General features: G+C 71.8%; 105 protein-coding genes, 4 tRNA genes, 3 pseudogenes and 1 riboswitch (1 of these 113 cut by a window edge). Of the genes and pseudogenes, 80 read left to right on the top strand and 32 right to left on the bottom strand.

The window, feature by feature from the left end; all coding sequences use genetic code 11:
• The 3 genes from HJC40_RS14205 to HJC40_RS14195 all read right to left on the bottom strand — a co-directional run.
• Positions 1-331 carry the 5' portion of a Gfo/Idh/MocA family protein gene (locus tag HJC40_RS14205; RefSeq protein WP_250001516.1) on the bottom strand. 806 nt of this gene lie to the left of the window's left edge, so the window shows 331 of its 1,137 coding nt (coding positions 1-331); its start codon is at positions 329-331; its stop codon lies beyond the left edge, outside the window.
• A 1-nt stretch (position 332) separates the two neighbouring features.
• Positions 333-944: a copper resistance CopC family protein gene (locus tag HJC40_RS14200; protein WP_250001515.1), complete on the bottom strand. Its 612-nt coding sequence runs from the start codon at positions 942-944 to the stop codon at positions 333-335.
• Positions 945-1,234: 290 nt separating this feature from the next.
• Positions 1,235-1,645: a hypothetical protein gene (locus HJC40_RS14195; protein ID WP_250001514.1), complete on the bottom strand. Its 411-nt coding sequence runs from the start codon at positions 1,643-1,645 to the stop codon at positions 1,235-1,237.
• Between the two features lie 275 nt (positions 1,646-1,920).
• Here HJC40_RS14195 and HJC40_RS14190 point away from each other — a divergent pair, with 275 nt between their 5' ends.
• The 11 genes from HJC40_RS14190 to HJC40_RS14140 all read left to right on the top strand — a co-directional run bounded on the left by HJC40_RS14190 (position 1,921) and on the right by HJC40_RS14140 (position 14,378).
• On the top strand, positions 1,921-3,330 hold the full coding sequence (locus HJC40_RS14190; RefSeq protein WP_250001513.1) for a DedA family protein: 1,410 nt from the start codon (positions 1,921-1,923) through the stop codon (positions 3,328-3,330).
• 46 nt (positions 3,331-3,376) lie between these two features.
• Complete coding sequence (locus HJC40_RS14185) at positions 3,377-4,603, top strand: sensor histidine kinase (RefSeq protein WP_250001512.1); 1,227 nt, start codon at positions 3,377-3,379, stop codon at positions 4,601-4,603.
• Positions 4,591-5,235, top strand: coding sequence for a response regulator transcription factor (locus HJC40_RS14180; RefSeq protein WP_250001511.1), 645 nt, complete (start codon positions 4,591-4,593; stop codon positions 5,233-5,235). Before HJC40_RS14185 ends, HJC40_RS14180 begins: the two co-directional genes overlap by 13 nt.
• A 120-nt stretch (positions 5,236-5,355) precedes the next feature.
• A complete protein-coding gene (locus tag HJC40_RS14175) occupies positions 5,356-6,081 on the top strand; it encodes an ABC transporter ATP-binding protein (protein ID WP_250001579.1) in 726 nt (241 codons plus the stop codon).
• Between the two features lie 4 nt (positions 6,082-6,085).
• Positions 6,086-8,254 carry an FtsX-like permease family protein gene (locus HJC40_RS14170; protein ID WP_250001510.1) on the top strand — a complete coding sequence of 723 codons (2,169 nt, stop codon included), beginning with the start codon at positions 6,086-6,088 and terminating at the stop codon, positions 8,252-8,254.
• Positions 8,255-8,270: 16 nt separating this feature from the next.
• Positions 8,271-9,650 carry a M14 family zinc carboxypeptidase gene (locus HJC40_RS14165; protein ID WP_250001509.1) on the top strand — a complete coding sequence of 460 codons (1,380 nt, stop codon included), beginning with the start codon at positions 8,271-8,273 and terminating at the stop codon, positions 9,648-9,650.
• 85 nt (positions 9,651-9,735) lie between these two features.
• Positions 9,736-10,746: an iron-siderophore ABC transporter substrate-binding protein gene (locus HJC40_RS14160; RefSeq protein ID WP_250001508.1), complete on the top strand. Its 1,011-nt coding sequence runs from the start codon at positions 9,736-9,738 to the stop codon at positions 10,744-10,746.
• Positions 10,747-10,752: 6 nt separating this feature from the next.
• The gene (locus HJC40_RS14155; protein ID WP_250001507.1) at positions 10,753-11,778 is read left to right on the top strand and encodes an iron ABC transporter permease; all 1,026 of its coding nucleotides are present in this window, start codon (positions 10,753-10,755) and stop codon (positions 11,776-11,778) included.
• Positions 11,775-12,806: an iron chelate uptake ABC transporter family permease subunit gene (locus HJC40_RS14150; protein WP_250001506.1), complete on the top strand. Its 1,032-nt coding sequence runs from the start codon at positions 11,775-11,777 to the stop codon at positions 12,804-12,806. The genes HJC40_RS14155 and HJC40_RS14150 overlap by 4 nt, the downstream gene beginning before the upstream one ends.
• The gene (locus tag HJC40_RS14145) at positions 12,803-13,621 is read left to right on the top strand and encodes an ABC transporter ATP-binding protein (protein ID WP_250001505.1); all 819 of its coding nucleotides are present in this window, start codon (positions 12,803-12,805) and stop codon (positions 13,619-13,621) included. Before HJC40_RS14150 ends, HJC40_RS14145 begins: the two co-directional genes overlap by 4 nt.
• A gap of 16 nt (positions 13,622-13,637) precedes the next feature.
• The gene (locus tag HJC40_RS14140) at positions 13,638-14,378 is read left to right on the top strand and encodes a DinB family protein (protein ID WP_250001504.1); all 741 of its coding nucleotides are present in this window, start codon (positions 13,638-13,640) and stop codon (positions 14,376-14,378) included.
• 15 nt (positions 14,379-14,393) lie between these two features.
• Here HJC40_RS14140 and HJC40_RS14135 read toward each other — a convergent pair whose 3' ends face one another.
• Together HJC40_RS14135 and HJC40_RS14130 are read right to left on the bottom strand one after the other, a co-directional pair.
• Positions 14,394-14,702, bottom strand: a complete 309-nt coding sequence (locus HJC40_RS14135) for a SelT/SelW/SelH family protein (protein WP_250001578.1) — start codon at positions 14,700-14,702, stop codon at positions 14,394-14,396.
• A gap of 33 nt (positions 14,703-14,735) precedes the next feature.
• Positions 14,736-16,655, bottom strand: a complete 1,920-nt coding sequence (locus HJC40_RS14130) for a hypothetical protein (RefSeq protein ID WP_250001503.1) — start codon at positions 16,653-16,655, stop codon at positions 14,736-14,738.
• Between the two features lie 111 nt (positions 16,656-16,766).
• On the opposite strand from HJC40_RS14130, the gene HJC40_RS14125 reads away from it, so the two are divergent.
• Together HJC40_RS14125 and HJC40_RS14120 are read left to right on the top strand one after the other, a co-directional pair.
• The gene (locus tag HJC40_RS14125; protein ID WP_250001502.1) at positions 16,767-17,948 is read left to right on the top strand and encodes an MFS transporter; all 1,182 of its coding nucleotides are present in this window, start codon (positions 16,767-16,769) and stop codon (positions 17,946-17,948) included.
• A gap of 58 nt (positions 17,949-18,006) precedes the next feature.
• Complete coding sequence (locus HJC40_RS14120) at positions 18,007-19,011, top strand: zinc-binding dehydrogenase (protein ID WP_250001501.1); 1,005 nt, start codon at positions 18,007-18,009, stop codon at positions 19,009-19,011.
• Between the two features lie 9 nt (positions 19,012-19,020).
• On the opposite strand, the gene HJC40_RS14115 is transcribed toward HJC40_RS14120, so the two are convergent.
• Positions 19,021-19,392: a GatB/YqeY domain-containing protein gene (locus HJC40_RS14115; protein WP_250001500.1), complete on the bottom strand. Its 372-nt coding sequence runs from the start codon at positions 19,390-19,392 to the stop codon at positions 19,021-19,023.
• A 59-nt stretch (positions 19,393-19,451) separates the two neighbouring features.
• Positions 19,452-20,024 carry a transglycosylase family protein gene (locus HJC40_RS45245; RefSeq protein ID WP_284043055.1) on the bottom strand — a complete coding sequence of 191 codons (573 nt, stop codon included), beginning with the start codon at positions 20,022-20,024 and terminating at the stop codon, positions 19,452-19,454.
• 1 nt (position 20,025) lies between these two features.
• Positions 20,026-20,167: riboswitch (cyclic di-AMP (ydaO/yuaA leader) on the bottom strand.
• 156 nt (positions 20,168-20,323) lie between these two features.
• Here HJC40_RS45245 and HJC40_RS14100 point away from each other — a divergent pair.
• Positions 20,324-21,562 carry a trans-acting enoyl reductase family protein gene (locus HJC40_RS14100; protein WP_250001499.1) on the top strand — a complete coding sequence of 413 codons (1,239 nt, stop codon included), beginning with the start codon at positions 20,324-20,326 and terminating at the stop codon, positions 21,560-21,562.
• Positions 21,563-21,568: 6 nt separating this feature from the next.
• Here the strand turns inward: HJC40_RS14100 and HJC40_RS14095 are convergent, their stop codons facing one another.
• Positions 21,569-22,207, bottom strand: a complete 639-nt coding sequence (locus tag HJC40_RS14095; RefSeq protein WP_250001498.1) for a TetR/AcrR family transcriptional regulator — start codon at positions 22,205-22,207, stop codon at positions 21,569-21,571.
• Positions 22,208-22,407: 200 nt separating this feature from the next.
• Between HJC40_RS14095 and HJC40_RS14090 the strand changes: the two genes are divergently transcribed.
• From HJC40_RS14090 to HJC40_RS14080, 3 genes are all read left to right on the top strand, one after another.
• On the top strand, positions 22,408-23,016 hold the full coding sequence (locus tag HJC40_RS14090) for a GNAT family N-acetyltransferase (RefSeq protein ID WP_250001497.1): 609 nt from the start codon (positions 22,408-22,410) through the stop codon (positions 23,014-23,016).
• 66 nt (positions 23,017-23,082) lie between these two features.
• The gene (locus tag HJC40_RS14085; protein ID WP_250001496.1) at positions 23,083-24,180 is read left to right on the top strand and encodes a DNA glycosylase AlkZ-like family protein; all 1,098 of its coding nucleotides are present in this window, start codon (positions 23,083-23,085) and stop codon (positions 24,178-24,180) included.
• A gap of 304 nt (positions 24,181-24,484) precedes the next feature.
• Positions 24,485-24,796 (top strand): DUF3040 domain-containing protein, encoded by a 312-nt coding sequence (locus HJC40_RS14080; RefSeq protein ID WP_250001495.1) that lies wholly within the window; start codon positions 24,485-24,487, stop codon positions 24,794-24,796.
• A 377-nt stretch (positions 24,797-25,173) separates the two neighbouring features.
• Here HJC40_RS14080 and HJC40_RS14075 read toward each other — a convergent pair whose 3' ends face one another.
• From HJC40_RS14075 to HJC40_RS14050, 6 genes are all read right to left on the bottom strand, one after another.
• Entirely contained in the window at positions 25,174-26,418 is a 1,245-nt protein-coding gene (locus tag HJC40_RS14075) for a bifunctional glycosyltransferase family 2/GtrA family protein (protein WP_250001494.1), read from the bottom strand.
• Positions 26,419-26,532: 114 nt separating this feature from the next.
• A complete protein-coding gene (locus tag HJC40_RS14070; protein WP_250001493.1) occupies positions 26,533-28,662 on the bottom strand; it encodes a glycosyltransferase family 39 protein in 2,130 nt (709 codons plus the stop codon).
• 136 nt (positions 28,663-28,798) lie between these two features.
• Positions 28,799-29,866 (bottom strand): 3-deoxy-7-phosphoheptulonate synthase, encoded by a 1,068-nt coding sequence (locus HJC40_RS14065; RefSeq protein ID WP_250001492.1) that lies wholly within the window; start codon positions 29,864-29,866, stop codon positions 28,799-28,801.
• 180 nt (positions 29,867-30,046) lie between these two features.
• Entirely contained in the window at positions 30,047-31,606 is a 1,560-nt protein-coding gene (locus tag HJC40_RS14060; RefSeq protein WP_250001491.1) for a cell wall metabolism sensor histidine kinase WalK, read from the bottom strand.
• A complete protein-coding gene (locus HJC40_RS14055; RefSeq protein ID WP_250001490.1) occupies positions 31,584-32,321 on the bottom strand; it encodes a response regulator transcription factor in 738 nt (245 codons plus the stop codon). The genes HJC40_RS14060 and HJC40_RS14055 overlap by 23 nt, the downstream gene beginning before the upstream one ends.
• Before the next feature lie 113 nt (positions 32,322-32,434).
• Positions 32,435-34,564 (bottom strand): hypothetical protein, encoded by a 2,130-nt coding sequence (locus HJC40_RS14050; RefSeq protein ID WP_250001489.1) that lies wholly within the window; start codon positions 34,562-34,564, stop codon positions 32,435-32,437.
• A 220-nt stretch (positions 34,565-34,784) separates the two neighbouring features.
• Here HJC40_RS14050 and HJC40_RS14045 point away from each other — a divergent pair, with 220 nt between their 5' ends.
• Together HJC40_RS14045 and HJC40_RS14040 are read left to right on the top strand one after the other, a co-directional pair.
• The gene (locus HJC40_RS14045) at positions 34,785-35,162 is read left to right on the top strand and encodes a tetratricopeptide repeat protein (protein ID WP_250001488.1); all 378 of its coding nucleotides are present in this window, start codon (positions 34,785-34,787) and stop codon (positions 35,160-35,162) included.
• Between the two features lie 9 nt (positions 35,163-35,171).
• Entirely contained in the window at positions 35,172-35,456 is a 285-nt protein-coding gene (locus tag HJC40_RS14040; protein WP_250001487.1) for a Smr/MutS family protein, read from the top strand.
• Here HJC40_RS14040 and HJC40_RS14035 read toward each other — a convergent pair.
• A complete protein-coding gene (locus HJC40_RS14035) occupies positions 35,453-37,795 on the bottom strand; it encodes a M28 family peptidase (RefSeq protein ID WP_250001486.1) in 2,343 nt (780 codons plus the stop codon). The genes HJC40_RS14040 and HJC40_RS14035 overlap by 4 nt on opposite strands.
• Positions 37,796-37,870: 75 nt before the next feature.
• On the opposite strand from HJC40_RS14035, the gene HJC40_RS14030 reads away from it, so the two are divergent.
• The 8 genes from HJC40_RS14030 to HJC40_RS13995 all read left to right on the top strand — a co-directional run bounded on the left by HJC40_RS14030 (position 37,871) and on the right by HJC40_RS13995 (position 45,755).
• A complete protein-coding gene (locus HJC40_RS14030; RefSeq protein WP_250001485.1) occupies positions 37,871-38,206 on the top strand; it encodes a hypothetical protein in 336 nt (111 codons plus the stop codon).
• 84 nt (positions 38,207-38,290) lie between these two features.
• Positions 38,291-39,493 (top strand): PP2C family protein-serine/threonine phosphatase, encoded by a 1,203-nt coding sequence (locus HJC40_RS14025; RefSeq protein WP_250001484.1) that lies wholly within the window; start codon positions 38,291-38,293, stop codon positions 39,491-39,493.
• The gene (locus HJC40_RS14020; RefSeq protein ID WP_250001483.1) at positions 39,490-41,097 is read left to right on the top strand and encodes an ATP-binding protein; all 1,608 of its coding nucleotides are present in this window, start codon (positions 39,490-39,492) and stop codon (positions 41,095-41,097) included. The genes HJC40_RS14025 and HJC40_RS14020 overlap by 4 nt, the downstream gene beginning before the upstream one ends.
• A complete protein-coding gene (locus HJC40_RS14015) occupies positions 41,094-41,549 on the top strand; it encodes a response regulator (protein WP_250001482.1) in 456 nt (151 codons plus the stop codon). Before HJC40_RS14020 ends, HJC40_RS14015 begins: the two co-directional genes overlap by 4 nt.
• The gene (locus tag HJC40_RS14010; RefSeq protein WP_250001481.1) at positions 41,542-42,351 is read left to right on the top strand and encodes an inositol monophosphatase family protein; all 810 of its coding nucleotides are present in this window, start codon (positions 41,542-41,544) and stop codon (positions 42,349-42,351) included. Before HJC40_RS14015 ends, HJC40_RS14010 begins: the two co-directional genes overlap by 8 nt.
• Positions 42,352-42,355: 4 nt before the next feature.
• Positions 42,356-43,126, top strand: coding sequence for an SDR family NAD(P)-dependent oxidoreductase (locus tag HJC40_RS14005; protein WP_250001480.1), 771 nt, complete (start codon positions 42,356-42,358; stop codon positions 43,124-43,126).
• 64 nt (positions 43,127-43,190) lie between these two features.
• Positions 43,191-44,192 (top strand): hypothetical protein, encoded by a 1,002-nt coding sequence (locus HJC40_RS14000; RefSeq protein ID WP_250001479.1) that lies wholly within the window; start codon positions 43,191-43,193, stop codon positions 44,190-44,192.
• Positions 44,193-44,258: 66 nt separating this feature from the next.
• Positions 44,259-45,755: a fused MFS/spermidine synthase gene (locus HJC40_RS13995; protein ID WP_250001478.1), complete on the top strand. Its 1,497-nt coding sequence runs from the start codon at positions 44,259-44,261 to the stop codon at positions 45,753-45,755.
• Positions 45,756-45,783: 28 nt separating this feature from the next.
• Here the strand turns inward: HJC40_RS13995 and HJC40_RS13990 are convergent, their stop codons facing one another.
• Positions 45,784-47,745, bottom strand: a complete 1,962-nt coding sequence (locus HJC40_RS13990; protein WP_250001477.1) for a serine/threonine-protein kinase — start codon at positions 47,743-47,745, stop codon at positions 45,784-45,786.
• Positions 47,746-48,055: 310 nt separating this feature from the next.
• Here HJC40_RS13990 and HJC40_RS13985 point away from each other — a divergent pair, with 310 nt between their 5' ends.
• Positions 48,056-49,525 carry an MFS transporter gene (locus tag HJC40_RS13985; protein ID WP_250001476.1) on the top strand — a complete coding sequence of 490 codons (1,470 nt, stop codon included), beginning with the start codon at positions 48,056-48,058 and terminating at the stop codon, positions 49,523-49,525.
• A gap of 145 nt (positions 49,526-49,670) precedes the next feature.
• Here HJC40_RS13985 and HJC40_RS13980 read toward each other — a convergent pair whose 3' ends face one another.
• The gene (locus HJC40_RS13980) at positions 49,671-49,979 is read right to left on the bottom strand and encodes a hypothetical protein (RefSeq protein WP_250001475.1); all 309 of its coding nucleotides are present in this window, start codon (positions 49,977-49,979) and stop codon (positions 49,671-49,673) included.
• A gap of 448 nt (positions 49,980-50,427) precedes the next feature.
• Between HJC40_RS13980 and HJC40_RS13975 the strand changes: the two genes are divergently transcribed.
• The 4 genes from HJC40_RS13975 to HJC40_RS13960 all read left to right on the top strand — a co-directional run bounded on the left by HJC40_RS13975 (position 50,428) and on the right by HJC40_RS13960 (position 54,273).
• Positions 50,428-52,563: a RecQ family ATP-dependent DNA helicase gene (locus tag HJC40_RS13975; RefSeq protein ID WP_250001576.1), complete on the top strand. Its 2,136-nt coding sequence runs from the start codon at positions 50,428-50,430 to the stop codon at positions 52,561-52,563.
• Positions 52,564-52,631: 68 nt separating this feature from the next.
• A complete protein-coding gene (locus HJC40_RS13970) occupies positions 52,632-52,937 on the top strand; it encodes a metal-sensitive transcriptional regulator (RefSeq protein ID WP_184953800.1) in 306 nt (101 codons plus the stop codon).
• A 72-nt stretch (positions 52,938-53,009) separates the two neighbouring features.
• Positions 53,010-53,222, top strand: a complete 213-nt coding sequence (locus HJC40_RS13965) for a heavy-metal-associated domain-containing protein (RefSeq protein ID WP_250001474.1) — start codon at positions 53,010-53,012, stop codon at positions 53,220-53,222.
• Positions 53,215-54,273: a hypothetical protein gene (locus HJC40_RS13960; protein WP_250001473.1), complete on the top strand. Its 1,059-nt coding sequence runs from the start codon at positions 53,215-53,217 to the stop codon at positions 54,271-54,273. The genes HJC40_RS13965 and HJC40_RS13960 overlap by 8 nt, the downstream gene beginning before the upstream one ends.
• A 164-nt stretch (positions 54,274-54,437) precedes the next feature.
• Here the strand turns inward: HJC40_RS13960 and HJC40_RS13955 are convergent, their stop codons facing one another.
• Positions 54,438-55,715, bottom strand: coding sequence for an SAM-dependent methyltransferase (locus tag HJC40_RS13955; RefSeq protein WP_250001472.1), 1,278 nt, complete (start codon positions 55,713-55,715; stop codon positions 54,438-54,440).
• Positions 55,716-55,848: 133 nt separating this feature from the next.
• On the opposite strand from HJC40_RS13955, the gene HJC40_RS13950 reads away from it, so the two are divergent.
• Together HJC40_RS13950 and HJC40_RS13945 are read left to right on the top strand one after the other, a co-directional pair.
• Entirely contained in the window at positions 55,849-56,508 is a 660-nt protein-coding gene (locus tag HJC40_RS13950; RefSeq protein WP_250001471.1) for a heme oxygenase (biliverdin-producing), read from the top strand.
• A 49-nt stretch (positions 56,509-56,557) separates the two neighbouring features.
• Positions 56,558-56,857, top strand: coding sequence for a DUF2470 domain-containing protein (locus tag HJC40_RS13945; protein ID WP_250001470.1), 300 nt, complete (start codon positions 56,558-56,560; stop codon positions 56,855-56,857).
• A gap of 73 nt (positions 56,858-56,930) precedes the next feature.
• Here the strand turns inward: HJC40_RS13945 and HJC40_RS13940 are convergent, their stop codons facing one another.
• The 4 genes from HJC40_RS13940 to HJC40_RS13925 all read right to left on the bottom strand — a co-directional run bounded on the left by HJC40_RS13940 (position 56,931) and on the right by HJC40_RS13925 (position 60,843).
• Complete coding sequence (locus HJC40_RS13940; RefSeq protein WP_250001469.1) at positions 56,931-58,919, bottom strand: DEAD/DEAH box helicase; 1,989 nt, start codon at positions 58,917-58,919, stop codon at positions 56,931-56,933.
• A 251-nt stretch (positions 58,920-59,170) separates the two neighbouring features.
• Positions 59,171-59,395, bottom strand: coding sequence for a DUF3107 domain-containing protein (locus tag HJC40_RS13935; protein WP_250001468.1), 225 nt, complete (start codon positions 59,393-59,395; stop codon positions 59,171-59,173).
• A 36-nt stretch (positions 59,396-59,431) separates the two neighbouring features.
• Positions 59,432-60,091 (bottom strand): TetR/AcrR family transcriptional regulator, encoded by a 660-nt coding sequence (locus tag HJC40_RS13930; protein ID WP_250001467.1) that lies wholly within the window; start codon positions 60,089-60,091, stop codon positions 59,432-59,434.
• Positions 60,092-60,507: 416 nt separating this feature from the next.
• Positions 60,508-60,843 (bottom strand): hypothetical protein, encoded by a 336-nt coding sequence (locus HJC40_RS13925; protein ID WP_250001466.1) that lies wholly within the window; start codon positions 60,841-60,843, stop codon positions 60,508-60,510.
• Positions 60,844-60,865: 22 nt separating this feature from the next.
• On the opposite strand from HJC40_RS13925, the gene HJC40_RS13920 reads away from it, so the two are divergent.
• From HJC40_RS13920 to HJC40_RS13885, 8 genes are all read left to right on the top strand, one after another.
• Positions 60,866-62,905: a Daple gene (locus HJC40_RS13920; RefSeq protein ID WP_250001465.1), complete on the top strand. Its 2,040-nt coding sequence runs from the start codon at positions 60,866-60,868 to the stop codon at positions 62,903-62,905.
• Positions 62,902-63,864 (top strand): alpha/beta hydrolase, encoded by a 963-nt coding sequence (locus HJC40_RS13915; RefSeq protein ID WP_250001464.1) that lies wholly within the window; start codon positions 62,902-62,904, stop codon positions 63,862-63,864. Before HJC40_RS13920 ends, HJC40_RS13915 begins: the two co-directional genes overlap by 4 nt.
• An 85-nt stretch (positions 63,865-63,949) precedes the next feature.
• On the top strand, positions 63,950-64,837 hold the full coding sequence (locus HJC40_RS13910) for a DUF3152 domain-containing protein (protein WP_250001463.1): 888 nt from the start codon (positions 63,950-63,952) through the stop codon (positions 64,835-64,837).
• A 117-nt stretch (positions 64,838-64,954) separates the two neighbouring features.
• Complete coding sequence (gene moeZ / locus HJC40_RS13905) at positions 64,955-66,136, top strand: adenylyltransferase/sulfurtransferase MoeZ (protein ID WP_250001462.1); 1,182 nt, start codon at positions 64,955-64,957, stop codon at positions 66,134-66,136.
• A gap of 136 nt (positions 66,137-66,272) precedes the next feature.
• Complete coding sequence (locus HJC40_RS13900; protein WP_250001461.1) at positions 66,273-67,079, top strand: prenyltransferase/squalene oxidase repeat-containing protein; 807 nt, start codon at positions 66,273-66,275, stop codon at positions 67,077-67,079.
• Between the two features lie 268 nt (positions 67,080-67,347).
• On the top strand, positions 67,348-67,860 hold the full coding sequence (locus tag HJC40_RS13895; protein WP_250001460.1) for a hypothetical protein: 513 nt from the start codon (positions 67,348-67,350) through the stop codon (positions 67,858-67,860).
• A gap of 62 nt (positions 67,861-67,922) precedes the next feature.
• A complete protein-coding gene (locus tag HJC40_RS13890; protein ID WP_250001459.1) occupies positions 67,923-68,741 on the top strand; it encodes a hypothetical protein in 819 nt (272 codons plus the stop codon).
• A gap of 215 nt (positions 68,742-68,956) precedes the next feature.
• Positions 68,957-69,832, top strand: a complete 876-nt coding sequence (locus tag HJC40_RS13885) for a YwqG family protein (protein ID WP_250001575.1) — start codon at positions 68,957-68,959, stop codon at positions 69,830-69,832.
• 121 nt (positions 69,833-69,953) lie between these two features.
• Here the strand turns inward: HJC40_RS13885 and HJC40_RS13880 are convergent, their stop codons facing one another.
• A complete protein-coding gene (locus HJC40_RS13880) occupies positions 69,954-71,201 on the bottom strand; it encodes a glutamate-5-semialdehyde dehydrogenase (protein WP_250001458.1) in 1,248 nt (415 codons plus the stop codon).
• A 32-nt stretch (positions 71,202-71,233) separates the two neighbouring features.
• The gene (gene proB / locus HJC40_RS13875) at positions 71,234-72,394 is read right to left on the bottom strand and encodes a glutamate 5-kinase (protein ID WP_250001456.1); all 1,161 of its coding nucleotides are present in this window, start codon (positions 72,392-72,394) and stop codon (positions 71,234-71,236) included.
• Positions 72,395-72,406: 12 nt separating this feature from the next.
• Here proB and HJC40_RS13870 point away from each other — a divergent pair, with 12 nt between their 5' ends.
• Together HJC40_RS13870 and HJC40_RS13865 are read left to right on the top strand one after the other, a co-directional pair.
• On the top strand, positions 72,407-72,727 hold the full coding sequence (locus HJC40_RS13870) for an MGMT family protein (protein WP_250001454.1): 321 nt from the start codon (positions 72,407-72,409) through the stop codon (positions 72,725-72,727).
• The gene (locus HJC40_RS13865) at positions 72,727-73,530 is read left to right on the top strand and encodes an SAM-dependent methyltransferase (RefSeq protein ID WP_250001452.1); all 804 of its coding nucleotides are present in this window, start codon (positions 72,727-72,729) and stop codon (positions 73,528-73,530) included. The genes HJC40_RS13870 and HJC40_RS13865 overlap by 1 nt, the downstream gene beginning before the upstream one ends.
• Positions 73,531-73,536: 6 nt before the next feature.
• Here the strand turns inward: HJC40_RS13865 and HJC40_RS13860 are convergent, their stop codons facing one another.
• Complete coding sequence (locus HJC40_RS13860) at positions 73,537-74,214, bottom strand: TetR/AcrR family transcriptional regulator (RefSeq protein WP_250001450.1); 678 nt, start codon at positions 74,212-74,214, stop codon at positions 73,537-73,539.
• Positions 74,215-74,318: 104 nt separating this feature from the next.
• Here HJC40_RS13860 and HJC40_RS13855 point away from each other — a divergent pair, with 104 nt between their 5' ends.
• Positions 74,319-75,248 (top strand): NAD-dependent epimerase, encoded by a 930-nt coding sequence (locus tag HJC40_RS13855; protein WP_250001448.1) that lies wholly within the window; start codon positions 74,319-74,321, stop codon positions 75,246-75,248.
• 33 nt (positions 75,249-75,281) lie between these two features.
• Here the strand turns inward: HJC40_RS13855 and HJC40_RS13850 are convergent, their stop codons facing one another.
• Entirely contained in the window at positions 75,282-76,673 is a 1,392-nt protein-coding gene (locus HJC40_RS13850; protein WP_250001446.1) for a gamma-glutamyltransferase, read from the bottom strand.
• A 49-nt stretch (positions 76,674-76,722) separates the two neighbouring features.
• On the opposite strand from HJC40_RS13850, the gene HJC40_RS13845 reads away from it, so the two are divergent.
• From HJC40_RS13845 to HJC40_RS13820, 6 genes and pseudogenes are all read left to right on the top strand, one after another.
• Positions 76,723-78,051, top strand: coding sequence for an MFS transporter (locus tag HJC40_RS13845; protein ID WP_250001444.1), 1,329 nt, complete (start codon positions 76,723-76,725; stop codon positions 78,049-78,051).
• A gap of 131 nt (positions 78,052-78,182) precedes the next feature.
• Positions 78,183-79,610 (top strand): annotated as a pseudogene (locus tag HJC40_RS13840) (aspartate aminotransferase family protein); the annotation flags it as partial.
• Positions 79,611-80,051: 441 nt separating this feature from the next.
• Entirely contained in the window at positions 80,052-80,609 is a 558-nt protein-coding gene (locus HJC40_RS13835) for an NADH-quinone oxidoreductase subunit B family protein (RefSeq protein ID WP_308200896.1), read from the top strand.
• A gap of 10 nt (positions 80,610-80,619) precedes the next feature.
• Positions 80,620-81,921 (top strand): DUF2252 domain-containing protein, encoded by a 1,302-nt coding sequence (locus HJC40_RS13830; RefSeq protein ID WP_250001442.1) that lies wholly within the window; start codon positions 80,620-80,622, stop codon positions 81,919-81,921.
• A 248-nt stretch (positions 81,922-82,169) separates the two neighbouring features.
• Positions 82,170-82,793: pseudogene (locus tag HJC40_RS46120) on the top strand (NADH-quinone oxidoreductase subunit C); the annotation flags it as partial.
• 350 nt (positions 82,794-83,143) lie between these two features.
• Positions 83,144-84,103, top strand: a complete 960-nt coding sequence (locus HJC40_RS13820; protein ID WP_250001441.1) for a complex I subunit 1 family protein — start codon at positions 83,144-83,146, stop codon at positions 84,101-84,103.
• A 4-nt stretch (positions 84,104-84,107) separates the two neighbouring features.
• Here HJC40_RS13820 and HJC40_RS13815 read toward each other — a convergent pair whose 3' ends face one another.
• Entirely contained in the window at positions 84,108-84,683 is a 576-nt protein-coding gene (locus HJC40_RS13815) for a Uma2 family endonuclease (protein ID WP_250001440.1), read from the bottom strand.
• A 131-nt stretch (positions 84,684-84,814) separates the two neighbouring features.
• Here HJC40_RS13815 and HJC40_RS13810 point away from each other — a divergent pair, with 131 nt between their 5' ends.
• From HJC40_RS13810 to HJC40_RS13785, 6 genes and pseudogenes are all read left to right on the top strand, one after another.
• Positions 84,815-85,435 (top strand): NADH-quinone oxidoreductase subunit I, encoded by a 621-nt coding sequence (locus HJC40_RS13810; RefSeq protein WP_284043167.1) that lies wholly within the window; start codon positions 84,815-84,817, stop codon positions 85,433-85,435.
• Positions 85,432-85,992 (top strand): annotated as a pseudogene (locus HJC40_RS13805) (NADH-quinone oxidoreductase subunit J); the annotation flags it as partial. The gene HJC40_RS13810 and the pseudogene HJC40_RS13805, both read left to right, overlap by 4 nt.
• A 365-nt stretch (positions 85,993-86,357) precedes the next feature.
• Positions 86,358-86,792 (top strand): NADH-quinone oxidoreductase subunit NuoK, encoded by a 435-nt coding sequence (nuoK, locus tag HJC40_RS13800; protein ID WP_250001438.1) that lies wholly within the window; start codon positions 86,358-86,360, stop codon positions 86,790-86,792.
• Positions 86,789-88,678, top strand: coding sequence for an NADH-quinone oxidoreductase subunit L (locus HJC40_RS13795; RefSeq protein WP_250001437.1), 1,890 nt, complete (start codon positions 86,789-86,791; stop codon positions 88,676-88,678). The genes nuoK and HJC40_RS13795 overlap by 4 nt, the downstream gene beginning before the upstream one ends.
• The gene (locus tag HJC40_RS13790; RefSeq protein WP_250001436.1) at positions 88,675-90,174 is read left to right on the top strand and encodes a NuoM family protein; all 1,500 of its coding nucleotides are present in this window, start codon (positions 88,675-88,677) and stop codon (positions 90,172-90,174) included. The genes HJC40_RS13795 and HJC40_RS13790 overlap by 4 nt, the downstream gene beginning before the upstream one ends.
• A complete protein-coding gene (locus HJC40_RS13785) occupies positions 90,171-91,634 on the top strand; it encodes an NADH-quinone oxidoreductase subunit N (protein WP_250001435.1) in 1,464 nt (487 codons plus the stop codon). The genes HJC40_RS13790 and HJC40_RS13785 overlap by 4 nt, the downstream gene beginning before the upstream one ends.
• A 39-nt stretch (positions 91,635-91,673) precedes the next feature.
• Here HJC40_RS13785 and HJC40_RS13780 read toward each other — a convergent pair whose 3' ends face one another.
• Positions 91,674-92,348 carry a hypothetical protein gene (locus HJC40_RS13780; protein WP_250001434.1) on the bottom strand — a complete coding sequence of 225 codons (675 nt, stop codon included), beginning with the start codon at positions 92,346-92,348 and terminating at the stop codon, positions 91,674-91,676.
• Positions 92,349-92,531: 183 nt separating this feature from the next.
• Between HJC40_RS13780 and htpX the strand changes: the two genes are divergently transcribed.
• Positions 92,532-93,404 carry a zinc metalloprotease HtpX gene (htpX, locus tag HJC40_RS13775; protein WP_250001432.1) on the top strand — a complete coding sequence of 291 codons (873 nt, stop codon included), beginning with the start codon at positions 92,532-92,534 and terminating at the stop codon, positions 93,402-93,404.
• Between the two features lie 138 nt (positions 93,405-93,542).
• On the top strand, positions 93,543-94,793 hold the full coding sequence (locus HJC40_RS13770) for an MFS transporter (protein WP_250001430.1): 1,251 nt from the start codon (positions 93,543-93,545) through the stop codon (positions 94,791-94,793).
• Here the strand turns inward: HJC40_RS13770 and HJC40_RS13765 are convergent.
• Positions 94,790-95,440 carry a bifunctional 2-polyprenyl-6-hydroxyphenol methylase/3-demethylubiquinol 3-O-methyltransferase UbiG gene (locus HJC40_RS13765; RefSeq protein WP_250001428.1) on the bottom strand — a complete coding sequence of 217 codons (651 nt, stop codon included), beginning with the start codon at positions 95,438-95,440 and terminating at the stop codon, positions 94,790-94,792. The two genes, HJC40_RS13770 and HJC40_RS13765, sit on opposite strands and share 4 nt — an antisense overlap.
• A gap of 77 nt (positions 95,441-95,517) precedes the next feature.
• Here HJC40_RS13765 and HJC40_RS13760 point away from each other — a divergent pair, with 77 nt between their 5' ends.
• Positions 95,518-95,973, top strand: coding sequence for a DUF1707 domain-containing protein (locus HJC40_RS13760; protein ID WP_250001427.1), 456 nt, complete (start codon positions 95,518-95,520; stop codon positions 95,971-95,973).
• Here HJC40_RS13760 and HJC40_RS13755 read toward each other — a convergent pair.
• A complete protein-coding gene (locus HJC40_RS13755; protein ID WP_250001425.1) occupies positions 95,970-98,111 on the bottom strand; it encodes an acyltransferase family protein in 2,142 nt (713 codons plus the stop codon). The two genes, HJC40_RS13760 and HJC40_RS13755, sit on opposite strands and share 4 nt — an antisense overlap.
• 60 nt (positions 98,112-98,171) lie before the next feature.
• On the opposite strand from HJC40_RS13755, the gene HJC40_RS13750 reads away from it, so the two are divergent.
• Positions 98,172-99,170 carry an LLM class flavin-dependent oxidoreductase gene (locus HJC40_RS13750; protein ID WP_250001423.1) on the top strand — a complete coding sequence of 333 codons (999 nt, stop codon included), beginning with the start codon at positions 98,172-98,174 and terminating at the stop codon, positions 99,168-99,170.
• A 68-nt stretch (positions 99,171-99,238) separates the two neighbouring features.
• On the top strand, positions 99,239-99,907 hold the full coding sequence (locus tag HJC40_RS13745; protein ID WP_250001421.1) for an MOSC domain-containing protein: 669 nt from the start codon (positions 99,239-99,241) through the stop codon (positions 99,905-99,907).
• Positions 99,908-99,973: 66 nt separating this feature from the next.
• Here the strand turns inward: HJC40_RS13745 and HJC40_RS13740 are convergent.
• Positions 99,974-100,054, bottom strand: a tRNA-Tyr gene (locus HJC40_RS13740).
• Between the two features lie 150 nt (positions 100,055-100,204).
• On the opposite strand from HJC40_RS13740, the gene HJC40_RS13735 reads away from it, so the two are divergent.
• The 3 genes from HJC40_RS13735 to HJC40_RS46115 are packed head-to-tail and all read left to right on the top strand — an operon-like array spanning position 100,205 to position 101,863.
• Complete coding sequence (locus tag HJC40_RS13735) at positions 100,205-100,699, top strand: YajQ family cyclic di-GMP-binding protein (RefSeq protein WP_250001419.1); 495 nt, start codon at positions 100,205-100,207, stop codon at positions 100,697-100,699.
• Between the two features lie 30 nt (positions 100,700-100,729).
• Positions 100,730-101,032, top strand: a complete 303-nt coding sequence (locus HJC40_RS13730; RefSeq protein ID WP_250001418.1) for a hypothetical protein — start codon at positions 100,730-100,732, stop codon at positions 101,030-101,032.
• Between the two features lie 24 nt (positions 101,033-101,056).
• A complete protein-coding gene (locus HJC40_RS46115) occupies positions 101,057-101,863 on the top strand; it encodes a sulfurtransferase (protein ID WP_250001416.1) in 807 nt (268 codons plus the stop codon).
• A 66-nt stretch (positions 101,864-101,929) separates the two neighbouring features.
• Here HJC40_RS46115 and HJC40_RS13720 read toward each other — a convergent pair whose 3' ends face one another.
• Complete coding sequence (locus HJC40_RS13720) at positions 101,930-102,241, bottom strand: hypothetical protein (RefSeq protein WP_250001414.1); 312 nt, start codon at positions 102,239-102,241, stop codon at positions 101,930-101,932.
• Between the two features lie 260 nt (positions 102,242-102,501).
• On the opposite strand from HJC40_RS13720, the gene HJC40_RS13715 reads away from it, so the two are divergent.
• From HJC40_RS13715 to rplL, 15 genes are all read left to right on the top strand, one after another.
• On the top strand, positions 102,502-102,642 hold the full coding sequence (locus HJC40_RS13715) for a hypothetical protein (RefSeq protein ID WP_250001412.1): 141 nt from the start codon (positions 102,502-102,504) through the stop codon (positions 102,640-102,642).
• A 59-nt stretch (positions 102,643-102,701) separates the two neighbouring features.
• Complete coding sequence (locus HJC40_RS13710; protein WP_250001410.1) at positions 102,702-105,236, top strand: bifunctional diguanylate cyclase/phosphodiesterase; 2,535 nt, start codon at positions 102,702-102,704, stop codon at positions 105,234-105,236.
• Between the two features lie 106 nt (positions 105,237-105,342).
• A tRNA-Thr gene (locus HJC40_RS13705) sits at positions 105,343-105,415 on the top strand.
• A 47-nt stretch (positions 105,416-105,462) separates the two neighbouring features.
• A tRNA-Met gene (locus tag HJC40_RS13700) sits at positions 105,463-105,535 on the top strand.
• Between the two features lie 108 nt (positions 105,536-105,643).
• Positions 105,644-105,811, top strand: coding sequence for a 50S ribosomal protein L33 (rpmG, locus tag HJC40_RS13695; RefSeq protein ID WP_203803251.1), 168 nt, complete (start codon positions 105,644-105,646; stop codon positions 105,809-105,811).
• Between the two features lie 250 nt (positions 105,812-106,061).
• Positions 106,062-106,508 carry a MaoC family dehydratase N-terminal domain-containing protein gene (locus HJC40_RS13690; protein ID WP_250001408.1) on the top strand — a complete coding sequence of 149 codons (447 nt, stop codon included), beginning with the start codon at positions 106,062-106,064 and terminating at the stop codon, positions 106,506-106,508.
• Positions 106,505-106,900, top strand: a complete 396-nt coding sequence (locus HJC40_RS13685; RefSeq protein WP_250001405.1) for a MaoC family dehydratase — start codon at positions 106,505-106,507, stop codon at positions 106,898-106,900. The genes HJC40_RS13690 and HJC40_RS13685 overlap by 4 nt, the downstream gene beginning before the upstream one ends.
• Before the next feature lie 119 nt (positions 106,901-107,019).
• Positions 107,020-107,092, top strand: a tRNA-Trp gene (locus HJC40_RS13680).
• A gap of 105 nt (positions 107,093-107,197) precedes the next feature.
• On the top strand, positions 107,198-107,557 hold the full coding sequence (gene secE / locus HJC40_RS13675; protein ID WP_250001397.1) for a preprotein translocase subunit SecE: 360 nt from the start codon (positions 107,198-107,200) through the stop codon (positions 107,555-107,557).
• 38 nt (positions 107,558-107,595) lie between these two features.
• Positions 107,596-108,408: a transcription termination/antitermination protein NusG gene (gene nusG / locus HJC40_RS13670; RefSeq protein ID WP_250001395.1), complete on the top strand. Its 813-nt coding sequence runs from the start codon at positions 107,596-107,598 to the stop codon at positions 108,406-108,408.
• A gap of 74 nt (positions 108,409-108,482) precedes the next feature.
• Positions 108,483-109,193: a 50S ribosomal protein L1 gene (rplA, locus tag HJC40_RS13665; RefSeq protein WP_250001393.1), complete on the top strand. Its 711-nt coding sequence runs from the start codon at positions 108,483-108,485 to the stop codon at positions 109,191-109,193.
• Between the two features lie 91 nt (positions 109,194-109,284).
• Positions 109,285-110,178 (top strand): ABC transporter ATP-binding protein, encoded by an 894-nt coding sequence (locus HJC40_RS13660; RefSeq protein WP_250001391.1) that lies wholly within the window; start codon positions 109,285-109,287, stop codon positions 110,176-110,178.
• Positions 110,175-110,855, top strand: coding sequence for a hypothetical protein (locus tag HJC40_RS13655; RefSeq protein WP_250001389.1), 681 nt, complete (start codon positions 110,175-110,177; stop codon positions 110,853-110,855). Before HJC40_RS13660 ends, HJC40_RS13655 begins: the two co-directional genes overlap by 4 nt.
• 369 nt (positions 110,856-111,224) lie before the next feature.
• Positions 111,225-111,770, top strand: a complete 546-nt coding sequence (rplJ, locus tag HJC40_RS13650) for a 50S ribosomal protein L10 (RefSeq protein ID WP_250001387.1) — start codon at positions 111,225-111,227, stop codon at positions 111,768-111,770.
• Between the two features lie 54 nt (positions 111,771-111,824).
• Positions 111,825-112,208: a 50S ribosomal protein L7/L12 gene (rplL, locus tag HJC40_RS13645; protein WP_250001385.1), complete on the top strand. Its 384-nt coding sequence runs from the start codon at positions 111,825-111,827 to the stop codon at positions 112,206-112,208.
• The last annotated feature ends 116 nt before the right edge of the window (positions 112,209-112,324 follow it).

Raw genomic sequence — 112,324 nt, 5'->3', positions numbered from 1 at the left:
CGGCCGTCAGCCCCACCGGTTTCTCGATCCAGATGTGCTGCCCGGCCGCCGCGAATGCGCTTCCCATCTCGCGGTGCAGGAAGTTGGGCGTGGTGATGCTGACGGCCCGCACCCGCGGGTCACCGACCAGCGAGCGCCAGTCGGCCGTCGACTCCTCGAAGCCGTACCGCCGGGCGGCCGCCTCGGCGCGCCCGGGCACGTCGTCGGCCACCGACACCAGCCGCAGCGGCCGGGCGTCGGCGAAGTGGTGCGGGACCCGGGCGTACGCCTGGGCGTGCACCCGGCCCATCCAGCCGAAACCGACGACGGCGACGCCCAGCTCGGGCTCCATGTCAGGTCGTCCGGCGACGGCGGGCGATGAGGAAGCCGCCGAGGCCCAGCGCGGCCAGGACGACGACGGCGATCGTGACGATCACACCGGTGCTGGAGTCGTCGTCCTGCGCCGAGGCCAGGTCGGTGGTCGGGGCCGGGGCGGCCGCGCTCGCCGGCGGCGGGGGCGCCGCGACCAGTGACTCGTCGGGCGCCGGCGCGGACGGCGCGTCGCCGGCGGGCGGCTCGGCCGTCGCGGACGGGTCGGCGACGGTGAACTTGTAGGAGCCCTGGACCGTGTGGCCGTCCTTGGAGACCACGCGGTAGGCGACCGTGTAGGCGCCGTTGGCCAGCGGGTCGAAGGAGACCGCGCCGGTGGCCCCGTCGACCTTGGGCTCGGAGACGTCGACCTTGGCCGCGCCGGTGACCGTGATCGTCGTGTAGTCGGGGTTGAGCTTCTGCAGGAACTTGAGCTTGACGCTGGTCGGGGCCTTCTTGACGGTGGCGCCCTTGGCCGGGGTGGCCTGGGCCAGCGCGTTGTGGGCGAACGCCGGGGCGCCCGGCAGCAGCACGGCCAGCGTCGCGGCCAGCGCGACGAGCAGGCGGGTCAGCCTCGGGCGGCGGGGTCTGGCCATGTCAACGGTTCCTTCCGCAGGCGTACGTGGCGCCATGGTAGTTCGGCCGGAGGTTGCCGGTCGTTCCCCGGCCCGCGGAAGTGCCGCCGATCGTCGCGCACGCACCGGTGCCGGGCGCGAAACGCGCCCGGCACCGGCGGGGACCCGTGGGATCGTGATCAGCGAAATGGGGCCCGGGGCGACTCCTTTCCGGCGGCCCGCGGGAGCGTGCCGCACATCAGAAATGCGAAATGCCGTTCAGGCGTCGGGGAAACGCCGGGAAAAGTGGTACGGATTGAGCGGAACAATTGTCAGCGGCCGCGGGGCCCGCGCCCGTCGCGGTCACCGAAACGGTCGTGCCCACGGTCACCGAAACGGTCGTGGCCCCGGTCGTGACCCGGGCGGCCCCAGCTCCAGCCGCGCTCGACCTCGAGGGCGAACGTGCCGCGGTGGAAGCCGCGCCGCTGGAATTCACAGTCGTAGTCGTTCCAGCGGCCGAACCGCTCACCGATGCGACCGGCCAGCTCACAGGCCCGGATCGAGCGGTAGTAGCCCACCGTCACCTCGCGGCCACGGTGTCTGTCGGCCTGCGTCGAGCCGGTCTGGGACTGGGCCGAGGCGGTCGCCGGGGCCTCCACGGCCTGCGCCGGTCCGACCCCGAAGGCCACGCCGGCCAGCAGGCCGAGACCGGCCGTCGTCAGAAGTCGCGTCACCTTGTTCATGTCTTACTCCCCTTCCAGGAGGGCGGTATCGACTATTCGGTGTTGCATGATCAGGAAAGCACTCCGCGGCGCCGGAATGCGCCATTCAACACGCCGGGTAACCCGGAAGATCGATAACCGAAAAGAGGATCGGGAATAATACGTTTCGGCGGACGCGTATCGGGATAAACGTTTTCCGGGCGCTGTACGCGGGCGCTGTACGCGAGCGAGGCCCCGGGGTGCTTAGGGGGTTTTCACCGATCCGCCTGGGGTGCGCGCCTTCCTAGTCTGCCTACGTGCAGACGGTCGGAGACTTGATCGGGGCGCTGCCCGCGGGGCTGGTGCTGGTCGTCGTCGCTGCGCTCGTGGCCGCGGAGGCCGCGCTGCTCGCCGGGCTGGTGCTGCCCTCGGCGACGGCGCTGGTCGCGCTGGGGTTGCTCGCCAACGAGGGGGTGGTGGGCATCGTCCCGGCCGTGCTGGTCGCAACGGGGGCGGCGGTCCTCGGGGGCACCGGTGGATATGTCGCCGGGCGTCGCCGGGGACCGCGGGCCCGCTGGGTCAAGGAGCGGCACTGGCACCGGGCCGAGCGGATCTTCGACCGGCACGGTGGGCGGGCCGTCTTCTTCGGGCAGTGGGTGGTCGGCGCCCGCACGCTGGTGCCCCGCCTGGCCGGGATGAACGGTGTGCCGTACCGGTCGTTCGTGGCCTGGCACAGCCCGGCAGCGGTCGGCTGGGCGCTCTGGCTCGTGCTGGGCAGTTATCTGGCCGGCGCCTCCTACGACGTGCTCGCGGCCCGCGCCGGACGGGCCGGGGGCGCGCTGGCCGTGCTCACCGCGCTGCTGATCGCCCTGGCGCTGGCCGGTCGCTGGCTGGGCCGGCACCCACCGCGGACGCCGAGCCGGCCCGCGCTGCGGACGCCGAATTGGCCCGCGCTGCGGACGCCGAGCCGGCCCGCGCTGCGGGACGGCCGGGTGACGCGGTTGCTGACCAGCCTCGGCGCCCTGGTGGTGCTGGCGACCCTGCTCGTCGCCGTCATCCCGCTGATCGTCGAGCTGAGCGGACTCGCCGCCGCCGACGACGCGGTGACGTCGTGGGCCCGCGGACAGTGGACGTCCGACGGCTATCGCTTCGCGCTCGAACTGGCCAGTTCGGTCAGCCCGGAGCTGGTGCTCGCCGTGGCCGCCGTCGTCGCGCTGACGCACGCCTGGTGGCGCCGCAGCAGCCTGGTGGACAGCCTGGCCCCGCTGGCCCCGATGGCCGTCCTGGCTCTCGTCCTGGCCGTGGTCTCCCCGCCGTCCTGGCAGAGCCGGCCGGAGGTGATCTTCCCGTCCGCCTTCGAGTACGGCGGCCCGATGCCGCTGGTCGTGCGGGGCACCGGCGAGACGCTGGGCGACGCCGGCCCCGCCCTGGCCGCCCTCGCCTCCGGCCGATGTGCCCAGCTGGCCGCGGTCGTCGGCCTGCTGGCCTGGCTGCTGGCCCGGCGGCTGACCTGGCCCCGGCGCGTCGCGGTCACGACCGTGGCCGCCGCCGTCCTCACCGTCTGTGCCGGCTCGTGGGTCTATCTGGGCTGGAGCAGCCTCAGCGAGACGATCGCGGCCGTGCTGCTCGGGGTGGCCTGGGCCGTGCTCAACGGCGCCATCTGGGCTTCCCGGCGGCCGCTGCCCGCCCCGGGTGGGGTGCCCGGCGCGCTCCAGGGGCGAGGCTGAGCGACGCCCGTCGCCGGCTGGGATTCAGGCGCTAAGGTCACGTGACATGATCGTCGATGCTCTGCGGCGCCGCGTGTACGCCGCGGTCGACACCCTGGAACGGCTCGTCGGCGGGCTCGGCACGGCGGTCCTCGCCCTGGCCCTGATGGTCTGGGTGGGCGTGGTCGCGGTGACCTCCCTGGCCGGCGTCGGCCTGGTGCTGGCGCCGTCGGCCGCGCGGGGGGTGCGCGCGGTCGCCGACCGGGAGCGCGCCCGCCTCTCCCGGTGGGGGCCCGAGATCATCGGCCCCGAGCCCTTGCGCCCGGGACTGCGGGCCTGGCGGGACCCGGTGGTCTGGCGCGAGCTGGCCTGGGTCGCCGAGCACGCGACGCTCGGGTTCGCGATCAGCATCTTCGGTCTGACCATCCCGCTGGCGGCGGTGCAGGACGTGACCTATCCGCTGTGGTGGTGGACGGTGTCGCCCAACTCGGCGCCGGGGCTGGTGTTCTGGTCGGTGCACAGCCAGCTCGACGCGCTGGGGGTGGCGCTCTACGGCCTGGCCTGGTTGGTGGTCGGCATCTTCGTGGGCCCGCTGCTGGTCCGGACGCAGGCCTGGGCGGGCCGCCGTCTGCTCGCGCCGCCGCCGGGCACCGACCTCTCGCTGCGCATCGTCGAGCTCACCGCCACCCGGGCCGCCGCGCTCGACGCGCACGCCGCCGAACTGCGCCGGATCGAACGATCGCTGCACGACGGCGCGCAGAACCGCCTGGTCGCGGTCAGCGTGCTGCTCGGCGCGGCCCGGCGGGCGGTGGCCCGCGACCCGGCCGACGCCGGCGAGCTGCTCGACCGGGCACAGGAGGCCGCCGAGCAGGCCCTGGCCGAGTTGCGGACGGTCGTGCGCGGCATCCTCCCGCCGGTGCTGGACGGGCGTGGCCTCGACGGCGCGCTGGCCGGTCTGGCCGCCGACTGCGTCGTGCCCTGTCGCCTGGACGTCGATCTGCCCCGTCGCTGCGCCGTGTCGGTCGAGGCCACGGCCTACTTCGTGGTCGCCGAGTCGCTCACCAACGTCACCAAGCACAGCGGTGCGACCGCGGTTCAGGTCACCGCCCGCATGGAGGATCAGACGCTGAAGCTGACCATCGAGGACAACGGCCGGGGCGGCGCCGACGAAAGCGGCGGATCCGGCATCACCGGCATCCGGCGGCGCGTCGAGGCGTACGACGGCACCCTGACCCTGACCAGTCCGGCCGGGGGGCCGACGACGATGCGAGTGGAGCTGCCGTGCGGATTGTGATCGCCGAGGACGACGCGTTGCTGCGCGAGGGCCTCGCGCTGCTGCTGCGGGCCGAGTCGCTGGACGTGGTCGCGACCACCGACGGCCCGGACACGTTCCTGGCCGCCGTCGACGAGCACAAACCGGACGTGGCGATCGTCGACGTGCGGATGCCGCCCACGCACACCGACGAGGGCATCGTCGCCGCCGTCGAGGCCCGCCGGCGGCTGCCCGGCCTGGCCGTGCTTGTGCTCTCGGCGTACGTGGAGCAGGCCTTCGCCACCGACCTGCTGGCCGGTGGCGCGGCCGGCCTGGGTTACCTGCTCAAGGAGCGGGTGGGCCGGGTCGAGCAGTTCCTCGAGGCGCTGCACCGGGTGGCCGACGGCGGCACGGCGGTCGACCCCGAGGTGGTCGGGCTGCTGCTGGCCCGCAACCGGCCGGACGACGCGCTGGCCCGGCTGAGCCCTCGTGAGCGGGACGTGCTCGCGCTGATGGCCGAGGGGCTGGGCAACACCGCGATCGCCGAGCGGCTGGTCGTCACCGAGGGCGCGGTGCACAAACACATCCGCAGCATCTTCGCCAAGCTCGACCTGGCTCCCGACGACCGGGCCGACCGCCGGGTCACCGCGGTGCTGCGCTACCTGCGCCAATAGGCCGGGTACAGCAGGCTGTACCGCAAAGAGGCCTGCTGGCTTCATCGATATGGACCGTTGTGCGAAATAGCGTTTCCGGTGTCAGCGAAACACACCGAGAGGCGCCTGAAGATGAACGACATGCTCGCGGTCCGGGTGGAGGGCCTCACCCGGACGTACCCCACGGACGGGCAGCCGGTGACGGCCCTCGCCGGGGTGGACGCGGCCTTCGCCCGCGGCACGTTCACCGCGGTGATGGGCCCGTCCGGCTCCGGCAAGAGCACCCTGCTGCAGACCGCCGCCGGCCTCGACCGGCCCTCCTCGGGCCAGGTCTGGGTGGGCGACACCGAACTCTCCCAGCTCTCCGAGACGAAGCTGACCGAGCTGCGGCGCGACCGCATCGGGTTCGTCTTCCAGTCCTTCAACCTGATCGGCGCGCTCACCGTCGAGGAGAACATCCTGCTGCCGGCCCGGCTGGCCGGAGAGAAGCCCGACTGGCACTGGCTGGGCAGCGTGATCGAGCGGGTCGGCCTGACCAACAGCCTGACCCGGCGCCCGGCCCAGCTCTCCGGCGGCCAGCAGCAGCGCGTCGCCATCGCCCGGGCCCTGGCCGTGCGGCCCGATGTCGTCTTCGCCGACGAGCCGACCGGGGCGCTCGACACCGAGACGGCCGCCGAGGTGCTCGGGTTGTTGCGCTCGATGGTCGACGAGTTCGGTCAGACCGTGGTGATGGTGACCCACGACCCGGTCGCCGCCTCCTACGCCGACCGCGTCCTGGTGCTGGCCGACGGGCGGATCGTCCGCGACCTGCCCCAGCTGGGCGCCGAGAAGATTGCCGAGGTCCTGGCGACCCGGCGGAAGGGCTGACACCATGCTCAAGCTCGCGATGCGCCTGCTGCGCCAGCGTCCCGGCGCCTCGGTCGCCACCCTGGTCGCCCTGGCCGGCGGCGTGATGATCCTGATGAGCCTGGCCGTCTTCGTGCAGTCCGGCCTCCAGTACAAGCCCGAACCGCAGCAGTTCGCCGCGGCCGACGTCGTGGTCGCCCACCGGCAGATCACCGTGTCCACGAAGGAGTTCGACGGCGAGGTCACCACCTCCGAGGTGCCGCTGCCCGAGGGCACCGTCCCGGCCGGTCTGGCCGACCAGATCCGTACGGTCCCCGGCGTCACGGACGTGCAGGCGGTGAACGTCCAGGACGGCCGGGCCGGCGCCATCACGATCAAGGCGCCCGGCAGCGCGTACGCGGCGATCGACAAGCTCGCCCGCGACGCCGGCGTCGAGTCGTACGCCGGGGACGAGCGCGGCTGGGCCGAGGCGTCCTCCTCGATCGAGGCCCGATCGCTGCTGATCACGGCCGGCTCGGCGTTCGGCGGTTACGTCGTGATGCTGATCGTCTTCGTGGTGGCCGGCACGGTCGGCCTCTCCGTCCGGCACCGCCGTCGTGACCTGGCCCTCCTGCGCGCCATCGCCGCGACCCCGGCCCAGGTGCGCCGCCTGGTCGTCGCCGAGGCCGCGGTGGTGAGCCTGGCCTCGGCTGTGATCGGCGTGCCGGCCGGCCTGTGGGCCACCCGCTGGGTGCACGACCAGCTCGTCTCGCGCGGCTTCCTGCCGGACGGCTTCCCGATCGTCAACCCCGGGCTCGCCGCCCTGGTCGCGGTCGCGCTGACCACGCTGGTCGCGGTGCTGGCGGCCCGGATCGCGGCCCGCCGCGTCGCCCGGATCCGCCCGGCCGAGGCGCTGGGCGAGATCGCGGTCGAACCGGCCAAGGGCGGTCGCGTCCGGCTCGCCTCCGGTCTGATCATGCTGGCCGGCGCCGTGGTGTCGCTGTTCTTCGCGGCCGCGCTGGGCGGCACGGCCGCGCTGGCCGCGGCGGTCGGCATGCTCTACCTCTTCGTGCTGGCGGTCGCGCTCCTGGCGCCCTGGATCAACGGGTTCGCCGCACGGCTGCTCGCGCCGGTCCTGCGTACGGTGTGGGGTGTCTCGGGGGACCTGGCCTCGGCCAACCTGCGGGTCAACGCGCGCGGCATGTCCGCGGTGCTGAGCGCTCTCGTTCTGTCGGTCGGGTTCGGCGGCTCGGTGTGGTTCCTCCAGGACAACCTGCAGCGGCAGACCGTCGCCCAGAGCCGCGAAGGCATGCTGGCCGACCGGGTGGTGACCGCGCCCGGAGGTTTGCCGGCGGCGACCGTCGCCAAGGTGCGGCAGATCCCCGGCGTCGAGGCGGCGACCGGCATCCGGAACACGTCGGTGGTGGTCCGCGTCTTCGGCGGGGCCGAGCCGGCCGTGGCCCGCGCGGCCGATCCGGCCCAGCTGCGGTCCACGATGGACGTCAAGGTGCGGGAGGGCAGTCTGGCCGGCCTGACCGACGGCACGATCGCCGTCTCGGCGCTGCAGGCGTCCACGTCCAGCTGGAAGGTGGGCGACACGGCGGACCTCTGGCTGGCCGACGGCACCCCGGTCAAGCCCCGGGTGGTGGCGATCTACGACCGGGGGCTCGGCTTCGGCGACGTCCTGCTGCCGCAGACCGGCGGCACGTACGACGAGGTGCTCGTCCGCACCCAGGGCGGCGCCGACCAGCAACTCGCCGCGTTCGGCACGGTCACCACGACCGACGAGCTCACCGGCCGGCTCAGCCGGGACCTGGCCGTCACCGCCTGGCTCAACAAGCTGCTGATCGCCGTGATGGTCGGCTACGCCGCGCTGGCGGCCGGCAACACCATGGTCATGGCCGCGCTGGCCCGGGGCCGCGAGCTGGCCCTGCTGCGGCTGGCCGGGGTCACCCGGCGGCAGGTGCGGCGGATGGTGAACGCCGAGCAGGTCGGTCTGCTGGGGACGTCGCTGACGGTCGGCGCCCTGATCGCCGGGGCGACGCTGATCGCGGTGGTGCACGCGCTGACCGGGACGTTCCTGCCCTACATCCCGCCGCTGGGCTGGGTGATCGTGCTGGGCGGGACGGCCGCGCTGGCCCTGGCGACCACGATCCTGCCGGTGAGCCGCCTGCTCCGGGTCCCCCCGGTACGCGCAGCGGGCACCAAGGAATAGCGAGGAAGATGGCCGGGTGGACAACCTTCCCGCCTGGCTGCTCGCCGAGATCGAGACCGTGCCGGCCTATCCGGCGTTCGCCGGGGTCGACGACCTGCACGCCGGGCTCCGGCGGATCGCGGATCGTCACCCCGGCATTGCCTCGTTGCGGCGGTGCGGCAGCTCCCAGCAGGGCAACCCGCTGTGGTGCCTGACGATCGAGCACGACGACGCCGGGGCCCCCGAGGCCCTGGCGTTCGGCCTGCCGCATCCCAACGAGCCGATCGGCGGCCTGACGGCGCTGCACCTGGCTGAACGGCTCTGCGCCGATCCCGGGCTGCGCGCGCGGCTCGGCCATCGGTGGCGGATCGTGGACTGCGCCGACCCGGACGGGCTGCGGCTCAACGAGGGGTGGCTGGGTGGCCCGTTCACCCGGGCCCACTACGCCGAGCACTTCTACCGCCCGGCCGGGCGCGACCAGGTCGAGTGGACGTTCCCGGTCAACCACGGCGACGCGTACTTCGACGAGCCGATCCCCGAGACGCAGGCGCTCATGCGGCTGATCGACGCGCACCGGCCGGCGCTCATCGCCTCGCTGCACAACAGTGAGCTCGGGGGCGCGTACTACTGGCTCAGCCGGGCCGAGCCGGAGCTGCACCCGATCCTGCAGCGGATTCCCGAGCACCTCGGCATCCCGCTCGACCGCGGCGAGCCCGAGGCGCCCGACCTGGTGCTGCTCGACGACGCGATCTACGAGGCCACGCCGCTGGCCACCGTCTACGAGCGCACGATGGCCCGCAACGAGCCGTGGGTCTTCGAGGGCGGCAGCACCACCTGGTATTCGGGCCAGTGGGGCTCGTTCATGCTGGTCAGTGAGCTGCCCTACTGGTTGGACACGCGCTCCGGGGACACCTCCGGCGCGGGGGTCGGCTATGCCGAGGCGCTGGCCGCCAACGCGGTCGGGATCACCGACCTGGCCGAGCTCCTGACCCGTACGCTGGCCTCGGTCGAAGGCCACCTGCTGGCCCCGGCCTCGCCGTTCTGGCGGGCCGCGCGCTTCTACGCCGCGATGCTCGAGCGCACCGGCCCGGCCCGGCTGGCCCGCAGCAAGGAGGCCGCCTCCGACCGTCCGGCCACGGTGGCCGAGGCCAACTCGCTGGCCCTCAACGTCCACGAGTGGCGGTTGCGCTACGGCGGCATCCTGCGGCGCGCGCTGCGGGGCGAGGCCGCCGTGGGCAATGTCCGCGGAAAGCTCCGCGCCGCTCTGACCGAGGTGGAGCAGCGGTACGCGGAGTGGCTGGCCGAGGACGCGCGGGTGGCCGAGCTCGAGCCGATCGAGATCCGCCGGCTGGTCGGCGTCCAGTACGCGGCCACGATCGCCGCCGCCGCCCATCTCGCGGGACGTACGGAAATGTGACCTGGACGGCTCTGGCTTGCGGATATGGTGGTGGTCGTTAGGTTAGGCTCACCTTTGATCTTGCTTTAATCTCGATGGAGCCTTCATGCGTCTACCGTTCTCCCGCGCGCGCCGGCTGCTGCCGGTGGCCGTCCTCGGTGCCGTCGTGGCCCTCTCCGGTTGCTCGACGAGCGGCACGGAAGACAACGACGCGCCCCCCGCCACGGCCTCCTCGGCGGCCTCGCAGTTCCCCGTCACCATCACCACCGCCTTCGGCGACGTGACGGTCAGCCAGCAGCCCGAGCGCGTGGTCGCTCTGGGCTGGAGCGACGCCGACGTCGCGCTCTCGCTCGGCGTGCAGCCGGTGGGTGCGGCCGACTGGCTGGCGTTCGGCGGCGAGGGCCAGGGCCCCTGGAACGCCGGCAAGTACACGACCAAGCCGGAGACCCTGGGCACCCTCGAGGTCGACATGGAGAAGGTGGCGGCCCTCAAGCCCGACCTGATCCTCGACACCCGCTCCAGCGGCGACAAGGCCCGCCACGACCAGCTGGCCAAGCTCGGCGTCCCGGTGGTCGACGTCCCCAAGGGCGGCGAGATGTACCTGACGACCTGGGAGCAGCAGCTCGACATGGTCGGTAAGGCGCTGGGCAAGCAGACCGAGGCGGCCAAGCTCAAGACCGACCTGGACGCCAAGTTCACCGCCGCCGCGGCCGCCAACCCCAAGTTCAAGGACGCGACCGTCGCCGCGGTGGCCCGCACCGGCGAGGGCTGGGGCGCCTACGTCACCGGTGACGGCCGGGTCGACTTCCTGACCAAGCTCGGCTTCAAGAACGCCCCGGCGGTCGAGGCCCTGAAGAAGGACTCCTTCTACATCCCGCTCTCCAACGAGCAGCTCGACCTGGCGAACGCCGACCTGACCGTCGTGTTCCTGATCCAGTCGACGCTGGACCAGGTCAAGGGCGACAAGCTGTTCCAGGCGGTGCCCTCGGTGAAGGCCGGGCACGTGGCCTACATGGACAACAAGGACATCTCCAACGCGTTCTCCAGCGCGTCGGTCGGCGGCCTGTCCTACGCCGTCGACCAGGTCACGCCGCTGCTGGCCGGCGCTCTCGGCTGACCACCGGTGCCGGAGACGACCATCCGGCACCGCCGGGCCGTCGTGCTCACCACCGGCTTGGTGGTGATCGCGGCGGCCCTCGCGGGTGCCGCGCTGCTGAGCCTTGCCGTCGGCGCCCGTGACGTGCCCTTCGGCACGGTGCTGCACGCCCTCGTCAACCCGGACCCGAACTCCACCGAAGACCTGATCGTCACCCAGTCCCGCCTTCCCCGGACGATCGTCGGCCTGCTCGCCGGGGCCGCGTTCGGGCTGGCCGGCGCGGTCATCCAGGGCGTCACCCGCAACCCGCTGGCCGACCCGGGCATCCTCGGCGTCAACGCCGGCGCCGGGTTGTTCATCGTCGTCGCGATCAGCTTCCTGGGCATCACCAACCTGACCGGGTACGTCTGGTTCGGCTTCCTCGGCGCCGCGGTGACCTCGGTGCTGGTCTATACCGTCGGGTCCATCGGCCGCGGCGGCGCCACCCCGGTCAAGCTGGCCCTGGCCGGCGCGGCGGTCACGGCGGCGCTCACCTCGTTCACCACCGCCGTGCTCATCACCGACGTGGACGCCTACGACCAGTTCCGGTTCTGGCAGGTCGGCTCGCTGGCCGGCCGGGGCACCGACATCGCCGTCCAGAGCCTGCCGTTCCTGATCGCCGGGGCGTTGCTCGCACTCTGGTCGGCCCGGGCGCTCAACGCGCTGGCCCTGGGCGACGACGTGGCCACCTCCTTCGGCCAGAACGTGATCGTCGCGCGACTCGTCGCGGCCGGCGCGGTGGTGCTGCTCTGTGGCACGGCCACGTCGATGGCCGGGCCGCTGGTCTTCATCGGCCTGGTCATTCCCCACATCGCCCGGTCGATCACCGGGCCCGACCACCGGTGGCTGCTGCCCTACTCGATGGCGCTGGCGCCGTTGCTGCTGCTCCTGGCCGACGTCCTCGGCCGCGTCGTCGCCCGTCCCGGCGAGGTGCAGGTCGGCATCGTCACCGCGATCATCGGCGCGCCCATCTTCGTGGCCATGGCCCGTCGCGAGAAGCTGGCCGAGCTGTGAGCGCCGGGGTGGTCGCGGCGACCCGGCGCCGGGAGGCGGCACGGGCCCGAGGGGTCGCGGTCGGGCTGACCGCCGCGGTGATCGCGATGATCGCGCTGACGCTGTCCTACGGCGACTTCCAGATCTCGCTGCCCGACGTGGTGCGTTCGCTGCTGGGGCTGCCCACCCCGGCCGGCGTCGACTACATCATGCACGACCTGCGTCTGCCCCGGGCCTCCGTCTCGGCGCTCGCCGGGCTGGCCTTCGGGCTGGCCGGCGCGATCTTTCAGCAGTTGCTGCGCAACCCGCTGGCCAGCCCCGACGTGGTCGGGGTGAGCCAGGGCGCGACCACCGCCGCGGTGGTGACCGTGCTGGTGCTGCACGTCGACGGGGGCCTCGTCTCGGCCGCCGGGCTGGCCGGGGCCGTGCTCACCGCGCTGCTCATCTATGCGCTCTCGTGGCGCAAGGGAGTGGGCGGCTACCGCTTCATCCTGGTCGGCATCGGCATCGGCACGGTGCTGACCAGCATCACCTCGTACATTCTGACCCGCTCGGACGTCAAGGTCGCGGCCGAGGCGATGATCTGGCTGACCGGCAGCGTCAACGGCCGCTCGTGGGACCAGATCGGGCCGCTCGCCGTCGCCGTGCTGATCCTGATGCCGCTCGCCCTGGTCCTCGGCCGGATGCTCACCGGCATGCAGCTCGGCGACGACCTGGCCACGGCGTTCGGCGTCCGGGTCCAGGCCGGCCGGTTCGCCCTGCTGATCACCGCTGTCGGCCTGACCGGCATGGCCACCTCGGCGGCCGGGCCGATCGCCTTCGTCGCCTTCATGTCCGGCCCGATCGCCGCGCGCCTGGTCGGCGGCGGCCGGCCCGTGCTGATCCAGGCCGCCCTGGTCGGCGCCCTGCTGGTGCTCGTCTCCGACTTCATCGGGTCGCACCTGCTGGGCTCCCGGCAGTTCCCCGTCGGGGTGGTCACCGGTGTCATCGGCGCCCCCTACCTGCTGTGGCTGCTCGCCACGGCCAACCGCTCCGGCCGAGGAGGATGACCGTGCCCGTGGATCTGAAGGCCGATCGGCTGTCGCTGGGATACGGCGAACGGGCCGTGGTCCGCGACCTCACCATGCCGGTGCCGACCGGCCAGGTCACCATCGTCGTGGGACCCAACGCGTGCGGGAAGTCGACCTTCCTGCGCGGGCTGGCCCGCCTGCTGCCGGCCTCGTCGGGAGACGTGCTGCTCGACGGCAAGTCGATCCACTCGACGCCCAGCCGCGAGGTCGCGACCCGGCTCGGCATCCTGCCGCAGGGCCCGATCGCGCCCGACGGCATCACGGTGACCGACCTGGTCAGCCGGGGCCGGCACGTGCATCAGGGCTGGTTCCGGCGGTGGAGCGGCGACGACGACGAGGCGGTCACCGCGGCGCTCACCGCGACCGGCACGCTCGACCTGGCCGCCCGGCCGGTCGACGAGCTCTCGGGCGGTCAGCGGCAGCGGGTGTGGATCGCGATGGCGCTGGCCCAGCGCACCGGGATCCTGCTGCTCGACGAGCCGACCACCTATCTCGACATCAGCCACCAGGTCGAGGTGCTCGACCTGCTGACCGATCTGAACGAGGCCGAGGGCACGACCGTCGTGATCGTGCTGCACGAGCTCAATCTGGCCTTCCGTTACGCGGACCACCTCGTGGTGATGAAGGACGGCGCGATCGTCACCGCCGGCGCGCCGCGGGAGGTGCTGACCGAGGACGTCATCGCGGACGTCTTCGGCATGCGCTGCCGGCTCGTCGACGACCCGGTCTCGCACACGCCGATGATCGTTCCGATCGGGCGGCACCGGATAACGGAAGCCGACCGTCCTGAATAGGCTCTAGCCTGCTGACATGGCCGACTTCCAGCACGAGGACCTGAGCGGTTCCCGGTTCACCGACGTTGATCTGCGTCGCTCCGTCTTCCGCGACACCGACTTCTTCGACTCGGTGATGCGCGGCGTCTACCTGGGCAACGTCTCCATCGACGGCGAGATCTCCCACCTGGTGATCAACGGTGTCGACGTGGCGCCGCTGGTCGAGGCCGAGCTCGACCGGCGCGACCCGGAACGGGTCAAGATGCGGCCGGCCGACCCGGCCGGCTTCCGCGAGGCGTGGGACATCGTCGAGCGCCGCTGGGCGGGCACGGTCGAACGGGCCCGCAAGCTGCCGCCGGACCTGTTGCACGAGTCGGTGGACGACGAGTGGTCGTTCATCGAGACCCTGCGGCACCTGGCCTTCGCGACCGACGCGTGGGTGGGGCGGGCCGTCCTGGGCGACCCGTCGCCCTGGCACGCGCTCGACCTGCCCTGGGACGGCATGCCCGACACCCCCGGGGTGCCGCGCGACCGGACGGCGCGCCCCGGCCTCGACGAGGCGCTCGCGCTGCGGCTCGACCGGATGGCCACGGTCCGCCGGGTCGTCGACGGGCTCACCGACGAGTCGCTGGCCGCCGACACGGTCCCGGTCGAGGGCCCCGGCTGGCCCGAGCCGCGGGCCTATCCCGTCCGCAAATGTCTCCTGACCGTCCTGAACGAGGAGTGGCATCACCGCTTGTTCGCCGAGCGCGACCTCGACGTCCTCTTCACCCGGTAGGTCACCCGGCCGGTGCTACTCCGGCGCTGCCGCTGCCCCGTCGCGGTCGCTCGCCCGGTCGGTGTGGCCGAGGGACCGGCCGGGCGCGACGCGATCGCGGACCAGCCGCTTCAGCTCGGGCAACTCCGGGAAGCCGCTCTCCTTGCGTGACCAGAGCAGCTCGTCGTCGAGCCGGATCTCGAACACCCCACCCGTTCCGGGCACGAGCGCCACCTCGCCCAGTTCCTTCTGGAACGTGGTGAGCAGCTCCTGAGCCGTCCACGCGGCTCGAAGCAGCCAGCGGCACTGCGTGCAGTACTCGATTTCGAGGCGCGGTTGTCTCATCACGGTTGTCGAGTCTAGGGAGGGCCGGGCCGGCTACTTGGTGAAGGTGAAGTACTTGTAGGCGCCGTAGGTGGTGGTGTTCACCGTGTCGCCGGACTTGCCGTTGAGGTAGGAGGCGCGTACCCGGTATTTCAGGCCGACGGTGTGCGTGCCGGTGAGCTCGTTGTAGGCCTTGCCGTCGTACAGCTTCGAGTAGGCCGACTTCCACGTCCGCCACTGCTTGCCGTCGTGATAGCCGATCTCGAGGTAGGCCGACCGGCCCGGATAGGGCGACATGCTGGTGATGAAACGCGGGTTCACTTTCGAACGCAGGAAGTGGTACGACACCGAGCCGATCTTTCCCGTTCCGAAGTGCCGGTCGAGCGCGACCGACACGCTGACCCGGGTGGCGACCTTCGAGGTGGCGGTGCGGGCGGAGGTGAAGGCGTCGCCGCGGAAGATCGCCGACATGGTGGTGGTGCGGGTCAGCTTGAACGAAGCCGTCACGAGGCCCCGGCTGTTCGCCGTCGCCTTGCGGACCAGCCGGTTGGGCAGGTCGCCGCCGTAGGGGTCGGCCCAGATCTCCACCGTACGGTTGGTCTGGGTGGCGCCCAGCTTGGCGGTGAACGTCACCGTCGACCCGGCGGCGTAGGTGCTGCCGTTGCGGTCGAGCGTGAGCGTCGTCGCCCGGACAGTGCCGACCGGGAAGGATCTGACGACGGTGACCGGTGAGTAGTCGTCGTCGCCGGCGAACGCGGCGGTGTAGGTGACCGAGCCGGGCCGGGTGGGCTTGTCGCTGATCCGGAACGTGCCGGTGGCCGGTACGGTCGACGGGCCGACGCGGCGGCTGCCGGCGGAGTCCTTGCGGGTGATCACCACGGGCAGGCCGGCCGGGACCGGCGCGAAGACCCCCGTGATCGTGGCGGTCTGGCCCAGCACCACCTTGGCCGGCACGGTCAGCCGGAGCGACGTGGCCAGCTTGGCCGGGTCGTCCAGGATCTGCAGCGAGTAGCTGCCGCCACCGCCCGAGACGCCGAACAGCCGCGGGCCGTCCGGCTCCCAGGCCAGCCCGCCGCGCTGCAGCGGGCCGGTGCCCCGCAGAGTGAACTGCCGGGTCGGCGTGGCTGAGCCGGGCGCGAAGACCGAGACGGCCTTGCTCGTCGTCCCGCCGAGGCCGACCGCGACGGTGCCGTCCGGCTTCACGGCGACGGCGGCGCCGTCGGTGCCGGCGGTGTAATTCTGGATCGTGCTGAGGTCGGCGGGCTTCACCGCGCGGGCCAGGCCCTGCGGGCCGGCGACGACGAGACGGCTGCCGTCGGCGTTGAAGGTCAGGTCACGGGTCTGGCCGATGCTCGCGGCGGCCACCGGGGCCGGGGTGGCCGTCGAGGCGTCCACGACGGTGACAGTGCCGGTGGTGGCCGACGGATCGACCGCGGCGATCAGTTTGCCCCGGGAGGCCAGAATCGGGGCCTCGTCGAACGGCGTGCTGGTGACGTCGGGCGTCCATTCGTCCACTTCGCCGTCGCGGTCGAGCCGGCCCAGACCGCCGTCCGCCTCGCCGAACCACAACGTGCCCCCGGTCTCGGCCAGGGTGGCCGGCCGGATGTCGCCGGGAGCCCGATAGGTGGCGATCCGCGTGCCGCTCCGGTTGAAGGCGTAGATCGAATTCTCGGCGGGGGATGCGGCGTAGACGTCGCCGTTCCCCGCGAGCAGCAGGCTGCTGATCCCGGGCAGGTTCGCGGCCGTGCTCTTGACCACGCCGGCGAAGTCGGTGGTGATCAGCTTGCCGCCCGCCGGATCGGTGATGAAGATCCGCCCGGTGTCGCCGCTGACGACGATGTCGCCGAACGAGGCGATGTCGAGCGGAACCGCCAGGTCGATGGCGGAGGCCGGGGCCGGGGCACTCAGCGCGAGCGCGGTCGAGCCGGCGACGAGGGCGGCCGACAGCGTCGCTCGCGTGATCCGATGAGGCACGACGGGCATCGTAAGGGAGCGGGTGAGGAGCGCTGATCCCCCGAACGGATCAACGCCCGCCACTGGTGGATCGGCGGGATCTTGTCGTACGTCCCGGATAGCGTCGGCCTCATGAGTCGTACGCGTGCCTGGGTGGTGCTGGCGGCACTGGCGCTCGGGGCCTTCATCTACGTCACGGTCGAGACCCTGCCGATCGGCCTGCTCGCCGCGATGGCCGGTGACCTGGGCGTCAGCGAGTCGTCGATCGGCCTGCTCGTGACCGCGTACGGGTTCGTCGTCGTGGTCGCCACGGTCCCGCTCACCCGGCTCACCGCGGCCTGGCCGCGACGCCGCCTGCTGGTCGTGCTCCTGGCCGTGTTCGCCGTCGCGACCGGGCTTTCCGCAGCGGCCGTCAACTACGCGTCGCTGCTGGGCGCGCGGGTCGCGATCGCCCTGAGCCAGTCCGTGTTCTGGGCGGTCGTCACGCCGGCCGCGGCCGGACTGTTCCCGCAGCGCCTGCGCGGCCGGGCCGTGTCGCTGGTGTTCGCCGGCAGTTCGACCGCCCCGCTGGTCGGCGTCCCGCTGGGCACCTGGCTGGGCCAGCGGGCCGGCTGGCGCCCGCCGTTCCTGGCGCTCGGTGTTCTGGCCGTCGTCGTCCTGGTCGTCGTGCTGGCCCTGTTGCCTCCGAGCCCGCGGGCCGCGAGCGACGCCGACCGGGGCACGGCCCCCGACGCCGGTCGCTACCGCATGCTCGTCGTGGCCAGCGCGATCACGGTCGCCGGGGCCTTCGTCGCCTTCACCTACATCGACCCGTTCCTGACCCGGGTGAGCGGCCTCGACCCGTCGGCCCTGGGCCCCGTCCTACTGCTCCGCGGCATCGCCGGCCTGCTCGGCGTGCTGGTGGCCGGCCTGGTCGTCGGCCGCTGGGGCTGGCGGAGCTGGTTGGTGATCACGACGGTCCAGGCGGTCGCCCTGGCCGTCCAGTTCACCTTCGGCACCCACCAGATCACGGCCGTGGCCGCCACCGCGTTCGCCGGTTTCGCCCTGTCCGGCGCCGCCTCGATCGTCGGCGCGCGGGTCCTGGAGGTCGCCCCGAACACCACCGACATGGCCGCCGCCGGCACCTCCACGGCCTTCAACGTGGGCATCACCGGCGGGGCGTTGCTGGGCAGCGCCCTGCTCACCACCAGCGGTCCTCGCACCCCGGCGCTGGCCGGCGCGGTCCTCTCCGCCGTCGCCGTGCTGGCCGTCCTGGCCGAGCCGCGCTTTTCCTCGGCCCGCTCCCGCCGGGCCGACCTGGAGCCGGCCCACTGAGCGCGCCTTGTCGGCGGCCTCACGGTCGCCGGCCGGCGACGCGCGGCAGACTGGTCGCATGCGCGCATTCGTGATCAACGGGCCGGGGCAGGCCGAGGTCGTCGACGTCGAGCCGCCCGTGGCCGGTGACGGCGAAGTGGTCGTCGACGTCGAGCGGGCCGGGGTGTGCGGCACCGACATGGAGTTCCTCAGCGGCGACATGGCCTACCTGGCCAGCGGCGACGCCACGTACCCGGTGCGGATCGGCCACGAATGGAGCGGCGTCGTGTCGGCCGTCGGGCCGGGGGTCGATCGGTCGTGGCTGGGCCGGCGGGTCACCGGCGACACCATGCTCGGCTGCGGGAAGTGCGCGCGCTGCACCGGCGGCCGGCAGCACCTGTGCGCCGACCGCTACGAGATCGGCATCCGCCACGGCTGGCCGGGCGCGCTGGCCGAGCGCCTGCCGGTGCCCGCGAAGGCGCTGTACCCGCTGCCCGACGAGGTCGACGCCACGCTCGGGGCGCTGGTCGAGCCCGGTGGCAACGCGCTGCGCGCCGTCCGGGCGGCCGGACCCGTGGCCGGCCGGTCGGTGCTGGTCATGGGGCCCGGCACGATCGGCCTGCTGGTCGCCATGTTCGCCCGGGCGGGCGGCGCCGACGTCCACCTGCTGGGCGCGACCGGCGAGTCGCTGGCCTTCGCCCGGTCGCTCGGCTTCACCGACGCGTGGACGCGCGACGAGCTGCCGTCCGTGCCGTACGACGCGATCATCGACGCCACCAACGCGCCCTCGTTGCCGGCCTTCGCGCTCGACCGCGTCGAACCCGGCGGGCGGGTCGTCTGCATCGGCATCGCGGCCGAAGCGTCCTTCGTGGACACCCGCCGGGCCGTTCTCAAGGACGTGACCGTGGCCGGCGTCCTGAGCGCCTCCGGTGGCCTGGCCGAGACCATCGAGGCGTACGCGTCGGGGACGGTCGACCCGAGGCCGCTGGTCGCCGAGACGGTCGGGCTGGACGACGCGGCCGAGGTGCTCGCCGGGCGACGCCGCGGGTCGGCGCCGAAGGTGCACATCGACCCGCGCGCCTGACGCCGGCAATCAGGCCGACCCGTCGCCGCCCAGATGACTTCGCAGCACGGTGGCCTCGGCGATCAGCTGCCCGGCCCGGTCCTCGCGGCCGAGCGCCTGATACTCGGCCGCGGCCCGCTCGCGTTCCTCGGCCTCGGCGCGGACGATCCGGAGCACGTCGTCCTCGCCGAGAAGCCGCCGCGCCACCTCGGTCGCCCCCACGCCGACCGGCGCTTCCTCGATCGCCTGGCCGCGGCTCGACCCCTCGGCCGGCACGACCGCCTCGGCGTTGTCGAGGGCCGCGAGGGTCGCTCGCAGGGCCGAGACCGCCGGCCGGTCGCGGGCTTTCATGGCCGTCGGCAGCGCCTGGCGCAGCCTGTCGCGCAGCGAGGTGTCTGTCATGGCCAAGAAGCTATCCACGGCTCCGGCCGCTCGCCGCCGATTTTCCGTCCGCCGGTGGCTCAGAGGTTGAGCCGCTGGCCGGGATAGATCCGGTCGGGGCTGGACAGCGTGCCGCGGTTGAGGCGGTAGAGGGCGCGCCACCCGCCCGCGATGTCGGTCTTCCCGGCGATCAGGGCGAGCGTGTCGCCTAGCTGGACGACGTAGGAGAGCCCGGTCGGCCGGGCCGTCCTGAGGGTGCCCGAAGCCTGGTACCGCTCGGTCGAACCGGCCCGGCGGCCGCAGGTCGGCCAGGCGCCGATGCCCTGGCCGTCCAGGACCCGCTCGGCGATCTGGATCTGCTCGGCGCGGGTCGCCTGGTCGGCGGTGCCGGCGAAGCGCGCGCCGCCGTAGGCGCGCCAGGTCCGGCGGCTGAACTGCAGACCGCCGTAGTAGCCGTTGCCCGTGTTGATGCTCCAGTTGCCGCGGGACTCGCAGTGGGCGATGGCGTCCCAGTTGACGCCGGCGCCCCCGGACGGCGCGGCCGCCGCCGGATCCTGGATGGCCGGCACGGCCAGGACGAAGCCGACCGTGGCCAGCACGAGCGCGAGGCGGAAGTGCCGCGTGGCGCGGGCACGGTGACAGGTGTGTGCCATGACAGAGGGTCCTCCACGCCTGCGAGGTCAGCTGTCGGGTTCGGGCTGAGGTGCCCGGCCGCGCGTGGCGGCTTCACCCCGAGGCGCGCGGACGCGCCGGGGAACGTGGGTCCCCCGCTCCATGCCGTGGGTGGTCGTTCCGTCGGGCGGCGGCAGGACTCGGCGTTCCGCCCGCGGGGTCCGCGACGCGCGGACCGGGCCGGTACACGCAGGTCACCGGCCGGATCGGAAGGGTAACAATCGGATCGAGACTAAACCCGTCGAGCGGCTCCGGGGGCACTGATGGAGAATCCACAACCATGAGCGATCAGGTCCGGGATCATGACATCGTCGTCTACGGCGCCTCCGGTTTCGTCGGCGTCCTGACCGCGCGGTATCTGGCCGGGCACGCGGAGCCCGGCACCCGGGTCGCCCTGGCCGGCCGTTCCGAGTCCCGGGTGGCCGCCGTCCGCGACAAGCTGGGCGTCGACTGGCCGATCCTGGTGGCCGACGCGGACGACGCCGACGCGCTGGCCCGGATGGCGGCTTCGACCCGCGTCGTGATCAGCACCGTCGGGCCGTACCTGAAATACGGCGCCGCGCTGGCCACGGCCTGCGCCGATGCCGGCACCGACTACGTGGATCTGACCGGCGAGGTCCTGTTCGCCCGTCGCAGCATCGACGCCAACCACGAGCGGGCTCGCCGGACCGGCGCGCGGATCGTGCACTCGTGCGGCTTCGACTCGATTCCCTCCGACATCGGCGTGCACGTCCTGGCCGGGCAGGTCGCGGCCGACGGCGCGGGGGAGCTCACCGACACCACCATGGTCGTGACCAGCATGAGCGGGGGCGTCAGCGGCGGCACCTTCGACACGCTGCGGCACCAGCTCGACGTGATGAAGAAGGATCGCAGCCTGCGCCGCACCGCCGCCAGCCCGTACTCGCTGAGCCCCGACCGGGCCGGTGAGCCCGACCTCGGCCGGCAGAGCGACGTGGCCACCGTCAAGGCCGCCGAGGTCGACCCCCGGCTGCGAGGCACGCTCGCGCCGTTCTTCATGTCCTCGTACAACACCCGGGTCGTGCGGCGCAGCAACGCCTTGCGTGACCATCGGTACGGTCGCCGGTTCCGCTACCGGGAGCTGCTGAGCGTCGGCGCCTCGCCGCTCTCGCCGCTGATCGCCAACGGCGTCAAGCTCGGCTTCGGCGCCCTGGTCGCGGGGCTGATGCTACCGCCGACCAGGTTCGTGCTCGACCGGGTGCTGCCCAAGCCGGGCGGCGGGCCCAGCGAGAAGGTGCAGCGCGACGGCCACTTCACCGTCGACTTCTTCACGACCACGACGACCGGTGCGCGCTACACGGCCCGCTTCCGCGCGCAGGGCGATCCCGGTTATGCGGCCACCGCGATCATGCTCGGCGAGTCGGCCCTCACGCTGGTCCACGACCGCGACGCCCTGCCGCCCTCCGACGGCGGCGTGCTGACCCCGGCCACGGCCCTCGGCGACGCGCTGGTCACCCGTCTGCGAGCCGCCGGAGTGGAGATCACCGCCCGCCGGCTCTGACGTGGGTCAGAGGGAGACGGCGGTGGCGGCGAGGGCGAGCGCTATGCCGGTCAGGTGCTCGGCCAGGTCGTCCTGGTCGCCGGTCATGTCCTGGGCGATCCAGTCGATGATCACCTCGCTGAGCCCGGCCACCAGGGCGAGCAGCGTCCGGTCGTACCCGACCTGGTCCCGCGGGGTGCCCCCGGCCCGCCGCAGCACGGCCGCGACGAACTGGGCGTCCTCGCGCAGCACCCCACGGCGGCGGCTCTCCATGCGGGGCGCGTTCACATAGATCACCCGGGCGCTTTCCGGGTTGCTCTTCAGCATGCCGACCAGGATGTGCAGCGCCGGCCGGAACACCTCGGCCAGGCTCGCCGGCTCGGCCGGCACGGCGGCCGCGACACCGCGGAGCAACCACTCGTTCTGCTCGCGGTTCACCTTGAGCAACAGGTCGGCCCGGTCGTCGAAATGCTCGTAGAAGTACCTTTTGGACACCCGGGCGGTGGTGCAGACGTCGGCGACGGTGACGTCCTCGTAGTCGCGGGTGCCGAAGAGCTGCACCGCCGAGGCGACGATCCGGGCCCGCCTCTCGCCGGCCCGCTGCGCACGGGACAGCCCGGCGTAGGTCTCCCCTCGCCGGGTCGTCGCTGCGGTTCGTCCCTCCACGGCCACTACGGTACGACCAGCGGGATCGGAGCACGCACCAACCCTCCACATTGGCCACACATGGCGCGGATCCGGGCATCATCTCGCGAATCCGTCGCCGACGGTAGCGGCTATCCGACGTTTCGGGCATGACCAATCACTCACGCGTTTCATATGCTGCGCTACTGGCCGGAACCGGTCCTTCCGGGCAGGATCCCATCATGGCCGCCAGCCGTCTGCCTTTTCCGCTCACCCTGACGGGCGACGGTCTCGTGCTGCGCGAATGGCGCTCCGACGACCTGGACGACCTGGTCCGCATGCTGGACGAGCCGGAGATCGCCCGGTGGACGCCGATGCCGTCGCCCTTCGACGTCGAGGCCGGCATCGCCTATCTGAAGCGGTGCTATCAAAATCGCGTCACCGGGCAGCGGATCCAGCTCGCCATCACCTCCGACGGCGGCCGGCCCCTCGGTGAGGTGCTGCTCTACGGCGTCGACCTCGGCCTCAAGGAGGCCGAGCTGGGTTATCTGGTGGACGCCCGGGAGCGTCGGCGCGGGCTCGCGTCGGGCGCGTTGTCACTGCTTTCGGCGTACGCCCAGAGCAGTCTGCAATTGAGTCGGCTGCTGCTGCGTATCGACCCGCGCAACGTGGGCAGCACCGCCGTCGCCCGGCGCTGCGGCTATCAGCTCACCGGCGAACCGCCGATCCTGCAGGAAGGACCGCACGGCTCGAGCCGGCTGGACACCTGGGAGCTGGTCGGAAACCGGTCCGGCAGCCGTCATGACCGGCTGAAAAATGTCGCAGCCCGGCGGTACGGTCGTCGCACTTGATGCTTCGCCCCGGCCGTGGTCAGGTGCCCCTCCGGGGCAGGTGCTGACGTCCTTGAGGAGGGTGCCGTGGTCACCGTCGACCGTGCCCGGGCAATGGCCTATCGGGTGGCTGCGCTGGGTCTGGCCGAGCGCAGCTCCGATCGCCCCGCCGACCTCCCGGTCCTCGATCTCGGCGTGCAGGAGTACACACCCGGTTCGGCCCAGGTCGCGCTGGCCGCGCGCACCAGCGCCGACGCGGCCGACGACCGGCTGATCACCGTGTGGGCGGCTCGCGGGGCGCCCCACCAGCATCGCCGGGCCGACCTGCCCGCCCTGGTCCGGCAGCTGTGGCCGGTCAGCGACGCCGACGCCTCGGCCCGCATCAAGAGCGGCCAGATCGCCGACGGCATGAAACTCGGGCTCGAGGCCTTCCGGGTCACCGCCGAGGCGTTCCGCGAGGTCGTGCACGAGCCGATGCCGCGCGGTCAGGTGAGCACCGAGGTGAGCAAGCGGGTGCCGCGCTCGCTGACCTACGACTGCCGCAGCTGCGGGGCCCGGCACATCGCCGGCAACGTCTGGCAGCACTCCGGCCTGGCCGGCGGCGTCGAGGTGCAGTCCCGCGGCCGCGACGCGACGCTGGCCCCGATTCCCGGCGCGCCGCCCCGGCCGGACGTCAACGAGGGCATCGACCAGCTGATCCTGACCTATCTGCGCTTCCTCGGCCCGGCTGGTCCGCTCGAGGTCGGGAAATACTTCGGCAGCTCGACCGCCGAGATGAAATCCGTCTGGCCCGCCGACCGGCTGACCGAGGTCGCGGTGGACGGTCGCAAGGCCTGGCTGCCCACGAGCGCGGTCGACGAGCTGACGTCCGCGTCCCCCACCGCCGGCGTCCGTTTTGTTCCGCCGATGGATCCGTTGCTGCAGGCCCGCGATCGCGACCTCCTCGTGCCCGACCGGAGCCGGCAGAAAGAGGTGTGGCGCACGCTCGGCAACCCCGGGGCCCTCCTGGTCGACGGCGAGATCGCCGGCGTGTGGCGGGCCAAGACGTCCGGCCGCAAGCGGGTCGACCTCACTGTCACGGCGTTCGATTCGCTTTCGGCCCGGCGTCGTGACCAGATCGAGGGGGAGGCGGGCGAGGTGGCCCGGGCGCGAGAGGTCGCCGAGGCCACGGTCGCGTTCGAGTGAGGTGCTGGTCGGTGCCTGATGAATGAGGCCATCGTTGAGGTCAGCGCTCGGTGAGTCAGTGGGCCCGGGGGAGTGCGGGCGGCACCCCGGCGTGGCTCCGGGAGGCTCTCTCTTCGCGAGATTGCTCGTCCATGAAGTGGGATGGAGGGCGCGCGTGCGGGGTCGTCGGGAGGGATTTGTCCCGGTCTGTAAGCGGCGCGGAATTCTGGTGGTATCCGGAACGCAACGCGTGAGTAACAATGGCAGGGATCGGAGGGCGTGCCGTCCGATCGGGTGTGGCCGCGGCCCGACCGGAGGTGGCGACGTGTTGAGCAGGGAAGACAGCCGACGCCTGGCGCAGCTCGAGCGTCAGCTTCGCCGTGACGATCCCGAATTCTGCGCCCGGATGACCAGCGGCCGGCTTGAGTCGCCCCCGGCCAGACGGCCGTCCCTGTCCCTGATCCTCACCGCCGTCGTCATCTGGGTCGCCGCCCTGATCCTCGGCGTCCTCGGCTGGTGGGTCGCCGCGGCCGCGGCCGCCTTCTTCGCCACCGTGGTCGTCGCGGCCGCGGTGCTCCGCCGCCCGTCCGGCCGTCCCCGCCGCATCACGCCCGACCAGCTACCGCCGGATTACTGACGCCAGTCCTGGCGTCTCGTCGGCCCGGCAATACTCCGTCGATCGGGCCGAGGTGTCGCGGTTCGTCGGAGGGCTGGGCGTCGTCACTGCGGGTCGGGCGTCACTGTGGTGGGAGATCACGCTGTCGCTCGTGGATCGGGTCGGGGTGTCGCGGTTTGTCGGAGACCTGGCTGGCGTTCCCGTGGGTCGGGGCACCTTGTCCGCCCGGCGTTACCCCGTCGATCGGGCTGAGGTGTCGCGGTTCGTCCACGTCTCGGTGGGTCGGGGGTCGCTGTGGGTGGAGGATCAGGCTCTTGGCTCTCCAACGGACCAGGCGTCGCTGTCGTCCGGGGGTCAGACTGTCGTTTCGTGGGCTGAGGCGCCGCTGTCGTCGGGGATCAGGCTGTCGTTTCGGCTGGGTGGGCGGGGCGGGAGCGGAAGACCCAGATGCGCAGCAGCAGAAAGCGGACGGCGGTGGCCAGCAGGTTGGCGATGACCAGGACGGTCAGTTCGATCGGCTTGGCCGGTGCGGAGTGCAGAGCGCCGAGCAAGGCCAGAGCGCCGCTGGTGAGCCCCAACCCCACGCCGAACACGATCAGGCCCTGGGCCTGGTGGCGCCAGGCGCCGTCGGTGCCCCGGACGCCGAAGGTCAGCCGGCGGTTGGCCGCGGTGTTGCCGATCGCCGTGAGGAGCAGGGCTGCGAAGTTCGCCCCTTGTGGACCGAGGCCGAGCCGGAACGTGGCGTACAGGGCCAGGTAGGCGAGCGTGCTGGCCACGCCCACGGCGGCGAAGCGGATCAGCTGGGCGGTCAGACCGGCGGGCACGCCGGCCACCGGAAGCGGGTCACGGCCCAGCTGGTCGCGCAGCGCGGCCAGCGGTAACCGGCCCGAGCCGAGGGCGCGCAGCAGGCGCACGATGCCCCGGAGATCGGCCACGGCCGTCGGCACGATGTCGACCCGGCTGTCGGGGTCGTCCACCCAGTCGACCGGCACCTCGTGGATGCGCAGGCCGGCCCGCTCGGCCAGCACCAGCATCTCGGTGTCGAAGAACCATCCGGTGTCCTCCACGATCGGCAGCAGGCGCGCCGCCACGTCCGACCTGATCGCCTTGAAGCCGCACTGCGCGTCGGAGAATCGCGCGGCCAGCGTGCCTCGCAGGATGAGGTTGTAGCTGCGCGAGATGAACTCCCGCTTGGCGCCCCGCACCACCCGCGAGCCGCGGGCCAGCCGCGTACCGATGGCCAGGTCGGAATGCCCGCTGATCAGCGGTGCGACCAGCGGGAGCAGCGCACCGAGATCGGTCGAGAGGTCGACGTCCAGATAGGCCAGCACCGCCGCGTCCGACTGCGTCCAGGCGTATTTCAGCGCCCGCCCCCGGCCCTTCCCGGTCAGCCGCACCGACGTCACCCCGGGCAGGTCGGAGGCGAGCCGGCCGGCCACGTCGGGTGTCGAGTCGGTGCTCGCGTTGTCGGCGATGGTGATCCGGAAACGGTAGGGGAACGAGTCACTCAGGTACGCGTGCAGGCGCCGCACGCAGGGCTCGAGGTCGATCTCCTCGTTGTAGACCGGAACGACCACGTCGAGCACCGGGGAGTCGCGCCGGGTCGGAGGGACCGCCTGTGCCGGCTGGGTCGAAGGGCTCATGGCACAACGGTGATCCAGCGGGCTGAGCAGCATTTATGACCTCCCTGTGCCGGTCCTGTGAAAAAGTGCGGGCGGTTCCCGTACGAGGAACCGCCCGCACTCGAGGGTCGGGGATCAGGCCGTCGTGGTGCCGGTCGGCTGCGTCAGGTCGTACACCGTGGTGGTGCCGACGGTCCGGGCCGTGAAGTTCTCCGTGACCCAGGACGCGATCTCCGAGCTCGCGCTGCTGCCGCCCATGCTGCGCCCGCCGCCGAAGCCACCTCCGCCGATGAAGTAGTGGATCTTGCCCTCGGCCACGTACTGCTGGAACTGGGCCAGGGTCGGCGACGGGTCGCTGCCGTTGAAGCCGCCCACCGGCATCACCGGTTCACCGGTCGCCAACTGGTATCCCGACGCGCTCTGCGATCCGACCGCCGCCGCCACCCACGTGTACCGGTCGGCGTCGGCCTCCAGCAGAGCCTTCATCTCGGCGCTGACCGTCGCCGCGTCGAGCAGGCCGCCGCCGCGCCCGCCGAAGCCGCCACCCGGCGTCTGGCCGGTGCTGCCGTTGCCGGTGCCACCGTTGTTGCCGCCGAAGCCGCCGCCCGGCAATCCACCCGGGAAACCGCCCTGGGCGCCGCCCGGGATGCCCTGATTCGCGCCGCCGGGAAGGCCCGCACCGCCGGGGAAGCCCCCGCGGTTCCCGCCGAAGCGACCCCGCCCCGGCCCGCCGCCGAGACCGCCCGCCGTGGCCGGCCCGGCCGACGGGATCGAGCCGGTGTGCGCCTCGGACGCGGTCTGCACCGCGTACGCGGCCGGCCCGGCGAGCACCGCGGCCAGCGAGATCCCGGCCGCCGCGGCGGCGACCCGGGCCGGCAGCCGAAGGGCGCCCAGGAGCGTCACCGCACCGATCAGGCCGCCGATCAGCACCACCCAGCGCAGCCCGGGTAGGAAGTCGGCGCTCCGCGTGAGCAGGTGGAAGGACCACCAGGCCGTGACGGCCACGGTTGCCGCCAGGGTCACCGCGGCGAGCACGGTGCGCCGGTGCCTCCAGAGCAGCGCCGCGCCCATGCCGACCACGGCGCCGACCGCCGGCGCCAGCGCGACCGTGTAGTACGCGTGGAAGATGCCCTGCATGAAGCTGAACACCAGACCGGTGATCAGCAGCCAGCCGCCCCAGAGGATCAGCCCGGCCCGTTGCCGGTCGGTGCGCGCCCGCCGCGCCGTGATCGCCAGGCCGGCGACCAGCACGATCAGCGCGGCCGGCAGCAGCCACGAGATCTGCCCGCCCTGCTCGCTGTCGAACATGCGCAGCAGGCCGGTCGAACCCCACATCCCGCCACCGCCGCCTCGGCCGCCCCCGCCGACACTGCCGGTCTCGTCGCCGTTGAGCCGGCCGAGCCCGTTGTAGCCGAGGGTGAGCTCGAGGATGCTGTTGTTCTGCGAACCGCCGATGTAGGGCCGCATCGATGCCGGGACCAGTTCGACGATCGCGATGTACCAACCGGCCGAGACGACCAGGGCGACACCCGAGAGCAGCAGTTGCCCGATGCGCTTGCCCAGCCTGGGCGGCCCGGCGATCAGGTAGGCCAGCGCGAACGCCGGCACCACGAGCAGCGCCTGCAGCATCTTGGCCAGGAAACCGAAGCCGACGAACATGCCGGCCAGCATGATCCACTTTGTCGAGCCGTTCTCGACGGCCCGGACGGTGGCGTAGGCGCCGGCCACCATGAGGAGCACGAGCAGCGCGTCCGGGTTGTTGAACCGGAACATCAGCACGGCGATCGGGGTCAGCGCCAGCACCGCGCCCGCGATCAGCCCGGCCGCCGGGCCGAACCAGCGCCGCACGGTCGCGAAGAGCAGCCCGACCGCGGCCAGGCCCATCAGCGCCTGGGGCACCAGGATGCTCCAGGAGTTGACCCCGAAGACCCGGGCCGAGAGCGCCATCACCCACAGCGCGGCCGGCGTCTTGTCGACCGTGATCGAGTTGGCCGCGTCGGAGGAGCCGAAGAAGAACGCCTTCCAGCTTTCCGAGCCGGCCTGCACGGCGGCCGAGTAGAAGGCGTTCGCCCAGCCGTTCCTTCCGAGCCCCCCGAGGTAGAGCAGCCCGGTGAGCAGCAGCAGCGCGAACAGCGCCGGGCGCACCCAGGGCGCGTCGTCGGCGCGCCCCCGGAAGAAACGCGCCGCACGGGAGTGGGGCCGAACCGGCGGCGGCGGGGGCAGGTCGGGCGCGACCGGCGGCGGGACGGGCAACGTCGTGGTCATCGAGGCTCTCCACTGGCAGGCGGACCTTTACCTCGACAAGATTCGGCGCTGCCCCTGTCCCGCCCTTATGCCGTTCCTGTTCTTCCGCTGTGAATGCTGCGAGTGCTGCGAGTGCTGCGAGTGCGGTGCCGCTTCGTCAGCCGTGAACGCGGCGCTTGGCCGAGGCCGTGGCGAGCCGCTCCAGCACCGACACGGTCGGGTCCCAGCCCATGCACGCGTCGGTCACCGACTGCCCGTACGTCAACTCGCCGCCCAGGTTCTGGCGGCCCGGCACGAGGAAGCTCTCGAGCATGACCCCGCTGATGCCCCGCTGGCCCGCTTCCATCTGCGTGGCGACGTCCTCGGCGACGACCGGCTGGCGCAGGTGGTCCTTGCCGCTGTTGCCGTGCGAGCAGTCGATCACCAGCCGCTCGGGCAGGCCGGCCGCCCGCAGCAGCGCGAGCGCGCCCGCGACGTCCTCGGCGCTGTAGTTGGGCTGGCCGCCGCCCCCGCGCAGCACCAGGTGGGTGTCGGGGTTGCCGGTGGTGTGCAGGATCGCCGGGGTGCCCGAGTAGTCGATGCCGGGGAAGACGTGCGGCACCGCGGCGGCCTGGATGGCCTCGATCGCGGTGGCGATGCTGCCGTCGGGGCGGTTCTTCATGCCGATCGGCATCGAGAGACCGGACGCGAGCTGCCGGTGGACCTGCGACTCCACCGTCCGGGCGCCGATCGCACCCCAGGCCACGGTGTCGGCGATGTACTGCGGCGTGATCGGGTCGAGGAACTCGACGGCGGTGGGCAGGCCGCGGCCGACGATCTCGAGCAGCAGCCGGCGGGCGATCCGCAGTCCGGCGCCGACATCGCCGGTGCCGTCGAGCGCGGGGTCGTTGATCAGGCCCTTCCAGCCGACCGTGGAGCGCGGCTTCTCGAAGTAGACACGCATCACGACGAGCAGGTCGTCGCTGAGCCGCTGGGCCTGCTTCTCCAGCCGGGAGGCGTACTCGCCGGCGGCGGCCGGGTCGTGCACCGAGCACGGGCCGACGACGACCAGCAGCCGCGGATCTCGGCCGTTCAGCACGTCCTCGACCTGTCGGCGGCCGGCCAGCACGGTGTCATGAGATTCGCTGGTCAGGGGCAGCTCGTGGTGCAGCAGCGCGGGGCTCATCAGCGGGACGACGGCCTCGATGCGCTGGTCACGAACGCGCTGGACCTCGGGGGCAGTCACGGTGGGTCTCCACTCCTCCGCCGGCGCCCACGGTGAGAGCCGGCAAACAAAAAGGCAGCGACGTCATGTCGCTGCCCGGGCCGGCTCTGGCTAAGTGTCTCAGGTCATGGCTGAGGCACCGGCGGGAGCCGGCTCCGTAAACCACGAATACCAACGAGACATGTCGGCCAGCATAGCGCCTCAGCGGGCGGGCGGCGCTATCCGCGCCAACTGCTCAGCTGTTGGGACGACCCCCTTCGGGGAGCCCAGCGGCAGCGTGACGGTGAAGACCGTCCGTCCGGGCCGGCTCTCCATCGAGACCCGGCCGCCGTGCGCGGTGGCCACGGCCTCCACGATGGACAGTCCCAGGCCCGTGCTGCCGGCGGCCCGGGAGCGGGAGCTGTCGCCCCGGGCGAACCGCTCGAAGATGTGCGGCTGCAGGTCCTCGGGGATGCCCGGACCGGCGTCGGTGACCCGCAGCACCGCCGAGTCGTCCGTCGAGGCGACGCCGACCGTGACGGTGGTGCCCTCGGGGGTGTGGGTCCGCGCGTTGGCCAGCAGGTTGGCCAGCACCTGGTGCAGCCGGGCGCCGTCGCCGATCACGACGACCGGTTCCTCGGGCAGGTCGAGCTGCCAGACGTGGCCGGGACCGGTGGCGTGCGCGTCGCTGACCGTGTCGACGACCAGCATGCTCAGGTCGACCGGGTCGTGCGCGAGCGGCCGGCCGGCGTCGAGGCGGGCGAGCAGCAGCAGGTCCTCCACGAGGCCGGTCATCCGCTTGGCCTCGGACTCGACCCGGCCGAGCACGTGGGCGATCTCACCCGGGACCGGGGCGCGGCTGCGGCGGCTCAGCTCGGCGTAACCGCGGATGGCGGCCAGCGGCGTGCGCAGCTCGTGGCTCGCGTCGGCGACGAACTGGCGTACCTGCATCTCGCTGGCGTGCCGGGCCTCGAGCGCGTTGCCGACATGGTCGAGCATCTGGTTGAGCGCGGCGCCCACCTGGCCGACCTCGGTGCGCGGGTCGGTGTCTCGGTCGGGCACGCGCTGGGCCAGCTGCACCTCGCCCCGGTCGAGCCGCAACTCGGAGACCCTGGTCGCGGTGGCGGCCACGCGGTCGAGCGGGGCCAGCGTACGACGGACGATCAGCGCGCCGGCCCACCCGGCGATCCCCAGTGCGATCAGCACCGCGCCCCCGGTGACCAGCGCGACGCGCAGCAGCGTGAAGTTCGTGTTCTCGAGCGAGAGCGCCACGACCCGGGTCCGGCCGTCGGCCGTGGTCAGCGCGATGGCCCGGAAGGAGCCGTAGCCGTCGAGCGTGAGGTCGGTCTTGGCGCCGTCGACCGGGATGGCCGTGAGCTGGGCCGTGGCGGCGTCGCTCAACGTCTCGTACTCGGTCTCGGCGAAGCCGTCGTTCTCGACCGTGACGACGAGGCCGCCGTACACGACGGACGGCCTGACATAGGTCACGATGATCGAACCGGGCTCCGCGCCGCCGAACGGGCGTTGCTGGTCGAAGGCCGGCGGCGGGCCTCCGGTGCCGCGGTTGTGGAACGGGTTGCCGGTGGCGTCGAGCCTGGCGTCGAGCTGGGTGTAGAGGGTGTTGCGCAGGAAGAAGTAGGCCGTGCCGCCGACCGCCAGTCCCAGGACCGTGAGCAGGCCGATGATGATGGCCACGATCCGGGTGCGCAGCGGCCAGCCGGCCGGGCTGCGCCAGCGGGCGGGGTGTGCCGGGGCCGTCTCAGTCGGCGGGCTTGAGGACATAGCCGGCTCCGCGCATCGTGTGGATCATCGGCGAGCGGCCCGCGTCGATCTTCTTCCGGAGGTACGAGATGTAGAGCTCGACGACGTTGGCCTGCCCGCCGAAGTCGTAGTTCCAGACCCGGTCGAGGATCTGGCTCTTGCTCAGCACCCGGCGCGGGTTGCGCATCAGATAGCGCAGCAGCTCGAACTCGGTGGCGGTGAGCGTGACCAGGGCGCCGCCGCGGCGCACCTCGTGGCTGTCCTCGTCGAGCGACAGGTCGCCGACGATCAGCTGCGAATCGGTGCGCAGCGGTGAGTGGCCCATCCGGCGCATCAGGCCACGCAGCCGGGCCACCACCTCTTCCAGGCTGAACGGCTTGGTGACGTAGTCGTCGCCCCCGGCGGTCAGGCCGGTGACGCGATCCTCGACCGAGTCCTTGGCCGTCAGGAACAGCACCGGCACGTCGGGCGTCTCGCCCCGCAGCCGGCGCAGCACCTCGAGCCCGTCGATGTCGGGCAGCATCATGTCGAGCACGACGGCGTCCGGGCGGAAGTCCCGGGCGGTGCGCACGGCGGTCTGCCCGTCGCCCGCGCTCTTGACGTCCCAGCCCTCGTAGCGCAACGCCATCGAGAGAAGCTCGGCCAGCGTCGGCTCGTCATCGACGACCAGAACCCGTACGGGAGCCCCGTCGGGCCGGCGGAGGTCGGTGCCGGAATCTGAGTTCGCCATCGTCATGCCCCTACTGTCGCGGGCCACGCTATGCGCTTGCTTTCCGATTCCTGTGTACCAGCTGTGGACTGCTTCTCACAGGAACGGCAGCGGGATCGCACAGCGCCCGGAGGGGACCGTCACCCGGTGCTGGTCACCGTCAGCGCCGCGTCCCGGAGGACCTCTGCCCCCTGCTTGAGCCGTTCCGAGTAGTACGGCCGGTTCCAGTTCGACCACCGGACCTGCCCGGTCGCCTGGTCGGTGCCGGAGGCGGTGAACGACACCGTCACGCCCGGGCTGACCTGGGTGGTGAGCTTGCCGCCGCGCGGCACCCCCACGCGCCGGGCCGACGGGTCGGCGAACCCGAGCATCGCCCACGGCACCCGCAGGCTCAGGTCGTCGCCGTCGAGCCGCCAGAGCGCCCGGCTGTCCACCTCGTCGCCCTCCGGCTGGTCGCCGTCGAGGCCGGGCCAGGTGCCGTGCCGCAGCTGACCGGCGTTCTGCAGCTCGACCGGCGACCTCGCGCCCGTGCCCGGCCGGGTGAGGGCCCGCCGGACGACCAGTTCGTAGGGCTTCCAGCCCGGCGGAGCGGGACCCCGCTGGGCCGCCGGGACCTGAAAGTCCAGCTTCATCGGATCCAGCTGGTCACGGAGGTACGCCTGCCCGGTGCGGCCGACCAGATTGAGCGCGAGGACCGCGTCGGGCCGCCGGTCGGCGCTGCCGGGCATCGGTGTGCCGGTCACGGCGGGCAGGACGTCGAAGGAGGCCATCATGGTGCCCGGAGCCGAGTCGGCCAGCCGCACCGTCAGGTGCAGGTACTCCTCGTCGACCCGGGCCGTGACCTCCCGCGCCGGCCACGCGTCGGTGTCCAGCAGCCGCTGGTCGCCCGTGTCGCCCGCGCCGTCGGCATCCATCGCCAGCAACCCGAAGTGCTGCTCGTTGGTGAGCGGGTCGTGCCAGAGGTGGCGGCGGGCCGGGTCCTGCTGCCCGGCGGTGTTCCAGGTGTAGCGGTACCACTCGTCGGCCCAGCTGAAGACGAAACCGCCGCCCAGCCCCTGGTCGCGGATCATCCGTAGCAGCTCGGCGTTGATCCGCATCGCGCCCTGCTCGCTGTGGTCGCCCTGCGAGCGGCCCAGCGGCGCGTTGTGCGCCGACCCGATCGACGACGGCACCCCGAACTCGGTGATCAGCGTCGGCATCGTGGCGTGGTGCCGGCGCAGGTCGGCCAGGTAGCCGGCGTACGGGTCCGCGCGTCCCTCGTACTCGTAGCCGACCAGGTCCGGCTCGTGCCGCAGGAAGTCCGGGTAGAACGGGTACGCGTGGTAGCTCGCGAACGTGCCGGCCGGCCAGTTCGCGGTGGGCAGCACGTGGTTGGCGTCGATCCCGAGCAGGTCCTCCTGCGGCAGCGGTTCCCCCGGGTGACGCAACGGGTCGGTCGTCGGCCAGTTGACGAAGGCGATCGGCTGGCTCACCTGGTACCGGGCGACGTACCCGGCCAGGTCGTTCATGCGGGCGGCCAGCCAGCGCTCGGTCGGCGTCGACTTGGGAGTGTTCCGGAAGTAGCGGCCCAGGAACCGCGGCGCCGAGGCGTTGCGCCGGTCCGAGGCGGCGGCCGCGCCGGGGTCGATCTCCCGGCCGATGAGCCAGCCGGCCAGCCACGGGGTGACGTCGGTGGTCCACGCGCCGCCGACCTGTCCGAAGGAAGCCGTACGGGTGAGGTCGCCGGCCACCGCCTGCGCGGCGGCCCGCAGCTCGGACTTGAACGCGGCCGTGAAGGGCTTGTCGAACAGGTTGCGCTTGCGGACGTACGTCTCGTCGGGCAGCCGGACACCTTGCACGAGATAGAGCGGGCGCTCGGGGTTCGCCTGGTTCCAGGCGGCGAGCTGGTCGTAGAACGCGGGCGGGTGGATCTCGTAGATCCGCACCACGCGCAGGCCGAGCCAGCTCATCGCCGCGAACCAGGCCCGGTACTGCGCCGCCGAGATCGCGCCCTCGCCGGGCAGGTGGCCGGGCGTGGTGTCGCCGAGGTCGACGCCGGGCAGGAATGTCCGGTCGCCCCCGGCGGTGAACAGCCGGAACTCCTGCCCGTCGGCGCCGGCCACCATGCGCAGGCCGTCACCCGTCCGGGGCGCCGGCGCCCACGAGGTGCCCATCGGCGGGGAGGGGATCTCCCGCATCCCCGCGATCAAAAAGGCCGGCGAGGTCAGCGCGGGCGCCGCCGTGCCGCCGGCCAGCAAGAGGCACAGGCCGAGTACGAAGACGCCGGTCACGGTCGCCCTGAATCGCCCGAACCGTGGACGGGCAGGCGCGGTCACGAGATGGCTCGGAAAGTCCCCCACGCAGGCATTGTCCGACGGCTGAGTTGCCGTATGAGGGGTTTTGTCGCGAAGCTTGGATCATTGGAACACTCGCCGTCGGGCCATTGTTGTGCCAGCGTTGGAGGGACCACCGCGGTGGTCAGTGGGCGGCGCGAGCGTGAGGAGCGTGCACGTGGATCTTCTCGAGGAGTACCGCAGAGCCACTTTCTTCTTCGAGTCCGGGGATCCGCTCGGGGCCGCCCGCCTGCTCGAGCCGATAGTCGAGGCCGAACCGCAGAACACCGCCGTGCGTCAGTTGCTGGCCCGCGCCTACTTCAACTCGGCCCAGCTCAACCGGGCCGAGGAGCAGCTCCGCAGCCTGATCGAGCACGACCCGTCGGATCACTACGCCCACCACGTGCTCGGCCGCACGCTCGAGCGGGCCGGCCGTTTCCGCGAGGCCCTGCCGCACCTGCGGCTGGCCGCCGCGATGAATCGGCACAGCGACTACGAGGAAGCCGTCCACCGGGTCGAGGAATGGCTCGGTAAATCCGAGAACGCGACGCCCTAAGGTTGAGATGTGAAGCTGAAGCTGGATCTGCACGACATCTTCAACAAGGGCAGCGACATCGACCGTGCGCTGCGCGGGATCATCGACGAGGCCGTGCAGAAGAAGGCGAGCACGGTCGAGATCATCCCGGGCAAGGGCAGCGGCGCCCTGAAGAAGAAGGTGCTGCGCTTCCTGGACCAGAAAGAGATCAAGCAGCTCTATCACCGGGTCGAGAAGGACGGCGACAACTGGGGCCGGCTCTTCGTGCACTTCCGCCACAACGAGTCCACCGGCCGCCGCGGACGCGGCCGCTAATAGGTGTAGGTCTTGGCCACGGCCAGCATCTCGCTCGTGTGGGAGCCGACGATGCCGACGCCGGTGGGGCGGGGCTGGAAGCCGGGCAGATCGCCGAGCCCGTCACTGGCGTCCATCGCCCGGAACCGGATCGGGCCGGCCGTCCGCACGGTCAGCGTGACCTCGATGCCGTCGGCCGGCGGGGCATGGAAGGCGAAACCGAAATCCGGGGTGTGGACCGGCACCGGCCGTCCCTCGACCGTCGCCGAGACGACCGCGGTGTCGCCCGGCAGGTGCAGGGTGGCCAGCCGGACCGGACGCTGGGGCCGGAGCCGTAGCTCGAGCGTGCGAAGGTCGCCCGATCGGGTGTCGGACTCGACCGTGAGCTGGGGCGCCGGCAGATCGGCGGCCTGAGCCGGGCCGGTGAGCACCGGCTCGGGGCCGAAGGCGGGCAGGGTGTCGTCGACGCGGTGCAGGTCGCCCGAGACATATCGGCTGGTCCACTGTTGCGCCTCGGGTTCTTCGCTGATCCAGCGGGCCGTGCCGGTGTCGGCGTCCATCGCGTACATCAGCTGGGTCAGGGCGGGGCGGCCGGCGTCGAACCGGTCGGTCATCAGCCCGGCCCCGGCACAGACCAGCACCGCGAGCACGGCGGCCAGCGTGGGCAGCGCGCCGAGCCGGCGGCCGGGCGGCGCCCCGGCGCCGCGGTGGCCGCCCGCGACCGGGTGGATCAGGTCGATCACCGGCAGCAGGGCCAGGCCGAGAAGCACGGCGAGGAAGGCCCCGGCCGCGCCCAGCCCCAGGCCCAGGGCCGGGAAGAGCATCACGATCGTGGGCGCCAGGACCAGCGTCGCCACCGCGCCGCCGAGGGCCACCGCCAGCACCGGGACCCAGCCGCGGGTCGCCACCGCGACGAGCCCCGCGAGCGCGCCGGCCAGCGCGGGCAGCGCCGTGAGATACGAGCCGCCGGGCACGAACGCGGCGAGCACCACGCCGAGCACGGCCAGCCAGCCCAGCCCGGCGACGGTCAGGGCGGCCGGGCCCAGGCGGCGGCGCAGCAGCGCGAACCAGCCGAACACCACGGCCAGGGCCAGCAGGACCACAGCCAGCCGGTAGAGCCCCGGACGGTACGGGTCGATCGGCATCGCCGCGTACTCCGGCCGCATCATCGTGAGCAGGAACCAAAGCGCCTGAGCCAGCACCGGGGCGAGCACGATCGGCACCACGGCCAGCGCGCCCGCGACGAGGGTCCGGCGCACGGTGATCAGGCCGCGCCGCCGGGCCAGCCAGGCCAGGGCGCCGACCGCGATCACCGCCAGGACCGCGATCGGCCAGTTGAGCGAGCCGGGGTAGCGCACCAGCAGGCCGGGAGCGGGGAAGTAGGTCGCGTCCTGCCCGCCGGTCACCCTGAGCGCGGCGAGGTCACGGCCACCCAGCTCGCGGACGACGGCGAGGGTGTTGTCCCCGTGGTGCTGGAGGCTGTCGCGGTCCATCGCGGCCGGAACGTCGGTCGGGCCGTGATAGACCGCCGCCCCGTCGATGTACGCCGCGTTGAGCCCCGCGAAGCCCGCCTTGCGGAACGCGGTGAAGTCGGTGTCGTTGCTGAGGATCCGGTAGATCTCGACGGCGAACGACGTGCCGACCGGCTTGACCGCGTGGCTGTAGGCCTCGACCAGCCGGCCGTTGCCCTCGGAGGTCTCGAACATGATCGCCGGACCGCTGCTGCCGCGCGCCTCGAGGTTGAGCACCACGCCGCCGTCGCGGGCCAGCGGGTGCTGGTCGACGAACGCCTTGGCCCCGCACAGGCAGGCCTCCTCGCCGTCGGTGAGCACCAGCACCACGTCGTTGCGTGGGCGCGGGCCGGCGAGCAGGGCCCGGGCCGTCTCGAGGACCGCCGACGTGCCCGCCGCGTCGTCGTTGCCACCCGGGCCGACCTGCACCGAGTCGTAGTGGGCGACCAGGAAGAGGCGGCCGGTGGAGCTGGTGCCGGGGATCGTGGCGACGACGTTGCGGACCCGGGCCAGGCTCGTGCCGCCCGCGCTGGCCGACAGCCCGGCGCCCTCGATCGACACCGTGTCCTGCACCTCGGGCGTCAGGCCCAGGCCCCGCAGGGTGGTGAGCAGCTGCTCGCGGACCTGGTCCTGCGCCGGGCTGCCGACCGGGTGGGGCCGGGTGGCGATCGCCTCGACCTGCTGGAACGCGCGCTCGGCGCTGAACTGCGAGGCCGGGATCGACGCCGGGCGCGCGGCCGGCGGCCGCACCGACCACAGCCCGGCCAGCCCGGCCAAGGCCAGCACCACGACGGCGAGGACGGCGGCCGGGGCCCGGCGAGCCGGGTCGGTGATCGCGGGAGCGCGCATGGGTGACATCTAAGCGGTTGGGTACGACACCGGGTAGTGGGAAGATCGTTTACGGCGTGGCCTAGCGTTGTCGGGGTGAGCACGCCCATCGACCCCGCCGCCGTCGTGGCCGCGTTCATCGACGCCGTCGCCCCCTACGACCCGCGGCCCGACGCCGGCCCGGTCGCGTTGATCGGCGTGCGCACCGCCCTCGGCGAGGGCACCTTCGCGGTCAGCGACCATGTGATCCGGGCCATGTGCCGGGCGCTGGCCGCCTACCGTGACCCGGAGGACAGGGGCACCTGCGTCGACTGCGGCAGCCGGCACCTCGACGAGAATCTGCACTGCCGGGAGTGCGGACGGCTGCACGGCATCCTCGGCGAGGTGATCGCCCAGCACGCCCGCCGGGTGGCCGCCGAGGAAGCCCCGTGAGATCGGGACGGTGTTGTGCGCTCGCCCCCGGTGGTGAACTATCAGCGGGTCAGAACCGGGTAGGAGGACGAGTGGGGGAACGGCATGACTGAGCGATCGGTCGCGCCGCGGGCCCGCGCCGCCTCCCCGGTGACTCAGGAGCGCCTGCGTGTCCTGCTGGTCGAGGACGACGAGGGCGACGCCTTCCTGGTCCGCGAGCTGCTGCACGAGGCCGAGGCGCCGTTCGACCTGCGGGTGGCGACCAGCCTGCGCGAGGCCCGCGGCCTGCTGCGCGGCATCCACTGCGTCCTGCTCGACCTCGGCCTGCCCGACGCCGAGGGCATCGACGGGCTCCGCAAGCTGCTCGCGGTGGCCGGCAGCGCCGCGGTCTGCGTGCTCACCGGTCGCTCGGACGAGCACCTGGGCGTCGCCGCGGTCGCCGAGGGAGCCCAGGACTACCTGGTCAAGGGCCAGGTCGACGGCGTCCTGCTGACCCGCTCGCTGCGCTACGCCGTCGAGCGCAAGCGCGCCGACGAGAACGCCCAGCGGCTGCGCGAGATCGAGCTGCGCCAGGCCGAGTCGGCCCGGCTCGAACGCGGTCTGCTGCCCCAGCCGCTGATGTCCACCGATCAGGTGGCGGTGCACACGTTCTATCGCTCGGGCCGGGCCATGGGCCTGCTCGGCGGCGATTTCTTCGACGTCGTCCAGGTCGGCCCCGACAAGCTGCACGTGATCGTGGGCGACGTCTGCGGCCACGGCGTCGACGAGGCCGCGCTGGGCGTCGAGCTCCGGGTCGCCTGGCGGGCGCTGGTGCTGGCCGGCGTGCCCGACGACCGGATCCTCGGCTCCCTCGAGCAGGTGCTGATGAGTGAGCGCCGGGCCCGTGAGGTCTTCGCGACCGTCGCCTCGGTGGTGCTCGACCTGGCCGGCGGCAAGGCCGTCTTCCGGCTGGCCGGCCATCCCGCCCCGGTGCTGTTGAGCGGCGGGCAGGTCAGGCCGATCGAGGCGCGCAGGGGCATCGTCCTCGGCGTCCGCCCGAAGCCCACACCCGCGACCGAGGTGGAGTTCTCCGGCGATGACTGGTCCCTGCTGATGTACACGGACGGCCTGATCGAGGGGCACACCGGCGTCGGCAACGAGCGGCTCGACGTGAGCGGCCTGTGCGGGCTGCTGGACGAGCCGGCCGCCCGCTCGGTGCCGCTCCCGGCATTGCCGGCCTGGCTGGTCGGCCGGGCCGAGCAGTCCAACGGCGGCCCGCTCGCCGACGACGTGGCCATGCTGCTCATCTCGTCCGGGAGCGGCCGGTGAGCGCGTTCTCGCTCCGCACCTGGACCCTGCGGCGGCGGATCGTCGCCCTCTGCATCACGGTCGGCGTGCTGCTCAGCGCGCTCGGCGTGTTCGCCGCGATCACCGCCGCCCAGAACAACCGCCAGCTCGACGACGTGCTCAACCGGGCCAGCCCGATGCGGGCCGCGGGCGAGTCGCTCAACACGGCGTACGTCGACCAGGAGACCGGCATCCGCGGCTTCGCCATCACCGGCGACGAGGCCAACCTGCGGCCCTTCACCCAGGGGCTGGCCGACGAGCAGCGGCTGGTCGCCCGCATCCAGGAGCTCCTGCGCCCCGAGGACGCCGACATCCGGGCCGAGCTCACCGCGGTTCAGCAGCGCGCCGACGTGTGGCAGCGCGAGGTCGCCGAGCCGGTGATCGCGCTGATCCGGGCGGACGGCACCCAGGCCGGGCAGGACAGGCTCCGGCAGACCTCGACCGAGCAGTTCGACGCCCTGCGGGCGGCCATCTCCCGGATGCAGGACGACATCCAGGTGCTCCGGACGCGCTCGGCCGATGCCGCCAAGCAGAGCAGCCGCACCATGGTGGCGATCCAGGTCTCCGCCGCCGCGATCATCATCCTGGCCGGATCGGCCCTGTTGCTGCTGCTCGACCGCATGGTCAGCCGTCCGGTGACCGAGCTGGCCGGGCAGGTTCGCGAGGTTGCCGACGGCGACTACGACCGGCGCATCTCGAGCACCGGCTCACCCGAGCTGGCCAGCCTGGCCGAGGATGTCGACGGCATGCGGCAGAAGATCGCGGCCGAGCTCACCGAGGTGCGCGAGGCCCGCAGCCAGATCGAGTGGGTCAACGACCAGCTCAAGGTGCAGGCCGAGGAGCTGACCAGGTCCAACCGCGATCTCGAGCAGTTCGCCTACGTCGCCTCGCACGACCTGCAGGAACCGCTGCGCAAGGTGGCCAGCTTCTGCCAGCTGCTGCAGCGCCGCTACGCCGGTCAGCTCGACGAGCGCGCCGACCAGTACATCGGCTTCGCCGTCGACGGCGCCCAGCGCATGCAGCGGCTGATCAACGACCTGCTGGCCTTCTCCCGCATCGGCCGGCTCACCGCCGGCTTCACCGACGTCGAGCTCGACCGGGTGCTCACCGAGGTCCGGTCGCAGCTCGAGGCCCGCGCGGGCGACGACGCCGAGATCAGCTGGTCCGGGCTGCCGGTCGTCGAGGGCGAGGAGCCGCTGCTGACGACGCTCTTCGTCAACCTGATCGGCAACTCGCTGAAGTTCCGGCGGCCCGACGTGCCGCCCGTGATCCGGGTGAGCGCCGAGCGCGACGGCGCCGAGTGGCGGATCAACGTGCGCGACAACGGCATCGGCATCGAGGCCGAGTTCGCCGACAAGGTTTTCGTGATCTTCCAGCGGCTGCACGCCCGGGACGCGTACGAGGGCACCGGCATCGGCCTGGCCATCGTCAAGAAGATCGTCGAATATCATGGTGGGCGGATCTGGCTGGACCTCGAGGTCGAGGAAGGCACGTCGATCTGGTTCACCCTTCCGGCGCCGCCCGGTTCCTCCGACGAGGAGGCCCCGGCGCCGGCACAGGAGACGAGGAAAGAGGTCACCGCATGACGGGTCCCATCCGGGCCGACGGCACACCCATCGAGGTGCTGCTGGTCGAGGACGACCCGGGCGACGTGCTGATGACCCAGGAGGCGTTCGAGGAGCACAAGGTCCGCAACCGGCTCAACGTCGTCTCCGACGGGGCCGAGGCGCTGGCCTACCTGCGGCGCGAGGGCGAGTACGCCAACTCGGTGCGTCCCGACCTGATCCTGCTCGACCTCAACCTGCCCCGGCGGGACGGCCGCGAGGTGCTGGCCGAGATCAAGAAGGACGACGACCTGGGCCGCATCCCGGTGGTCGTGCTCACCACCTCGGCCGCCGACGAGGACATCCTGCGCAGCTATCAACTGCACGCGAACGCGTACGTGACCAAGCCCGTCGACTTCGAGCGGTTCATCGCGGTCATCCGGCAGATCGACGAGTTCTTCGTCAGCGTCGTGAAGTTGCCCCCGCGTGCTTGATCAGGTCGGCGAGCTCATCCGCGAGGTGGCGGCCACGGTCGTGCTGCCGCGCTTCCGTCACCTCGCCTCCGACGAGATTCAGCAGAAGGCGCCCGGTGACCTCGTCACCGTGGCCGACAAGGAGTCCGAGGCGGCGCTGACCAAGGGCCTGACGGCACTGCTGCCCGGCTCCCAGGTCGTCGGCGAGGAGTCCGTCGCGGCCGACCCGACCCTGCTCGGGCGGCTCGACGACAGCGGCGCGGTCTGGATCGTCGACCCCGTCGACGGCACCAACAACTTCGCGGCCGGCAAGACGCCGTTCGCGGTGATGGTGGCCCTGCTGCGCGACGGCGAGCCCACCGCCTCCTGGATCCTGGACGTGGTCGGCGACAACCTGACGGTCGCCGAGGCCGGCTCGGGCGCCTACCGCGACGGCGTACGGGTCAAGACCCGCACCGACGATCCCGGGGCGGCCGCCCTGCGCGGCGTCGTCGCGAGTCACTACCTGCCCGCGCCCCTGCGGTCGGTGGCCTCGGCCAACGGGCGAGCCTTCGGCGAGGTCACCAACGGTCACCACTGCGCGGGCTACGAATATCCGGCCGTCGCCATCGACGAGCAGCAGTTCGCGCTCTTCTGGCGGATCCTGCCGTGGGACCACGTGCCCGGCTCGCTGATCATCCGGGAGGCCGGCGGCACGTCGCTGCACCTGGACGGCACGCCCTACCGGCCGACGGACAGCGAGCGGGGCCTGCTGATCGCGGCCAACGACGACATGTGGCACACAGTCCGCGACACGCTGTTCCCCGACACCTCGATCCTGTAGCGCCATGTCGGCGTACCTGGAAAGTCTCTTCGGCCTGAGCGGCCGCACGGCGATGGTGACCGGCGGCAGCTCGGGCATCGGACGGGCCATGGCCGTCGCGCTGGGACGAGCCGGTGCCCGCGTCGTCCTGGTCGCCCGCCGGCCCGAGCCGATGGCCGAGGTGATCGAGGAGCTGCGCGGGTTCGGCGCCGAGGGGCACGCGATCTCGGCCGATCTCGCCGACCGGGCGGCCGTCGCCCGCGTGGTCGAGCAGAGTGCCCGGTACGGGTCTCCGGACGTGCTGGTCAACTCGGCCGCCGTCAATCGCCGTCCGCCGCTGGGCGAGCTCACCGAGGACGACTGGGACGTGACGCTGGCGGCCAACCTGACCGCGCCGTTCCTGCTCGGTCAGGCCTTCGGGCCGCGGATGGCCGGGCGCGGCTGGGGACGGATCATCAACGTCGTCTCGCAACAGGCCTTCCGGGCGTACGGGAACAGCGGCGCCTACGGTGCGTCCAAGGCCGGCCTCGTCGGGCTCACCCGGTCGCAGGCCGAGGCCTGGTCGGCCCACGGCGTCTGCTGCAACGCGATCGCGCCCGGCGTGGTGCACACGCCGCTGACCGAGCCGGTCTTCGCCGACCCCGCGACCGTCGCGAAACACGCCGCCCGCACGATGATCGGCAGAAACGGCGTACCGGCTGATTTCGCCGCGACTGCCGTCTATCTGGCCAGTGACGCCGCTGTCGCCGTGACCGGTCAGACACTCTTCGTCGACGGTGGTTACTCGGCCAGTTGATCGATCTGCCGCTCCCGTACGTATCACGGTAGAGTCTGCCCGCGCTCACGATGGGGAGGTATCCGTGGCGGCGGTTTTCCAGCGCCGGCTGAGCACTGTGCTCGTGTTGTTCCTGGCTTTCTTGATGGTGGCCCCGGCGGCCGCCTATGCCGACCCCGACGAGGGCGACGACAAGACACTCCGGAATGCGCTCGAGTCGGCGGCCAAGGGCCAGGCGACGGCCATCCAGAAGCTGAAGGCTTCCAAGAAGCGGTCGGTGCAGCTGCAGGCGACGGTCAAGCAGGCACAGGCCGGGGCCAAGGCGATGGAGAAGCAGGTCGCCGAGATCGCCACCCGTTCCTACCGTCTCGGCCGGCCCAACACGATGGCCATGCTGCTCGACGCGACCTCGCCCGACATCTTCCTCGACCGCGTCGAACAGCTCGACATGATGGCGCAGCTCGACGCGGCGCTGCTGACGAAGTACCGGGAGACGCTCGACCGGGCCAAGTCGGCCAAGGTCGCGATCGACAAGGAGGTGGGCGAGCAGACCAGGCAGGTCGCCGCGCTCACCAAGAAGAAGAAGGAAGCCGAGCTGGCTCTGGCCAGTGTCGGCGGCGGCCCGGTCGCGGGCGGGTTCGTCTCGGGCAGTTCGCCGCTGGCCAAGCCGGCGCCGCGCAACTCCGACGGCTCCTGGCCCGACGAGGGGTGCACGGTCAAGGACCCGACGAGCTCGGGCTGCCTGACGCCGCGCACGCTGAACGCCTACAAGGAAGCCAAGGCGGACGGGTTCACGCGCTACACGGTCTGCTGGAGCCAGCGAAACTCCGGCGAGCACCCCAAGGGCCAGGCCTGTGACATGTCGTCCAACGCGACGACGTACAAGAACTCGGCGGCCACCGGTGGCGATCGGGCGTACGGGGACCGGCTCGCGGCCTACTTCGTGAAGAACGCGGACCGGCTGGGCGTGATGTACGTGATCTGGTTCCGGCAGATCTGGTTGCCCAACGACGGGTGGCGGAGCTACAGCGGCAGCGGCGGGGCATCGGCCGAGCACACCAACCACGTGCACATCTCCATGCTTTAGCGTCCCGGCCCGCGGCTTCGCCGGCGGACAGCGAACTTCCAGGTTGCGACCGATAGCATCCCGCGGATGGGAAACCCGCCGCGTGCGCTGCCGTCCGGTCTCGCCACCGCCCTGGTCTTCGGGTCCAGCGGGGCCGTGCTCGTCCTCGAGATCGTCGCGCTGCGCCTGGTCGGCCCCTACGTCGGGGTGACGCTCCAGGTGAGCAGCTCGGTCATCGGCATCTCGCTGGCCGCGATCGCGTACGGCACCTGGCTCGGCGGGCGCCTGGCCGACCGGTTCGACCCGCGCTCGCTGCTCGCACCGGCCCTTCTGCTCGGGGCGATCGGCACGGCGGTGACGTTGCCGCTGGTCCGCTTTGGCGGCGAGGTGCTCCGGGGCGGGGCCGCTCCCGCGGTGTTGCTGCTGGCCGCCCTGGCCGTCTTCCTGCCCGCGTTCATCCTGTCGTCGGTCAGTCCGCTGGTGGTGAAGCTGCAGCTCAGCGATCTCAACCGCACCGGTTCGGTGGTCGGCCGGCTGTCCAGCATGGGCACCCTGGGTGCGATCACGGCCACGCTGGCGACCGGCTTCATCTTCGTGGCGGCGGTGCCGTCGAGCTGGATCCTCATCTCGCTGGCGGTCCTGCTGGCCGCGTCCGGCCTCACGCTCGGCTGGTGGCTGCGCAAGACCGGCGCGATCCTGCCGGGCAAGCCGCGCACCCGGGCGGTGCTGGCCTCGGTCGGGCTCGTGGGGGCCGGCCTGGGGGTCGCCTCGCCCAACCCGTGCGACGTCGAGACGGCCTATCACTGCGCCCGGGTCCAGGCCGACGCGGCCGAGCCGGGCGGACGCGAGCTGATCCTCAACTCGGCGCGGCACTCCTATGTCGACCTCGACAACCCCCGCAATCTCGAATTCGCGTACATCCAATGGATCGGCGCCGTGACCGACGTGCTGCCGATGGGCCCGGTGCGGGCGCTGCACCTGGGCGGCGGTGGTTTCACCATGCCCGACTATCTGCGCGAGACCCGCCCCGGCAGCGACCAGCTGGTGATCGAGCTGGACGGCGGCCTGGTCGACCTCGACCGCGACAAGCTGGGCCTGCAAACGGGTCCCGACCTCAGTGTCCGGGTCGGCGATGCCCGGGTGGGCGTGGCCGAGCAGCCGGCCGATTCCTACGACTTCGTGGTCGGCGACGCCTTCGGCCACCTGACCGTCCCGTGGCACCTGGCCACGAAGGAGATGGCCACCGACATCGCGCGGGTCCTGCGCCCCGGCGGCATCTACGTCCAGAACGTGATCGACTACCCGCCCGACCGCTTCATCCGGGCCGAGCTGGCGACGGTGGCCGCCGCCTTCCCGCACGTGGCCGTGATCAGCAGCCGCGAGGCCCTGGCCGGCGAGGTGGGGGCCAACTTCGTCATCATGGCGTCCGAGTCGCCCCTGCCCGAGGCCGACGTGGCCCGCCGGGTCGCCAAGGTCGCCGACCCCGCCATCGTCCTGACCGGCCGCCCCTTGACCGACTTCGTCGCGGGCGCCCGCGTCCTGACCGACGACTACGCCCCGGTCGACCAGCTCTTGGCCGGTTAGGTTCTGTTTCGTAGCTGGGGTGGGGTGGTCACATGGCGAGGGACAGGCCCGGTGCTTTGTGGGTTGTCAGCGGCTTCGGCGGCGGCTCGGGTGAGGCGGGTGGCGCAGTGGGATCGAGGGTGGGAACTCGCTTCTGCGGGGCGCCGTGCCTGCGGGTTGGCGAGGTGTGCTTTTGATCGTTCTTCTCGCTGACGTGGGCGGTATCGGTGCGGGGTGAACGGGCACGGTTGTCGCGCGTCTGGTCGTCAGGCGTCTGATCGTCGCGAATGCGGTCTTCGGGCGTCTGGTTGTCGCGCGTGCGGTCTTCGGGCGTCTGGTTGTCGCGCGTGCGGTCGTCAGGTGCCTGGTCGCCGCGCGTGCGGTCGCCGCGGCTGGCCGGCACGTTGGCCAGCACCTCGGCGCGGCAGTCGACATCGTCCACCGCGAATGTCAGCGGCAACGGGTTGTAGTCGCTGTATTCGCCACGAAGCGTGAAGGACTTGAGTTTGCCGTGACCCTTCGCGGTCACCGTGTGACCCTTCTGCGTGACGGCCTTCGAGGTATTGGTCAACTTCTGGGTGCCCGGATAGGAGAACCGCACCCGCCACGATCCGCGGGCCGGCTCGGCCGTGGTGGCGACCGTCAGGTAGGCCTCGTAGCTCCGCCCCGAGTCACGCCGAAGCTGATAGCGAACCGTGCACCGCGTCTCGCCGCCCGGTCCGGCCGCCACCACCCCGGTTCCCGCTGCCTGCGCTTCCTGCACGTCCGGAGTGTCCTGCCCGGCGGCCCAACTGACTCCCACTGCCGCCATCACAGCCAGGGTCACCAGGGTCGCCTGGGCCCGGTGCCGCCCGCGCAGGAAACCGAGCGCATCCCCGGTGAGCAGCCCGCCGCTCACCCGGCCGCCCTCGAAGAGCCCTCCGCCGAGCGGCCGCGCCCCCCGGAGCCGCAGCGCCGCCCCGATCTTCAGACCGGCGCGCAGGCGAAGCACCCGCACAGCCGGCCGGGGGCCCGGCACCCCGCCCGGCAGACCCAGACAGGCGAGCAGCGACCGGCCCACACCGGGGCGTCGGCGCGGGACCACCGCGGGCGGGGCGGCCGCGGCCCGAACGGCCGCCGGCGCGTCGGCGGCCCGCTCGACGAGCGGCGGGATGATCGCCCGAAGGCCGACCAGGCCGGCCAGTTCCTGGGCCACCTCGGCCGCGCCGGGGCGATCGGCCGGGTTCTTGACCAGGCAGCGGAGGCACAACTCGGCGACGGCCGCCGGAAGCCCGGGGATGGCCGGCAGCGGATCCGGATCGGCGTACAGATGAGCGCGGAGCGCCTCGGCGGTGTTGTCGGCCGGCCAGGGATGGCGGCCACAGAGCGAGCGGTAGAGCAGCAGGCCGAGCGCGTAGACGTCGGTCGCCGCCGCGACCTGCGACCCGCCGAGCCGCTCCGGCGCGAGGTAGGCCGGGGTGCCGAGCAGGCTCCCGTCGGGGGCGGCGTCGCGCTGCCCGACGATGGCCGAGATGCCGAAGTCGACGACCTTGGCGCCGCCGCCGGTGAGCATGACGTTGGCCGGCGTGACGTCGCGGTGCACCACGCCACGCGTATGAGCGGTGGCCAGCGCGGACGCCACTTCGACGGCCACGGTGACGGCCTGGCGCCACGGCAGGGGTCCCTGCCGGGCGATGCGGGCGGAGACCGACTCACCGTCGTTCAGCTCCATCACCACGTACGGGACCGTCAGCCGATCATCGAGCGGTGACTCACCGAAATCGAAGATGCCGGTGATGTGCGGGTGGCAGAGCCGCGCGGCCGCGAGCGCCTCCTGCCGCAGCCGGTCGCGGAACATCTGATCGTCGGCAAGCCGGGGCGACAACACCTTGACCGCGACGGCACGACCGAGGATCTCGTCGTAGCCGCGCCACACCTCGGACATTCCGCCCGTGCCCAGCTTCTCGACGAGCCGGTACCGCCCGGCGATACGAAGCGAGGCAATCCGACCGTTTCGCTCCGTCCGCCCCATGTGCCGATTGTGACCCGAGGGACGGGCCGCCCGATGCCGTCCGCCGAAACCCGTTCCGCTCGTGCCCGAATGCCGGATTCGCCCGGTCGCACAACGGTGTTCATGGCGTTGGCCGCCCGCTAGAGTCGTGCTGATCTGTTTCCTTCCGGATGGAGGGTTCGCATGCAACGCACCTCGGTGACGGTCTTCGCCCCGACGCGAGGACGTGCCGCCGCCTACTGATTGCGGGCGGCGACCGGTTTACCGGCCCACGTCTCTCCTCGCCTCGGGGCGGTCACTTTCGACCGTTTCCTTCGCTCGAGGAGCAATTTTGCGTGCCCTTTTCGCCGCGCCCCTAGGCGCGGACTTCTGGAAGTTGTGGACGTCGTCCGCCGTCACCAACCTCGGTGACGGCATCACCATGGTGGCGGGCCCTCTGCTCGTCGCCTCGATCACCGCCAACCCGGCCGCGGTGGCCGGCGCCGTTTTCGCCCAGCAGGTGCCGTGGCTGCTGTTCGCCCTGATCAGCGGCGCCTGGGCCGACCGGCTCGACCGCCGCCGCCTGGTCGTCTCGGTCAACGCCCTGCGCGCCGCGGCCCTGACCGTGCTGGCCGCCGCGGTGGCCACGGATGTCGCCTCGGTCCCGCTCATCCTGACCGTCTTCTTCCTGCTCGGCACGGGCGAGACGCTGGCCGACACCGCCTCGGCGGCCTTCGTCCCGGCGATCGTGCCCGAGCCGCTGAGGCCGAAGGCCAACGCCCTGATGTACGCCAACTTCAACGTCCTCAACCAGTTCGCGGCCAAGCCGTTCGGCGCCTGGCTGTTCGTCGTGGCCGCGGCCGTCCCGTTCACTGTCAACGCCGTGACGTTCGCCCTCTCCGCCGCGCTGATCGCCACCATCCGCGCCATCACGCCGACGCCGGCCGCGGACTCGGCTGTTCCTGCCGCCGCGGTGGGCGAGTCCGGCACCGCGGCCTCGGCCGTTTCCGCGGCTGCGGTGGGCGAGTCCGGCATCTCGGGCTCGGCTGTTTCTGCCGTGACACCGGCCGGGCCGGATGGCGTGGGCCCGGCGCGGCCCGGTCCAGACTCCGCGATTCCCACAGCTTCGCCGGACGGGGTGGGCCCGATGCGGTCACCCGACGGTCGCGAAGCGACGCGGCCGGGGCTGTGGGCCGAGATCGGGGAGGGGGTGCGGTGGCTGCTGCGGCATCGCCTGCTGCGCACGCTGGCGTTCACGATGGCGGTCGGCAACGTGGTGTTCTGCGCCGCCTTCGCGATCTTCGTGCTCTACGCCGCCCAGCGCCTCGGCGTCACCGACGTCGGCTACGGCGTGCTGCTCGTGTCCTTCGCCGCCGGCGGTTTCCTGGGCACGCTGGTCGCTCCCGGTCTGATCCGCCGGATCGGCGCCGCCCTCCTGTTGCGGGCCGGTCTGCTCGTCGAAGTGGCCCTGCACGCGACGCTGGCCCTGACCCGCGAACCCTGGGCCGTCGCCGCGATGATCGTCGTCTTCGGCATCCACACCACGGTCTGGGGCGTCGTGGTCACCACCATCCGCCAGCGCGACGTTCCACCGGCCATGTTCGGCCGCGTCACCAGCGTCTACTCGTTCCTGGACCTGGGTGGCGCCGCGCTCGGCTCCCTCCTGGGCGGCGCGGTGGCCGTGGCGTACGGCCTGGTGGCGCCCTACTGGACCGCCGCCGTGGCGATGGCCCTGGTGGCCGCGGTGGCGTGGCGCCCCCTCAAGGCCGCCACACTGCGCCCCGTCCCTGAACCGGAGGTGGCGCCCAGCCCTCGACGGTGACCACCCAGGCGTGGGCGGCGCAAACTCGGTAATCGCGCCGCTCACGCCCGCCGACGGCGACCGCTCACGCTCGGCGGCGGCAGACTATCCGCGAACGGGCGTGGCCGGCTGTGGCCTGGCTCGGGGCGTCACTCCGCAGGTGGGTCTATGCGGCGCCGCCGGTGAAGCGGCCCTCGCCCTCGCGGTGAGGGCGGAAACGCAGGCCCGACCAGCGGTTGTCGATCGTCACCTGGCCGCAAGGTCGCATGTCGTAATCGGCGACGATCGGCCACAGCGAGTCGCGATTGATGTCGGTCGTGCGGCCCTGGGGATAGGCCACCCAGAACACCCCCGGCTTGGCCAGGTCGGCGCGATGCTTCTCCAGCTGCTCTCGCGTGCTCGCGGCGTCCTCGACGAACAACACGGCAGTACTCGCCGTGGCCAGCATGTCGGCCTCGCGGACCCCGTCGGGCATCGGCGCGAGGATCGGCAGCTGTGCCGGGTCCGACAGTCACACTGTGGTGTTCGGCTTGATCAAAAGCGTCTCGGCGATGGTCGGCATCTGTCGAGCGTCGCATCGGACCGGAGTGGCGATCAGCGAAACCGCGACTTTGGGAGCGCCCCCTCAGGGTCGGCAGGGCAACGGGCGAGCAGGAAAGCGCGTCGAGTCTCATGATCGCTCCGTCGGCAGTGGGAGGGGGACGCGACCGAGTCTGCGCCGATGCGGCCGCTCGGCGCGTGACATTTCCGCTGCCTGTGGACAACGGCGCTGCCTGTGGACAACGCCGGGTTCTGTCGGACCGGCCTGATAGACATGGCCCGTGACCGAGACGACGCGAGCGACAGCCACCCCAGCCGAGGGAGCCACCCCAGCCGAGGGCGCGGTTCCTGCCGAGGGCGCCACCCCGGGCGAGCGAGCCGCCGTGCGGGAGCGGGCCGAGGCGGTGCTGCGCCGGCTCGCCGGTGATCACGCCGTGCTCCGTGAGGATCAGTGGCGGGCGATCGAGGCTCTCACCGTCGACCGCCGTCGCGTGCTGTGCGTGCAACGTACCGGGTGGGGCAAGTCCGCCGTCTACTTCGTCGCGACCGCCCTGCTCCGTGAGGGCGCAGCCGCTGCCACGGGCCGCGCTGAGGCTGGTTCGGGCTCGCCGGCCGGGCCGACGGTCATCGTGTCGCCGCTGCTGGCCCTCATGCGCAACCAGGTCGAGGCGGCCGCCCGCGCCGGCATCCGTGCCCGCACGATCAACTCCGCCAATCTCGACGAGTGGTCGCTGATCGAGGCCGAGATCCGCGCCGGCGAGGTCGACGTCCTGCTGATCAGCCCCGAGCGGCTCAACAATCCCGACTTCCGCGACAACGTGCTGCCCGGCCTGGCCGCCGAGACGGGACTGCTCGTGGTCGACGAGGCGCACTGTGTCTCCGACTGGGGGCACGATTTCCGCCCCGACTACCGACGGCTCCGCACGTTCCTGGCCGGGCTTCCCGGCCGTACTCCTGTGCTCGCGACCACCGCGACCGCCAACGCCCGCGTGACCGCCGACGTGGCCGACCAGCTCGGCGACGCGCTGGTGCTGCGTGGCCCGCTCGAGCGCGATTCGTTGCGACTGGCCGTTCTCGACCTGCCCAACCCCGCGCACCGGCTGGCCTGGCTGGCCGACCACCTCGACCGGCTGCCCGGTTCCGGCATCATCTACACGCTCACCGTCGCCGGCGCGACCGAGACCGCCGACTTCCTGCGGTCGCGGGGCTTCGCCGTGGCCTCGTACACGGGCCAGGTCGAGGACTCCGAGCGGCGCGCGGCCGAGCAGGATCTGCTCGACAACAAGATCAAGGCGTTGGTGGCGACGTCCGCGCTCGGCATGGGCTTCGACAAGCCCGATCTCGGCTTCGTGGTGCATCTGGGCGCGCCGCCCTCGCCGATCGCCTATTACCAGCAGGTCGGCCGGGCCGGCCGCGCCGTGGAGCACGCCGAGGTGGTGCTTCTGCCCGGTGCCGAGGACGCGGCGATCTGGCGCTACTTCGCCTCGCTGGCCTTCCCGCCGGAAGATCAGGTACGCGCCGTCCTGGCCAACCTGTCCGGCGACCGGCCGACGTCCACGCAGGCTCTGGAGCCTCTCGTCGACCTGCGCCGCAACCGCCTGGAGATGATGCTCAAGGTGCTCGACGTGGACGGGGCCGTCCATCGGGCTCGCGGCGGCTGGCTCGCGACCGGCCAGCCGTGGACCTATGACACCGAACGCCTGCGCAGGGTCGCCGAGGCCCGCGCCGAGGAGCAGAGGACGATGCTCGATTACGCGTCGACGGGCGCGTGCCGCATGGAGTTCCTCCGCCGCTGTCTCGACGACCCCGAGGCCACGCCGTGCGGGCGGTGCGACAACTGTGCCGGTCCGCTCTTCGACGCCGAGGTCTCCGCGGGCTCGCTCGCGGCGGCCGACGCGTTCCTGGGCCACCCGGGCATCGTGATCGCGCCCAAGAAGATGTGGCCGACCGGCCTGGCCGCGGTCGGCGTCGGGCTCAAGGGCAAGATCCCGGTCGGCGAGCAGATCGAGCCGGGCCGGGCCGTCGGCCGCCTTTCCGACCTCGGCTGGGGCAACCGCCTGCGCGGCCTGACCGGTCCCGAGTCGCTCGACGCGCCGATCCCCGACGACCTCGCCGGCGCCGTGGTCGAGATCCTCAAGAACTGGGCGCACGGCGACGACGCCTGGTCGCAGCGCCCAGCGGCAGTGGTCGCGGTCGGGTCGAGCCGCCGTCCCGAGCTGATCGGTTCGCTGGCCGCCCACATCGCGAAGGTGGGCCGGCTGCCGCTTCTCGGGTCCATCGAGGTCGTCCACGCCGCCGACTCCGATGCCCGCGGCAACAGTGCTCAACGCGTGCGGGCGTTGCACGACGCGTTCACGGTCCCGGCCGAGGTGGCCGCCGAGTTGCCCGGGTTGTCCGGCCCGGTCCTGCTCGTCGACGACCTGGTCGACTCGGGCTGGACGATGACGCTGGCCGGCCGGGCTCTGCGCCGGGCCGGTGCCGGGGCGGTCCTGCCGCTGGCGCTCGCGGTGGCCGGCTGACTTCGGCACGGTGCCGTCCCGGTCCGGGGCGAGGCACGTTCTATACGGGAGGGGGGTATGCTGGCGTCATGTCCGATGAATCGACTCCGCAGCACGGTCCGCATGGCTACTCGGGCGACAAGGCTGCTCTGCTCGGGCGTCTGCGGCGCATCGAGGGGCAGATCCGAGGGCTGCAGCGGATGGTCGACGAGGATACGTACTGCATCGATGTTCTGACCCAGATCTCGGCGGCCAAGAGCGCTCTGCAGGCGGTGGCAGTCGGCCTCCTCGAGGACCATCTGGCCCACTGTGTCGTCGACGCCGCCCGGGCGGGGGATCCGACCGCCAAGGTAAAAGAGGCGTCGGACGCGATCGCCCGGCTCGTCCGCTCCTGATCGTGCCCCGCTGTCCGGCGACGGGCGAGCGAGGTGTTCGTCCGTGAGACCCGTTCTGAAAGGTTTTCTGCGATGGCTGTGACCAGCACCTACACCGTGACCGGCATGACCTGCGGGCACTGCGTGCAGGCGGTGACCGGGGAACTGTCCGCCCTGCCCGGCGTGGACGACGTGCAAGTCGATCTCGCCTCCGGAGCGGTCACCATCACCAGCGAGGCTCCGCTGACCGACGACGCCGTGCGCGCTGCCGTGGACGAGGCCGGCTACGAGCTCGCGAATGCCTGACGCCGCTCCCACCGACCGTCCGGCCCAGCCCGGCGCCGACACGTCATCCGCCCTGGTGGACGACGTGCCGGGAGCCGGGTCCGAGGACGGCGCCGGCACCGAGCCTCCGGTGGGAGACCGGGCCGGGTTCCGGTTGGCGGCCTTCGGCGCGGTGCTGATCGTCGTGCTCTTCGCCGGGTACGGGCTGGGGCGGTTGAACAACTCGACGGCCTCGGCTTCGGCGCCCCCGGTGGCCGGCACGCCGACCGGTGCGGCCATGCCGGGGATGGCCATGGACGAGAGCCAGCCGCACGCCCACAACTCCGATGGCGCGACCGTCCAGTCCGGCCCGGCGATGCCGATGGGCGCCGCGGTCGGTGGCCTCTCTCTCAGCTCGGGTGGGCTCACGCTGGTCCCCGAGACGACGACCTTCTCCGCGGGCAAGTCGCAGCGGCTCGCCTTCCGGGTCGCGGGCGCGGGCGGGGCTCCCGTCACGACCTACGCGGTCGTGCACGACAAACCGCTGCACCTGATTGTCGTGCGGCGTGATCTCACGGGGTTCCAGCATGTGCACCCGACCATGGCGCCCGACGGCACCTGGGGGATCGACCTCACGCTGGCCGAGCCGGGGATCTACCGGATGATCGCCGACTTCACCGCGATCGTCGGCGGCCGGCAGATCGCGACCACGCTGGGCAGCGACCTGACCGTGGCGGGCGACTACTCGCCGCGGGCGCTCCCCGCCCCGGGGCGCAACGACAGTCCCGACGGTTTCTCGGTGTCCTACGAGGGCACGCCCAACACCGAGGCGACGCAGCCGCTGCTGATGACTGTCGCCGGCGCCGACGGCAGGACCGCCATGCTGGATCCGTACCTGGGCGCCTTCGGCCATCTGGTCGTCATGCGCGAGGGTGATCTCGCCTATGTGCACGTCCACCCCGAGGCCACGCTCGTCGACGGCAAGGTCAAATTCTGGCTGACCGCGCCGAGCAGCGGCAGCTACCGCATGTTCTTCGACTTCCAGGTGGCCGACCAGGTCCACACCGCGGCCTGGACCCTCAAGATCGACTAGTCACGGACCGAAAGGGTCGGCCCGGCGGTGCGCAACCCGCGGCGCCGGGCCGATTGAACAAGGCGCCAGGCGAGGCGGAAGTCACGCCCCCTCCGGGCCGGGACTAATGCGTCAGCTGAGCGTCTTCCGTCAGGGCGCGGTCCCGGGCCGGCCGGTCCGGTGCGTCAGGTGAGCATCTTTTCCAGGGCGGGGGTCACGCCCCATTCCGTGGTGAGGGCCTCGTACTCGGCGCGCTGGGCCTCGGTCGGTGGGGTCGACGTGCGGCGGGCCCGTAGCAGCAGGTTGCGCGGGGTGTGGGCCGAGTCGATGAATTCGACGACCTCGACCTTGTAGCCGTTCAGGCGGAGCAGCGCGGCCCGCAGCGAGTCGGTCAGCACGTCGGCGAAGCGCTCGCGCATGATCGCGTGGCGGGTCAGTTCGCCGAACGGGGCCGGCGCGGGGCGGCCTTTCAGCTGGGCGGCGATGTCGTGGTGGCAGCACGGCGCGGCCAGTGTCCACTTCGCCTTCCAGTCGACCGCCCGGGCCAGCGCCTGGTCGGTAGCGGTGTCGCAGGCGTGCAGCGCGAGCACCAGATCGGGCTCGAACGGCAGCGCCGCGTCCTCGATCGTCCCGGCCACAAACGTCACGTCGTCGGCGCAGCCCAGCCGCTCGGCGACCGCCGTGTTCCGTACGCGCTGGTCCTCTCGGACATCCACCCCCACGACCTGCACCGAGGCGCCGCGCCCGGCCAGATAGCGGTAGGCGGCGAAGGTCAGGTACGCGTTTCCGCAGCCCAGATCGACCACGCGCAGCGGCGACGGCAGGGAGTCGGGCAGCGTGGCCGCGAGCGCCCGCAGGAAGGCGTCGATCTGACGCCGTTTCGCCGCGTTGCCGCCGATCACCTCGAACAGCGGGTCGCCCGGATCGAGCAGCCACTGCTTCTGCCGATCATGCCCGTGCGCAGCCGCAGCCACCGAGGGAGCGCCGACCCCCGACGAGCCAGCCCCCGACGAGCCGACCCCCGAACCAGCGGCAGCAACCGAGCCTGTGGCAACCGAGACGGCGGCCCCCGAGCCTGTGGCAACCGAGCCGGCGGTCCCCGAGCCGGCAGCGTCCGGAGCGGCGGCCCGATGCACCTGGGCCTCACCCTTCTTGGTGACCCTCAGTTGCAGAGTGACCGACGCTGTCTCGACGTGCCAATTGCCGAACGGCTCGGCCAGCAGCTGATCGATCGCCGACGACGCCTCGTCGCCGGGGGCCACGTTGCGGGTGAACGGCCGTGAACCGTCGTCCGTCACGATCTGCAGCCGCGGGCCGCCCTTGAGCGTCACCGGGCGGACCTCGGCCCTGGTCACCGAAGGGGTGAATCCGCGACGGCGGCCGGCCGCGACGGCGCGGGTCAATCCGGGTGTCAGCAGCAGTTCTCGAACCTCGGTCAGGGCGTCGGCGAGCAGTTGTGGCATGAGTCCATTCTGCCGCGCCCCATCCGGAAACGAACGGGGCGTAGGATCCCGCCGCGCACGCGGCGTAAGGTGCTGTCTTCGCGAAGTGGATCTATAGATAGGCTGATGGGCCGGGAAGTGAGGTGCCTTGCCGATGTCGTTGAAGGCCGATCCGCCGGGGGCCGACCGGCTTTCCGCCCGTGTGCGTCGTAACACAGTGGGCGCGCACGACGCGGCCCAGCGCAGTGGGTTCCTCGACGCGCTCGCGGCCGGCCACCTGCCCTGGGAGGCGTACGCCGATCTGACCGCGCAGCACTGGTTCATCTATGAGGCGCTCGAGTCGGCCGCCACCACGATGGCCGACGACCCGGTGGTGGGCACGTTCCTCTTCCCCGAGCTGCGCCGCCTGCCGTCCCTCGAGGCCGACCTGCAGTTCCTGTACGGGCCGAGGTGGGCCGACCACCTCTTCGCGCTGCCCGCGACCACCGTGTACTGCACGCGTCTGCGCGACGTGGCCCACCGCGCCGCGACCGGTTTCGTCGCGCACCAGTACACGCGATACATCGGGGACCTTTCCGGCGGCCAGTACCTGGGCCCGGCGATCGCCCGGTCCTACGGCTTGCCCGCCGTCGACGGCCACCGCTTCTTCATCTTCGCCGGCGTCGACCCGAGGTCGTTCAAAGATCACTACCGCGGCCTGCTCGACTCGGTACCGTGGTCGCGCGCCGAACAGGACGAGTTCATCACCGAGGTCACCGAGGCCTACCGGCTCAACATCGGCGTGCTCGACGAATTGCAGAGCCGCTGGAGCTAGGGCGCCTCCCGCCCAGCCCGACAATCGACCTGCCGAGAAAGGCCGAACCGTGACGGATCCGTTCCCGCCCGAGGTAGTCGACCAGATCGCCCGGCACATGAACGACGACCACGCCGACGACAACGTGCTCATCGTGCGGGCTCTGGGCGGCATACCGACGGCCACCGGAGCTCGCCTGTCGGGCCTGGACGCCGACGCGATGGAGTTCAAGGCCGTGGTCGACGGCATCGAGGTGCCGGTGCGCGTCCCGTTCTCGGAACGGCTCACCGAACGTCGCCAGGTCCGCGGCGAAGCAGCCCGCATGTACCGCGACGCCTGCGCCGCCCTGGGCCTCGAGCCTCGGCCTTAGCAGTCACGACACAGGCGCTGAAAAGCGAAAGCCCCCCGACCGTCAAAGGCCGAGGGGCTTTCCCGTACGGAGATCAGGCGGTCGTGCCGACGCCGGCTTCCGAGCCGCCGCTCATGTCAGCGGGCGCAGCCGCATCGGACGTCGCAGCCGGAGCCACGGACGCCGCGGGCGTCGCCGCCGGCGCCGAATCGCCCGCCGCGGCGGGTGCCGAATCCGAGGTCGCGGCCGGAGCCGAATCCGAGGTCGCGGCCGACTCGGAGCCCGCCCCGGATCCGCGGTTGCCGCGTCCGCCCCGGCGCCGACGCCGGCGAGGGGCCGTGGGGTCCGACTCGTCGGAGGCGTCGGAGGCGTCGGCCAGGTCGGACGACTCCGGAGCATCCGACTCCGTGGCGGTCTCGGAGAACTCCGGCGTGGCGACGCGACGGCGGGCCCGCGTGCGGGTCGCGCCGGCCGGACGCTCGGCCTCGCCGCCCTCGGTGGTGGTCTCGGTCTGGGCCGGAACGTCGGCGACGGAGGTCTCGGCGCCGGTCACGGCGTCCTCGTCGACCCGGCGACGGCGCCGCTGCCGCTTGGGCCGCTCCGCCGTCTCGGTGCCGGTGGCCGGGCCGGAGCCCGCATCCGAGCTGCCACCGCTGCCGCCGCCGAAGGAACTCGGGGCCGAGCCGCCGCGCGAGCGTCCGCCACGCCCGCGCGGAGCGGTTTCCCGGCGGCCGCGGCGGTTGGTGCCGCCCAGGTCTTCCTCGACCTCGGCGGACAGACCGACCCGGCTGCGGTCGGCGGTCGGCAGCGTGCTGGACACGTCGGTGGGGATGTCCAGGTCGCTGTAGAGCGCCGGGCTCGTGTGGTAGGTCTCGGGCGGCTGCGGCATGCTCAGGCCCATCGACTTGTCGATGAGGACCCAGCGGGGCATGTCCTCCCAGTCGACAAAGGTCACCGCGACGCCGGTCGCGCCGGCCCGGCCGGTGCGGCCGATGCGGTGCGTGTACGTCTCGGGGTCTTCCGGGCAGTCGTAGTTGATGACGTGGGTGACACCGGAGACGTCCAGGCCACGGGCCGCGACGTCGGTGGCCACGAGCACGTCGATCTTGCCGCTGCGGAACGCGCGCAGGGCCCGCTCACGGGCGCCCTGGTTGAGGTCGCCGTGCACGGCCGCCACCGCGAAACCGCGGAAGTCGAGGTCCTCGGCGAGCCGGTCGGCCGCCCGCTTGGTCCGCGTGAAGATCATGGTGAGGCCGCGCTCGCGAGCCTGCAGGATGCGCGCCACCATCTCGACCTTGTTGAGCGGGTGGGTGCGGTAGACGACCTGCTTGGTGAGCGGCGACGGGCCGCTGTCGGCGGTGTGGCCGGCGTGGATCGTCACCGGGTGACGCAGGAAGCGGCGGGACAGCGCGACGATCGGGTCGGGCATGGTGGCCGAGAAGAGCATCGTCTGGCGAGCCTCGGGGATCATCGCGAGGATCTTCTCGACGTCCTCGAGGAAGCCCAGGTCGAGCATGCGGTCGGCCTCGTCGAGCACCAGCGTGCGGACCGTGTCCAGCTTGAGATGCTTCTGCTTGGCCAGGTCGAGCAGGCGGCCGGGCGTGCCGACCAGGATCTCGACGCCCTTCTTGAGCACGTCGACCTGCGGCTCGTAGGCCACGCCGCCGTAGATCGGGAGGACCCGGATGCCCCGGGTGCTGCCCGCCGCGGCGAGGTCACGGGCCACCTGCAGGCCGAGCTCGCGGGTGGGGACGACGATGAGGGCCTGCGGCCGGCCGTCGGCGCCCTCGGAGGGGGCGGTGACCCGCTCGAGCATGGGCAGGCCGAAGCCGAGGGTCTTGCCGGTGCCGGTCGGCGCCTGGCCGATCAGGTCGGTGCCGCGCATGGCGATCGGGAGCGCGTACTCCTGGATGGCGAAGGCGTGGGTGATCCCCGCCTTGGCCAGCGCTTCCACGGTCTCGGCACGGACACCCAGCTCAGCGAAGGTGGGGCTGTCCGGGCGGACCGGCGCGCGGCTGGTCACGGGTACCAGAGCGGGTTCGCTCAGCAGAGCGGGTTCGGTGATCTCGATGTTGTCGGTCATGAAATTTTACGGGTGCCTCTCGTGGTGCGCCCGTCGGAAGTCTGGGGCGCGGTGTGGATAGGGCGCGGGCCACACGCTGGAGAAGCGGGCCGCACGCGCAGGTCGCCGCGGCGATCGGTAGAGATCGACGTCGACAGCAACGCGACAAGTCTACCCGACTGAGCGATCGTGCACCTCAGAGCGGACTTCCGACGGAAAGCACGCGGAGGACGCCCCCTGGTGGGGACGCCCTCCGCAATGGCAGAACTGACTCAGCGGGTGGTGAATCCGAACGGACGCGTGTTCGACTCGGCGATCTCCACGTACGCCACCTTGGCGATCGGGATGATCACCTTGCGGCCCTTTTCGTCGGTGAGCGACAGCACGCTGTCCTTGGCCATCGCCTCGGTCACGGCCTGCTCGACCTCCGCCGGGGTCTGAGCGCTCTCGAGCACCAGCTCACGCGGCGTGTGTAGCACGCCGATCTTGACCTCCACGGGGCCCTCCTTCTCGCGGTCTTACCGCGTGCCAGGTTATCCGATTTCGGCCGGGGTGCCGCCTGATGTGCCGCCCTGGAGCGGGAAGCTCGCTATTCCCCGCCAGATAAGCGCAGCTACGAGCGCTTCGGCTTCAGCTTTAGGCGTACGCCGCCCGCTCGCCAGCCAGAACTGGGCCGACTGCCCGGCCGCGCCCACGAGGCCCGACGCGAGCAGCCGGGCCGAGTCGCCACCGAGGTTGGTGTCCGAGATGATCGTGTCGGTGACCGCGGCGATGCTGCCCTGCTCGACCCGCTCGACGCGCTGGCGGACCTGCGGGTCGTTGCGCAGATCGCTCTCGAAGACGAGCCGGAACGCCTCGCTCTCGTGGTCCATGAAGTCGAAGTACGCCCGGACGGCGCCCTTGACGCGCTCCTTGTTATCGGCCGTGGCCAGCATGGCTTCGCGAACCTTGGCGATTATCGCGTCGCAGTGCGTGTCGAGGAGCGCGAGATAGAGCTCGAGCTTGCCCGGGAAGTGCTGGTAGAGCACGGGCTTGGAGACCCCGGCCCGCTCGGCGATGTCGTCCATCGCCGCGGCGTGGTAGCCGTGCGCCACAAAGATCTGCTGAGCCGCCGCGAGCAGCTGCTTACGGCGTGCGGAGCGGGGCAGACGAGTGGGACGGGCCGTCTGGGCTCCGCCGGACGCAGCGGTCATGTCTGAAGAACCTCCAGGGGTGGGACCCCGTTCGCCGGCGCGGATTGCCCGGATCGGCGCGTGATGCTGTCGATGGGCAATTGTCGCGCCGCTGCAACTTATCGCCACTGCAAGCACACGGTAGCCTCAGCGGGGGCGAGCGAGGAGCACGCGGTGGATGAATCAGGGCATTCCGGAGACGCCGGAGCCGCGGACAGCGGCAACGGCGCCGATTCGCGTGAGCGCGCTCGGGTGAACGGCTGGGCGACCTCGGACAGCCCCTGGTCCTACACGGGCTCGGCGGTCGAGACCGACGACGACGTGCCGGCCTGGCGCCGGCCAGGCGCCGAGACCCGCTCCTTCCCGCGTAATCCGGCATTCCCCTCATCAGCTCAGCCTTCGTCAGCTCAGCCTTCATCAGCTCAGCCTTCGTCGGCTCAGCCGGGATCGGCCCTGTCGTCGACCCAGCCCCCGTCGACCCGGCCCCCGTCGGCCCGGCCGGTGTCGGCGCCGCCCGTCTCGGCCCAGCCCGCATCGAGCGTCCCGGCGTCCGCGCCGGCCCCGCCCGGCTTCGTCGACGCGCAACAGAGTGGCGAAATTCCCCCGTCCGGGGAGTCCACGATCGGGGGTTCCCGGTGGGACAGGTCGCGCTTCTCCCAGTTGCTGAGCCCGCTCACCTCGCAGAACGAACAGCCGCGCCCGGCCGGGCCCGCCCCGGCCACGCCCACCTCGCCGCCGCCACCGGTCACCGCCCGGGAGCCGGGTCTGGTCACAGGTGACCGCCGCGAGCCGGGCATGAGCACCGGCGGCGGGCTGACACCCGGGCGGACGACTCCGCCACGGGCCTACGACGCCCCGCCGCCCAGCAGCGCCCCGCCGTACCCGTACGAGGGCGACCTCGACGAAGCGCCCGAGCCGGCGCCCCCGATCGTGCAGCAGCGCGCCGCGGTGCCGCTGGTGCGACCGGCCACGCCCGGCGGCCGCCGCGCCGACTGGGGGACCGCCGAGCACTCGACCACCGAGCCGCCCCGCCACGCGCTCAGCGGCGGCACCCCGATCCAGGGCGTCCCGCGCGTGGCCTCCGACGAGTCCGGCCCGGCGCGCCCGGCGTACGACCCGTCCAGCTTCCCTCGCCGCCTCTCGTACGAGCCGTCCGCGCCGTACGAGGTGCCCAAGCCTTACGAGGCGCCGAAGCCGTACGAGCCGCCGAGCTACGAGGCGGCCCAGGCGTACGAGCCGTTCGTGCCTCCGGCGCAGCAGTCGCCGGCCACCTACCCGGGTTTCGGCGAGACCACCGCGCGCCTCGACGCCCCCGGCGAGCCCAATCCGCAGGGACTGCCCCAGCGGGTCCCGGCCCAGCCCGACGTGCCCCGCGGCGTGCCCGAGCCTCCGCTCGTGGAAGCCACCGCGGAGACTCCCGCCCTCGCCCGGATCGCCACTCACCTGCGCCGCGGCGACGTGCTCCCGGTGCAGGAACGGCAGGAAGGTTTCGACGTGCAGGCGATCCTGGCCGCCGTTCGTGAGGTCGAGGGAGTGCGCGACGCGTCGCTGCGCCAGACCCCTACCGGAGCGCACAGCCTGCGGCTGGACCTGGCCGAGGGCGCCGACCCGGCCGAGGTGAGCCGGCGGGTCGCCCGCCTCCTGCAGGACCGCATGGGTCTGGACGCAGCCATGCCGGGCGAGGTCCCCGGCCTGCCCTTGGCGGCGGCGGCCCAGACCGGCCCGCTAGCCCCGCCCCGGCCGGCCGAGGCGCCGGCCTCGCCCGCCGGCCCGACGCTCGTGCCCCGCAGTCGTCCGGCCGAGCCCGCCTCCGGGCGGCCGGCCCGGTCCGCGCCCCTGCCCGGTTCGCCGGCCGATCGCTTCTCCTCGGAGAGCAACCGCGCCGGGGAGCGCGTCAGCCGCGAGGCGATCGATCGTGAGACCCGCGAGCGTGAGACCCGCGAGCGTGAGACCCGCGAGCGTGAGACCCGCGAGCGTGAAGCCCGGGAAAGTGAGACCCGCGAACGCGAGACCCGGGAGCGCGAAGCGAGGGAGCGTGAAGCCCGCGACCGGGAGGCTCGTGAACGCGAGACCCGCGACCGCGACGCCCAGGAGCGCCGCGAGGTGCAGGAGCGCCGCGACGCCCAGGAGCGCCGCGACGCCCAGGAGCGCCGCGACGCCCAGGAGCGTGAGATCCGCGAGCGCGCCGCCCGTGAGCAGGAGGCCCGCGTCCGCGAGGTCAAGGAGCGCGAAACCAAGGAGCGCGAGACCAGAGAGCGCGAGACCAGGGACCGCGAGACCAGGGACCGTGAGAACCGGGAGCGGGAGGCCCGCGACCGCCACGCCGCCGCGGCCCGGCTCGTCCCCGAGCCGGAGGGAGCGGCCGAGGTCGTCCCCACCGCCGTCGACTGCGGCCCGCCTCGCCCCCTCTATCCCGGTGAGCACCCCGGCCCCCGCATCGTCATCGAGAACGTGCACGTCAACACGTTCGGCTCGGACGCCACCGTGGAGGTCCGGCTGGCCGTCGGCGACCGCACCGCGTCCGGGCTGGCCAGCGGCCCTGCCGTCGACGGCTACCTGCTGCGCCTGTGCGCGATGGCGACGGCCGGCGCGGTCGACGAGTTGCTGGCCGAGTCCGACCACCCGGACGGCCCGGCGCGCTGCTTCGTGGAGCACGCGGCCGCCGTGCCTTTCGGTGCCGCCCAGGTCGCCGTGGTCGTGCTACTGCTCTCGTGCGGCGGCTGGGTCGAGCAGCTGGCCGGTTCGGCCGTGGTGACCAGTGACGACCGGCATGCGATGGTGCGGGCCACGTTGGCTGCCGTCAACCGCCGGCTTGAGGCACTCTTGTCTCGATGAAAGGCGCCATCCTGGCCCCCGACAGCTCGCTGCTGCCCGAGGGCGAAGCACCCGTTCCCTGGCCGGCCCGGCGAGTCGCCGTCGGCGGCTCCATGCTGCACGTCCGTGACACCCCGGCGACCCGGCCCGGCGCGGAGCTGGCCGTCTACGTCCACGGGCTCGGCGGGTCGTCGCAGAACTTCACCGACTTCGCCGGGCTGCTGGCCGACCGGTTCGACGCGCGAGCCGTCGACCTGCCCGGTTTCGGTTATAGCGATCCGAGCCCGCGCTATTCGATCGCGTCGTTCGCGGGCACGCTGATCAGCTATCTGGAGCACGACGGGCGCGGCCCGGTCCACCTCGTCGGCAACTCGCTGGGCGGCTCGATCGCCGTGCGCGTCGCCGGGCTGCGGCCCGACCTGGTGCGCACGCTGACGCTGATCTCCCCGGCCATGCCGTTCCTCGACCCCCGGCGTACGGCCCAGGCCCGCGCCCTGCCCCTGCTGGCCCTGCCACGGGCCGACCGCGTGCTCGGGTGGGCGTTCTCGCGGCTCACCGCCGAGGAGATGGCCGAGCAGGTGCTGGCCGCCTGTTTCGGCGACACCAGCAAGGTTTCTCCGCAGCGCCGGGCCGAGGCGATGGAGGAGATCCAGCTGCGGTACACCGTCGAGCATTACCCGAAGGCCTATCTGGGCACCCTGCGCGGCCTGGTGTCGAGCTTCCTGCGGGCGTACCTGCCGGGGGCCAACTCGCAGTGGCGGCTGGCCGCCCGGGTGCAGGCGCCGACGGTGGTCGTCGGCGGTCTCAGCGACAAGCTGGTCGATTCCCGGGTGCCTTTGCAGGTGGCCCGGGCCATCCCGGACTCCCGCCTGCTGATGCTTCCCGGCGTCGGCCACGTCGCCCAGATGGAGGTGCCCCGGCTGGTCGCCCGGGCAGTCGTCGGGCTGCTGGACGAGATCGGTTCGCCGGTCGGGGGATGAGCGCGGATCCGGCCGGGCCGACGTGGATCTCACAAGATTCATCAGGGCCGGACAGCGCTCCGCGGCGTGTGCGACGCTGGCGGCGATGATCGACGAAGCCACCGCACCGCCCGCTGCCGGCACGCCGTCCGGCCGGGACCGGTGGCGTACCCGGGGGCTGGCCGCCCTGGCCGTGGCCGTTTTCATCGCCGGCGGTTTCGCGGTGAGCCGGCGGATGGAACCGGTGGCGGCCCCGACGGCGATCCCGTCGTCGCAGTCGTCCACCGCGCTGTCGACCGCGCCGTCGCCCGTCGCGCCGAGCACGAGCCCGCCCGCGCCTTCGACGAAGCCGTCCAGGTCCACCGGGACGACGGTGTCGGCCGGTGTCCTGCAGCTGCCGGGTGCGGTGCCGGCCCGCGGTTCGGGCCGGTTCGCGTACGCCTCCGGGCGCGGGGCCGTCGCCGGTGGCCAGGGTCAGCTGCGGCGTTTCCGGGTGGCCGTCGAGATCGGGAGCAACGAGGACGTCAAGGCCTTCGCCGAACAGGTGGCCGGCACCCTGGGTGATCCCCGCAGCTGGACCGGCGGCGGCCGGCTGCGCCTGCAGCGGGTGGGCGGCGCCGATCCGGCCGAGTTCACGGTCTATCTGGCGACGCGGGACACGGCCGGGAAGATGTGCCTCCGAGGCGGCACCAACATCCGGGTCGGCGGACGCCCGTACACGTCGTGCCGCACCACCGGCAAGGCGATCATCAACCTCGACCGGTGGCGGCTCTCGGCGCCTCCGTACGTCCGTGCCAAGGTCGCCCTCTCCACCTATCGGCAATATGTGATCAATCACGAGGTCGGGCACGAGCTGGGGCACCATCACCAGGGCTGTCCCCGCGCGGGCGGCCCGGCCCCGGTGATGGTGCAGCAGACCCTCACGCTGCGCGGGTGCAAGGCGTACGCGTGGCCTCGCCTCAACGGGAAGGCCTTCACCGGTCCGTCTCTGTGAACGCCGGGAGAAATTCCCGTATCCCGCATGTCGGGCCGGTGGGCAACGTCATGGCCGATCGGCCCCGTCGCGAGTGACAATAGTGGGCGATCCTTACCGCCAACCCGGGGAGTTAACGTGGCACTGCCCCCGCTCGTCGAGCCGGCCGCAGAGCTGTCGATCGATGAGATCCGCCGTTACTCGCGGCACCTGATCATCCCGGATGTCGGGATGGACGGTCAGAAGCGGCTCAAGAACGCCAAGGTCCTGGTCGTCGGCGCGGGCGGCCTCGGCTCGCCGGCGCTGCTCTACCTGGCCGCCGCCGGCGTCGGCACGCTGGGCATCGTCGACTTCGACACCGTCGACGAATCCAACCTGCAGCGCCAGATCATCCACGGTGTGTCCGACATCGGCCGGCCCAAGGCCGAGTCCGCCGCGGCCAGCATCCGTGAGGTCAACCCGCTGGTGAATGTGGTCATCCACAACACCGCGCTTGACGTCGACAACGTCAAAGAGATCTTCAGCCAGTACGACCTGATCGTCGACGGCACCGACAACTTCGCGACGCGTTACATGGTCAACGACGCCGCCGTGCTGCTCGGTAAGCCGTACGTCTGGGGCTCGATCTATCGCTTCGACGGCCAGGCCTCGGTCTTCTGGGAGGAGCACGGTCCCTGCTACCGCTGCCTCTACCCCGAGCCGCCGCCGCCCGGCATGGTGCCGAGCTGCGCCGAGGGCGGCGTCCTCGGTGTGCTCTGCGCGTCGATCGGGTCGATCCAGGTCAACGAGGCGATCAAGCTGCTGACCGGCATCGGCGAGCCGCTGGTGGGCAAGCTGATGGTCTACGACGCCCTCGAGATGGAGTACCGCAAGATCAAGGTCCGTAAGGACCCGGCTTGCGCGCTCTGCGGTGACAACCCGACCGTCACCGACCTGCTCGAGGACTACGAGGACTTCTGCGGCGCGGTGTCGCCGGAGGCCGAGGAGGCCACTCTCGACGCGACCATCACGGCCCGCGAGCTCAAGGACTGGCAGGACTCCGGCAAGGACCTGTTCCTGGTCGACGTCCGCGAGCCCGCCGAGTGGGAGATCAACCGGATTCCGGGCGCGACCCTGATCCCCAAGGGTGAGATCCTCTCGGGCGAGGCGCTGTCCCGCTTCCCGCAGGACCGGCAGATCGTGCTGCACTGCAAGTCGGGCGTGCGCTCGGCCGAGGCGCTGGCGGCTCTCAAGGCGGCCGGTTTCAAGGACGCCGTGCACGTCCAGGGCGGCATCGTCTCGTGGGTCAACACGGTTGACCCTTCGCAGCCTTCCTACTGATTGAGCAACCGTACGGTCACGCTGGGGAGTCGGCTTCTCGACTTCCCAGCGTGATGGGTGAATGACGGAACGGACCTATGGCACATAGGTCCGGACGGCACAGCGAAATCCGCGTACGGGTTGTAGCGTCTCCGGAGTGGTAGATATCGACGCTGCGATCGGCTATGTCGTCGCGCACGGCGATCCTGTCGAGCGGGCCCGCCTTTCGTATCTGCGCACCGGTCAGCGCCCGGATCCCCACGTGATCGAACGGATCGTGGAGGGCCAGACCGAGGCCGGTGGCTGGCCCGCCTCGACCGACGGCGCCATCAGCTCCGTCGATGCCACCTGTTTCCGGCTCAACGAGCTCGACGACCTGGGCGGCCTGAGCGGCGAGCCGGTCGACCGGGCGCTGGCCTGGCTGGCCGCCGTGCAGCGTAAGGACGGCACCTGGCAGGAGGCCGAGGAGCTGGCCGCCGAGGCGCCCGCGTGGGCGTTGCCCGGCGATCCTGAGGCCACGCTCTACCTGACCTGCCTGGCCGGCTTCTGGATGACGCTGGCCGAGTACGAGGCACATCCCAACTTCGACGTGCCCGCCCGCCACGGCCGGACGCTCGGCGCCGCCGCGACCTGGGTCGCCAACCAGCTTCGCCCCGACGGCACGTGGCCGTCGTTCCTCGCCGCCGGTTGGCACGCCGCCGGTCTGCTTTACGGCCAGCAGTACTTCTACGAGTCCGCGCGCGTGCAGCTGGTGCTGGGCGACCGGCTGCCCGACATGGCGCCGGCCGACGTCGCCTCGATGGCCGCGGCTCTGCGTCGCGTCAATCTGGGCGACGACTGGCTGCTGCAGAGCGCGCGCAAGCGGCTCGGCGAGACCCAGCGCTCCGACGGCGGCTGGGACAGCGCCGAGGGCCCGATCTTCGACGTGAACACCACCCTCACCGTGTTGCGTGGCTGTCGCTGATCACCCTCGGTGAGCACGTCAAGGCCTGCAACCTATTTGCACCCGTAAAGGGCCGATCGGCTACCGTTTGGCTACCCGGCCGACGTCACGCTATGTAACAAAGGCGGTAGAAAGCCGGACCGCCTCCAGGGCACAGTATGGGCAGGCCCGATAAAGGGCCCAGGCGAAACGAAGATCCGCTGGGCGATGAAGTTGGTCGCCACAGTCCGGCGGGGAGTGAGTGGCGAAACCGGCGCCTCGAAGCATCTACTTCGCCAGGAGCGCCCCCATGCGTAAGTCTGTCAAGCGTGCCGTCGTCATCGTCTCCGCCCTCGCCGTGACCGGTGTGGCCAGCGCCGCCTGGGCCTCGTGGCTCGCGAACGGCTCGGGCAACGCGTACGCCGAGGCCGAGACGGCCAAGGCGCTCGTGATCAGCGAGGCCAGCACCACGGCCACGCTCTACCCCGGCGCCACCGGCGACGCCACGATCAAGATCGGGAACCCGAACAAGTACCCGGTGCGGGTCGACACCCTGCAGTGGACCCCGGCCGACGGTGTCCAGGTCGCTCGCGTGCAGCCCGGCTCGACCTGCAACAACACCGGTGTCTACTTCGGTGACTTCAGCGCCGGCCCGATCGGCACCAACGGCCTGCTCTCCGGCCTCGAGCTGGACCTCGGCGCCGGCGAGACCAAGACCTTCACGCTGCCCAAGGCCGTCCACATGATCAACAACTCGGAGGACGGCTGCCAGGGCGCCGTCTTCAGCATCAAGGTGAAGGCGACCGGCGCGAGCAACGCCTGATTCAGCAGTCCGGCCGGGCGCGGCGCTGCCACGCCCGGCCACCATCGGGTGAGGAAGGTGCCATGAAACTGCCGCGTTCGCTGTACGCCGTCACGAGTGCGAGCCTGATCGCGGCCACACTGTGGACCGCTCCGGTGGCCGCACTGGCGGCCTGGGACGCCGGCACCGCCGAGGCCGTCGCCGGCGCCCGCGCCGGTGAGCTGCCCGCGGTCGTCGTCCCGGTCGTCACGGCACACGGCTCGTCGGTCCGCGTCGACTGGCCCGCGATCACCGTCCCGCCCGGAGTCGGCGTGCGGGGCTACCGCGTGTCCCGCACCGACGCGACCACCGGCGTGTCGGTCGCCGTCGGCGGCGGCTGCGCGGGCGTGCTCACCCGGACCAGGTGCGTCGAGGGCAACGTGCCCCAGGGCCTCTGGGCGTACGGGGTGGTCGCGCTCGTCGGCGACGCCTGGCGCTCGGCCCCGGGCGTGGCCGCGCCGTTGCCCCTCGGCAAGCCAGGCACCGTGCCCCCGACTTCACCGCCCGCTCCGACACCGCCCGCTCCGACACCGCCCGCTCCGACACCGCCCGCTCCGACACCGCCCGCTCCGGCACCCATCATCCCGACCGCGCCGGCGCCGTCCACTTCGGCGCCGACCGCCCCCGCAGCGTCCACCCCGGCCCCGACGTCGACGCCGCCCGGCCCGGCGCCGACGTCGACCCCGGTAGGGCCGGCGCCGACCGCGAGCACGGCGCCGTCCGTCGAGCTCACCAAGGCGCCGGCCCCCTCGGCCAAGCCGACCTCGTCCGCGCGCGCCTCATCCGCGGAGCCGAGCGTCTCGGCCAAGCCGACCCCGTCCGCGGGAACTGGGCCTTTGGCCGTGTCGCTTACCAGGCAATAACGGTGTTGGCCCCGGCGACGGCGTCGGCCACATCAACCGCGTTGACCTGGCGAGCCCTTAGCTCGCCTCTCCACCCCTTTGCGTAACTGACGTGAGCCTTGCCCGGGCGGGTCTTGTCCTCGGCGTTCGGATCGGCGTCACGGTGACGGTGACTCTGAAGGCCGCGGACTCTGGAATGAGCACGGGGGTGGTGGCAGGATGCCCCGGTGGAGATCATGGACTCGACGGCGAATGCGGCGGAGCTGATCGAGGCGGCGCGGGCAACGCTGCCTCCGGCGGTGGCCGATGCCTGGATCGGGCTGATGCGTCCTGCTGTCCGGCTTCGGCGGGCCGCAGCGGGTGAGCCGGTCGCCGGGCAGTTGGGCGGATCGCCGGCGTTGCCGGAGAACGTGGAATGGCCGCGTTCGGAAGCGGGACGGCCGCTCGGCTTTGTCGCGGGTATCGATCTGGGCCGGGTGCCGGCGGGCCTCCTCGACATGCCGTTGCCGGTCGGCGGCATGCTGCTCCTGTTCTACCGCGACCCGGCCGAGGATCCGCACGAGACGTTCTGGATCAGCGATCCGGTGCCGGTCGATGAGCCGCCGACGGGCCGGGTCGTCTTCGTGCCGGCCGGGACGGCGACGACGGTGCGAAGCGAACCGGGCGCGGCCGTCTACCCCGAGGTCCCGCTCGCTGTTGAGGTGACCGCGACGGGGCCGGACTGGGAACATCCCGCGCTGAGGCAGGCCGTTGAGGAGCTGTCCGATGCGGACAAAGAGTTCATGGCTGATGCCTTCAACAGCGATGAGTTCGGGGACGAGGTGAGCATGCGGACGGAGATGCCGCGGCACTACCTCGGGGGATACGCCTATCCGGTTCAGGACTCGGTTGAGGTCGCCGCCGCGTGGCAGCGCCTGGGCTCAGATGTGTCCTACTCCGACCCGGCGTTGTGGGACGAGGCGAGGCTCTGGACGTCGCTGGTGCAGATCGACTCGGACGACGACGCGGAGATGATGTGGGGCGATTGCGGCAGCCTGTACTGGGTGATCCGGCGCGACGACCTTGCCGTGGGCCGCTTCGAGGCTGCCACCTTCCTGTTCCAGTGCTCCTGAGACGTGGCCGGCGCATCAAGCGAGGAGAACGGTAGGCGACTGGCCCTCCGGCCGCGGGCGCGGTGAGCCGGCACGTCTCAGGGCCACCAAAGGGCCGTCCACCAGCGCGGACGGCCGTCGATCACCGTCGAATGTGGCCGTTGCCCGTGACGATGTACTTCGTCGAGGTCAGCTCGGGCAGGCCCATCGGTCCGCGGGCGTGCAGTTTCTGCGTGCTGATGCCGATCTCGGCGCCGAAGCCGAACTCGCCGCCGTCGGTGAACCGGGTCGATGCGTTTACCATCACGGCGGCCGCGTCGACCCGCGCGGTGAACCGGCGCGTCGCCGTCACCGACTCGCTCACGATGGCCTCGGTGTGACCGCTGCTGTAGCGGCGGATGTGGTCGATCGCGTCGTCGATCGAGTCGACGATCGCCACCGCGAGGTCGGCCGACAGGTATTCGCGGCCCCAGTCCTCGTCGGTGGCCGGCACCACCGCCGGGTCGTAACCCACCACCTGGGGATCACCGTGCACCGTGACGCCCGCATCGGCCAGCTCGGCCAGCACCAGCGGCAGGAAGCGGTCGGCGATCGCCGCGTGCACCAGCAGCGACTCGGCGGTGTTGCAAGTGGACAGTCGCTGGGTCTTGGAGTTGACCGCCACCGCGAGCGCCTTTTCGAGGTCGGCCGACTCGTCCACATAGACGTGGCAGTTGCCGACGCCCGTCTCGATCACCGGCACGGTCGACTCCTCGACCACCGTTTTGATCAGCGAGGCGCCGCCGCGCGGGATCAGCACGTCGACCAGCCCGCGGGCCCGCATGAGCTCCTTGACCGAGTCGCGGCTGGTCGCGTCGAGCAGCTGGATGGTGTCGGCCGGCAGTCCGCTGTCGGTCACCGCCTTGCGCAGCACCGAGACGATCGCCGCGTTCGAGCTGAAGGCCGAGCCCGAGCCGCGCAGCAGCACCGCGTTGCCCGATTTCAGGCAGATGCCCGCGGCGTCGGCGGTCACGTTGGGCCGGCCCTCGTAGATGATGCCGACCACGCCGAACGGCACCCGCACCTGGCGCAGCTCCAGCCCGTTGGCCAGGGTCGAGCCGCGCACCACGTCACCGACCGGGTCGGGCAGCGCGGCCAGCTCGCGCAGCCCCTCGGCCATCGCCTCGACCCGCGCGGGGGTGAGGGTGAGCCGGTCGATCATCGCCTCGGACAGCCCGGAGGCACGCCCGTTGGTCACGTCGACCCCGTTCGCCGCGACGATGTCCGACGAGCGCTCGACCAGGCGGTCGGCCATCAGCAGCAGCGCCTTGTCCTTCTCGGCGCGGGTGGCGGCGGCGAGGTCGATGGCGGCCACGCGCGCGTCGGCGGCCTGCTGCAGAACGGTCGTCATGGCGTACCCCTCGGGGCTCTTGATGTGGCGTGTCAAAGCAGGACCAGGTCGTCGCGGTGCACGACCTCTCGTTCATATCCCGGGCCCAGAGCGGCGGCCAACTCGGGGGTGGACCGTCCCAGCAGCGCCGGCAGCTCGACCGCGTCATAGTTGACCAGGCCGCGGGCGACCGGCGCGCCCGACCCGGCGTCGATCAGGTCGACCGGATCGCCGGCGGCGAACGAGCCGTCGACCGCGGTGATGCCGGCCGGCAACAGCGACTTGCGCCGCGCGACCACGGCGGTCACGGCGCCGGGGTCCAGATGCAGGCGCCCGCGGGGTGACGTGGCGTGCGCGAGCCAGAACAGCCGGGCGGTCGGGCGACTCGCGGCCGCGCGGAACAGCGTGCCGACCTCGTCGCCGGCCAGCGCGGCGCCGGCCAGCGGAGCGGCGGTGAGCACGACCGGAATGCCGAAGCCGGTGGCTATCCGCGCCGCCTCGACCTTGGTGACCATGCCGCCCGTGCCCAGCCCTGAGCGGCCCGGCTTGGTGACGGTGATGCCCTCGAGGTCGGCGTCGTCACCCACGTACGCGATGCGGCGCGACGACGGGTCGGACGGGCTGCCGGTGTAGAGCGCGTCCACGTCGGAGAGCAGCACGAGCAGGTCGGCCTGGACGAGCGCGGCCACCAGGGCGGCGAGGCGATCGTTGTCGCCGAAGCGGATCTCCTCGGTGGCGACCGTGTCGTTCTCGTTCACGATCGGCAGGGCGCCTAGGTCGAGCAGCTTGCGCAGGGTCCGGTACGCGTTGCGGTAATGCGCGCGCCGCGTCACGTCGTCGACCGTGAGCAGCACCTGGCCCACCGTCAGGCCGTGGCGCGCGAAACCGGCCGCGTACCGCCCGATCAGCAGCCCCTGACCGACCGAGGCGGCCGCTTGCTGGGTGGCCAGGTCGCGCGGCCGGCGCGGCAGATGCAGGGGGGCCAGACCGGCCGCGATCGCGCCGCTCGAGACCAGCACCACCTCGCGTCCACCGGCGGCCAGGCCGCCGAGCGCGTCGACGAGGCCGTCGACACGCTGCTCGTCGATTCCGCCGGAGGCCGTGGTCAGCGAGGACGAGCCCACCTTGACCACGATCCGGCGCGCATCGGTCACCAGTTCGCGCACCGGCCAATTGTGCTCGGAGACACCGACAGAACCCGGGGGAGATCCCATATCGTGGCCCGGGTGACACCACAGGAGTACGTCGAAGAGGTGCTTTCACTCGTGGAGCGGATCCCTGTGGGTCGTGTCATGTCGTACGGAGCCATCGCCGACGCCCTGTCCGAGGTGTCGGGACGCAACTCGGCCCGCCAGGTCGGCTCGGTCATGGCCCGGCACGGCGGCGGGGTGCCGTGGCACCGGGTGGTGACCAACGCGGGACGCCTGCCGCCCGGCCACGAGCAGGAGGCCCGTCAGCGTCTCCTCTCCGAGGGCGTCCCGCTGAAGGGCGAGCACGTGGACATGGCCCGGGCGAGCTGGCAGCCCCCGTCGACCGGGCCCCGTTGATGGAGCGCGGTCAGCCCAGCCGGACGGCGATGAGCGCGGCCCGCTACCGGGCGGCACATCAGATCCTCGAGAACGGCGAGATCTTCACCGACCCGCTGGCTGTGCGCATCCTCGGCCTGCCCGAGGAGCACCTGCTGGCCGACGCCCCGCGCCGGGCGATGCGGCTGTTCATCGCCGCGCGTACCCGTTTCGCCGAGGACGCGCTGGCCGCGGCGGTGGTCCGGGGCGTACGCCATCTGGTCGTGCTCGGCGCGGGCCTGGACACGTTCGCCTATCGCAACCCGCATCCGGGTCTGCGCGTGACCGAGGTCGATCACCCGGACACGCAGGCGTGGAAGCGGGCCCGCCTGGCCGCGTCGGGCATCGCGGCGCCCTCCTCGCTGACCAGCCTCGGCGTGGACTTCGAGCGGGAGTCGCTCGCCGACCGGCTCGAGCTGGACGGGCCGACGTTCTTCCTCTGGCTGGGCGTGGTGCCGTACCTGACTCCCGATGGGTTCGGCCGGACGCTGCAATTGGTCGCCTCCCGTACGGGAAACGAAGTTGTCTTCGACTATGCCCAGTCGCCGTCGGTCATGGAGGCGTCGCGGCGTGCGGCGCTCGAGGCCCGGGCCTCGCGGGTGGCCGAGCTGGGCGAGCCCTGGCTGACGTATTTCGAGCCGGACGAGATCGCCGCTCAGCTGACCGGGCTCGGCTTCGGCGACATCGAGGATCTCGGGCCGGCGCGGTTGGCGGCGACGTATTTCGGCCGGCCCGACGTTCCGCCGGACACGCCCGGCGGGCACGTGTTGCGCGCGCGCCGGTAGGGCTGCTCAGCGCAGGCCGATGAGGGAGGCCGCGCCGCGCATCTGATACTCGAAGAAGCCGCGCCGGTCCTCCTCGACCGAGCCGGTGAGCTGGCCGAACAGCTCGGCGCTGATCGCACCGCTCAGATGCAGGAACGCCGACATGGAAGCAGCGACCAGTCGGGGCGGCGCGCCCGGGGTGTACTGGTCGGCCACCGCACGCAGTTCCTCGGCGAACCGCCCCGTGATCTCTTCCCGGTCGGTGATCTCACCGTTCTCGTAGGCATCCTTGACCAGGTCGGCGATGAGCAGGACCACTCGGGTGCCGGGCCCGACGGTGTCCTGCGGCGCCTGATAGCCGGGAACCGGACTGCCGTAGATCAGGGCCCACTGGTGCGGATCGGCCAAGGCCCAGTCCCGTACGGCGGAAGTCGCGTTCAGGAAGCGCTCGAGCCCACTGTTGCCGGTCGCGGCCTGTTCCGCAGTGTCGCCCAGCGCGTTGTAGGCGTCGATGATCATCGCGGTCAGCAGCTCGTCGCGGCTCGCGAAGTACCGGTAGACCGCCGACGACGCCATGCCCATGTCCCGGGCGACCGCGCGCAGCGACAGGTTGGCCCCCTCGGTGGCGAGGTGCCGGCGGGCCACTGCCTTGATCTCGTCGGTCATCTCCGCCCGGACCCGGGCGCGTACTCCAGAGGCGGTCATGGGAACCAGTGTGCCATACAGAGAGCACTGCTCTTGTTTTTTCGGGGGGTGCGTGTAATCGTTGTTCTCAATCGAGAGCAGTGCTCACAACGGAGGACACCCCCATGTCGAATCACGTCATCGTCGGCTCCGGCCCGATCGGTACCTCGATCGCTCGGATCCACGCCGAGCGCGGCGAGCGGGTCCGCATGATCACCCGCAGTGGCGGCGGCCCGTCGCACCCGCTGATCGAGCGGGTGGCCGCGGACGCCTCCGACGCCCGGCGGCTCACCGAGCTCACCCAGGACGCCGCGACGCTCTACAACTGCGCCAACCCGAAGTACACCGAGTGGGAGAAGCTCTGGTTCCCGATGAACGACGCGATGATCGCCGCGACCAAGGCGGCCGGCGCGGTCTACGTCCTGACCGGGAACCTCTACGTCTACGGACCGCGGCCCGACGGCCGGATGACCGAGCAGAGCCCGATGGCCGCCGTCGGTCGCAAGGGCCGGGTCCGCATCAAGATGTGGCAGGACGCGCTGGCCAGCGGCGTGCGCACGGTCGAGGTGCGCGGCTCGGACTACATCGGCGCGGGCGCGGTCGGCGTCTTCTCGTCGGTGCTGCTGCCCGCGATCACCAGTGGCCGGGCCGCCTGGATGCCCGGCGACCCCGACCTGCCGCACAGCTTCACCTACACCGGTGACCAGGCCGGCACGATGGTCACGCTGGCCCACGACGAGCGGGCCTGGGGCAAGGCCTGGCACACGCCGACCGTCGCGCCGATCACCATCCGGTCGCTGGGCGAGCGGTACTGCGAGCTGGTCGGCAAGCCGCCGGTGAAGATGGTCAAGATGCCGCGCTTCATGATGCGCACGGCCGGTCTGGTGCACCCGATGTCGCGCGAACTGGCCGAGATGGACTACCAGTTCTACGCGCCGTTCCACCTGGACAGCGCACACACCGAGCGCACCTTCGGCCTGCAGCCCACCCCGATCGAGGTCGGCATCCGCGAGACCGCCGACGACGCCTCGGCCATCGCGTCCCGCACGATGTGAGCGCAGCCCTGTCGTTCAACGCAGCCCTGTCGCTCAGAGCAGCAGGCCGACGCCGTCGCGGCGGGGATCGCCGGCCGCGCCGGCCTGGCCGACCGCGGTGACGCCGCCGAAGTAGTGGTTGAGCCCCGGCCACTGGTTGACCCGCCAGCCGGCGGCGGCCAGCGCGCCCAGCTCGTCACGCGGGCGGCCGGGCTCGGTGTGCACGGTGTCGTCGACGACGTGGAAGCGCGGCCGCCGGATCGCCTCGGCCATGTCGACGCCGTCGACCAGCACCCCGAGCAGCGTGTCGACCAGCGCGGTACGGATTCGGCTGGCGCCCGCCGACCCCGCCGCCACGGCGAGGTCGCCCTCCGGATCGATCACCACGAGCGGGCACATGTTCGACGACATCCGCTTGCCCGGCCGCAGGTCGTCGGTCAGCAGCTCGCCCTCGCCGAGCATCGAGTTCAAGTTGATGCCGAGCCCGGGCAGCCAGACCCCCGAGCCCAGCCCGAGCGTCGTGGTGATCACGCAGGCATTCCCGTCGGCATCCACCACCGAGACGTTGGTGGTGTCGCCGATCTTCTGCCGGCCCTGGTCGCGCAGCGCGGCGGCGACGGCGACGGCCCGGCCCGGACGGGAGAGATCGTCGGGCAGCCCGGCGATCGTGTCGACGGTGCGGTTCAGGTCGTGGCGAGCGAACACCCGGTGCCCGGCCAGCGTCGCGTGGTCGACCGGGGTCTCGAGCACCCGGTAGTCGGCCAGATCGCGCGGGCCCAGCGAGCCGCCCGCCGCGCGAACCGTGTCGACCATGATCGTGGCGTAGTCGCCGGTGTAGAAGATGTCGGGCCCGGCCTCGGCCAGCGTGGTCATCGCCGTGCCGAGTCCGTCGTGGAACAGCAGGTCGCCGTCCTGGAGCTGACGTCCGTTCGGCGTGTAGACCGCGGCGCCCTCACCCCAGGCCAGAGCGGGCGCGCAGGAGTCGAGAGTCAGCGCGTGCGCGGCCGGCACCCGGACGCCGCTTGTCGCGAGCTCGACCGCCGGCTGGACGACCTCGGCCCACGGCAGTCGTCCCCACCGCCGGTGCACCTCACCGCAGCCGGCCGGCACGCCCGGAACCGCGACGCTGGCCCCGCCGATCGAATAGACCTGCGGGATACCCCCGAAGAAGACGTCGACGGCGACCATCGGCCCGGCCTCCCGGTCGCCGTCGGTGCCCGGCACCGAGACGAAGAAGTCGAGACACGTGACCTTCCCGGTGGCGGCGTCGAAGTACGTGGCGAACCCGCCGCCGCCCAGTCCGGTGTAGATCGTCTCGGCGGCACAACAGGCCAGCACTGCCGCGACCGCGGCGTCCGCCGCGGTGCCCCCGTCCCGGAGAACCCGCAGACCGGCCGCCGCCGTGGCCGGATGGCTGGCGGCGACCCCGGCCGCAACCTTTTTCATCTGGCGAAGCGTAGGCGTCATCCCATGATCATGGTTACCATCCGCGGTCATGACGACCGCTGATCCCACTCCCGGCGTACAGGCGGCGCCGGCTCTGCCACGTCGTACTTTGGCGGGATATTCACTGGGTTCGCTGGTCACAGGGGCTTTCGGCACGGTTCCGGGTCTCCTCCTGCTGCCCTATCTGACCGATACGTTAGGTGTGGCGGCCGGCGTGGCCGGCCTTCTCGTGCTGCTGCCGAAGGCGTGGGATGTGCTCGTCAACCCGATCGCCGGGCGGATCTCGGACCGCCGGGGCGATCGGCGGTCCTTTCTGCTGATCGCCGGTCTGCTGCTCGCGGTCCTCTTTGCCGCGATCTTCGCCGGCCCGGTGAGCAGCGGCGCCGGCGCCGGTGCGTACGTCGCCGTCGCCTTCCTCGCGGCCGCCACCGCCTACGCCTTCTTCCAGGTGCCCTACGTCGCCATGCCGGCCGAGCTGACCGACGGCTACGCCGAGCGCACCCGGCTGATGACCTGGCGCGTCGCCGTGCTGGCGCTCGCCATCCTGATCTCGGGCGCGCTGGCCCCGCTCGTCGTCGAGCAGACCGGTGGCGGCCTCACCGGCCACCGGTGGGCGGGCGTCTTCGTCGGCGCGCTCATCGTGGTGGGCGCGCTCGGCGTCTATTTCGGCACGCGCTCGGTCGACTCGCACTCGGTCGAGGCGGTGGAGCCCGACCTGCGGTCACAACTGCGGGTCGCGGCGGCCAACGGTCCGTTCCGGGCATTGCTGCTCCTCTGGCTCATTCAGGCGGTCGGCATCGGCACGATGCTCGCTGGGGTGCAGTACTTCGCCGACCACGTCGTGGAACGAGAGTCGGGCGCCACCTTCCTCTTCGCGGCCTTCGTCGGACCGGCTCTCCTGGTCATGCCGCTGTGGAGCCGAGTCGGCAAGCGCGTCGGCAAGCCGCGTTCGCTGGCCGCCGGCTCGCTCGTCTTCGCGGCCGGCGCCCTGGCCCTGTTGGCTGCGCCGAGCCTGCCCCCGGTGGGCGTCTACCTGCTCGTGGCGGTGATCGGCGTGGGCTACGCCGGCCAGCAGGTCTTCGCGATGGCGATGCTGCCGGACTGCATCGCCCACGACACCGCACGCACGGGCCGCCGTCAGGCCGGCGTCTTCACCGGGCTGTGGACGGCGGGGGAGACCCTCGGGTTGGCGCTCGGCCCCGGTCTTTACGCACTGGTCCTCCAGGTCTTCGGATACGTCTCGTCGTCGACCGGCCAGGCCGCCCAGCAGGACGACACCGCGCGGCTCGGCGTGCTGCTCGGTTTCACCGTTCTGCCGGCCGTGCTGGTCGGCGCCGCGGTCGTTCTATTACGCGCTTACCGGGACGTCGGCCGGTAGCGCCATCGGTACTGCTTCGACCCAGCACTTTCGTCGGGGGTCGCCGCCGGGCGGTTCGGTCCTTCGGTCGGGCAGCGGCACCGACCGAAGAGGCTTATCGGCGCCCGGGAAGGTCGACTAGCGTTCTCGCCATGTTCGAGGCGCTGCCCGCGACGGGCGTTCCGGGTGACCAGATCCTTGCCGAGCTGCGGGAGCTGCGAGCCGCCGACCTGCCCACCCACGGCGGCCGGCTGTTCGCCTACGTCTACGACCCCGCGTTGGACGGCCTCGACGAGCTGGCCCATGCCGCCTACGCGATCTCCGCCCACGTCAACGGCCTCGACCCGACCGCCTTCCCGTCGTTGCTGGCGATGGAAAACGCTCTGGTCGGCGCCGCGGCCGGGTTGCTGGGCGGTGACGAGCGGACGGTCGGCAGCGTCACCAGCGGCGGCACCGAGTCGCTGATCCTGGCGGTGAAGGCGGCTCGCGACTCCCGGCCCGACCTGACCACCCCGCGCCTGGTGATCCCCTCCACCGCGCACGCCGCGTTCGCCAAGGCCGCGCACTACCTGCGGGTCGCGCTCGACGTGGTGCCGGTCGGCAGCGACCTTCGGGCCGACCCGGCTGCCATGGCCACCGCGATCGGTGCCGACACGGTGCTGGTAGCCGCCTCCGCGCCCTCCTACGCCCACGGCGTGGTCGACCCGATCACCGAGGTCGCGGCGATCGCCGCCGATCGGGGCGTGCGGTTCCACGTCGACGCCTGCTTCGGCGGCTGGGTGCTGCCCTATCTGCGCCGCCTCGGCGCCGACCTGCCGGCGTTCGACTTCACCGTGCCCGGAGTCACCAGCATCTCGGTCGACCTGCACAAGTACGCGTATGCGCCCAAGGGCGTCTCGATCCTGCTGCACCGCGACGAGGCGCTGCGCCTCCCGCAGTACTTCGCCTACGCCGGCTGGCCCGGATACACCATGATCAACCCGATCATCTCGTCCACCCGTTCCGGCGGGCCGATCGCCGCCGCCCTGGCCACCCTGCGCCACATCGGCGACGCGGGCTATCTCGAGCTCGCCGCCCGCACCCGCGAGGCAGTGTCCGTCCTGGCCGACGCGGTGCGCGCGACCGACGGCGTGCGGCTGTTCACGCCCGCCGAGACCAGCGTCGTGTGCCTCGCCTCGGACGGCGTCGACCTTTTCGTCCTGGCCGACGAGTTGGCCGCGCGCGGCTGGCACACCCAGCCCCAGATGGCGTTCGCCGAGATCCCCGCCACCATCCACCTGACCGTCACCGCCTCGGTGGCCTCGACCGCCGGCGGCTTCGGCCCCGACCTCGCCGCCGCGGTGGCCGCCGCCCGGGCAGCCGGCCCGGCCGACATCCCGGCCCCGCTGCTCGAGGCGGCCGCGGCGCTGACGCCCGAGCTGGTGACGCCCGAGCTGATCGGCGGGCTGGCCGAGGGGCTGGGACTGGGCACCGGCGACTTCACGCGAATGGCCGCGGTCAACTCGCTGCTCAACGTCGCCCCGCCCGCCCTGCGCGAGGCTCTGCTCACCGGTTTCCTGAGCATGCTGCAGCGACCCACTCCGGCCACCGCCCGGCCGGGCACGCCGGGCTCGGCCGACAGTCCATCGCCCTCACCGCGATCGACCGACGGGCCCTCGCCGGTGCCGACCTCGTCAGCCCCGCCCGCGTCAGCGGCGCCGGCCTCGGCCGTGTCAGCGGCGCCCGCGTCGGCTGGCCCTGTGTCAGCGAAGCCTGCGTCAACCCCGACCGTGTCAGCGGCGCCTGCCTCCGCTGGGCCTGTATCAGCGGCGCCTGCCTCGGCCGTGTCAACGGCGCCTGCCTCGGCTGGGCCTGTGTCAGCAGCGCCCGCGTCGGCCGGGTCTGTGCCGGCCGCGCCCGCGTCGGCGGCAGCCGCGGGGCAGGCGGGTGATCTGCCTCCGGCCGGCGCGTTCTTCGGTCATCCGCTGCGTCGGCGGGGCTCCGCGGCGCCGCCGGACGCGGACGCGGAGTAGGTTGACGTCGTGGCCGGTCTGCCAGGAGTGCTCGGGGAACCCATCAAGTTCGTGCTGAACTGGGGGCGGCGTTACTCGCTCTGGGTGTTCAACTTCGGGCTGGCGTGCTGCGCGATCGAGTTCATCGCGTCGAGCATGAGCCGGCACGACTTCATGCGGATGGGCGTCATCCCGTTCGCGCACGGGCCGCGCCAGGCCGACCTGATGGTCGTGTCGGGCACGGTGACCGACAAGATGGCTCCGGCCATCAAGCGGCTCTACGACCAGATGCCCGAGCCGAAATACGTGATCTCCTTCGGCTCCTGCGCCAACTGCGGCGGGCCGTATTGGGACTCCTACTCGGTCACCAAGGGCGTCGACCAGATCATTCCGGTTGACGTCTACGTGCCGGGCTGCCCACCGCGGCCCGAGGCGCTGCTGCACGGCATCCTGCGCCTCCAGGAGAAGATCGCCGCCGAGCAGTCCGGGCCGGGGGGCGTGTCACGGCCCGATCCGCTGGGCCCGGGGCACGATGCGGCCGCGCTGACTGCCCCGATGGTGGGCCCGCCGGGGGCAACTGAGGGTTAGTCTCCGCTCTATGACCGATCAGTCGCGGGCCGACTTCATCATCGACGTGCTGACCAGGGAATTCGGTGATTTGATCGCCGTCGATCCGGCGGCCTTCCGGCGCAAGTTCCGCAAGATGGCCGCGTCGCCGTTCGCCTTCTACCGCGGCAGCGCCTCGCTCTTCTACGCCGACCTCACCCAGGCCTACGCCGACGCGAGCTTCCTCGACGAGCGGACCAGCCGGGTGTGGATCCACGGCGATCTGCACGCGGAGAACTTCGGCACGTACATGAATTCGTCCGGTCAGCTGGTCTTCAACGTCAACGACTTCGACGAGGCGTACGTCGGGCCCTTCTCCTGGGACCTCAAGCGGTTCTCGGCCAGCCTGGCCCTGATCGGCTATCAGAAGGCGCTCTCCGACGACGACATCACGGAGCTGGTCACCGTCTTCGCCCGGTCCTACCTGACCGAGCTGCGGGCCGTCGCGCAGGGTGGCGACGACGCGATCGGCTCGATCACGCTCGACAACGCCGACGGCGTGCTGCGCCAGGTGCTCCAGCAGGCACGGCTCAGCACCCGCATCGATCTGCTGTCGTCGCAGACCACGGTCGACGACTACGAGCGCCGGTTCGCCCTGGCCGACGGCGTCTTCGAGGTCGACGAGGCCACCGGTGCGGCGGTGCGCGAGGCGTTCGACCGCTATCGGGAGACGCTGCCGTCGGCGACCAAGCCCGTGGCCACCAACATCAAGGACATCAAGCTGCGCAAGGGCGTCGGCATCGGCTCGGCCGGGCTTCCGTCGTACAACCTGCTGCTCGAGGGGCACACTCAGGCGCTCGAGAACGACGTGATCGTCTATATGAAGCAGGCCCAGGTGCCGGCCGTCGCGCGCTGGATCGACGACGACCGGGTGCGGTCCTACTTCCAGCACCAGGGCCACCGTACGGCCGAGTCGCAGCACGCTCTGCAGGCGCACGCCGACCCGTGGGTGGGTTACACCACCTTGGACGGCGTCGGCCAGCTGGTCGCCGAGGTCTCGCCGTACGCGGCCGACCTCGACTGGTCCGACGTCAACGAGCCCGGCGAGCTGCGCGGCGTCATCGCCGACCTCGGCCGTGCCGTCGCGCGCATGCATTCGGTGGCCGACGACGAGTCCAGCCACGACCTGGTCGACTTCTCCACCGAGGAGGCGATCGTCGCCGTGGTCGACAAGGACGAGGCCGGCTTCGTACGGCATCTGGTCGAATTCGCCCACCGCTACGGCGACCAGGCCCGCGAAGACCACCAGGACTTCGTCGACGTCTTCCGCAACGGCCGTCTCCCCGGCCTCTGACCCGCGACAAGCGCGATAGGAACGGCCTCTGCCCCGCGACAAGCGCGATGGGAACGGCCTCTGCCCCGCGACAAGCGCGATGGGGGCGGCCGGTGATCCGGGCAAGCGCGATGGGTTCGGCCGGTGATCCGCGGCTAGCGCGATGAGACCGGCCGGTCGGATCGCGGTCCCCCGCGACGGCCGTCCGCCCGGTGTCGATCCGTGGCGGCGGGGGCTCGGCGCGGCCGGCCGGATCATAGGATGAGCCCATGACGCCTGAAGAGGTCGGCGAGCGCCTGGTGGCGCTGCTGACGGACGACTCCCCGGACGCGCCGCCGGGCGAGATCGTCGCCGGCCTCTCGGGTGGCGGTCCCGGTCACGAGCGCGCGGTGGTCGACGTGCCGGTCGCCCGTTGGTGGGAGACCGTGGGGACGGCCAAGCACAACGGCGCGCTCGGCTGCGACTACTTCGACTGGCTGTCGGCCGTCGACGAACTCGATGATGGCTTCCGGGTGGTGGCTCACCTCTACTCCACCCGTCGCCGGCACGCTCTGCTGCTGCGCACGCTCGTGCCGCGTGACAATCCGGTGATCGAGTCGGCGGTCGAGTTGTTCCCGGGCGCCGACTGGCACGAGCGGGAGACGTACGAGATGTTCGGCATCACGTTCGCCCGGCACCCCGACCTGCGGCCGTTGCTGCTGCCGCCCGGCTTCGAGGGAAATCCGTTGCGCAAGGAGTTCGTGCTGGCGTCCCGGGTGGCCAAGGCCTGGCCCGGCGCCAAGGAGCCGGGCGAGTCCGAGGCCGGTACGGCGAAGCGTGCGCCCATGCGCCCGCCCGGCGTCCCCGATCCGAACGAGTGGGGCCCGCGTGCCGGCCAGGTGCCGTCGGCCCCGGCCGCGCGCCCGGCCCGCTCACGTCCGGCCCCGGCCGACCGTCCACGCCGAGCGTCCCCGCCCTCGACCGCTCCACTGGAACCGCCCGCGGATCCCACCGACCCAAGACCTCCGGCAGGCCCGGCCGACGCAAGACCAGCTGATGGAAGAACGGCCGACGGCCGACCGGCCGACGGGCGAGCAGCCGACGGAGGACCCGTAGAGGAAAGACCCGCTGACGGAAGACTCGCTGACGGAAGACCCGCAGTGGGAAGACCCGCAGAGGAAAGACCCGCAGAGGAAAGACCCGCAGACGGAAGACCGGCCGACGGTGGATCGGCCGAGGCGCCGCGTGGTGAGGGCGGCGACTGATGCCGCTCTGGCTCGATCTCATCGTGCGCGTGGTCGCCGTCGTGGCCGCCTTCCTGGTGCTGCCGCTGGTCGTCGGGCAGGCCGAGCACAAGGTCATGGCCCACATGCAGGGCCGCCTCGGCCCGATGTACGCGGGCGCCTTCCACGGCTGGGCCCAGCTCGTCGCCGACGGCGTCAAGTTCGTGCAGAAGGAGGACATCGCGCCCGGGCAGGCCGACCGGCGTATTTTCCGGCTCGCCCCGATCGTCGCGCTCTTCCCGTACCTGCTGGTCCTGCTCGTCATCCCGCTCGGCCCGAACGGTCTGGTCGCCCAGGCGCTCGACGTGGGTCTGTTCTTCGTGCTGGCCGTGCTGGGCGTCGGCGTGCTCGCCGTCCTGATGTCGGCGTGGGCCTCGGCCAACAAGTACAGCCTGCTCGGCGGTCTGCGCGGCGCGGCCCAGCTGCTCGGCTACGAGCTTCCGCTGGTGCTCGCGGCGGCCAGCGTCGCCATGGCGGCCGGCACCCTGAGCCTGCCCGGGATCGTCGAGGCCTGGCGCCCGTGGTGGCTGCTCTGGCAGGCCCCGGCCGCGATCGTCTTCTTCGTGGCCGGCCTGGCCGAGATCCGCCGCCCGCCGTTCGACATGCCGATCGCGGACTCCGAGCTGGTCTTCGGCTACATGACCGAGTACACGGGCCTGCGGTTCGCGTTCTTCCTGCTCGCCGAGTACGTGGGCATCGTCGTCATCGCCGCCCTGACCACCGTGCTCTTCCTGGGCGGATGGCACGGGCCGTTCGCCGATCAGCTCGGCTGGCTGTGGACCCTGGTCAAGATCTTCGCCGTCTCGTTCGTGATCATCTGGTTCCGCGTGGCCTATCCCCGGCTGCGCGAGGACCAGCTGCAACGGCTCTGCTGGCTGGTCCTCGTGCCGGTGGCGCTGGGTCAGCTCGTGCTGACGGCCGCCGTCAAAGTGGTCATGTAGGCCGTCACAGATTTCGCGGGCGCACGGACGGCAGCGGAATCTCGATGGGCCACGGCCGATCGAGCCGGACCGTGTCGTCGCCGCTGAACGTGCCGATCGGCTCGTAGGTCATGTCGTCCGAATTGAGTTCGTAGGCGGTCAGCGAGAACTCGTCGCTCGTCTCGATCAGCCAGTAGAACGGAATGCCGGCCTGGGCGTAGTAGGTCGGCTTGGTCACCCGGTCGATGCTCTTGGTGCTCGGCGACACGATCTCGGCCGCCAGAACCACCTCGTCCGGCACGAACTTCCCCGTTTGTGACTTCGCGGCTTCGAACTTCACCACGAGCAGGTCCGGGATGTACCGGCGACGAGGACTCAAGATCACGTCGTTGGCCTGGGTGACGAACAGATGCTCGGGGCAGGACAAGGACAGGGCGTAGAAGAGAAGACCGGAAAGCGCCTGGTGGACGCTCGAAGGTGCTGGGGTCACGTGGAGAACTCCATCGACAATTTCGCGACGGACGCCGTCCTCGGGGAAGCGGTCAAGATCGTCTGATGTCCACTCGCCCTGAGGTGGCATGTCGCTGGTGGCAGCGGTCATGAGAAGCCTCCCGGGCGTGGGCTCTCGCACTTCACCCGTCAACTTACCGGAAGATCTGACGGGGGTGTGCTCGCATCAAAGGGGGTGACGGGGCAGGATATGCGTTTGTGACTGACGACGGGGAGCGTGGCATGCCCGGCAAGGGCCTCGTCCAGGGGCTCGCCGTCACGCTCAAGACGATGACCAAGCGGTCGACCACCCAGCAGTACCCCGATGTCGAGCCCGAGCTCCCGCCGCGCAGTCGCGGGGTCATCGCGCTCTCCGAGGAGAACTGCACGGTCTGCATGCTGTGCGCCCGCGAGTGCCCCGACTGGTGCATCTACATCGACTCGCACAAGGAAGAGGTCGTGGTTCCGGGGGCCGCGCGGCCACGCCAGCGCAACGTCCTCGACAAGTTCGACATCGACTTCTCGCTGTGCATGTACTGCGGCATCTGCATCGAGGTCTGCCCCTTCGACGCGCTGCACTGGACGCCCGAGTTCGAGTACGCCGAGACCGACGTCCTCGACCTGCTGCACGACAAGAACAGGCTGGGGGAGTGGATGCGCACCGTGCCTCCGCCGCCGGCCCACGACGTGCTCGGCGAGCCGTCGAAGGAGGAGGCCACGGCGGCCCGCAAGGCGGCCGGTCCGGGTGCGGCCACTGCCGCCAAGACCGCCAGGCCTCCGGTACGCCGCCCGCCCGCGGGAGCGGCGCCGGCCCCGACGCCGGAAAAGCCGGAACCGCCGGCCGAGACGGAGACGGAGCGGTGACCGTCGCGGACGCGCTGATGCTGGCTCTCGGCGCGATCGCGGTCGGCTCCGGCGTCTTCGTCGTCACCAGCGCCCACCTGGTGCGCGCCGGCTTCTACCTGGTGGTCAGCCTGGGCGCGATCGCCGGTCTCTACCTCGTGCTCGGCGCCGAACTGGTCGCCTGGGTGCAGATCCTGGTCTACGTCGGCGCCGTGGTGGTGCTGCTGCTGTTCGCCGTGATGCTGACCCGCGCCCCGATCGGCCCGTCCAAGGACCTCGACCGTCCGGCCGCCCCGGCCGCCCTGATCGGCGGCGGTGTGGGGCTCGGGCTGACCGTCCTGCTGGTCGACGCCTTCCGCTGGACGGAGTACGCACCGCCGCCGCCCGGGACGGGCCGTCGCGTCGGCGAGCAGATCTTCGGCGCCTGGGTGCTGCCCTTCGAGGTGCTGTCCATCCTGCTGCTGGCCGCCCTGGTCGGCGCCATCGTGCTGTCCCGCCCGGACATCGGCGCCCGCCCCGACCCGGACGCCGTGCGGCCGGACGGGCCCGCGCCGGGCCCGGTCGACGAGTCGGCCGAGGTGGTGGCCCGGCTGGAGCGCATCGCCGCCCGCCAGGCCGCCGCCCAGCAACGGCTCCGCGCTCAGCGGGCGGCCGAGACGGTCGGGGGCGAGCTGACCCACCCGGACGAGGTGGCCACCCAGGCGACGACGACTCGCGAGGACGCCCTCAAGAAGCAGGCCCACGACGTCGTCTTCCGCGCCCGCGAGGCGGGCCCGTCGCTGGGCCGGTCCGAGATGCCGGACGAGGCGGAGGGCCCGCGCGTGATCGAGGGCACGAGCCGCGAGACGATCACCCGCGCCGACCGGCCGGCTCTTCCGAAGGCCCCCGACAAGGCCCTGCCCCCTGCTCCCGAGAAGACCCCCGGCGAAGACGAGGAGGCCTGATGCACGCGGTCATCCCGTACGTCGTCGCGGGTCTGCTCTTCGCCCTCGGCGTCTACGGAGTCCTCCGCCGGCGGAACGCCATCCTGGTCCTGATGGCCGTCGAGCTCATGCTCAACGCGGTCAACCTGATCCTGGTGGCCGCCGACGCCACCATCAAGTCGGGGCTCACCGGCGTCCAGCCCGAGGCCTGGGCCTACCCGATCCCCGAGCCGCGGGCCGGCGCCATCTTCGCGCTCTTCGTCATCGTGCTGGCCGCCGCCGAGGTGGGCGTGGGCCTGGCGATCATCCTGCAGTACTACCGCCTGCGCCGGGCGGTGGTGCTCGACGAGGTGAGCCTGCACGAGCATGATCACGAGCGAGCCGACCAGGCTCCCACCGGGGACGATCACGCCACGGTGGCCGACCAGAACAAGAACGCGCGGGTGACCGGGTGATCGCCGCTGTCCTCATTCCCGCCGTACCGCTGCTGGTGGGTCTGGCCGGTCTGCTGCTCCCGCCCGGTGACGGCCCGGAGCGCCGCCGCCCCGCCGCCACGCTGGGTATAGCCGGCGCAGCCGTCTCACTGCTGGTGACCCTGGGCGTCCTACTCTTCGCCACCAAGCCCGTCGAACTGTCGACACACTGGGTGAGCCTGGGCGACATCGACCTGACGCTGGGCATCTCGGCCGGGCACGCGGCCCTCTACGTCGCCCTGGCCGTCGCCACGGTCGCGCTGTTCGTGCAGATCTACTCGGTGGCCTACCTGCACGACGACCCGCGCTATGCCCCGTACGCCGCTCAGATCAGCCTCTTCACCGGCGCGATGCTGCTGGTGGTGACCAGCGGCGACCTGATCGGGGTGGTGGTCGGCTGGGAGATCATGGGCGCCTGCTCGTACCTGTTGATCGGTCACGACCGCCGGCTGCCCGAGGCTCCCGCCGCCGCCGTGAAGGCCTTCCTGGTCACCCGCGTCGGCGACATCGGCTTCCTGCTCGGCGTGGCCATCCTGATCGCCGGCGCCGGCAGCAGCCGCATCGCCGACGTCCTGGCCCAGCCGCCGCACACCGCCGCGCTGCTCTGCATCCTGGCCGGGGTGGCCGGCAAGAGCGCCCAGTTCCCCCTGCACACCTGGCTGCCCGACGCGATGGCCGGCCCCACCCCGATCTCGGCCCTGATCCACGCGGCCACGATGGTCGCCGCCGGCGTCTACGTCGTCTTCCGTCTCTTCCCGCTGTTCGACCAGTCCCCGGCCGCCCTGGCCGTGCTCGGTGTGCTGGCCGCGATCACCATCCTGCTCGGCGCGCTCAGCGCGATGGCCCAGGACGACCTCAAGCGCGTCCTGGCCTGGTCGACGGTCAGCCAGATCGGCTACATGACCGGCGCGCTCGCCGTCGGCTCGCCCGCCGCGGCCCTGTTCCACCTGCTCACCCACGCCGCGTTCAAGGCCCTGCTGTTCCTCGCGGCCGGCGCGGTGATCCACGCGGTCGGCACCAACTACCTCTCCCGGATGGGCGCCCTCCGCGAGCACATGCCGATCACCTTCTGGTCGTTCGCCGTCGGTCTGGGCGCGCTGGCCGGGGTTCCCCCGCTGGCCGGCTTCTGGTCCAAGGAGAACGTGCTGACCGCGGCCGCCCACGCGACCGAGGGCGGCGAGACCGTTCCGGTCTGGGTGGCCTGGCTGGTCTGGCTGGCCGGGCTGCTGGCCGTCGGCATCACCGCCTGGTATGCGACCCGGCTGTTCCTGTGGGCCTTCTTCGGCGTCTCGCGGGCGCACGGTGTCGAGGGTCCGGACTGGGAGGTCGGCTTCGACGACGCCCGCTACACCCAGCCGGCTGCTCCGCACGACCCGCCGGCGGCCATGCGCTGGCCGATCCTGCTGCTGGCGATCCCGTCCGTGCTGCTCGGCCTGGCCGCGTACGCCCCGGGTTTCCGCACCGCCCTCGAGCTCGACCAGCCGCATCTCAGCGTGGCGATCGTCCTGCCGATGGTGCTGCTGGCCGCCGGCGTGACCGCCGCGTGGTGGCTGTGGCGGGCCGTGCCCGGGATCGACCCGGCCATGGCCCTGGGCCGTGCGCGTCCGCTGCTCGCGGCTGGCTTCCGCCTCGACGACCTGCAAGACCGTTTCCTCGTACGACCGGTTCGCGCTCTCGCCCGGGCGGTGACCACGGTCGACGAGCGGGTGGTCGACGCCGCCGTCGAAGGCACCGGCACCACGACCTCCCGCGTGGGCGCCGCGCTGGCCTACGCGCACCGCGTCCCGCTGCCCGCGGCGGCCGCGGCCGTCCTCGCCGGCGCGCTGCTGCTCGGCACCGTCGCCGTCCTGTTCGGAGCCGCCGCATGACCGTGGCCCTGCTCGCCGTCCTCCTCGTCCCGGCCGTGGGCGCGGGCGTGCTCGCGCTCTTCCCGGCCCGGCTCGACCACGCGGCCCGCCGCACCGGCACGGTCTTCGCCGCCCTCACGCTCATCCCCATCGTCGCGCTGCCCTTCGCCCATGACGACGGCTGGTCGGCCTCCTCCGCCAACCTCCTGTCCGTACGCCCGTGGGCCGAGCTCGACGTCTCCTGGGTCCCCGCGCTGCGCCTCGACTTCCACCTGGGCGTGGACGGCGTCTCCTACCCGCTCGTCGCACTGACCGGCCTGCTCACGGTGCTGTGTTGCGCGTACACGATCGGGAAGGTCCCGGCCGGCGGCTCGGGCCGGACGCTGATGGCCCTGCTCCTGGTCCTCGAAGCCGGCATCCTCGGCACGTTCCTGGCCCTCGACCTGATCCTGTTCTTCCTGTTCTTCGAGGTCGTGCTGCTGCCCATGTACGCGGTGATCGCCGGCTGGGGCGGCGAAGACCGGCGACGGGCGGCCCGCAAGTTCGTGCTCTACACGCTGTTCGGCTCGGTCCTGCTGCTGCTCGGGGTCGTCACCGTCACCGTCGCGGCGGGCACCGGCGACCTGGCCGAGCTCACCGGGGGCGCCGGCCTATCGCGCTCGACCCAGTACGCGGCGTTCGCCCTGTTCGCCATCGCGTTCGCCGTCAAGGCCCCGCTCTGGCCGCTGCACACCTGGCTGCCCGACGCGCACACCCAGGCCCCGACGGTCGGCTCGGTGATCCTGGCCGGCGTGCTGCTCAAGATGGGCACGTACGGCCTGATCCGGGTCGGGGTCGGTGTCGCGCCGCTGGGCGCCGAGTGGGCCGCGCCGCTGCTCGGCATCCTCGCCGTCGCCGCCATCCTGGCCGGGTCGCTGATCTGCCTGCGCCAGACCGAGCTGAAGCGGCTGATCGCCTATTCGAGCGTCAGCCACATGGGATTCGTGCTGCTCGGCATCGCCACGCTGAGCGCCACCGGCCTGCAGGCCGCGCTGCTCGGCAACGTCGCACACGGCCTGATCACCGGCCTGCTGTTCTTCCTGGCCGGCGCGATCAAGGACAGGGCCCACACCGGCGAGCTGGCCGAGCTGGGCGGCCTGCGGGAGACCGCGCCCCGGCTGGCCGGCCTGTTCGGCTTCGCCGCGATCGCGTCGCTCGGCCTGCCCGGTCTGGCCGGCTTCTGGGGTGAGGCGTTCGCCGTGGTCGCGGCCGTGCAGCGGGGCGGTGGCCTGTGGCTGACGCTGGCCGTGCTGGCCGCGATCGGTGGCGCCCTGACCGCCGCGTACTTCCTGCGCCTGCTGCGCAAGGTGTCGCACGGGCCCGCGGTGACGCTCGCGGCGCCGTCGGCCATCGCCCGCGCGGAGTGGCTGGCGTGGTCGCCGCTGGTGATCCTCACGCTGGCCGTGGGGGTCGCGCCCACGCTGGTCCTGGCCGCGACGAGTGATCCCGTACGAGCCTTGACGGAGGCACTCCGATGAAGGCCCAGGCCGTCGACCACCTTTCGCTGCTGCCCCTCTACGCCGCCGCCGGCACCGCCGTGCTGGTGCTCCTGGCCGACCTGCTGCTCGCCCGCCGAGCCGTGACGATCGGCGCCCTGGCCGTCGGCGGCCTGGCCACGGTGGCCGGCGCGATCGTCACCGGCAGCCGGGCCGGCACCTTCTGCGACCCGAACGGCAGCGCCTGCTCCTGGGTCCCCGGTCCGCTGGCCGCCACGGCCGCAGTCGTCTTCGCCGCCCTGACCGTCGGCGTGCTGGCCCTCTCGGTGCCGTCGCTGCGCCTGGGCACGGCCCCGGTGGGCGAGTTCTGCTTCCTGCTGGCCGCCTCGATGACCGGCGGCGTCGTGGTCGCCTACGCCGGCGACCTGATCACCCTGATCGTCGGCCTGGAGACGCTGACCCTGCCGCTCTACCTCCTGGTCGGCCTGCGCCGCTTCGCGCCGGGGGAGCGGGTCACCACGTCGGGGGCCTCCGCCTCGGTCACGTTCTTCCTGATCAGCGTCATCTCGACGGCCATCGCCCTGCTCGGCGCGGCCCTCAACTACGCCGCCACCGGCGCCCTGCACTTCGACCGGCTGCTCGCCGGCGCCGGCCCGACCGCCCCGGTGGCCGACGTCGGCGTGGCGCTCCTGGTGATCGGCCTGGCCTTCAAGGTGGCCGCGGTCCCGCTGCACGCCTGGGCCCCACCTACGTACGAGGGCTCCCCGCTCCCGGTGGCCGCCTATCTCTCCACGGCTTCCAAGCTGGGCGGCGTGCTGGCCCTGGCCGCGGTCGTGAGCCGCCTGGACGCCGCGTCCCTGACCGCGTTCCTGGCCGTGCTGACCATGACCGTCGGCAATCTGGTGGCCCTGCGCCAGACCCGCATGGTCCGCCTGCTGGCCTGGTCGTCGATCGCCCAGGCGGGCTACATCCTCGCCCCGCTGGCCCTGGGCGCCGACGGCGTGGAGGCCGCGGCCGCGTACGCGGTGTTCTTCGTGATCCTGGAGTTCATGGCCTTCGGCGTGGTGGCCGCCCTGCGTCCGCCCGGTGGGGACGGCGGCGACATCGCGTCCTACCGTGGCGCCGCCCGCCGGTCCCCGTGGCTGGGCGCCGCCCTGGTGCTGTCGCTGGCCGGGCTGGCCGGTCTGCCACCCGGTCTGGCCGGTCTGTTCGCCAAGGTCACCATCGTCGACGCCCTCATCGACCACGGCCAGACCTGGCTCGCCGTCGTCGTCGCGCTCAACGCCGTGATCGCCCTGGCCTACTACGTGCGGGTGGCCGCCCTGCTGTACGCCTCCCCGCCGCGCGTGGGCATCCCGGTGGCCGACCCTGAGCTGCTCGAGGCCGCCCTCCACCCACGCCTGCCGGTGGCCCGGCCGATCGCCGCCGCCCTGCTCACGGCCGCCGTCGCCGCCGTGGCCCTGGGCTTCGCGCCGCAACTGCTCTTCGACGCCCTCTCCTGACCGCCCGGGCGGGCCTGACGGCTCGGGCGTTCCGGCCGGTCAGCGGGCGCGGTATCCGACGAAGTAGTCGCTGTCGGCGTCGACGGTCATCCTGAGCAGGATCGGGATGTTGGCCAGGCCGGCCGAGGTGACCGCCCGGCCCGAGCAGGACAGCACGAGCGTGCTGCCGGAGCCGGTCGGAAGCGTGTAGGTCTTCCGGTTGTCCTGGAGGACCTTGAGGGCCCGGATCTTGATGACCTTGACGTCGTTGCCGGACTCACCGGAGATCCGGACGGCCTCCTCGGCGAGCAGCCGGCAATCCGTACCCGCGGGAAGGCTCGACCGCTGCTCCTCGGCTTTCCGCTCGGCAGCGGCCGCTTTTCTTGCAGCCGCCTTCCTGGCCGCCGCCGTCTCGGCCGCCGCCTTCTTCGCGGCGGCCTTCTTTGCGGCACCCTTGTCCGCGGCAGGCCGGGAGGCCACCTCCTCTGCTGGCGCGGCCTCTTCGGCCACCGTCCCGGCCGGCCCAGGTGTCTGGGCGTCCACGATCGGCACGGCAGGGACAGCCACCCGAGGCGACCCGGGCACCTCCGCGGCGCCGCCGGTGGCCGCCCCGATGAGGGACAACACCAGGGCCAGACCGACCGCGCCACCACCGAGACCGCCGAGCACCTTGTGGCGCACGAACCAGTTGCGCTGGTCGTCACCGTCCTCCAGCGACCACTCGTCCTCGGTCATCTGCCGTCCTCGGGTTCGCGCGTTCTCTTCCGGCCGTGGTGACCTGTGTTTCGGCTCACCGGACGGCGATCTGAGCGAACGGCGGCCTCCAGCGAACTCACAGCGTCGATCGGATGAAAAGGCAGCTGAGCGACGTTTCATGAGTGCGTGGCCCTACCGGGTCCGCAGTCCGAAGGAGTTCCCTTGCACAGCCATCACAACGGCCTCAAGACGGCCGCTCTGCTGGGTCTGCTGACGGCGATCATCCTGGGCGCCGGCTACTGGCTCGGTGGCAGTGGCGGCCTCGTGTTCGCGGTCTTCCTCTCGCTGGCGATGAACGCCGGCTCCTACTTCTTCTCGGACAAGCTGGCCCTGCGGGCGATGCGCGCGCGGCCGGTCAGCGAGGCCGAGGCGCCGTGGCTTCACCAGACGGTGCGGGAGCTGGCGACCAGCGCGGGGCAGCCGATGCCGCGGCTGTACGTCTCGCCGACGATGCAGCCGAACGCGTTCGCGACCGGGCGCAACCCGCGGCATGCCGCCGTCGCGGTGACGACCGGCATCACCCAGTTGCTCACCCAGCGCGAGCTGCGCGCGGTGATCGGGCACGAGCTGTCGCACGTCTACAACCGCGACATCCTGATCTCCAGCGTGGCGGGCGCCCTGGCCGGCATCATCACCGGTCTGGCCCAGCTGGCGATCTTCCTGCCGCTGGGCGGCTCGGATGACGAGGACAGCCCCAACCCGGCGTCCCTGCTGCTGATGCTGATCCTCGGCCCGCTGGCCGCGACCATCATCCAGCTGGCGATCAGCCGCAACCGCGAGTTCCAGGCCGACGCCGACGGCGCGACGCTGACCGGTGACCCTCTGGCCCTGGCCAGTGCGCTCGAGAAGATCCAGTACGGCGCACAGCGGATGCCGCTGCCGGCCGACAACCAGCTCACCAGCGCGGCGCATCTGATGATCGCCAACCCGTTCCGGGCCGCCGGTGTCGCCAAACTGTTCTCCACCCACCCGCCGATGGAGCAGCGCGTCGCCCGGCTGCGCGAGCAGGCCGGCGCCATCCAGTTCGCACGCTGACCAGGAACAAACAGGGCCGCCCGGTTCGGGCGGCCCTGTTGTGTTTCCGCACACCACCGCTCCTATTGCGGATGTGTTGCGCGCGGTCCCGGCGTTAAGGTGCGATGGCCTGTTGAGTCGTTACCAAGGAGGAGAGCTGTGACCGCGCTGCGTCAATACCTGGGCGTCTGGCACCTGCCGGGCGGGCGGGTCCTGCTCAGCGTCGGGATTCTGGCTCGCCTCGGCATCGGCATGACGCCGCTGGCTCTCCTCCTGCTCGTCGAGCGGGCCACCGGCAGCTACGCCACGGCCGGCCTGGCCGGTGGCCTCTACGCGCTCGCGGGCGCGGCGATCAGCCCGATCGCGGGCCGCCTGGCCGACCGCATCGGGCCGTCGCCGATCCTCGTCGCCACCGCCGTGCTGCACCCGCTCGCCCTGGTGGCGCTGGTGCTGGTCGACCGGAACCCGTGGATCTTCGTGTCGGCCGCCGTCGCCGGCGCCACCTATCCGCCGCTGACCGCGGCCATCCGGCGGGCCTGGACCGACATGACCGAACCGGGCGGCGGACAGCACCACCTGCGGGGCGCCGCGATCGCCGCCGAGACGTCGCTGTTCGAGCTGGTCTTCGTGCTCGGCCCGATCCTGGTGGCCGGCTTCGTGGTGCTGACCAGCCCGGCCATGGCGCTGCTGGGGGCGGCCGTGGCCACCTTCGCCGGCACCCTGTGGATCTCACGGCTGCCGGTCATGCGCCGCCACCACCGCCACGAGCGGGACACCGCGGCCCGCGGGCTGGGCCCGCTCAAGGTGACCGGCTTCCCGGCCCTGCTCGTCTGCGTGATCGCGCTCGGCATCGCGTTCGGCGCGGCCGGCGTCATCGTCCCGGCCTACGCGAGCGCGCACGGCGGCGGGGACGGCCTGGGCGGCGTCCTCCTGGGCGTCTGGGGCATCGGCAGCGCGATCAGCGGCATCTGGTTCGGCACCCGGCGGCCCGCGATGGAGCTGCCCCGCCAGTTCGCCTGGCTGCTGGGCGCGGTCTCGCTGAGCTTCCTGGTGCTGGCCTTCATGCCCAGCCCGCTCTGGCTCGGCGTGGCCCTGGTGCTGGGCGGCGCGACGATCGCCCCGGCGCTCAACGTCGAGACCAACCTGGTCGGCCGGCTGGCGCCGCCCGCGATGCTCAACGAGGCGTACACCTGGATCGTGACCGTCTCGGTGGCCGGCAGCGCCGCCGGCGGCGCGGTGGCGGGCGCGATCGTCGACCAGCCCGGCGGCTTGGGCTGGGCGTTCGTCTTCGCGGCGGCCGTACTGATGGTGGCCGCCCTGGTGGCGGCCGTGCCGCACGGTTCGATCGCCCGGGCCGACAAGCGCGCCACCGACCGGCTGCGCGAGGCGCTGGCCGCCGAGCCGGTCTAAAGAGGTTCGACGAGAGTCAGCGCTTGGAAGCGCACGCCGGTCCGGTCGTCGTAGGCGTGGAAGTCGAGGACGTCGAAGGCGCGCTCGGCGAACCGCAGCAGCTGCCGGTCCGACCGGAACGAGAAGAACCGGGCCGGCTCGTGCTCGTCCTCGGGCGCGACCCCCTCCTCTTCCTCGCCGCCGTAGAGGCCGAGGAAGAACAGCCCGCCCGGGGCCAGCACCGCCCGGATCGCGTTCAGCGCGGCGTCGAGATCCGCGTTCGGGACGTGCAGGAGCGTGTTGATCGAATAGACGGCGTCGAACGTGGACTCCGGGAAGCCGAGATCGAGCACGTCCCGTACGGAGGCCCGGACGCCCCGGGCGCGAGCCCGCTCGACCATCGCGGGCGACAGGTCGACCGCGGTCACCGCGAGACCCTCCTGCTGGAAGAACTCGCTGTCCTGCCCGGTCCCGCAGCCGACCTCGAGCAGCGTACGGGCGTCGGCCGCCCGGAGCCGGTCCAGGAACGCCGCCCGCTCGCCGAGCTTCCACTGCGCCTTGGCGTGGTTGTCGCGGCGGGCGGCGGCCTTGTCGTCGTACGCCGCCCGGAGCTGGACGACCACCTCCTCGTACGCCTGGGACCCGGACTTCTCGAGACGCAGTCTCATGGTTTTCCCCCCTGCCGATCCGTGCCGCTGCTCGGATAGCCTGACCCGACCGACGGGGGTGCGTAAAGGAGCGTCCGATGGCGAAAGATGTCCGGGCCGACATCGAGACGATGCGCGCCGCCGACACGGATCGGCAGAAGGTCGCCGACCAGCTGAAGACCGCGCTCGACGAGGGCCGGCTGACCCTGCACGAGTACGACGAGCGGGTCGGGCTGGCGTATTCGTCGAAGACCTATCAGGAGCTGCTGATGCTCCTCACCGACCTGCCCCGCCCGGGCCTCACCGCGGGCGAGGTGCGCTCCCGCCACGAGGCCGAGCAACGCCGCCGGGCCCGGCGGCTGCCCACCGCGATGCTCGTGCTGTGGACCATCTGGGCCGCCCTGGCCGTGGTCAACCTGGTCGTCTACGCCCTCGTCGTGGTCGGCGCCGACAGCGGCGTCTACCCGTGGCCGGTGTGGATGCTCGTCCCCGGCGCCGCCCTGGCCGCGGTGACGGTCGGCGTCCAGGTGATCCGCCACCAGCAGCGCCGTTAGCGGCGGGGAAAGATCGCCCGGTCGACCACCGGGGCGACCGCCTCGGCGTAGGCGACGGTCAGGTGGCTGTTGTCCTTGTAGACCAGCGTGTTGCCGATGACGATCGGGCATTTCCCGCGGCCGCAGAGCCACGGGGTCGGATCGATCACCCGCAGACCCGAGGCCTGGGCCGCGTCCGCGATCAGCCCGCGCCGGCCCCGTTCGCTGATCGCCCGGGTGGTCCGGCGGTCGCAGGCGCCGAGCCGCCGGGCGTTGACCGCGGCGCACTCGGGCGCGTTGCCGTCGGGCAGCGGCGTGTCCTGCAACAGCAGCATCGGGATGCCGTCGAGCCGGCGCCACGTCTGCTGCCAGGCCCGCACCCAGAGCGGATCGTCCTGGTTGCCCGCCCGGGCCACGGTCCGGCCGTCGGCGCCGATCAGGCCACCGTTGTCGGTGTCGTTGGAGGCCATCACGACCAGGTCGGGCCGGTCCCGCGCCACCCGCTGCAGGACCTGGTTCCGCCAGGTCACACATTCGGTGTACGGCCGCTTGAGCACTTCATTGTGGACCAGCACCTGCGGCAGCTGGCAGGCCGCCTTGGTCAGCGCCACCAGCCGCCAGCCGTGGTTGCGGGCGGCCGCGTCGACGGCCGGGAACCAGTGCGCGGCGTGCGAGTCGCCGATCAGATACATCGTCCGGGCGCCGTCGGGGTCGCCGTAGACGCAGGCCCCGGCCGGTCGGGTCTGCGTGTAGTTGAGGTGGCACTGGTCCTGGTAGATCCGCGGGCTCTGCTTCACCGCGCCGGCGTCGGCGAGCCGTGGTGTCAGGTTCGCCGGCAGCTTCCCGGCGCCCAGCGAGCCGGCGATCACCTCGGTCAGCCGGCTCCGCGGGTCGGCCGCGGCGGCGATCTCGGCGTGCAGGTCGGGGCCGTCCGGTCCGGTCGGCAGAGCCGGCGTCAACAGTCCCGCGATCAGGGCCAGAACGGCGGCCGAGGCCGAGAGGATGAGGCCCAGGGCCACGCCCCGGCGGGCGCGGCGCCGCAGCCACGGTCGCGTCCGGACCGGGTTCTCGACCGTGTGGTAGGTGACCCAGGCCAGGCCGAGGGCGGCCACCGCGAAGGCGAGGTTGGTCTTCACGCTCGGGTCGCGCCCGAGGGCGAGCGGCCCGATCATCAGCACCGGCCAGTGCCAGAGGTACCAGCCGTACGACAGCTTGCCGACGAACCGGAACGGCGCGGTGCCGATCACCCGGCCGGCTCCCCAGCCCCCGGCGTGCGTGCCGCCGGCGATCACCGCGGCGGTGCCGAGCACCGGCAGCAGGGCGGCGTAGCCGGGGAACGGCGTCGACTCGTCGAACGTCACCGCGGCGACCAGCACCGCGGTGAGCCCGGCCCAGGTGAGCAGGGCGGCCAGACTCCTAGGGGTACGCCGGAGGAAGCCGCCCGCCACGGCGACGAGCGCGCCGATCCCCAGCTCCCACGCGCGCGTGTGCGACCCGAAGTAAGCCCACGGCGCGGCCGACGTGGTCTGCTGCACGCTGATCGCCAGCGACACCACGACCAGCACGCTCAGCGCGACCAGCACCCGGCGGCGAGCCCAGAAGGCGAGCAGAAGCAGCGGCCAGACCAGGTAGAACTGCTCCTCGACGGCGAGTGACCAGAGATGCTGCAACGGTGAGGGAGCCGCGGTCGCGTTGAGATAGTCGGTGCCCTCGGCGGCCAGCCGCCAGTTGATTCCGTAGAACGTGCTGAACAGCGCGTCCAGCGAGATCGAGGTGAACCGGGTGGCGGGCAGCCAGAACCACGCCGCCACGACGGTCGCGACCAGCACCACGGTCGACACCGGCAGCAACCGCACCGCGCGGCGGGCGTAGAAGCCGCGCAGCGAGATCGTGTCGGTCCGGTCGAGCTCCTTGACCAGCAGCGTCGTGATCAGGAAGCCGGAGATCACGAAGAAGACGTCCACCCCGACGTACCCGCCGGCGAACCGGGTGATCCCGGCGTGGCTCAGCACCACCAGAACCACCGCGACGGCCCGCAGGCCCTCGATGTCCGGCCGGAAGCCGAGGTGCGGCGGTCCGGCGGGACGCGGCGCGGTCCCCTCGGGGGCCGGGGACGGTCGCCGCTGGCCGACGATGGGGGTGTGGACTGAGTAGCTCATGGTCTCCAACTGCGCGCGAGCTAGCGCCGCCGCTGGCGAAGCAGGCGCTAGGGTCGGAACGTGACACCACCTGCCCGCGTGCCCCTGTCCGTTCTCGACCTGGCCACGGTCCGTGCTGGGCACTCGAGTGCCGACGCGCTGCGCGGCACGATCGACATCGCACGCACCGCCGACGAGCTCGGTTACCGCAGGTTCTGGGTGGCCGAGCACCACAACATGCCGGCGGTCGCCTCGACCGCGCCGCCCGTCCTGATCGCATCGGTGGCGGCACAAACTGCAACGATTCGGGTGGGTTCGGGTGGCGTGATGCTGCCCAACCACATGCCTTTCGTGGTCGCCGAGCAGTTCGCGCTGCTCGAGGCGCTGCACCCGGGACGCATCGACCTGGGCATCGGCCGCGCGCCCGGCACCGACCAGGCGACCGCGGCCGCACTGCGCGGGGTCTCGCCCTACCTGACCGTCGAGCAGTTCCCCGAGCACCTGCGCACGGTGCTGGCTCTGCTCGGCGACGACCGGATCGAGGTCGGCCCGGCCGCCCGGCTGCAGGCCACCCCGGTGCCGGAGAGCTTCCCCGAGGTCTGGATGCTCGGGTCCTCGACGTACGGGGCCCAGGTCGCCGCCGCCCTCGGACTGCCGTTCTGTTACGCGTATCACTTCGCGACCGGCACGGACGTCGCCGCCGCCCTGCAGCTCTACCGCGCCGGCTTTCAGCCCTCGCCGCGCTTCCCCACGCCGTACGCGATGGTGAGCGCCTCGGTGATCGCAGCCGAGACGACCGAGGAGGCGCACTACCTGGCCGGGCCGAGCCGGGTCATGCTGCAGAGCCTGCGGACGGGTCGCCTGGGTCCGATCGTCTCGCCTGAGCAGGCGGCGACCATGGGGATGGACGAGACCTTCCCCGGGACGCAGTTCGCCGGCACGGCCGACGAGGTGGTGGCCGACCTCGACGCGCTGGTCACCCGCACGGGCGTCCAGGAACTCTTGCTGGCCGGCACCGTCTACGACCCGGCGACCCGGCAGGACACCCTCGCCCGCATAGCCAAGGTGTGGGGCCTTTAACTCCTCGCGCGCGGCACGTCGCGACGACATGATCGCCTTATGAACCGATCGAGCCTGGAGTTCACGGCATGACAGACGGCAAGGTTCTCTCGGTGAACGTCGGCGTGGCCCGGCCCAACCCGGCCAAGCGTTCCGGCGGCCTCACCGGCATCGACAAGCTGCCGGTCGACCACCCGGTCGACGTGCGCGCCCCCGGCCCCAAGACCACCGGCCGGCACAGCGGCGTGGTCGGCGACCCGATCGGCGACGTCAAGCATCACGGCGGCGACGACCAGGCCGTGTACGCGTACTCGCGCGAGGACTACGACTGGTGGGAAGCCTCGCTGGGCCGGTCGCTGCCCAACGGCTGGTTCGGTGAGAACCTGACCACCGTCGGCCTCGACCTCAACGCCACGCAGATAGGCGAGATCTGGCGGGTCGGCGACGTGCTGGAGCTGCAGCCCACGTTCGGCCGCATCCCGTGCGCGACGTTTCAGGCCAAGATGGGCGAGAAGAAGTGGCTCAAGCGCTTCTCCGAGGCCGCCCGCACCGGCACCTACCTCCGCGTGATCACTCCGGGCCCCCTGCTCGTCGGCGACCCGATCGAGATCGTCCACCGGCCGGCCCGCAGCATCGGGGTGTCCGAGGCCTTCGACATCTACATGCACCGCTCCGAGGAGCTGTCCCGCCTGCTCGACGCCTCGGCCCTGCCCGAGGACCTGCGCGAGGAGATCGAGAAGCGCCTGGCCCGCGGGTAGAGGAACGAGTAAAGGAAACAGCCCCGGTCCGCGTTTCCGCGGGCCGGGGCTGTTTCTGTCTGCCTGTGGCGGGTGAAGGATTCGAACCTTCGAAGCTTTCGCGACGGATTTACAGTCCGCTCCCATTGGCCGCTCGGGCAACCCGCCTGGGCACACTTCCACGGTTGCCCGTGGCAGCGGAGAACAGCTTAGCTGTACGACAGACCGGATTTCCAACCGGGTACGGTCGGCATGTCGGACGCCGTCCACCGGCCTCCGCCCCCATCGACGCAAGCCATCCTCGCGGGAGTTCTGATCATGCCAGCCAGCCCGTCCTTCGACATCGTGAGCAAGGTCGACCAGCAGGAGGTGGACAACGCGTTCCACCAGGCCGAAAAGGAACTCGGCACCCGGTTCGACTTCCGGGGCACCGGCACCACCATCGCCAAGTCGGGCGACGCCGGGATCAGCATCACCTCGGAGACCGAGGAGCGGGCCGCCGCCGCGCTCGAGGTCTTCAAGGAGAAGCTGGTCAAGCGCAACATCTCGCTGAAGTCGCTGGACGCGGGGGAGCCCCGGCAGTCCGGCAAGACCTACAAGATCGACTGCAAGGTCGTCGAGGGCATCGAGACCGACAAGGCCAAGGCGATCAGCAAGAAGATCCGCGACGAGGGCCCCAAGGGTGTGCAGGCCCAGATCCAGGGCGACCAGTTGCGCGTCACCGGCAAGAAGCGGGACGACCTGCAGGTCGTGATCGCGCTGCTCAAGGCCGAGGACTTCGGGGTCGCCCTCCAGTTCACCAATTACCGCTGAGCGGGGCCGCCGACGGCTCAGACTGGGGCCATGAGCACCAGTGACTGGACCATGCTGGCCGGCGGGGTGGCCGGGAGCGCTCTGGCGGTGTTCGGACTGGTCATTCTCGTGACCGGCCGGGCCCCGGAGCCGACCGCCCGGGCCTTCCGATCGGCGCGGGACGCGGGTTTCTACCACTTCTTCTTCGGTACGGCCCTCGGCCTCGTGGTGATCGGCACCGGCATCGACAACGGGATCGTCACCGTCACCGTCACCGTGCTGGCGGTGATCATGGCGAGCGTGGCGCTCGTCCGGTTCCGCCCGCGCGGCCGCCAGAGGCCGGTGAACAGGTAACACAGACAAGAGGGAGTGCCGAGAGTGATCGAGCCGGTCGTCGACGCCGCGTGGGTCCGCGCCAACCACGACCGGGTGGTCCTCGCGGACGTCCGCGCCTATCTGGACGGGCGCCGGGGCCGGGACGCGTACGACCGCGGCCACCTGCCCGGCGCGATCTTCGTCGACCTGGACGCCGATCTCGCCGCCCCGCCGACCGCGGCTGACGGCCGGCACCCGCTGCCCGACCCGGGGCACTTCGCCGGGCGGATGTCCGCCCTGGGCGTGGGTGACGGCCAGACCGTGATCGCCTATGACGACGCCGGCGGTGTGATGGCCGCCCGGCTGGTCTGGATGCTGCGCGCCCTGGGGGAGGACGCCGCCCTTCTCGACGGCGGCCTCGACGCGTACGGGGACGAGCGCGAGACCGCCGTGCCACGGCGACCCCGTGCTGCCTTCACGCCGAGGCCGTGGCCCGCCCACCGGCTGGCCGGCCTGGCCGATGCGACGTCCGGCGCCCTCGTCGTCCTCGACGCGCGCCAGCCCGAGCGCTTCCGCGGTGAGTCCGAGCCGATCGACCCGCGGGCCGGTCACATCCCGGGCGCCCGCAACGTCCCGTGCCGCGAGAACGTCGACGCCACCGGCCGGTTCCGGCCGGCCGGGGAGTTGCGTGAGCGTTTCGAGGCCGCCGGGGTGACCGACGGCGCCGACGTCGTGTCCTACTGCGGATCGGGCGTCACCGCCTGCCACAACCTGCTGGCGCTGGAGCGGGCCGGTTTCGCCCCTGGCCGGCTCTACCCGGGGTCCTGGTCGCAGTACAGCGCGACCGAACTGCCGGCCGAGCTGTCCTGACGCGCGCTGTCGGAAAAGCGGTCACCGAGCAGCCCCGCCTGCGAGATCATCGAGCTGCTGCCGCGGTCACGGGGCCTCGGCCCAGCGGCTGTGGGCCTCCCACGCGGCCTGCTTGGTGGTGCCCAGCGCCGCGCCGATCTGGCTCCACGAGGCCCCGGCCTCGCGGGCCGTCCGCACCACGGCCTGTCGGCCATAGCCGGCCTTGCGGATCACGACCTCGCTCAGAGCCAGCATCTCCAGCGTTTCCTCGCGGGTGAGGGGCAGTTTCCGGTCACCCGAGACGGCGGCCAGGGCGTCGCGCATCCTCAGCTCGTCATAACGCGTTGTAGCGGTCGACAGCGTGTGCTGTGGTTCGAGATCGTCGGGAGAGGCAGTCACGGCAGCCCAGCCTGGCGTCAGGGCCGCCTGACGTCAAGGTGGCCTGACGGCGCGCGGGCGAATTGTTCTCACTTCTCCGGTTATTTCGGGCGTAAAGTTGTCAATTTTGCGTCTCGCGGTGAGGGTCTTCACTCAACCGTTCGGTCAGGATTTCCTAATGTGCGGTTTCGACCCGGCGTCGGACGCTGCCAGTCGCACACCGCGTGTGGCACCATCATGGAACCCCCCACCGCAGCGCGTAACAAACGCAGGAGTCAAACATGTTCGGAAGGAAGCTGGGTCGTTTCGCCGGTCTGGTTTTCGCGCTGGTCGTCGCGTTCGGCGGGATTGCCGGACTCGATGCCCACCCGTCGGAATCCGGCGCCGTGCAGACCACCAACGGCATTGTGGAATGGGACTGACCACCAGAGTGTGCGACCGCGTGGCGTCGGTGGATCACGTCGATTGACGAGGGAGCGCGATGGGCGGGCAACCGCGGACAGTACGGCGCTCCGCGCAGTACGCCTGGTTGATCACCAATCCGCTGGCGCTCTTCGCGCTCATCTGCACGATCGCCTTCTGGATTCACGACCCTCGGTGGTATAGCTCCTGGCTCGGCGGCCTTCTCGCGCTCGTCGGGATCATCGTCGCGTACATCGGCGTGTTCAACGTCGTCATCCGGCGCAGCACCTTCAGCGTTTACATCACCGAGGTCCCGTTCCTCCTCGCGCTCTTCTATCTGCCGCCGGTCCTGGTCGTCCTCGTGGTGACGCTGGCGGTGCTGACGGTCCAGCTCACCCGCCGCGCCGGAGTGGTGCCGACCAAGCTGTGGTTCAACGTCGCGAAATCGGCCGCCGGGGCCGCCGCGGCCGCCCTGGTCATCGAGGCCCTGCCCGACATGCGCGGCGCCGGCCCGGGCACGTGGGCCGTTCTCTTCGCCGCCGTCGCGGCCAGCGTGCTGGTCGAGGTCCTCAGCCTGGCCGCCGTCATGGCCGTCGTGCAGGGCGGCAAGGCCGGTCAAGAGGTGCTCCGCGGCGCCCTGCCGATCTGGACGATGGCCGGCGTCAACACCGTGATCGGCCTGATCTTCCTGGTGGCGCTGGTCGCCACCCGCTGGTCGGCGCTGCTGCTGGCCGGGCTGGTCGTCGCGCTGATCCTCATGCTGCGCTCGTACGCCGAGTTCTTCCGGCAGCACCGCACGCTGGCCGACGTCTACGAGCTCACCCGGGCGGTGCGCGACGAGGGCACCAACGCCGGTCTGCCCGACGTCATGCTCGGCCGGGTGCAGGCGCTGATGCGCTCCGAGTACGCCACGCTCTGGCTCTCGCCCCAGGGCCGGCACCCCGAGGTGCTGCTCACCGCCCGGGTCGAGAACAAGGGCCTGCTCGACCTGTCCCCGACACCGCCCGCGGTGCGCGAGAGTGCGATCACCGGCGGGCAGACGGTGGCGGTCGGCCCCCAGTTCCCCGAGTCGGAGCCGCTGCGCGGGGAGCTGCGCGACACCAAGATCAAAGACGTGATCGTCGTGCCGCTGCGCTCCGGTCAGACCCCGATCGGCACGCTCGAGGTGGTCAACCGGCTCGGCGACTCCCGCACCTTCCGCCCGGCCGACGTGCAGGTGCTCGACACGATCGCCGCGCACGTCGCCGTGGCGGTCGAGAACGCCCGCCTGGTCGACCGGCTGCGCTACGACGCCTACCACGACCGTCTCACCGGGCTGCCCAACCGGCGGCGCGTCACCGACGCGCTGGCCGAGTCGGTCAAGGTGCGCGCCGAGGACGAGGTCGTCGCGATCCTGCTCTTCGACGTCGACGGCCAGCGTGACGTCAACGAGTCGATGGGCCACGCCGCCGGCGACAAGCTGCTCGCCGAGGTGGCCAACCGGCTGCGGGCCATCGCCGGCCCGGGCGCGCTGGTCGGCCGCATCGGCGGTGACGAGTTCGTGGTGACCCTGCGCGCCGAGAGCACCGACACCACGGTCCAGCTGGCCACCGAGATGCGTGAACAGCTTCGCGGCCCGCTGACGGTCGGCACGCTCACCCTCGACGTCGACACCGCGGTCGGGGTGTCGGTCTACCCCGATCACGGCGGCGACCCCGAGACGCTGCTGCAGCGGGCCGAGCTCGCCGGCAACGCGGCCAAGGTCCTTCCGTACGGGGTGCAGCTCTTCCACCCCGCGCTCGAGTCCCGCGCCGTCCGCCGCCTGGGCATCGCGGCCGACCTGCGCACCGCCCTCGACAACGGCGCCCTCGACGTCTACTTCCAGCCCAAGGTCACGCTGACCGACCGCCACCTGGTCGGCGTGGAATGCCTGGCCCGCTGGCAGCACCCGGCCCAGGGCGAGGTCCTGCCGGAAGACTTCATCGCGGTCGCCGAGCACACCGGCCAGCTGTCCCGGCTCACCGAGGTGGTGCTCACCGAGGGCCTGCGCCGGTGCCGCGAGTGGGCCGACCGGGAGCGCCCGCTCTCGATCGCGGTCAACCTCTCCGTCCGTACGCTGCTCGACTCCCGCTTCCCCGGCCAGGTCGCCACGCTCCTCGAGCACTACGGCGTGGCCCCGGCCCAGGTCACCTTCGAGATCTCCGAGCCCGGCATGCTCGGCGACATCGAGCGCGTGCTGCCCACCCTCTACCGGTTGCGCGATCTCGGGGTCCGGCTCAGCGTCGACGACTTCGGCACGGGCGCGTCCTCCCTGTCCTACCTTCGCCAGTGGCCGGTCCACGAGGTCAAGATCGACGACAGCTTCGTCCAGGGCATGGCGACCGACACCGGTGACATGGCGATCGTCCGGGCGGTGATCAGCCTGGCTCGTGAGTTCGGTCTCACGGTGGTCGCCGAGGGCGTCGAGAGCGAGCTCACCCTCGAGCTGCTCGAGGAGATGGGCTGCGAGATCGGCCAGGGCTACCTGTTCAGCCGACCGCTGCCGTACGAGCGCCTGGAGGCCTGGTTCAACGCCCAGACCGAGCCGGCCACCACCCCGGCGGGCGAGGTCCGGCGCCTGCGCGCGGTGATCTGAAATCGCCCCTGACCTGCGATGGCGCGCCGATGGGGGAGTCGATTTCACCTGCCGACCGGCGCCGTGTAAGCTCTCTTCTGCGCAACAAGCGAGAGATTGTGCGCAAGCCCCCTTAGCTCAGTCGGCAGAGCGTCTCCATGGTAAGGAGAAGGTCTACGGTTCGATTCCGTAAGGGGGCTCTACCGGGTTCGTTCCCGCCTCAGGCGCTGGACTTGAGCCTGGCTCTGGCGGTGTAGCTCAGATGGCAGAGCAAGCGGCTCATAATCGCTGTGTCGCCGGTTCAAGTCCGGCCACCGCTACTTGCGACAAGGGGATCCCTCCCGGGATTCCCACTTTGCATGTCGGCGCTCCCAGGGCGTAATCTGGAGCGTCGTTAAGTAATCCCGTTAGCAGGAAGGCAACCCGTCGTGGCCAAGGCGACCGACGTCCGTCCGAAGATCACCCTGGCTTGTACGGAGTGCAAGGAGCGGAACTACATCACCCGGAAGAACCGTCGTAACGACCCCGACCGCGTCGAGCTGAAGAAGTTCTGCCCGCGCGACGGCCGTCACACGCTTCACCGCGAGACCCGCTGACGATCTCCCCAAGCCTTCCCTCTGCGCCGTCCGGTCCAACCGGGCGGCGCAGAGTCTTTTCTCGGCCCGTCAGCTCGACCCGGCCCGTCAGCTCGACCCGGCCCGTTAGCTCGACCCGGCCCGTCAGCTCGACCCGGTGGTGGGCTGGCTCCCTCGGGTGGCGGGCTGCTCCACCCGGTAGTCGGCAGCTCGACCCGGTGGCGGGCCGCTCCACCCAGTAGCCGGCAGCTCGACCCAGTAGGTTGTGGGCATGCCCCTCGACCAGTCTTTCGTCGGCCGCAGCTGGCCGGCCACCGAGCCGTATCTGGTCGGCCGCGAGAAGATCCGCGAGTTCGCCCGCGCGATCGGCGCCGCCGACGTCGAACATCACGACCCCGAGGCGGCCCGGGCCCTCGGCTACGCCGACGTGGTGGCCCCGCCGACATTCCCGGTCGTGATCACGATGTCGGCCAGCCGGCAGATCGTCGAGGACCCGGCGCTCGGCCTCGACTACAGCCGCGTGGTGCACGGTGACCAGAGGTTCGCCTACACCCGCCCGGTGGTGGCCGGCGACGCGCTCGTCTGCGTCAACTCGGTCGACGAGATCACCTCGCGCGGTGGCCACGACTTCCTCACCACCCGCACCGAGGTGACCACCGCCGACGGCGAGCCGGTCGTGACGGTCTGGTCCAAGCTCGTCCAGCGAGGTGCATCATGAGTGACACTCTCGAGCCACAGATCTTTCGGGTGACCCGGGCCGACCTCGTGCGCTACGCCGGCGCCTCGGGTGACTTCAACCCGATCCACTGGAGCGACCGCGTCGCCACGAGTGTGGGCCTGCCCGGCGTCATCGCGCACGGCATGTTCACCATGGCCCTCGTCGGCCGGGCCGTCACCGCCTGGGCCGGCGCCCCCGACGCCGTCGTGGAGTTCAGCGTGCGGTTCTCCCGTCCGGTGCCGGTCCCCGACACCGACGAGGGCACCGAGGTGGTCGTCACCGCGGCCGTCAAGGGAACCACCGACGAGGGACTGACCCGCCTCGTGCTGACGGCCACCTGCCAGGGCGAAAAGGTGCTGTCCCTGGCTCAGGCGACCGTTCGGAAGCGCTAGCGCGAGCCCGGGTTGGGCAAGGCCGGTGTGAACCCGTACACTGGTGCGCCGTGGGGCAATGACCCCTCGGTGACAGGCTGCCATCGGCGGGTTGTCCCGAGAGTGAAACGGCCTCGCACAGGGGTGTAGCTCAATTGGCAGAGCAGCGGTCTCCAAAACCGCAGGCTGCAGGTTCAAGTCCTGTCACCCCTGCGCCATCCTCCTAGACGTGCCCGCTCGGTGCGCGGTCACCATCCCCGCGCACGGTTCGAGCGCCGACAGGGGACCCATCACCACCGACGACGGAAGTAGGGCGCCATGGCCGAGAGGAACCGACCCGGTGACGCCGGCGACCCGGCCGACGACGAGGTGTTCGACGACGAGGTCGTCGACGACGACGCGACCGACGACGACGAGCCGGTGGGCCGCGGCGGCACAGCCGTCGCCGAGCGTTCGGCCCGGCCCAAGAAGGAGACCCGACGGACCGGCATCTTCGGCCGTATCGGTGGCTTCTTCCGTGAGGTCGTCAGCGAGCTGCGTAAGGTCATCTGGCCGACCCGCAAGGAACTGCTGACCTACACGACGATCGTGATCATCTTCGTGGCCGTCATGACCACGATCGTGGGATTCCTCGACCTCGGTCTGGGCAAGGCCATCCTCTGGGCGTTCGGCGGCTGACACCGTCTTCGAGAAGACTGATCTGGAAGTGAGCAAGCGTGCCTGAGTACGACGACGAGACCGCGCAGGCCAGCGACGAGCAGTCGTCGGTGGCCACGGCGGAAACCGACGAGTCGGTCGAGGCCGCTGAGCCGGAGACGGCCGCTGAGCCGGAGACGGCCGCCGACCCTGAGGCGGTCGACGAGCCTGACACGGCCGCCGAGCCCGAGGCTTCCGCCGAGCCCGAGGCGGCTCCCGCCGTGGCCGAGCCGGACGAGGACTTCGACCCGGTGCAGGAGCTGCGGCAGAAGCTGCGCTACGCCCCGGGCGACTGGTACGTGGTGCACTCCTACGCGGGCTACGAGAACAAGGTCAAGACCAACCTCGAGACCCGCATCACCAGCCTCGACATGGAGGACTTCATCTTCCAGGTCGAGGTACCGACCCGCGAAGAGGTCGAGGTCAAGAACGGCAAGCGGCTCCAGGTCAACAACAAGGTCTTCCCGGGCTACATCCTGGTCCGGATGGATCTGTCGCCCGAGTCGTACTCGTGTGTCCGCAACACCCCGGGCGTGACCGGCTTCGTCGGCGCGACCGACCGGGTCGACCGCCCCGCTCCGCTCTCGCTCGACGAGGTGCTGAAGTGGCTTGCTCCCGCCGTGGAGCAGGAGGAGAAGAAGGCGAAGCCCGAGATCAAGGTGCTCGACTTCGAGGTGGGCGACTCGGTCACGGTCACCGACGGCGCCTTCGCCTCGCTTCCCGCCTCGATCAGTGAAATTAATGCCGACCAGCAGAAGTTGAAGGTTCTGGTCTCCATCTTCGGCCGTGAGACGCCGGTGGAGCTCAACTTCAACCAGGTCGCCAAGATCTGACCAGTTCCAACGGAGTCAGTGGGAGGGTCCGCTCACCAGTGCGGGCCCGCCATCTACCACAGGAGTAAGTGAACATGCAGCGCAGCAAGGGTTACCGCAAGGGCGCCGAGCAGATCGACCAGAACAAGCTCTACGAGCCGGCCGAGGCGGTCAAGCTCGCCAAGGACGCCAGCCCCACCAAGTTCGACGCCACCGTCGAGGTCGCAATGCGCCTGGGTGTCGACCCCCGTAAGGCCGACCAGATGGTCCGCGGCACGGTCAACCTGCCCCACGGCACCGGCAAGACCGCCCGCGTCATCGTCTTCGCGCAGGGCGCGAAGGCCGAGGAGGCCGTCGCAGCCGGCGCCGACGAGGTCGGCACCGACGAGCTCGTCGCCCGCATCCAGGGTGGCTGGCTCGACTTCGACGCCGCGATCGCGACGCCCGACCAGATGGCCAAGATCGGTCGTATCGCCCGCATCCTCGGCCCGCGTGGTCTCATGCCCAACCCGAAGACCGGCACGGTGACCATGGACGTCACCAAGGCGATCAACGAGATCAAGGGCGGAAAGATCACCTTCCGCGTCGACAAGCACTCCAACCTGCACCTGATCATCGGCAAGGCCTCGTTCAGCGAGGAGCAGCTGGTGGACAACTACGCGGCGGTGCTCGACGAGGTGCTGCGGGCCAAGCCGTCCGCCGCCAAGGGCAAGTACCTCCGCAAGGTCGTCGTCACCACCACCATGGGCCCCGGCGTGCCGGTCGACCCGAACGTGGTCAAGGGCCTCACCAACGCCGAGTCCTGAGCCTTCCGGCCCGACAACGGCCGGCAGGAAAGCTCTTCGAGAAGCCCCCGGGGTACATCCCCGGGGGCTTTTCTGTGGCAGGCTGCCGGTCGTGCGTTTCGACGGGGTCTGGTTCCGCTACGGTCGCCGCGCCGATTGGACCCTGCAGGCGATCGACGCCACCGTCGAGCCCGGCCGCACGGTCGTCGTCCTGGGCCGCAACGGGGCCGGCAAGTCCACCCTGCTCCAACTGGCCGCCGGCGTCCTGCGCCCTTCCCGGGGAGCCGTGCTCGACCGCCCGCCGGTCATCGGCTGGGTTCCCGAGCGCTTCCCGGCCGATCAACCCTTCACCGCCGGCGACTACCTCCATCGCATGGCCGAGGTCCGCGGGCAGGATCCCCGGGCCGCCGACGAGTGGATCGAGCGGCTGCTGCTGACGGAACACACCGGCACCCGCCTGGCCGACCTCTCCAAGGGCACCGCGCAGAAGGTCGGTCTGGCCCAGGCCCTGACCGCCCGACCCGGCCTGCTGATCCTCGACGAGCCGTGGGAGGGTCTCGACGCCGTGGCCCGCACGCTGATCCCCGAGATCGTCGCCGAGGTCACCGGGGCCGGTGGCATCGTCCTGGTCAGCGATCACCGGGGCGAGATAGCCACCCTCCCCGAGGCCACCCACTGGACGATCGCCGACGCCACGCTCTCCCCGGCGCCCCCGCCGTCCGCGCCGCCTTCTGCTCCCGCCCGGCCGCCCGCACGGTCGCATGATGAGGCACCGTCGCACGACGAGGTCGTCATCGAGGTGGCCGTCCCCCGGGCGACCGCCGACCGGGCGGTGGCCGAGCTCCGCGCCACGGGCCACCGCGTCCTGCGCGTTCGCGACGAGGCCGGCGCCCCGGCCGGGCCGCAAGCGCGCGACAAGGCCGGCGCCGCGGCTGGCCCGCAAGCCCGCGACGAGGCCGGCGCCGAGGCCGGCCAGCAAACGCGCGACGAAGGGCTCGCCGGATGAGCGCGCTGATCCGGATGCGGCTGGCCGGCTTGCTTCGCGGCGGGCGCATCCTGGCCCCCGCCATCGCCGTGTTGATCGTTCTCGGTGTCATCTACGGCGGGGGACCGTCTCCCGCGGCCGTGGCCTACGGCTACTCGGCGGCCGCCCTCTTCCCCGTGCTGGCCTGGCAGACCAAGGTGCTGCTGGACACCGAGCCCGACGGGCAGCGCCGCCTGGCCCGCGTCGCGCTGGGCGCCCGCCGCGAGGCCTTGGCCGGCCTGCTCGCGGCCACCTGGCTCGGTCTGTTCGTCAGCGCGGTGGCGATGGTGGCCCCCTGGCTCTTCCGCGGCATCGAGACCGGCCGCGGCGTCCTCAGCGGCACGCTGCTGGGGGTGCTGGCCCATCTGCTGGCCGTCCCGCCCGCCGTGGCCGTCGGCGCTCTGGCCGGCCGGGCCGTGACCCGCGGTGTCCGCAACGGGGTGGCCGTGCTTGTGGTCGCGGCCGTCCTGGTGGTCGTGCTGGGTCTCCAGGGCTCGTTCGCCCCGTGGCTGGTGCCGCCGGTCATGGCCACCGCCCGGGCCCTGAACGACGTCGAACCGCCGCCCGCCACGACCCTGATCCAGCTCATCGTCTGGGCCGTCCTCTGGTGTGCTGCCGCCTTCGCCATCTATGCCCGCCTCCGCCGTACCCGCTCCTGACCCGCCCACCCTGCTTGACTCCGGCACCGTGCGACCGGCCTGTGGATAACTCGCCCGAGCCTGTGGACAACGTCGTCTCCGCCGCCGGGGCGAGCGTGATTTGGCGTTGCCGATGTGGTCGCGTACAGTTTCATCTCGAAGTTCCACCCACAGACCGCTGGTCGCCGCAGCTGCCGTCGCGAGACGGACGCCGCGGTCGAAGGTCCCGCTGATGCGGGCGGCCCGCGCAGGGGAGGACGGTTCGTGACCGGGCCCCGCGATCAGTCGCGTCGGATACCTGCTCCGCCCCGTGCGCCCTGCGCCGGGGCGTTTCTCATTTGCTCCTCCTTCGGGTTCGACCAGGGGTTCGAGCACTGAGAGAGGAGGGACATGGCGGACAAGCCGGTCCGGGCCGACAAGGCCAGTGCCGTCGCCGAGCTGACGGACGACTTCCGTAATTCGGCGGCCACCGTGCTGACCGAGTACCGCGGTCTCACGGTCAAGCAGCTCACCGAGCTGCGCCGCTCGCTGGGCGGCGACACCAAGTACGCGGTGTCGAAGAACACCCTGGCGAAGCGCGCGGCGAGTGACGCGGGCATCGAGGGCCTCGACACGCTGTTCACCGGTCCTACCGCGCTCGCCTTCATCAGCGGCGACCCGGTCGAGGCGGCCAAGGGTCTTCGGGCCTTCGCCAAGGCCAACCCCGTCCTGGTCATCAAGGGCGGTGTGTTCGAGGGCAAGGCGATCTCGGCTGACGACGTCAACAAGATCGCTGACCTCGAGTCGCGTGAGGTTCTGCTGGCCAAGCTGGCCGGCGCCATGAAGGGCAACCTGTCCAAGGCGGCCGGGCTCTTCCAGGCCCCGCTGTCGCAGGTGGCGCGCCTCGCGGCCGCTCTTCAGGAGAAGCGCGAGAAGGACGGTCCCGCGGAGGCCTGAGCCACCGCGCACCAGCACGACTTTTTCATCGGAAGCTAGGAAAGGTTGCCAGATATGGCGAAGCTCAGCACCGACGAGCTGCTCGACGCGTTCAAGGAAATGACGCTCATCGAGCTGTCGGAGTTCGTGAAGCAGTTCGAGGACACCTTCGAGGTCACCGCCGCCGCCCCCGTCGCCATGGCGGGCCCCGCGGCCGCCGCGGCTCCGGCCGAGGCCGAGGCCGAGAAGGACTCGTTCGACGTCGTCCTCGAGGGTGACGGTGGCAAGAAGATCCAGGTCATCAAGGTCGTGCGTGAGCTGACCGGCCTGGGCCTCAAGGAGGCCAAGGACGCCGTCGAGTCCGCCCCCAAGGCGATCCTCGAGGGTGTCAACAAGGAGAAGGCCGAGGCCGCCAAGGCCAAGCTCGAGGGTGAAGGCGCGAAGGTCACCCTCAAGTGATCTGACGCTCCATCGCGTTCTCTTGCGGAGGGCGGGGACCCCTGATCGGGGGTCTCCGCCCTCCGTGTTTTCCCCCTGTCGGGCCAGGTCAGCGTGATTCCGCCGGCTGTCGGACG

The sequence above is a fragment of the Actinoplanes sp. M2I2 genome (genome assembly GCF_023544445.1).
Taxonomy (GTDB): Bacteria; Actinomycetota; Actinomycetes; order Mycobacteriales; family Micromonosporaceae; genus Actinoplanes.
This window is presented reverse-complemented; position numbering and strand designations above follow the sequence as displayed.

Bases quoted from the DNA above. Each gene is read 5' to 3' on its own strand.
- HJC40_RS13930 (WP_250001467.1), bottom strand. From the start codon at position 60,091: ATGACCGCTGCGTCCGGCGGAGCCCAGACGGCCCGTCCCACTCGTCTG.
- HJC40_RS13970 (WP_184953800.1), top strand. From the start codon at position 52,632: ATGTCCGATGAATCGACTCCGCAGCACGGTCCGCATGGCTACTCGGGC.
- HJC40_RS13965 (WP_250001474.1), top strand. From the start codon at position 53,010: ATGGCTGTGACCAGCACCTACACCGTGACCGGCATGACCTGCGGGCAC.
- HJC40_RS13995 (WP_250001478.1), top strand. From the start codon at position 44,259: ATGGGAAACCCGCCGCGTGCGCTGCCGTCCGGTCTCGCCACCGCCCTG.
- HJC40_RS13950 (WP_250001471.1), top strand. From the start codon at position 55,849: ATGTCGTTGAAGGCCGATCCGCCGGGGGCCGACCGGCTTTCCGCCCGT.
- HJC40_RS13880 (WP_250001458.1), bottom strand. From the start codon at position 71,201: ATGACGACCGTTCTGCAGCAGGCCGCCGACGCGCGCGTGGCCGCCATC.
- HJC40_RS13730 (WP_250001418.1), top strand. From the start codon at position 100,730: ATGAGCACCAGTGACTGGACCATGCTGGCCGGCGGGGTGGCCGGGAGC.
- rplL (WP_250001385.1), top strand. From the start codon at position 111,825: ATGGCGAAGCTCAGCACCGACGAGCTGCTCGACGCGTTCAAGGAAATG.
- HJC40_RS13920 (WP_250001465.1), top strand. From the start codon at position 60,866: ATGAGCACCGGCGGCGGGCTGACACCCGGGCGGACGACTCCGCCACGG.
- HJC40_RS14170 (WP_250001510.1), top strand. From the start codon at position 6,086: ATGCTCAAGCTCGCGATGCGCCTGCTGCGCCAGCGTCCCGGCGCCTCG.
- HJC40_RS13830 (WP_250001442.1), top strand. From the start codon at position 80,620: ATGACCGATCAGTCGCGGGCCGACTTCATCATCGACGTGCTGACCAGG.
- HJC40_RS13980 (WP_250001475.1), bottom strand. From the start codon at position 49,979: ATGCCCGACGGGGTCCGCGAGGCCGACATGCTGGCCACGGCGAGTACT.
- HJC40_RS14035 (WP_250001486.1), bottom strand. From the start codon at position 37,795: ATGCGCGCTCCCGCGATCACCGACCCGGCTCGCCGGGCCCCGGCCGCC.
- HJC40_RS13785 (WP_250001435.1), top strand. From the start codon at position 90,171: ATGAAGGCCCAGGCCGTCGACCACCTTTCGCTGCTGCCCCTCTACGCC.
- HJC40_RS13885 (WP_250001575.1), top strand. From the start codon at position 68,957: ATGGACTCGACGGCGAATGCGGCGGAGCTGATCGAGGCGGCGCGGGCA.
- HJC40_RS13735 (WP_250001419.1), top strand. From the start codon at position 100,205: ATGCCAGCCAGCCCGTCCTTCGACATCGTGAGCAAGGTCGACCAGCAG.
- HJC40_RS13855 (WP_250001448.1), top strand. From the start codon at position 74,319: ATGTCGAATCACGTCATCGTCGGCTCCGGCCCGATCGGTACCTCGATC.
- HJC40_RS14160 (WP_250001508.1), top strand. From the start codon at position 9,736: ATGCGTCTACCGTTCTCCCGCGCGCGCCGGCTGCTGCCGGTGGCCGTC.
- HJC40_RS13850 (WP_250001446.1), bottom strand. From the start codon at position 76,673: ATGAAAAAGGTTGCGGCCGGGGTCGCCGCCAGCCATCCGGCCACGGCG.
- HJC40_RS13780 (WP_250001434.1), bottom strand. From the start codon at position 92,348: ATGACCGAGGACGAGTGGTCGCTGGAGGACGGTGACGACCAGCGCAAC.
- HJC40_RS14195 (WP_250001514.1), bottom strand. From the start codon at position 1,645: ATGAACAAGGTGACGCGACTTCTGACGACGGCCGGTCTCGGCCTGCTG.
- HJC40_RS45245 (WP_284043055.1), bottom strand. From the start codon at position 20,024: ATGGCACACACCTGTCACCGTGCCCGCGCCACGCGGCACTTCCGCCTC.
- HJC40_RS13690 (WP_250001408.1), top strand. From the start codon at position 106,062: ATGCCCCTCGACCAGTCTTTCGTCGGCCGCAGCTGGCCGGCCACCGAG.
- HJC40_RS14075 (WP_250001494.1), bottom strand. From the start codon at position 26,418: ATGAGCCCTTCGACCCAGCCGGCACAGGCGGTCCCTCCGACCCGGCGC.
- HJC40_RS14115 (WP_250001500.1), bottom strand. From the start codon at position 19,392: ATGACAGACACCTCGCTGCGCGACAGGCTGCGCCAGGCGCTGCCGACG.
- nuoK (WP_250001438.1), top strand. From the start codon at position 86,358: ATGCACGCGGTCATCCCGTACGTCGTCGCGGGTCTGCTCTTCGCCCTC.
- HJC40_RS13820 (WP_250001441.1), top strand. From the start codon at position 83,144: ATGCCGCTCTGGCTCGATCTCATCGTGCGCGTGGTCGCCGTCGTGGCC.
- HJC40_RS13895 (WP_250001460.1), top strand. From the start codon at position 67,348: ATGCGTAAGTCTGTCAAGCGTGCCGTCGTCATCGTCTCCGCCCTCGCC.
- rplJ (WP_250001387.1), top strand. From the start codon at position 111,225: ATGGCGGACAAGCCGGTCCGGGCCGACAAGGCCAGTGCCGTCGCCGAG.
- HJC40_RS14140 (WP_250001504.1), top strand. From the start codon at position 13,638: ATGGCCGACTTCCAGCACGAGGACCTGAGCGGTTCCCGGTTCACCGAC.
- HJC40_RS14175 (WP_250001579.1), top strand. From the start codon at position 5,356: ATGCTCGCGGTCCGGGTGGAGGGCCTCACCCGGACGTACCCCACGGAC.
- HJC40_RS14055 (WP_250001490.1), bottom strand. From the start codon at position 32,321: ATGACGATGGCGAACTCAGATTCCGGCACCGACCTCCGCCGGCCCGAC.
- HJC40_RS13940 (WP_250001469.1), bottom strand. From the start codon at position 58,919: ATGACCGACAACATCGAGATCACCGAACCCGCTCTGCTGAGCGAACCC.
- HJC40_RS14025 (WP_250001484.1), top strand. From the start codon at position 38,291: ATGACTGAGCGATCGGTCGCGCCGCGGGCCCGCGCCGCCTCCCCGGTG.
- HJC40_RS13745 (WP_250001421.1), top strand. From the start codon at position 99,239: ATGACAGACGGCAAGGTTCTCTCGGTGAACGTCGGCGTGGCCCGGCCC.
- HJC40_RS14135 (WP_250001578.1), bottom strand. From the start codon at position 14,702: ATGAGACAACCGCGCCTCGAAATCGAGTACTGCACGCAGTGCCGCTGG.
- HJC40_RS13815 (WP_250001440.1), bottom strand. From the start codon at position 84,683: ATGACCGCTGCCACCAGCGACATGCCACCTCAGGGCGAGTGGACATCA.
- HJC40_RS13655 (WP_250001389.1), top strand. From the start codon at position 110,175: ATGAGCGCGCTGATCCGGATGCGGCTGGCCGGCTTGCTTCGCGGCGGG.
- HJC40_RS14185 (WP_250001512.1), top strand. From the start codon at position 3,377: ATGATCGTCGATGCTCTGCGGCGCCGCGTGTACGCCGCGGTCGACACC.
- HJC40_RS14015 (WP_250001482.1), top strand. From the start codon at position 41,094: ATGACGGGTCCCATCCGGGCCGACGGCACACCCATCGAGGTGCTGCTG.
- HJC40_RS13715 (WP_250001412.1), top strand. From the start codon at position 102,502: ATGTTCGGAAGGAAGCTGGGTCGTTTCGCCGGTCTGGTTTTCGCGCTG.
- HJC40_RS14120 (WP_250001501.1), top strand. From the start codon at position 18,007: ATGCGCGCATTCGTGATCAACGGGCCGGGGCAGGCCGAGGTCGTCGAC.
- HJC40_RS14070 (WP_250001493.1), bottom strand. From the start codon at position 28,662: ATGACCACGACGTTGCCCGTCCCGCCGCCGGTCGCGCCCGACCTGCCC.
- HJC40_RS13755 (WP_250001425.1), bottom strand. From the start codon at position 98,111: ATGAGCTACTCAGTCCACACCCCCATCGTCGGCCAGCGGCGACCGTCC.
- rplA (WP_250001393.1), top strand. From the start codon at position 108,483: ATGCAGCGCAGCAAGGGTTACCGCAAGGGCGCCGAGCAGATCGACCAG.
- HJC40_RS13890 (WP_250001459.1), top strand. From the start codon at position 67,923: ATGAAACTGCCGCGTTCGCTGTACGCCGTCACGAGTGCGAGCCTGATC.
- HJC40_RS14060 (WP_250001491.1), bottom strand. From the start codon at position 31,606: ATGTCCTCAAGCCCGCCGACTGAGACGGCCCCGGCACACCCCGCCCGC.
- HJC40_RS13760 (WP_250001427.1), top strand. From the start codon at position 95,518: ATGGCGAAAGATGTCCGGGCCGACATCGAGACGATGCGCGCCGCCGAC.
- HJC40_RS13710 (WP_250001410.1), top strand. From the start codon at position 102,702: ATGGGCGGGCAACCGCGGACAGTACGGCGCTCCGCGCAGTACGCCTGG.
- HJC40_RS14100 (WP_250001499.1), top strand. From the start codon at position 20,324: ATGAGCGATCAGGTCCGGGATCATGACATCGTCGTCTACGGCGCCTCC.
- HJC40_RS14200 (WP_250001515.1), bottom strand. From the start codon at position 944: ATGGCCAGACCCCGCCGCCCGAGGCTGACCCGCCTGCTCGTCGCGCTG.
- HJC40_RS13765 (WP_250001428.1), bottom strand. From the start codon at position 95,440: ATGAGACTGCGTCTCGAGAAGTCCGGGTCCCAGGCGTACGAGGAGGTG.
- HJC40_RS13860 (WP_250001450.1), bottom strand. From the start codon at position 74,214: ATGACCGCCTCTGGAGTACGCGCCCGGGTCCGGGCGGAGATGACCGAC.
- HJC40_RS14090 (WP_250001497.1), top strand. From the start codon at position 22,408: ATGGCCGCCAGCCGTCTGCCTTTTCCGCTCACCCTGACGGGCGACGGT.
- HJC40_RS13865 (WP_250001452.1), top strand. From the start codon at position 72,727: ATGGAGCGCGGTCAGCCCAGCCGGACGGCGATGAGCGCGGCCCGCTAC.
- proB (WP_250001456.1), bottom strand. From the start codon at position 72,394: ATGGGATCTCCCCCGGGTTCTGTCGGTGTCTCCGAGCACAATTGGCCG.
- secE (WP_250001397.1), top strand. From the start codon at position 107,198: ATGGCCGAGAGGAACCGACCCGGTGACGCCGGCGACCCGGCCGACGAC.
- HJC40_RS13790 (WP_250001436.1), top strand. From the start codon at position 88,675: ATGACCGTGGCCCTGCTCGCCGTCCTCCTCGTCCCGGCCGTGGGCGCG.
- HJC40_RS13915 (WP_250001464.1), top strand. From the start codon at position 62,902: ATGAAAGGCGCCATCCTGGCCCCCGACAGCTCGCTGCTGCCCGAGGGC.
- HJC40_RS14005 (WP_250001480.1), top strand. From the start codon at position 42,356: ATGTCGGCGTACCTGGAAAGTCTCTTCGGCCTGAGCGGCCGCACGGCG.
- HJC40_RS13960 (WP_250001473.1), top strand. From the start codon at position 53,215: ATGCCTGACGCCGCTCCCACCGACCGTCCGGCCCAGCCCGGCGCCGAC.
- HJC40_RS14145 (WP_250001505.1), top strand. From the start codon at position 12,803: ATGACCGTGCCCGTGGATCTGAAGGCCGATCGGCTGTCGCTGGGATAC.
- HJC40_RS13845 (WP_250001444.1), top strand. From the start codon at position 76,723: ATGACGACCGCTGATCCCACTCCCGGCGTACAGGCGGCGCCGGCTCTG.
- HJC40_RS14125 (WP_250001502.1), top strand. From the start codon at position 16,767: ATGAGTCGTACGCGTGCCTGGGTGGTGCTGGCGGCACTGGCGCTCGGG.
- HJC40_RS13910 (WP_250001463.1), top strand. From the start codon at position 63,950: ATGATCGACGAAGCCACCGCACCGCCCGCTGCCGGCACGCCGTCCGGC.
- HJC40_RS13685 (WP_250001405.1), top strand. From the start codon at position 106,505: ATGAGTGACACTCTCGAGCCACAGATCTTTCGGGTGACCCGGGCCGAC.
- HJC40_RS13990 (WP_250001477.1), bottom strand. From the start codon at position 47,745: ATGGGGCGGACGGAGCGAAACGGTCGGATTGCCTCGCTTCGTATCGCC.
- HJC40_RS13810 (WP_284043167.1), top strand. From the start codon at position 84,815: ATGCCCGGCAAGGGCCTCGTCCAGGGGCTCGCCGTCACGCTCAAGACG.
- HJC40_RS13955 (WP_250001472.1), bottom strand. From the start codon at position 55,715: ATGCCACAACTGCTCGCCGACGCCCTGACCGAGGTTCGAGAACTGCTG.